This window comes from Thermanaeromonas toyohensis ToBE, assembly GCF_900176005.1.
Taxonomy (GTDB): Bacteria; Bacillota; DSM-521; order Neomoorellales; family Neomoorellaceae; genus Thermanaeromonas; species Thermanaeromonas toyohensis.
Window position 1 is genome coordinate 968,678 of record NZ_LT838272.1, and the last position, 112,797, is coordinate 1,081,474.

Consider the following 112,797-nt stretch of genomic DNA (forward strand, 5'->3'; position numbering starts at 1 on the left):
CTTAAGGCCCTTAAAGCAGCTGGTGGATTTGTTTTAGCCCAGGATCAAGCTACCTCTGTAGTTTACGGTATGCCCCGGGCTGCTGTAGAAGCCGGGGTAGTGGATAAGGTTTTACCCCTTGAGGAAATACCCCGGGCTATAGTGGAGCTAGTGGGCCTTAAGGAATTGCCTTAAGCTCTTAGGTTATTCTTTAGGGTGGGAAGTACTTGTCCTAGTTTCATATAAGGTGTAAGGGTGCTTAAGTTTTTTCTTGGGTTACCGATAATTCGTTATGAATATGCTGGTTGGGGGTATTCTGGGGGTGAGAAGGTGAAGATACAGGGTCAAGGTCCCATAAATTTAACCCCCTTACTTAATGGGTATATCCGTCAAGTTAAAACAGGTGAGCCGGGGAAGCAGGAGACTTTGGACCGTGCCGATATCTCTTCTGCTGCTCGCTTTTTAAGGGAGCTTCTACAACGGAGTGCGGAGCTGCCTGAAGTTCGTGAGGCTAAGGTGGGGGAGTTAAGGGCCCGTATTCTCTCTGGCACTTATCATGTATCCTTGGATGACCTAGTAGATAGCATCTTACGCGAGCTTAAGTCGTAAAAAGTAGTTTTAATGTGTATCAGTAGGCTCTAAGGGGAAGGAAAACATCCTTTATCTCCACTAGATATAATACTCTACTTCTTCTGTGGGTTTTAGCTTTAGCTCTGTATATACCTGTTCGCGTACCTTGATAAAATCATAGGCTGTTCTATCCCGCGGGTAGCCCAAGGGTACAGGTAGGATGGTTTTTATCCGTCCTGGATGAGGAGACATGATTATTATCCGTTCTGCTAGGTAGACGGCCTCCTCGAGATCGTGGGTTACGAAAACTATGGTTGGTCGCCTTTTAAGCCACAACCGGATGAGCTCTTCCTGAAGCCTAAAGCGGGTGAAGGTGTCCAGGGCGCCAAAGGGTTCATCCAGGAAAAGGATTTCAGGCTCTACCGCTAAGGCCCTGGCGAGGGCTACGCGCTGTTGCATCCCACCTGAAAGCTCGTGGGGATAATGATGTTCAAAACCTTCTAATCCCACCAGGCGGACCATCTCGCGTGCTCGTTTTTCCCTTTCCGGCCGGGGAACCCCTTTAACCTCTAGACCAAAGCCCACATTACCTAATACAGTGCGCCAAGGGAACAGGCCGTAGCTTTGAAAGATGGCTATATTTCGTGGGTCGGATCCAGTTACAGGCCTACCATTAATTAGCACCTCGCCAGAGCTAGGCCGTTCGAAACCGGCTAAAATGTTAAGGAGAGTCGATTTGCCGCAACCGCTGGGCCCTAGGATACAGGCGAATTCTCCTGAACCAATATTTAAGGAAATATCGCGGAGGGCGGTTATCTTTTCCGCCCGCCCGCTGTTATATACTTTGGATACACCCTGTACCACTATCATAAAGCCTGCCCCCATCTTCGCTTAATATATCTTTCTACCCACCAGATGGTGCGATCCAGAAGAAGCCCCAACGTCCCTATGGTAAGGATGCCAGCCAGTACAAGCTCAGTGCGCAAAGAATTGCGGGCATCAACTATAAGAAAGCCTAAGCCTGAACGGACTCCTAACATTTCGCCTGCCACTAAGAAAACCCAAGCAGAACCTAAGGCCAGGTGTAACCCCATGGCGATATGAGGGAAGGAAGCGGGAATCACCACCTTAAGCAGGATGTCCTGCTGGCTTGAGCCGAAGTTTTTGGCTACCTTCAGATAAAGGGGATGCACTTGCTTTACTGCAGCTTGGCTTGCAAGGAGCAGGGGGAAAAAGGCAGCTATAAAGATTATAATTACGGCTGGAAGTTCCCCTATGCCGAACCAAAGGGCTATCAAAGGGAACCACGCTATAGGAGAGATGGGCCGGAGGAGCTGGATTAAGGGATCGACGGCAGCCCCTATCTTACGGTACCACCCTAGGACCAGGCCGCAAGGAATAGCCACTAGGGCGGCCAGAAGATAGCCGGTAAAGAAGCGGAGGAGGCTTGCGGATATATGCATAAGCAGTTGCCCACTTAATATACCCTGCCCTAGGCTTTGGGCAACCTGTAAGGGTGGCGGGAAGAGGTAGACAGGATATATCCCGCTCCAAGCCACCAGTTGCCATATAATGATAACTCCAGCTATTAATAGGATGGCCATTACTTCACCCCTCGGTAGGCTTGGGTGATGAAAGAGGTATCTACAAGGGTGTCTAAGTTAACAGGGTGAGCTAATAGACTTCCCTTCTTACCTTCCCAGGGCAGCTCGATAAGGGCATTTTGTAAAGCTTCAAGTTCTTCTTTTGAGGGAGTAAGATTGCTATAGGATATCCAGGATAAAGACTTTTCCCATAGCGGGCGTTCTATAGCTAGATATTTTTGTGCTATTTCTATAGCTTGATCTTTGTTTTTCTCGACGAAATTTCCCGCTTCAACTAAGGCAGCCACTATTTGTTTTACTGTCTCAGGATTAGCCTCAACAAACTTAGAGTTCATCACCAGGCCGCAGCAGATCCAGTTGGACCAGATGTCTTGGGCTCGAAGCAGAACTTGGCCGGTACCGGAGGTTACGGAACGGGCGCCGAAAGGCTCGGCTACGATATAGGCTGCTATTTCCTTTCGAGCCAAGGCGGCCGGCATTTCCGGCGGGGCCATTTCTACTTTTTCTACCGCATTGTAATCTAGCCCCGCTTGGGTTAACGCCCGGTAAAGAAGGATATTATGGCCTGAAAGGCGGTGGGGAATGGCTACACGTTTTCCTTTAAGCTGAGACACCGAAGAGATTTCTTTAGCCGCCACCAGGACATCCCCATTCCGGTGGCTTAAACTTAAGATTTTCAGCGGAACACCGCGTTCGTACCCTACGAGGGCTAGTTCTAGCATGGTAATGGCGCCTTGGATCTGCCCCGAATTTAAAGCCTCAGTCAGTTCTGGCCAGGAGCTGAACCTTACCAGCTCTAACTTAAATCCCTCAAACTTTCCCGCCTTTAAATTGTCAGCCACGATCAAGGGTAGAGAATGAGTGATGGGTAGGTACCCAAGTTTGATTATCTTAGTTCGCTCATTAATTTGCTCACCTTCTTTTTTAATGCCGCATCCGGTAAAAAGAGTTAAAAAGAGGACCAAACTAATTAAAAGATTATACCGCCACCGCATCCTCTATCTTCCCTCCGTCCTTCTTTTAGAAGCTTTACTTCCACCCTAGAGACCAGCGCTGACGCTTAATATGCATTTTGATAGCTTGAGCGGCTAGTTCAGGGTAAGGTTCAGTGAAAATCTTGGCGCCTAGGAGTTCTTTAAGATCTTCCCCGGCGAAAAAGTCAGTTACCTCAGTACTGCCACGGTCTAGATCGTCTATGCTGGTGGCTTCCTCCCGCAGGGAGGGTAAGGGTACGGGGAGCGGGCCAGGAAAGCCTATGAAGTTGCTTATTCCGTGGGTTAGGAAGCTCACCCCTTGTCCTACTGTTTTTTCATTCCCTGGTTCTGGCCCTACGAAAGCCAGGGGCATCTGGGCTAGAGGGGCACCGGTGGCCTGAGCTACAGTGAAGAATAACCGTAAGGTCCTGGTGTTATCTACGCACCCACCCACAGCTAGAACAGGAGGTATCCCTAACTCCCGGCACACCCTCTTTAACCCTGGCCCAGCTAAATTGGCTGCCTCGGGGTCGCACAGGCCAGCATTGAGCAGGGCGTGGGAGCAGCAGCCGGTAGTAGTTACCAGGATATCGCCTTCGATCAATTTGCGGGTTATAGTTACGTGGCTATGTTCATAGGGCACTTTTGGTGTATTGCAGCCCACTACAGTGGCTAGCCCTTTGATAGTACCCTCCTTAAGGAGACGGGCTATTTTGTCTTCTCCCCCGAATCTTTCTAGGATGGCTTCCAGGCTCCAGCCAACGAGGGCTTGTGTAGTTGAAGAGGGAATGAAGATTTTGTTCCGGTCCCGGCGGGCGTATGCCTCGATGGCTAGCCTAGCTACCTGTAGGGCGTCTTTATCTAATGTTTCCGGTCTTTCCGGATCGAAGGGGATATGAACTGCGCCAGGTATACGGTTGGATGGGCAAGTAGTGATTATCTGAGTGCCGAAGCAGTCAGCTACGATCTTTAATCCAGGGATAACACACTGCATGTCTACTATGACTGCATCGACAGCTCCTGTACCTAGGGCTAATTCCTGGCCCATTATGTTGGTTACGGTGGGTATCCCGTAACGGGCAAGCAACTCGTCTCCTGTACAGCACATCCCGCCTACTACGATCCCCTTGGCCCCTACCTTATGGACCAACTCTTTTATCTCCGGTGTATTAAGTTTTTCCAAGACCTTCTCTACCATCACTGGGGAATGGCCGTGGAGGAGAATATTTACGTGATCCGCTTTTAGTACCCCATAATTAACCCGGGCCAGCTTAGGCTCTGGTATTCCGAAGAGTATTTCGGTGGCTAAGGAGGAGGTGAAAAGGGTGGCATAGCAATAGGCCAGGGCTGAGCGCAGTTCCTGGACAGCCATTTCCTTCCAGTCCGTACAGCCACCCAAGGTAGTCATATGTAGAGCTTCCAACACTTCATAAGCTCCGGAGCGGGGGAGGACCCCTAGACGGCGCCAAATTTCTTTCCTGTCCTCCGGTGCATAAGCTTCAAGCAAGCGTAAGGGTTGCCAGGTAAGGCGGCCTAGGTCTTCCAGAAGTACGAAGGCAACCTTGAGGGCGGCTTCTTTAAGGTTATCCCGGCTGCAGTTTAAGCCCAGCTTATCCACCAGTTCCCATACCCTGGTTTCTCCCTTTATAGGAAGGTTCGCCCGGCCTTCAGCTGCGGCTATGATACTCAAGATAACTTCATGGGCATGGCGCCAGTGGGCGGCTAGCCCAGCTACCAGGGCCCTTAAAATGTTGGCCATGACAATGGCGTTTTCATCCCGGCCGCAGATACCGCGGCGCGCTTTGGCAGTGATACGGCAGGGGCCCCATTGGCACATCCGGCAACAAAGGTTCCTGAGGCCGTAACCGCACTGGGGCTGTTGCTTTTCGAAGCGGTCCCACAGGTTTTCAATTTTTAAGTCAGCCATATGCTCTAAAAGATCTCGAGTGGCAGGATTGGGCGTTAAAGTTAAAACTTCTTCTTTTCCGGGCATTTCGGCGTTAAGCTGGGGGTAAGGATATTTCATGGCCTAATTCCTCCGTTGTATAGAAGAGGTTATGCTCCTTGAAAGAGTTGCGTGGAGAGGTAGCGCTCGCCAGTATCGGGAAGCACCACCACTATTCTTTTACCAGCGTTTTGAGGCCTCCTACCCACTTTTAGCGCAGCGTAGGCAGCAGCTCCAGCCGAGATGCCCACTAGCAACCCTTCTTCCCGGGCCAGGCGGCGGGAGGTTTCCATGGCTTGCTCGGAAGTCACCTGGATGATCTCATCTATAACATCTAGGTTGAGGATTTCAGGGATGAATCCTGCCCCTATACCTTGTATCTTGTGCGGACCAGGCATACCACCAGACAAGACTGGAGATTCCGCTGGCTCCACAGCTATGATCTGTACCGAGGGGTTGCGTTCCTTAAGTACTTCCCCTACTCCAGTGATGGTGCCTCCTGTACCTACGCCACCTACGAAAATGTCCACCCGGCCTCCTGTATCAGCCCAGATCTCTTCAGCAGTGGTCCGGCGGTGGATGGCCGGATTGGCGGGATTGCGGAATTGCTGGGGTATAAAGGATTTCGGATATTCCTTGGCCAGCTCATAAGCTTTACTTACAGCACCTTTCATCCCTTCCGACCCAGGGGTAAGGACCAGTTCGGCCCCGAAAGCCTTAAGAAGGTTACGGCGCTCGATACTCATAGTCTCCGGCATGGTAAGTATAAGCTTATATCCCTTCACTGCGCAGACAAAGGCTAAAGCGATCCCTGTGTTGCCGCTGGTGGGTTCGATGATGACGGTGTCCTTGTCTATGAGTCCCTGCTCTTCTGCCGCTTCGATCATGGCCAGGCCTATCCGATCTTTAACGCTGCTTAGGGGATTGAAGGATTCTAGTTTGGCGATTATTTCAGCACCTGTGTTGTTTATCCTGTTCAGGCGAACTAAGGGGGTGCGGCCGATGAGTTCAGTGATGTTGTTATAGATCCTTTCCATGATATGGGCCTCCCTATCTCAAGATTTTGTTTAGAGCTTTTAACTTGATTAGATTTGATTAAAGTTGGCGGGCTGGATTAAACTTAGTGCAAGTTTCTAGATAAAACCGACCGGAATACTTATAATTAGTCTTTAAAGATATTTTAAATTCCAGGAGCGGGGCTGTCAAGAGTATAGGCTAATAAAGCAGAGCTTTCCTTAGCGCGCAGGCCTGCCTACGTTAACGCACCATAATAATAGACCCTATTGCCAAAGAGGAATTAGCAGATATATGTCGAACTTCCAAGTATAAGGGTAAGAAATCCATCTCCCCAGAAAGGAGGGTGGACATACTGAACTTTAGGCCTTACCGGTGGGTATCCTTTAGGTATAAACCTTATTATTGGCTAGAGTATGCTTACCGTGCTTATAGCCACCGGCCACTGGTGCAAAAGAAATATATCTGGAAAAAATACGTTTTAACAAGGGAGGGGAAACAGGATGCAGGAAGAAGTGTTGCGGACGGCCATTTTGCGGTCGCAGGCCTTGAGCCAGATCTTAGAGAGGGATATCAATGCGCTTTTGAACTTGAAGCCGACAAACCTCCTGCAGAAGGAGGAGATGGTGACACTAGTAGAACAGGCAAAAGACGAAAAGTCAGGTCTGGAGATTAAAGCTATAAATGAGAACTGGAAAGTATGGGGCCAGGCTTATTCTAAAGTGTTACAGAAGTTCCAGCATATGCAAGATAGGTACGGTGAGAAAGAGATAGCTGAGCTTTTTGAGGAAGTCCATAATAAAATGGTTGCTGAGGGAAAATCACCAAGTGGAGAACAGGCCTCCGGGAACACCTCGCTATAACAAGATTTTTCCTCGGTGTGGAGCCCATAGAGCTCATACATCGCTTTATGGATGAAGAAGTCCGGCGGTTTGCCTGGGGCCACCGCTTGCTGCGGCACGACTATGAGACGGCTAGGGCTTTTTCTGAGCTTTATCGCCGGGAGGGTTTGGAGGAGCAGGCCCTTTTGGAAGTAGTGCTACATATAGCTGCTGACTACTGGATAATTTCCCAGGAGGACTACGAGATCATGAAATCACTGTACCCAGGCAAGCCCCGGAGGACACGAAAGTGAATGCGTGGGGGTAAAGGATCACCCCCGATTTTTAATTTGTATGGCTGACCGGATACTTTGTTCTTAAGTTTTGTTATTCTCTCCCGATAATTTGTTAAAGAAAGGTTATTAGCGAATAAAGGCGGGGAGGGCAAATGGCCAAGGCGGCCGGAACGCTGGCCTATTTGTCCCGCGAGCTAGATATACTGCTTAAGGTGCGGGAACTCTGCCTTAAGGAGCAGGAGTTTTTGCGCCGGGATGACCTTACGGGTATAAAGGAAACAGTTAAGGCCCAAGAGGAACTTTTAAAGGAACTAGCCACCCTAGAAAAGGAAAGGCGGCTTTGGGAGGAGGCCAGGGAAGCTAAGGCGCAAGAGGAAGGCGTTCTTGAGCTTCGGCAAAAGATGGAGGCTTGCGCCCGAGATATTAAGGAAATTAATGAAACCAATATGTTGCTTATCCGGCAGTCCCTGGCATACGCTAAGAAAATTATGGGCCTTTTAAGCCGGTATCTTAATGGGCGGCCGGCTATACTGGATGAGCAGAGGTGATAATAGTGCCGGGCGGCACTTTTTTTGGGATCAATACTGCCCTGCGGGGGCTCATGGCGCAGGAGAAGGCCCTCCAGACTACAGCTCATAATATTGCCAACGCTAGTACTCCGGGGTATTCCCGCCAGCGGGTGGTAATGGTACCTGCAGCGGCTTATCCGGTGCCCTCTATGAACCGGCCCGGCGGCCAGGGCTGGCAAGTAGGGACGGGGGTGGAGGTCCAGGAAGTAAGGCGCGTAAGAGATGAATTTCTAGACACCCAAATACGCTATGAGACCCATGCCCTGGGAGCCTGGGAACGCCGGCGAGACGCTCTGCAAGAGATCGAAGAAGTTTTTGCCGAGCCTTCGGATACCGGGTTTAACACTATTTTAAACCAGTTCTGGGCTAGCTGGCAGGAGCTATCTAAAAACGCGGAGAGCTCGCCGGTGCGGACGACAGTAGTGGAGACGGCTACTGCCCTGGCTGAGGCGTTGCGCCACACCCACCAGCAGTTAGAGACCATCCGCGAAGATTTAAACCAGATGATGGAGATAAAAGCCACAGAGGTCAATACTCTAGCCCGGCAAATTGCCGACTTAAATAAACAGATTGTAGCCATTAAATTAGCCGGCGACCAGCCCAATGATCTCTTAGACCAGCGGGACAAGCTTTTGGATGAGCTGGCCCGGATTATCGATTTTAAGGTTAAAGTAGAAGATAATGGGGCAGTACAGGTGCTCCTGGCTGATTCTTCTCAGGAATACACTATAAATTTAGTAGAAGTAGACTCAAATGGGAATCTAATCCGCACCTTGACCTATAGCCGCGATCCGGTGACTAATAATACAGTGCTCTCTTTAAGTGACGGGACCCCCTTTACTATAAATAATGGGGAATTGAAGGGGTTGGAAGCAGCCCGGGAGCAGCTAGAAACTTTTAAAACGGATTTAAATACCTTGACCCGAAGCCTGGCAGAGAGGATAAATGATCTCCACGCAGCAGGTAAAGATTTAAATGGTGCACCGGGCGAAGACTTTTTTATAACGCTGGATGGGAGCTCCACTTTTACCGCTGCTAATATAGACGTAAACCCGGCTATCAAGCAGGATGTAACTAAGGTGGCCGCAGCTATTGATGGAGGACCGGGCGATGGCAGTAATGCCTTAAAAATAGCACAGCTAAAAAGCGAAGGGATAAGCGAGCTAGGTGGGGTCACCTTTGGGGATTACTATAAGAATTTTACCGCCCGCCTGGGAGTGGCAGCCCATGAGGCGGTGCGCATGGCTACTAACCAAAAATCGTTAGTAGACCAGCTTATTAACCGCCGGGAGTCCATATCTGGAGTCTCCCTGGATGAAGAGATGGCCTATATGATCCAGTTCCAGCATGGGTATGAAGCGGCGGCCAGGGTTATAACCACCTTGGATGAAATGCTAGATACCCTCATAAATCGCATGGCAGCGCATTAACTTCTAAGCCTTTAAGAGGTGGTAAGTTTTATGCGCGTCACCAACCAGATGCTTATAAATAATCTCCTCACCAATATAAACCATAACCTGGAAATCTTGAGCCGCACCCAGAAGCAGCTTTCCTCAGGTAAAACGGTCAGCCGGCCTTCCGATGATCCCATCATTGTAGCCCGGGTCCTCGCTTTTAAGACAGCCCTGGCTGAGGACGAGCAATATAGCAAAAATATGGATGATGCCCGAGGTTGGCTGGACGCCTCGGAGGGTGCTCTAAACATGGCTACTTCTACCTTGCAAAGGGCTAAAGAACTTGCTGTATATGGGGCCAACGGTACCCTACCCCAAGCTTCCCGGGAAGCCCTAGCAGCCGAGGTTGACCAGCTCATCGATGAGCTAATCCAGACAGCCAATACTTCTTATGGAGGACGCTATCTTTTTGGCGGTAGCTACACCACCTTACCCCCTTTTAGCCGGGCGGGAGGCATAGTAGTTTATAATGGCGATGATAAGGCCCTGGAGTGGGAAGTAGCTCCCCAGGTAACCATGGCTGTTAATGAAAATGGAAACAAAACCTTTATGCAAGCAGTTGATAGCGATGGAGATGGGGTGCCTGATAAAAGTATTTTCCAGGTACTCCAGGATCTTTACCAGGCTTTACTAGATGGTAACTACCCTGGGTTATCTAAAACTTTAGGTGAGCTGGACCAGGCTATAGACCATATCCTTAACATCCGGGCTACCTTAGGAGCTAAGAGCAACCGGGTAAGGATGGCCCAGGAGCGCCTCTTTAGTGCCAAAGCGAGCCTTACAGAAACCATGTCCAAACTGGAGGATATAGACCTGGCGGAAACGGTTATGAATTATAAAAATCAAGAGAATGTCTACCAGGCAGCCCTAGCTACAGCGGCCATGATACTCCAGCCCACTCTTATTAATTACCTGCGTTAGTCCTATTCCTCTTTAGTAGAAACTTTAAAGAGGTGATTCCTTGTGTTTCGTTTTTCTAAGGTAGCTCTGTGGCTAGTAGCTTGCGCGCTGGCCATTATTTTATTTTCCCAGCCAGCGCTAGCTGCTATTAGCCTGCAGGTAACAGTAAGTGGTGCTCCGGTGAGTAATGGGGAGATTAAATTAGTAAGCACTAAAACGGTGACCATTTCCGTTTATGATAGCGCGGGAGAGGCTACCTCAGTACTCATAAACAATAAGCAAGCTACTTCGGTGGTAGGGAAAGCCTATACATGGGAATATGGGTTTTCTCTCCTGCCGGGTAGGAACGATATAAGCGTAGTGGCTCAAAGTGCAAGCGGGACAGCTTCCTTTAATTTTAGCTTGATGTACGTTACCACGCCTGTACCGGGGCTGACCTATGAGGTGCCTTCGCTACCGCCTAGCGGCAGAATAGAGGCCTTCAACCGGGCAGTAACCTTAAGCTACCCCAGGGATAATCTCCTGGTAGATGGCAATGGGCAGCTATGGGGAGATGCTCCAGGAGAGGATACCAAGATTACTTTTGAGATTGTAAGCGCATCTAGCCGGCCTGATAATTATCACCTGCTGGTAAGCCCTGGTATCCCTTACCTTCTTAAGATTTCAGTGGCCCAAGGGGTATACTTAATGCAACCGGGGGAGCTTACTCTGCCTTACGACCCTCAGGTAAGCCCTGCAGCCGCAGATGGTTTGGCCATTTGGTTTAGCCCGGATCAGAACTTTGCCGATACCAATAATTACATTCTAGGCGGGTATGTAGATATAAGCAAGCATACGGTGACAGCCCCCTTCCAGTTTAGCGGGGCTGGAACTGGATACTACGGGGTTTTCTTGGCCCAGAGGAGTTTTGGTGAATTTAGCGATCCTGCCCTGGATGTGGCCTGGTCTTATCCCTGTGTTATGCCTTTATGGGCTAAAGGGGTAGCTGAACCCTTACCCCTGGACCGGACCGATGGCAATTTTGGCTTAGTTAATAATGTAAACCGCTTAGAATTTGCTACTATGCTCGTTAAGGGTTTAGGGTTACCGCTAACTAAGAAACCGAGCTCTCAAGCTGAGCAAATATTTAATGATGGGCTCTTTAACGGGAAATATTTTTACCAGGCCTTGCCCGAAGATATAAGCTCCTCTTATTTCGGCAATTACTCTACCCCTAGCACTCCCTACCGGATTTATGACGCTTTCCATATGCCGGTGCAGTATGCAGAGACGGCCGCCAAGAACGGCATAATAGTGGGGTATAGCGATGGAACCTTTAGGCCAGCCCAAGAGCTAACCCGCGAAGAGGCTGCAGCTATACTGGCCCGGGTGGCAGGGCTTAAACTATTGGATGACGGGGAGAGGGTTAAGCAGGAGCTTGCTAATACCTTTGAAGACGCAAACTTAATCTCCCCCTGGGCTGCCTCTTCAGTGCTAGCCGTATACAAAACCAAGCTTATGGTGGGAAAACCAGGCGCAGGGAAACTTTTAAAGTTTGATCCCCAAGGTAAGCTTACCAGGGCTGAAGCTTTAACTCTGACCTACCGCTTGCTTAAGAAGCTAAGGAAGTTATAACCCCGCTTTAGAAGACCTTTTTAAGGTTGTTGATGAAGGCGCAAGTTACCTGAAGCAAGAAACAATGCGTTTGGATTTTTGGGGCTAAAGTTAAAGAGATAGGTGGCGATGAAATAGAGAAGAGAGCCGTAAAAGCTTCGCGATATCCGACGGGGCGGCCGACCGGCGGCTCGCGGGGCAAAACGGTAAGACAAAGGAAAATCTTACCTTAAGGGGAGGAGGATAGGAAAGCATGGGGCTTAGGATCAATCATAACTTAGAGGCTCTTAACGCCTGGCGCAACCTCAACCAAACTTCCACCCTCTTGGCCAAGTCCATGGAAAAGCTCTCCTCAGGCTTAAGGATCAACCGGGCGGGGGACGATGCAGCAGGCCTGGCTATCTCAGAAAAGCTACGCAGCCAGATAAGGGGTTTAAATCAGGCTGTCCGTAACGCCCAGGACGGCATCTCCCTTATCCAGACGGCAGAAGGCGCTTTAAATGAGACCCACGCCATCTTGCAGCGCATGCGGGAACTAGCGGTGCAGGCGGCCAACGACACCTTAACGACTCAAGATCGCCAGGCTATTAAGGCGGAGATTGACCAGTTGGTAGCGGAGATCGATCGGATCGCTAGTACTACTGAGTTCAACACGCAAAAATTGCTTGATGGCACGTTTAGTGGTAAATGGCTCCAGATTGGAGCTAATCAAACCCAAGGGATAACTGTCACTATAGGTACTGCTTCAGCTGCCGCGCTAGGAGTGAATAGCCTCGATGTCAGCAGCAGCCTGGCGGCTAATTCGGCTATTATTAGTATTGATGCCGCTATCAGCGCTATATCTATGAGCCGGGCTAATCTCGGTGCTGTCCAGAACCGTTTAGAGCATACCATTGCTAACTTAAGCGTGGCTTCGGAGAACTTACAGGCTTCTGAATCCCGTATCCGCGACGTGGACATGGCCCAGGAGATGATGAACTTCACCAAGTTACAGATCTTGCAACAGGCGGGTGTGGCTGTGCTGGCCCAGGCCAATACGTCTCCCCAGGCTGTCTTACAGCTACTGCGGTAAAAAGTGTTTATTTTATAGAGAAGGGGAGGGCTTTACTTCGCCCTTCCCTTTTTGCTTTAGGCTGCTAAAGGTTATCTTTTGGAGGCCGATTAAAGAAATTAAGGGGTGAGGAGAGTGAAGCTTTCCCTTTGTATGATTGTAAAGGATGAGGAGGAAAACCTTCCCCGCTGCCTTAAAAGTGTGCAGGGTATAGTAGATGAGATCGTGGTAGTGGATACAGGCTCCACCGATCGTACCCCGGCCATTGCGGCGGAACTGGGAGCTAAAGTTTATCATTTCCCCTGGTCGGGAAGTTTTAGCGAGGCGCGGAACTTTTCTCTTTCCTGCGCTACAGGAGATTGGATAATTTACCTAGATGCTGATGAGGAATTAGCAGAAGGAGAGGGTAAAAGGATCAGGGAGCTTCTTTCCTCTCCCCAGGCCGATGGTTATTGCGTGCTGGTAGTTAACTTTGTAGGCGAGAAAGAAGGAATGGAAGCGGTCATTAATCCTTCACCGCGTATCTTCCGTAACCGCCCAGAATATCGCTTTACAGGAGCTATTCACGAGCAAATTATGGCCTCTATTTACTCCCAGGGAGGCAAAGTAGAGTTTACTGATATAAAGATTAACCACTATGGATATTTAAGCGCCCCCGTGCGGGGCAGGAAGAAAGTAGACCGCAATTTAGCTTTGCTGGAGAAAGCAGTGAGGGAATCTCCTGAGGATGCTTTTAACCGTTTTAACCTAGGAGTGGAGTATCTACGCCGGAGAAATTGTGCGGCTGCTTTAGAAGAATTCCGTACTGCTTTTAAGTATCTACCCGACCTGGCCGTGGGTTATGCTCCCATTCTAGTACGCAATATTGCCTTGTGCCTTAAAGAACTTAGAAAGTTTGAGGATGCTTTGCGGGTAATTGCCGATGCTAAAGAGGTTTATCCCGATTATACTGATCTTGTTTTTCTGGAAGGGCATATCTATTTGGAGCAGGGCGATTTTTACCGGGCAGAAGGTTCCTTTAAAGAATGTTTGACGCGGGGAGAGTCAGCCACCCATCATATAACTCAACAAGGGGTAGGTAGTTACTACGCTTACTTTATGCTAGGACAGTTATATGAGCGCACGGGGGACCTCTTACAGGCAGTAAAAATGTATGCCCAAGCTTTAAAAACCCATAAACGTTTTTATCCAGCCCTTGCTAACTTAACAAGGCTTCTTTTGCTTCCAGGTTCACCAGAGAAGGCTAGGATGCTTGTTTCTTCCTACATAGATTTAGAAGATGAGGAAACCCTTCTTTTATTAGCTCAAGCTTTTGCAGCCCATAAGTACTTTAAGGAAGCTTTAAGTTTTGCAGAAAAAGCCCTTGAGTTAAATCCTTTTTCTATAAAAGGCTACTTTATTAAAGGGGAGATACTCCTTAACTTAAAGTATTATCCTAAAGCTTTAGAAGCCTTAGCCCAGATACCGCCTGCTAGTTTCCTTTATCCTAATGCTCTTTTAGCCCGGGCTTTTGCTTTAGCTTTGGAGGGGAAGAAAGAAAAAGCCAAAGAGGAGCTGGTTAAGTTACCCGATAAGTTCGATCTCCCACGCCGTGTGTACCTTGCCTTTTTAGAGCGGCTTATTAATAAAGATGGGTATATAGAAGTTTTACCAGAGGAAGAAGAAGAGGCAGCGCAAATTCTCCTAGATTTGCTGGGCAGGCTTCTCGATCTAGAGGCTTTTGAAGAATTTGAAGAAGTTCTTTCTTTGCTAGAGTTTTTACCTGCTCCTGAGCGCTTTCTTAGACTAGGAAAGTTATATCATAGCCGAGGGTTTGGTGAACTGGCGGCAGAAGAGATTATGGCCGCAGTAAAAGAGGGGAAAAAAGATGCCGAGGGGCTCGCTATACTGGGCGAGGTAGCAGCTTCTAAGGAATTGCATGAAGAAGCAGTAATATTTTATCAAGAAGCCTTACGGGAGGGGAAAGGCTACCTTAGATGGTATACTGCCTTGGTCAAAGAGCTCTCCTTTTTAGGGCGTTATGAAGAAGCCGCGGAGGTGGCCAGGAGGGGGCTAGAAGTGTTTCCTCATGCTGAACCCCTTAAAAGCCTTCTCCCCCTTCTAGAAAACATAAGCGTTAAGCGAGGAGGATGAAAAAATGGCTGATATGCGGATAGTGGGGATCTTTTCTGGACTTGATACCCAGAGCATCATAGACAAGCTCATGTCTTTAGAGCGCAAGCCTATAGAAATTCTTAAGAGCAAAGAGGCATTGTTAGAAAAGCAAAGGGAGGCCTGGGAGAAGATAGGCCAGGAGCTCAGCTCCCTGCGCGCCGCTCTATTTGACCTTACTCTTTCATCTACTTTCGCTGTCAAAGTAGCAACCTCCTCTAACACCTCTGTAGTAGAGGCTCAGGCGGCAACTAGTGCTTCGGTAGGTAAGTTCGATATTACTGTAACCCAGTTGGCCCAGGCCCAAAGCGTGGCCTCCTCAGCCTATACTGATCCGACTACTGCTCTAAATTTAAGCGGCACTTTTTCCATCAACGGTAAGAGCATAACAGTGACCACTTCGGATTCTCTTAACTCCATACGGGATAAGATTAATGCAGCTGGCGCTGGAGTTACTGCTACGGTGGTATTACAGCAAACTGGAAGCTATCGCTTAGTTATCACTAGCCAGACTACAGGGACAGCAGGAGCCATAAATTTTGCTGATGACCCTACCACCAAGGTGCTCCAGTCCTTGGGTATCCTCGATTCTACGGGAGCTATAGCTAATCAACTAGTAGCAGCGCAGGATGCCATTTTTACGGTCAATGGCCTTAATCTTACTCGCGGTAGCAATACAGTAAGCGATGCTATCCCTGGCCTTACTTTGTATCTTAAAGGAGCTGGCTCTGCTACTCTAGAAGTGAAACTCGATGGGCAATATATCATAGGTAAGATAAAGGCCTTTGTAGACAAATATAATACCCTCATGCAGGATATTTCTAGTAATATCCAATATGATGCTAACACTAGAACGGCCGGAACTCTTATAGGCGATTCTTCCCTTTCCCAGCTAGAGGCTAGCTTACGGCGTTGGGTTTCGGGATTGGTCGAGGGAGCTAGTTCCCCTTATAATAGCCTAAGCGGGATAGGGGTAAGTACATCCGGAGAGGCGCCTACCTTAGTCATCGATGAGGCCAAACTCTCGCAGGCTTTAGCTGCTGCACCCGATCAGGTAGCCTCGCTTTTTAACAAGGATTCTGGTAGTTCTTCGCCTAGCTCGGCTGACGGCGTGGCGGTACGCTTACGCAAGATCCTAGATCTCTGGCTTACTGGAAGCCAGTCAGGTGTAGGTTTCCTTAAGGCCAAAGAGGACTTTTTCTCCCAGGGTATACGGAGTATTGAAGATCAGATCCAGGCCATGGAAGAACGATTGAAGGTGCGGGAGAGGGTCCTCTGGCAGCAATTCAACGCCATGGAGGAATGGCTAGCCCGCCTTAACGCCCAGAGCACTTGGCTTGCTCAGCAATTTAGCAAGGCTGCTAACAATAAGTAAGTTAAGTTAAAGGTAAGTAAAGGAGGAGGTTTTTATGGAGATAGCTAATAAATACCTGGAGATGGCAGTTACTACGGCATCACCGGAACGCCTCATTCTTCTCCTCTATGATGGAGCTATAAACTTTCTTACCCGTGCTATGGAAGCTATTTCTGCCCGCGATTTTACAGAAGCTAACCGCCTTATTATCCGGGTGGAGGAGATTATAACTGAGCTTAAGAATTCTCTAGATACCTCTTACGAAATAGGTAAATCCTTGGAGAAGTTTTATGATCTCCTATTGGCTAGACTGTTTGCGGCCAACGTGGCCAAAGACCGAGAGGTGTTGCTAGAAGTGCAAAGGTACTTGAAGGAGATGCGATCTACCTGGGAAGAAGCTATTAAACAGGCAGCTCCTTGTTTAACTTCTTTTTCCTCTAAGGGGTTGGAGGTGTGAAGTTTGCCTGAAAGGTTTTTGCGGGCTTGGCTTAAACTGGCCCGAGCCCAACGAAAGGCTATAGCTGAAAGGCAAGGAGAAGATTTAGAGCATATCTTAGCCGCCAAAGAGCGGCTAAGCCTCCTACTTTCCCAAAAGCTTGCGATTTATCACCCCGGCGACCAGTCTGCCTGTTTAGTAAAGGAAATCCTGGCCGAGGAGGAAGCAGCGCGGGAGGAGTTAGTCCGTTGGCGGGAAAAGGTAGCAGAAGAGTTTTGCCAACTACAAAAGTGGCGGGAATTAATCCAACACCAGAGAGCCTTAGCACCTGTCAGGAATAGGTTGTTTGAACGGCGTTGCTGAGGGGATGGTAATTGATGGTACGCTATGGTATTATATGGGAGGGCTCCTTTTTTGTCTATCATAGCTTGGCATTAGTTAACCGGGAACTCGTCCTTGCTTTGCTCCAGGACGAGCACTTAGAGATAGGGATTAAACCTTATGAGCCTGATGAGTTTGAGACCTCAATTGATCCACGTTTTGCTCTTTTGGCATCGCGTGTAAACCAACGTCCCGCACACGTAGACTTTACTGTCCGCCACCGCTGGCCCCCACTGCTGAGTGCTGCTGAAGGGCGTCTTATATGGATCCAGCCCTGGGAATACGGTTCCCTTCCTGTGGCTTGGGTAAGGTTTGCCAATAGCCCTGCGGTGACAGAAGTATGGGTACCTTCGAGCTTTGTACGCGAAACCTACATCCAGAGTGGGGTTGACCCTGAGAAGGTTAAGGTGGTACCTAACGGGGTAAACACTCAAATATTTCATCCTGAAGTCCCTCCCCTTTCCTTGCCCACCCGTAAAGGTTTCAAATTTCTTTTTGCTGGAGGAACTATCCCCCGCAAAGGACCTGATGTGTTGTTAAAGGCTTACCTGAGTGCTTTCTCTGACAAGGATGACGTTTGTTTGGTCATAAAGGATTTTGGTACTAACTCTTTTTACCGGAACCAGGGAATGGGTAGCAAGATTAAAGAACTTCAAGGGCAGAAAGGGATACCCGAGATCCTTTACCTTGAGGAGAACTTTAATGAGAGGGAAATGGCTGCCCTTTACTGCTCCTGTAACTGCCTAGTGCATCCTTACCGGGGGGAGGGCTTCGGCCTTCCTATACTCGAGGCTATGGCGTGCGGGCTTCCGGTAATTGTTACTGGATATGGTGCTTGCCTTGATTTCTGCCATGAAGGAAACGCCTTGCTTATCCGAGCTAGATTAGAAGCAGGGAAAGAAAAAAGGGTAGGTGAGTTGGAGACAGTTAGTTACCCTTATTGGGCGGAACCTGATGTTGAGCATTTAATTCACCTTTTGCGCTGGGTATACGAGAATCTTGGGGAAGCGCGCGTTATAGGGAGCCGGGCAGCAGAAGAAGTGGCCAGAAGGTTTAACTGGAACGAGGTGGCAGCCAAAGCAAGAACTCGTTTTGACGAGCTTAAACAAAAGGAGAGAACCAGTAAAGCAAAGTTTTTCCAAAACAGTCCAGAAGAATTATTACAGCAAGGAGTCCAGGCCTATACAAGTGATGACAAGAAAAGAGCAGAAGAGTTCTTCCAGAAAGTTTTAGAAATAACGCCAGATAACCCAGAAGCTAATTATAACCTTGGTGTTATCCATCTCGAAAAGCGTAACTTTGAATCGGCTGCTAGATACCTAATCAATTCTCTAAAAAGCGATGCCAGTTCCCCCGAATCTTGGGCAGCCCTGGGAAGCGCCCTTGCTGGCTTAGGAGACTATGGAGCAGCCGAAATCGCTTATGAAACTGCTTTTAACCTTAAACCGGATCTCCCAGGGGTAGCCGAAAACCTGGCCACAGTAAAGGCACTTTTGAAAGAAGAATTTGATCTTTGGGCAAGCAGCTGGTATCGTGTAGAAGTAAAGCGACTGGCTGAACTTCTCCCCAAGGAGACAGAGAAAGCGGATGTACATACAATCATCGCCGCTATTGCTCATGCTTTCGAAGGAAATCCCTATATACATCAAATCATACGCGAAGAAATACTTCCCCACTTTGAGGGCTGTCAACGAATTTTAGATGTGGGCTGCGGCGAAGGTATCTTTTTAGAAATGCTGCGGGAGATAGGGGCGGAAGGAGAAGGAATAGATATCGACCCAGTGGTGGTTAAGAAAGCCCAAGCAAAGGGATTGCGTGTACAAGTAGCTTCCGCGTTGGACTTTTTGCAGGAGCGCTGCGAAGAGTATGACGGCATTATGCTGGGCCATATCATTGAACACTTTTCTGGTCCCGAAGCAGTAAAGTTAATTTATTACTGCAGTCGGGCTTTAAAAGAGGGGGGAGTTATAGTAATCAGAACTCCTAACTTTACTAAGCCCGAAGTGTGCCTTTCCTCTTTTTGGCTTGATATTTCCCATGTCCGGCCTTACCCTCTACCGCTTTTAGAGATTATGCTAAAAAGTTTGGGATTTAAGGTGCTGTATAGTGGCACTATGCCAAGTACCAATGAAGTAGATATACTAGTGGTAGGCCAGAAGGGAGAAAAGAAAGCTGCTTCGCAACTACAAGTAATATGGCGAGGACATTTTTACGACATGAGCGGCTATGGAGATGAAGCGCGGGGGTTTGTCTTTGCTCTCAGTAAATACCCTTTAAAGGTTAAAACAGTCCCTATATGGTTAAAAGAAGATGTAAAAGGGATTCTTACTGAAGAAGAAAGGCGCAGACTACGGTTGCTGGAGCAGAACTCAGTGAAGAACTCTCAACAAAGCTTGATTGTAGTGCATCATCTTGTTCCTGCCGCAACTTTTGGGGAAGTGGCAAACGAGTATTTCCCTGGAGCAGTCAATATCCAACGGATCATGTTTGAGACAGATCGGATTCCGGAAGAGTGGGTAGATTACCTTAACAGGATGGATGAGATTTGGGTTCCCTCACAGTTTAACGTAGAGACTTTCAGCGCTTCAGGCGTGAGAGAAAAAAAACTTAAAGTTGTACCAGGAGGAATCGATCCTGAACTCTTCAGCCCGCAAGCTGAACCCCTTGACCTGCCTGTAAGGCAAGGAGGCTTTATCTTTCTCTCGGTGCTTGATTGGATTGATCGGAAAGGATGGGATGTGCTCTTAACAGCTTATCTTACTGAATTTAAACCCCAAGAAGAGGTCGTACTACTTATTAAAGCCTCCAGGCTAAACCGGTACAAGCCCGGTACATTAGAGGGGCAAATTTACTCTTTCATACGGGAGCGCTTAGGCTTGAACCCGGAGAAAATCCCTAAGATAGCCCTCCTAAAGGGAAATATAGAATACCGCCGTATGCCAAGCCTTTATATGGCTTGCCATGCTTTTGTTTTGCCTTCACGGGGAGAGGGATGGGGGCGCCCCTACCTGGAAGCTATGGCTTGTGGCTTGCCCACCATCGGTACCAAGTGGAGCGGTAACTTAGAATTTATGACGGAGGAAAACAGCTTTCTTATTGAAATAGAGGGTCTAGAGGAGGTTCCGAACGATACTGATGTTCCTCTTTACTGGGGCCACCGCTGGGCTAAGCCCAGCGTAGAGCATCTTCGCCAGATCCTGCGCTATGTTTTTGAACATCAAGAGGAGGCGCAAAAAAAGGGTAAGAAAGCAAGGCAAGATGTTTTAGAAAAATGGACGTGGGAGAAAGCAGCAGAAGTGGTGTTGCAAGAGTTACAAAAATATACTAAGCTGTAAAGCTTGAACTAGAGGGAGAGGTTTAAGGATGGGCCTTAGCCTTCTTGAGTACCGGGCAAACAACAAAAGGGCCCTGCGGGTGGTCTTCGTGGGCGATTTCTTTTGCCAGGGTCCTCGAGCAGAGTTTAATCGACAGCTAGCGCTAGCCCTTAAAAATGAGGGGGTAAAGTTGGCAATTGTAAACCGGGGATCCTGGGAAATAAGGGCCAGCGAGTTGGTGGAATTGCTGGAGCAATCCCTGCCTCCTGATTACGAATTTTGTCTTTGCTGGGAAGGGGAAGAGATTGGGGCAGATGAGCAAAGCATTGTCTGGCTGACCCAAGCTCAGGAACACTGCCAGAGAGGTAACCAGCAGGTCTTATCAATAGAAAAGTTTAAAATTCCTGGTCGGCCTTGGCAAGAGGCAGCCCGCCTTTTAAAAGAATATCTTGAAGGCCTGCGGGGCAAAGTCAGTGAGATAGAGCTTTCACCCAAGCGAATTTACGTTTACCCTCCCTCTTTGTCACAAAAAGTTGAAGGGCACGAGCAAAGCGTTTTTGGTGTGTTTAAAGTGACGGAAATTCAAGACTATCCCTCTTTTTCTTCAGATGTAGAACCAATTGTAGAACCAATGAGCTGGGTTTTTATACTAGAAGAGGGAGAGGTCCCCATGTTGGAAGATCGTGATTCCTGGGAGAAAGTTTTCCTTTATCCACCGCGGAAGTTATCGCTGCTGGAGGCGATACCTCTTGAGCTTGGAGGCTTAGGAAACCTAATACTTCCTTCTCTTCGTCTCTTAGAGGGGAGGGAGGCTATGGCCTGTAAGGAATTTTTAGAAGAAGTACCCTTTCTCTACTGCCAGCAGTGGAAACCCCTGCGTCTGTTACGGTCTCCCCTACTGGGGTATGGGCGATGGGAAAGGATGAACCGTTCCTATCTTCAAGTAAAACCGCCCTACCATCACCGCTTACATTTACAGGCTGTTGACGCTGCAGCCACAGGGAAAGTTTCAGAGGCCATAGCTGCCTTCAAAGAGGCTTATAGAGCGGCCCCAGAGCCTCACAAGGCCTTGATACTGCGAAATCTCTCCTTAAGCCTTATTTCCTGGAGACGTTTTGATGAGGCTTTTCTCCTTCTGGAAGATGGTATAAAGTTTTATCCCGCCTATACCGACCTCTACTATCTTAAGGCCTTAGCCTTTTACCAACTTCGATGTCGTGACGAGCTTCTTCAGGTATGCTCTAAAGCCATAGAGAAAGGAGAAGCTACTCCATGGTTTTACAGTGATCCTGGTTCTGGAAGCTATAAGGCCTTTTTCCTCATGGGGGAAGCGTACTATGAAAAGGGAGAGTTAGAGAAAGCTGCTGCAGCCTACTATGAGTCTTTATTCCGCAATCCCTATTTCTTGCCAGCTCTCGAGAGGTTGGGACGTATTGAGTTTAAGCCAAAAATAGTTCCGCGCTTTGCTAAGGCATTGGCTCAGATTCTTGACCTTCGTCATCCACCAACCAGAACCCTTCTGTCGCAGTATTTTGGTCCGACAGAGTTGGCGAACGCGGGCGATCTTACCCCCTTACTTTAGATTTTTATCTGATTGCCGATTTAAAAAATACAGTGTAGGAACTTTGGGAGGGGAGGCAAAGCATGCGGGTGGAAGGCGTGGATCCGCTTATTCTCAACCAAGTTCAGGTACAGCTACAAAAGCCATTGGTACCAGATACTAAAGAAGTAAATATTTTGACTGATAAAGATAGAGAAAACTCGCAAGGGCAGGAATTTGCCCGTGAGCATCTTGAGCACTCGATAGCTAAACTAAATGCTGCGGCAGAATTATTTAATATTGAGCTGCGGTTTAAGGTAGATTATGAAAAAGGTGAGATTTATGTTTTGGTTATAGATATAACTCAAGGCAAAGTTATTAGGCGTATACCACCTGAGAATGCGCTTAAAATTGCAAACCAAATGCAACAATTGGTTGGATTACTTTTGGATGTGTTGATTTAAAAAGCTCTTTTTCCTGGGACTTAAATAAGGAGGTTTTAAGAAATACAATGAGCCGGCATATTGCTATAACTAAGCTTTCCAGCCGTGGACAGATAGTTATCCCTAAGGAGATTAGGAAAATCCTGGCCTGGGAAGCAGGAGATCACGTGGCTGTAGAGCTAGAGGGGGACCACGTTATCTTGCGGCGGCTTTTGCTTAAGGAGCTTTCCAAGGAAGAACCGTCAGAGCAAAAGCGAGAGGAAGCCGCTAGCTTAAGAATATAAGGGCTTTAAGTTAGCTTGACGGATGAGGTAGAGAAATGCTAAAAATAAGGTATGTAGACACGTGTAAGGGGGGCCAAAATAAAAGCTTCCCTTTTTTAATGTTGTTTGAAAGGGGGATATTATGGACCTAAAAGAAGAGATCGCCCAAGCGGTAGCGCAGGAGACAGGTATTGAGACTACTAAGAGGGATATAGAGGAAGTCCTTTCTAGTCTTTTAGTGACTTCCCATTTCTGGGAGATAGTTCAGCTTGCGCGCCAGCCTTTTAATGTAGTGGTATGTACGATAAAGATATTAGGACAGAAGGGCTGGATAGAAGTAGGAAAGGATGGGGCTATTAATCTTACCCCTTCTGGACAAAAGGCAATAGAAGGGAAGGGAATAAAGCCCAAAAAAGTTTATCGTTGCCGAGCTTGTATGGGCCGGGGCGTAGGTTTAGAAGGGCTAGAAGAGGTATTAAAGCGGTTTAAAGAAATTGCCGCCCACCGGCCGGAGGCTATTATAGAATATGATCAGGGATATGTGACACCGGAGACTACGGTAAGCCGTATAGCTCTTTTGGCTGACAGGGGAGATTTGGAAGGGAAAAAACTTTTAGTATTAGGCGATGATGATCTGGTGAGCTTGGCAGCAGGCCTTTCAGGTCTGCCGCAGGAAGTAGTGGTTTTGGAGATCGATGAGAGGCTTCTTAATTTCATAAACGAGGTAGCGCAGCGGGAAAACATGCCAGTTAAGGCCGAAAGATACGATTTCCGCCAACCTTTACCTTCCCAATATGTAGGATACTTTGATACTTTTATTACGGACCCGCCGGAAACCTTAGAAGCTTTGGAAGTATGCCTTAGCCGGGGATTGGCTAGTCTCAAAGGGGAGGGTTGCGCCGGGTATTTTGGTTTAACCCATGCTGAATCTTCCCTTAAGAAGTGGAATCGGCTCCAGCAGCTTCTAGTAGGAAAGTTTAAAGTAACCATCACGGATATTATTGAAGACTTTAACCAGTATGTGAATTGGGATTATCTCCTTCCCAGCCTTAAGGCGAAGCTCCCCTTTGTTGAGGTAGAGCCCCAGATGAATTGGTACCATTCGGCCATGTATAGAATACAGGTTTTGGAACGGGTGGAAGCGGTTAAAAACGAACCGGCCGCTTGCGAGCTTTATGTAGATGAAGAGGCTCTTATTTATGGAAGCCAGGGTAGTTAAAAATTTTAACCAAAACTTTAGCTAAATTTTGGAGAACCCTGCAGGATTTTGGCATTTTGTGTTGAATAAGTATTAACCATCAAGGTAAAAATTTCTTACTTAGCGCTCCGTTAAGGGCAAGCTCTCCGAAAGGGGATGCGCGCAAAGCCATGGGTCTAAGGCTCCGGTGGCCCGAGTAGCTTCCCTGGGCTTACCGGGGCTAAGATCGCCAGGCTGCCGGGGCTGGAAAGCTTGTAGTTTGCCCGCCCTTGTTCGGAGCGGGCTTTTTTGGTCGTTTTAGGACTATGGTCCCATAGAAAAATAGGGACTTTAGCCTCCTACACTTTTTACCAATTTCTTATTACACTGTTGGATAAAGGTGAAAAACAGGAGAAAGAAGGGAAAGAAGGGTGTTTTTGTCGGCGGTAGGGGAGGCCTTACGAAAAGTCCTCGAAGCTGCTGCTCTACGGCAGCGGGTTATCGCCCATAACTTAGCCAACGCCAATACACCAGGCTTCAAGCGCTATTACGTCACTTTTGAAGAAAGCTTAAGGCGCGCCTTGCGCGGGGAACAGGGATTGACGTTGTACCGGACGCATCCCAGGCACCTACCGGGCTCTGGTCCTGAAGTAGAACCGAGGGTAGAGCAGGATCGCTTCACTGCTATGCGCCGGGACGGTAATAATGTAGACATCGAGCGGGAAATGGTGGAGCTGGTTATGAATTCCTTGAATTATAACCTCGCTGTACAACAGTTAAACGGGCGTTTAGGGATGTGGCGCTATGTTATCAATGAAGGGAGGCGGTAAAATTTGGAGCTTCTCCCTGGCTTGGCTATCAGCGCTTCCGGGCTTACGGCCGAGCGCTTGCGGCTGGATCTTATAGCTAGCAATTTAGCCAATATCTATACCACCCGGACGGCCCGAGGCGGGCCCTACCGCCGAAAGGTAGCTATCTTTGCTGAACGGCTCCGGGAGCTCAAGGGGATTCCAGGGCCTCAAGCCCCAGGCTATGGTGTACGGGTAGTGGGTATTGCTGAGGATAATACGCCTCCGCGCTTAGTGTATGATCCAACTCACCCTGATGCGGATACCCGGGGATATGTTGCCCTCCCTAACATTAACGTGGTAAATGAGATGATAGACCTCATCACTGCTTCCCGGGCCTACGAGGCTAATGTAATTGCTTTTAATGCAGCTAAGTCCATGGCCTTGAAAGCTTTGGAGATAGGCCGTGTTTAAAGGAGAAAGCAGGCTGAAAAAGCGAGAGGTTGAAGGAAGGGAACGCGATGGTGCAAGGATTATCTCTCCTCCCTACTTCTCCTCCTTTGAGCTTGGGAGAAGGCCAAAGAACAAAACCGGTTGGTGCAGGAGAATTAGCAGCTTCCTTCCAAGAGATCCTCAAGGAGAAGCTAGCGGATTTAAATGAGACCCTGCAGAAGGCTGATAAACTTACTCTCCAGTACCTAGCAGGAGATATCCAAGACATACACGAAGTTATGCTGGCCTTGGAGCAAGCAGGTCTCGCCCTGCAACTGGCTGTACAAGTTAGAAATAAAGTTATCGAAGCTTATCAGGAAATTTCGCGGATGCAAGTGTAGGAGCTCTATAAAGCATGAAAGGGCGGGAGTGGCTTAAGAAGGTTACAGGGTATTGGTCTAGCCTGTCCCCGGCTAGGCGTTCGGCTTTGGCTGTGGTGATTTCGGCAGGGTTAGTAGCCATGGGTTTCTTTTTGTACTGGCTTGTAAAGCCCTCTTATGTACCCTTATTTACCAAGCTCGACCAAAGAGATGCGGCGGCTGTAGTGGAGAAGCTTAAGGAGATGAAAATACCTTACCGTCTGGCTAATGAAGGGAGTACTATTCTGGTACCTAAAGACAAGGTTTATGAGACTCGGTTGACTCTTGCAGGGGCGGGGGTGCTTAAGTCCCAGGGGCTGGGTTTTGAGCTTTTCGACCAGAATAAGCTGGGTATGACTGATTTTGAACGCCGTATTAATTACCAGAGGGCACTCCAAGAGGAGCTCCGGCGTACCATTCTTTCCCTGGAGGAAGTGGAGGATGCTAGGGTACACTTAGTTCTTCCCCAACCTAGTGTATTTGTACAAGAGAGGCAGCCACCTTCCGCTGCAGTAGTTCTTAAGTTAAAACCCCTGGCCAAGTTAGAACCCACTCAGGTACAAGGTATTATGCAATTAGTAGCGGCTAGTGTAGAAGGGCTTAAACCCGAAAATGTACACATTATTGATACTGAAGGAAGGGTGCTTTCAGCAGGCTTGGCCGAGGGGAGCCAGCTCCCAATTGGCGCTCAACAGCAGAGACAGCAAGAATTAGAACGTGCAGTAGAAAGGGATCTGGAGCAAAGGATAACGAGGCTCCTTACTTCCATTTTGGGTCCGGGGCAGGCTGTAGCCATGGTAAATGTGGAGTTGGACTTTAACCAGCAGGAGATTACCCGCCGGGAATGGGGTAAGCAAGGGGCTTTAAGGAGCGAGCAGGTGAAGAATGAACAGGGGACAGGTACCCAAGCCAGTGGTCCAGTGGGGGATATGAACCGGGAAGTACCAGGGTATGCGGCTGTAACACCTGGCTCTAGCAATTATAACAAATCGGAGACGACGCGAAACTATGAATTGGATGAAACCCAGACCCGCATCGTTTATGCTCCGGGGCAGATAAAGCGTATCTCGGCCTCGGTAGCGGTGAACGGTCCTCTAGATGCCCAAAAAGAGGAGCAGATCCGGCAGATAGTAGCTTCAGCGGTGGGTTACCAGCCAGCCCGGGGGGATCAGATTACGGTCTTAAGCCTAGCCTTTGATGATACCTTAAGGCGGAAGGCGGAAGCCGAGATGGCGGCTGCGGAGGAAGCCGCTCGCCGGCGGCAGAAGCTACAGCTCTATTTTGCGTTGGCTGGAGCGGGGGTTAGCCTTATTCTCCTTTTACTCTTCTTGCTTTTGCGACGCCGCCGGGCTGTCCCTGCTGTGGAGGCCTGGCCGGAGGCCCAGGTGCCTGGGAAGTCTTTGCCTGTAGAAGGTGTTAAACCAGAAGAGGCCCTGGCTGAGGTGGCTGTCAGCGAAGAAGAGAGGCGGAAAGAGCAGGAACGCCGGGCCAGGCAGGAGCGGCTACGGGAGATCGTGCGTCAGCATCCAGAAGACGTAGCTCAGCTTATAAAAGCATGGTTATCGGAGGAGTAAGGGGATACTGTGGTGAGGCAGAAGCAGCTTACCGGTTTAGAAAAAGCAGCCATTTTCCTTATGAGTTTGGGGCCGGAGCTTTCTTCCCTAGTTTTAAAGCAGCTCCCTCAGGAGGATATCGAGCGCATCACTTACCAGATAGCCAATACCACTATGGTGGATACCAATACTAGACAGCAAGTAATGGATGAGTTTTGGGAGCTGCATGAGGCGAGGCAATATATTTTCCAGGGAGGTATCAAGTATGCCCGGGAAATACTGGAAAGGGCTTTAGGGCCTGCCCGGGCGGCTGAGATTATCCGTAAGCTAATGGCCACGTCTAAAATTAGGCCTTTTAACATGATCCGCAAAGCTGATCCCAAGCAGCTAGTTACTTTTCTTTACAACGAGCACCCCCAGACTATAGCCCTAGTCTTAGCCTATCTTGAGCCAGAACAAGCGGCGGTTATTTTGAGCGCTTTGCCAGAGGAACTTCAAGCGGATGTAGCCAAGAGGATTGCCCTCCTGGAGCGAGCGACTCCAGAGACAGTCCGGGATTTAGAACAGGTCTTGGAGCAGCGACTGCAATCGGTGGTGGGCCAGGATTTCGCGGTGGCCGGTGGGGTAAAAGCCTTGGTGGATATTTTAAACCGCGTGGACCGGAGCACTGAACGCACTATTTTAGAAGCGTTAGAGCAGGATGATCCTGAACTAGCAGATGAGGTCCGGAAACGTATGTTTGTGTTCGAAGATATCGTTACTTTGGATGATAACTCCATACGGAGGGTACTGCGGGAAGTGGATATGCGTGACCTGGCCCTGGCCTTAAAGACAGCCAGCGAGGAAGTAGCCAACCGGATTTATCGCAACCTCTCCAAGAGGGCTGCTGAAATGCTGAAAGAAGATATAGAGTATATGGGACCCACTCGCCTGCGGGATGTAGAAGAAGCTCAGCAAAGGATAGTGCAAGTAATCCGGCGGCTAGACGAGGCGGGTGAGATCATTATAGCTCGGGGTGGCCGTGATGCTATCGTGGTCTAGGGTTATAAAAGGGGCCCTCTGTTCAATGGAGCAGAGGCCGGTTCCTGTACGGCCAGTTCCTTTAGAGCAACCTGAGGTTGAGCTTTTGCTTGAAAAGGCGGAAGAAAATGTTAAAGAGAGAGCAGAACTTCTTTTAGAGGAGGCTCGCCGGGAAGCAGAGTCTTTGCGGGAGAAAGCCCAGAAAGAGGTTGAAGCCTTAAAGCGGCAAGGGTGGGAGGAGGGCTACCGTGCTGGATGGGAGGAAGGACACCGGGATGGGTTGCAGGCGGCCAAAGCTGAAGCAGAAATTTTACGGAGGGAAGGGGAAAAGATACGGGAACAGGCCCGCGAAGTATTAAAGGAAGCTAAAGAGGTTTATAAAGAAACCCTTAAGGAAGCAGAAGAGCAGGTATTAGAATTGGCTCTAGAAATAGCGGAACAAATTGTAGGCCGGCAAGTAGAACTCAACAGGGATATTGTGTTAGATATAGCCCATAAGGCTATCCAGCGGGTAGCGGAAGGACAGTTTTATACTATTTACGCTTCACCTGATGAGGCGGCTTTGTTACGGCAGCACCGGGAGGAACTTCTAAAAGAAGCACCACCTAAGGCCCGCCTACAGATTATCGCGGATCCGGCTTTAAAGCCCGGTGGCTGCCGGGTAGAAACGGAGAGCGGGTTTGTAGATGCCACGGTGGATACTCAGCTTATGGAGGTCCGTCGCCTACTGAAAGGCGCTTAAAGGTAGTGAAAGGACGAGGTAGCCAAGCTAAGAACAGGAGAAAGGGGAGGCGCAAGTTACCCCTGGAAAGGGAAGATGCCATGGCACTGCAGGCTACTATTCGCCCATTAAGCTCCTTACGCGAGGTAAACTTATGGAAGCAAGGAGGAAAGATTACCCGAGTTACTGGGCTTACCCTAGAAGCGCGGGGGTTAAGGGCAGCTATAGGTGAGATATGCCACATTTACAATAATGGCCGGACCCCGGTAGTAGCTGAGGTAGTAGGTTTCCGGGAAGAGGTAACCTTACTTATGCCCTTGGGCGAGCTAGAGGGTATAGGGCCGGGTTGCCGGGTTGTAGCTACGGGGGGATCCTTTACAGTTCCTGTGGGAGGTGATCTCCTAGGACGTGTTTTAGATGGCCTGGGTAGGCCCTTGGATGGAGGGCCTCCGGTAAGGGGACAAAGATATCCCGTCAATAATTTGCCCCCGAATCCCTTAGAGAGAAGGCCTATCAGGGAGATACTCTCTACTGGCGTTAAGGCCATCGATGCTTTGATAACCTGTGGATATGGACAAAGGATAGGAATCTTTTCCGGGAGTGGCGTAGGTAAGAGCACCCTTCTGGGGATGATCGCTCGCCACAGCACAGCTGATATCAACGTTATAGCTTTGATCGGAGAGCGGGGGCGAGAAGTGAGGGATTTCTTGGAATTAAATTTGGGCCCCCAGGGTTTAAGAAGATCAGTAGTAGTGGTAGCCACTTCAGACCAGCCTGCGTTGGTAAGGATAAAGGGAGCTTTTGTGGCCACAGCTATAGCTGAATATTTCCGGGATCAGGGAGCCAAAGTACTTCTTTTTATGGATTCCCTCACCCGGCTATGCCTTGCCCAGCGCGAGGTGGGGTTGGCCATTGGCGAGCCCCCTACTACCCGGGGGTATACTCCTTCTGTCTTTGCCCTATTACCCCGGCTTCTAGAAAGAGCGGGTAATAGTTCGCGGGGTTCCATCACTGGGCTTTACACAGTATTGGTGGAAGGGGATGACTTTAATGAACCTGTGGCGGATGCGGTAAGGGGACTCCTGGACGGCCATATAATCCTTTCCCGGGGCTTAGCTGCCAGAAACCATTATCCTGCTATAGATATCCTGGCCAGCTTAAGTCGTTTAATGCCGGAGATTGTAAGCTCTAGGCAAAAGGAGCTAGCAGGAAAATTAAGGGATTTGCTGGCGGCTTACTCTGAGGCCTCTGATCTCATTGAAATCGGAGCCTACCAGCCAGGGTCTAATCCCAGAGTAGATATGGCCTTAAAATACTATAATGCCATCCAAGAATTTTTAAAACAGGATAAGGAAGAATACTTCTCTTACGAAGAAACCCTTCAAGCTCTCGAGAAGGCTTTGGAAGCGTAAATTAAAGCCTTGAAAGGGAAGAGGGGGTTTAGTAGTTGCCTACCTTCCGCTTCTCCTTACAGAAGGTACATAATTACCGGAAAGCCGTAGAGGAACAGCATAAAAAGCGGTTAGCTTTAGCTCAGAAATGGCAAGAAGAGGAAGAGAGATCTCTCCAGGAATACCTAAAGGAGAGGGCGGTTTTACAAGATAAGTTAGCCGAAATGAAAGGGCCGGCTGTGTTAGAGGAACTTTGGCAAAGGGAGCTTATCCTTATGGCCATGGAGGGTAAAATCGAGGAACAGGGGGAGAAAGTAGCTAAGGCTTCTGCTGTGGTAGAGGAATATAAAGGTTTGGTATTGGAGGCCAGGCAGGCGCGTAAAGTTTTGGATAGCCTAAAGGCGCGCCAGGAAGCAAGCTTTAGATATACCCTTGCCCGTGAAGAACAGAAGGAGTTAGATGATATTGCTGCGGTGGCCTACAACCGCAAAGAAGGAAATTTATAACAGCAGTTGCTAATAAAAAGATCTTAGTAGAAAGGAGGTGAAGTAATGGATATTACCATTATCGGGTCTGTAGGGTTAAACCCGCCTGCTATTAAGAGGGAAAACAAAGGACATAAATCTGGGGAAGTAAACGATTTTACTGGATGTTTAGCTGCCGAACTTTCCGCTATACACTATCCTACTTCCTCAAGGAGCGGAGGAGAAGAAAGTTACTCCTCCCTGGATCTGGAAGGGAACCTAGGGTTACCTGCTATTATAGGGGAAACCCTGGCTTTGAGTCTGGCAGCAGCATCTGGAACAGAACCAAATAGTTTACCCAAAGAGCTAGAAGGTCTGCCTGCGGATTTTAAGCTGATGGTGGGAACTGAAGAGGTTGCTAGTGGGAGGATTACGGGAGCCTTCCCTGAGAAGACTACCCTTGAGGAAGATCCTTTAGCTTTTCTTATAACGGAGATTACCTCTGGAAGTTCTAAAAGTACAGCCCAGAGTCCAACTTCTCCTTGGCCAGATATCCAACTAAAATATACAGGTTACTTTCCTGGGTCACCCGTGCAAATTAGTGATTTCCCTGAGACTCTCCTCTCTAACCAGGGGCTGGAAGAAAAAGTTGGTTTCCTTACAAAAGATGGGCAAACAGGGATATCGGCTTTTTCTCCGGAAGCCAACCTTTGGGAGATAGACCATATAGCAAACAGTAAGGAGCCCGCCGCTCGTCCTATTGGAGAAAGGAATGGGGAAGGAAGTCCTGGAAAAGTTCTGCACTCCTTTGGGTCATCGGATTCCCTCTGGTCGGCTAATTCTTTAGCTTCTAAGCCACAACCGGAAACCTTTATAAGGGGTCTCCAAGGAGAGGTAGCCCCGCTTGTGGAAGGGGTTGCAATAGGAGAGGGGAACTCGCCGGCTGGGAGGAGGACTTTAGGTTCTGGGGAGGGAAAGGGTAAAGAGAACCAAGGGGATTTTCTCTTACCCCTCAAGCCCCAGCCTTCGGTTTCTGGAAACGTGGATATGGCAGGCCCATATAGGTTGAGCAACTTAGGGGAACTAGCGTCCAAACTTTTAGCCCTGGCTCGTTGGCAGGCCTATCCGGATCGTTATGAATTGGAGCTTAAGTTGAAGCCCGAATCTTTAGGGAAACTACGAGTGCATGTGGTGCTGGCGGAAAATCGCCTTTCCCTCCAGTTAATGGTAGAAACTCCCGAAGCTGGTCGGGCGCTCCAGGTAGCCTTACCTGAGCTTAAACAGGTTTTACAAACTTATGGCCTTAAGCTAGAACAGATACATGTTCAGGTAAGCACCGGCCAGGGGGGAAAGGGCTGGGAGGGGCCAGGCGAGGGGCGAAGCTGGGGGACACAAGTTTGGCCGGTTTTAGAAGTTAAGAGCGAAGAAGATACTTTACAGGTTGCGCCTGCCCGAAATAGTTACCGGCTCGATTATTTAGCTTAGCTTGCTTTTTAATCCATCGGTACCCTTGGCTGGAGAATAAACGAAACTAGGGGGGTTAAATTTTATGGAGGTAACTAGCGTAAGCAGTGGAGCCTCCCCGACAACAGCTAGCAAGGGGCTAGAGAAGATGTTAGATAAGACGGCCTTCCTCCGGCTTATAGCGGCTCAGCTCCAATACCAGAATCCTTTAGAGCCTATCCAAGATACGGAATTTATAACCCAGCTCGCCCAGTTTAGTGTACTAGAACAACTCTATGAAATGATGGAACAGCAGCGGTATGCTACTTTTATCCAGGCCCAGGGATTGATAGGTAAGGAGGCTATAGCAAGGCAAGGGGAGAGGACCATTACGGGCGTGGTGGAAGCTGTACGACTCGCAGGCGACAGTATTCTGGTTAGAATAGGCGGGCAAGAGATATCCTGGACCAGCTTGGAGGAAATAAGGAATCCGTAAAGGAGGGATTTTTAACTTATGATGCGTTCCCTTTATTCAGCTGTTTCTGGCTTACGGACCCACCAGACAAGGATGGATGTTATAGGGGATAATATCGCTAATGTAAATACAGTGGGCTTTAAAAAGAGTGCAGTAACTTTCAAGGATGTCTTCTACCAAACCTTACGGGGTGGTTCAGCTGGAACTACCGAATTAGGCGGGACCAATCCCCAGCAGGTGGGCTTGGGGGTAACGCTGGGGAGCATAGATGTGATCCATACCCAGGGCGCTGCTCAGATTACAGGGAACGGGACGGACCTGATGATCCAGGGCGATGGGTTCTTTAGGGTTTCACCGGATGGCGGTACTACTATATATTACACCAGGGCGGGAGCTTTTCATTTTGACAACCAGGGTTATCTAGTAACTCCTGATGGTATGAAAGTTTTGGATACTAATGGTACTCCAGTACAGATCGCAGATATGGCTGATCCTACTACTATGCCTCAAAGTGTTAGCATCGATAAAAAGGGCTATGTTCATTATGTAGATAGAAATGGAGCCACCCAAACTTTAGCAAATCCCATAAGCATTGCTAAGTTTTCTAATCCGGCCGGGCTAGCCAAAGTAGGGCAAAACCTGTACCAAGAAACAGCTAGTTCTGGAGCACCAGGCAGTGATATGGCTCCAGGAGAGGGTTCTCTAGCTAACACTACCATCATTCCTTCAGCTTTAGAGATGTCTAACGTTGAGCTGGCCCAGGAATTTACAGATATGATCATCACTCAGCGCGGGTTCCAGGCTAACGCCCGGACCATTACTACCTCTGATGAAATGCTCCAGGAGCTAGTAAACCTTAAGCGTTAGGATCTTAAAGGGTGTTTAGAGCTTTAGGTAATGTTAGTTTCAAACAGTCAAGCAGGGGTTAGAGGTAACAAGGTATCTCTGGAAGAGGCGTATGGTAGCAGTTTGTGTATGGAAGCGTAGAGTAGCAGGCTGTCTCTTATATTTAGGATATAAGACGGGCTTAAAGGTTGCGGGCTTAAGAGGTGGGTTTTATGATTAAGGTGACTACTTTAGATAAAAGGGAGATAGCCATTAATGCGGAGCTTATCGAGAGGGTGGAAAGCGTACCGGAAACAGTCATCACTTTAACCAACGGGAAGAAAATATTAGTTACCCAGTCTATGGATGAGATTATAGAGAAGGTGATGGCTTACCGGCGGAATATAGCCTGTTCTACTAAGTAAGCTTTCAGGCAGGGAGAGGTGCCGAGGTGGCTGTAAGAAGAAGGGATGAGCAGCAAGAAGAGCCCCGGAAGGAAAAGAAAAAAAGGCCATGGCTTACAATGGTGTTAGTTTTTGTAGTGCTTCTCCTGGGAAGTGGGTATGGTTACTTATATTTCCACGGGAGCTCTATTAAAGTACCTGTTCCCTCCCAGGAAAAGGCAGCACGCCCGGCTGAGGTTCGTAAGCTAACCCTAGAACCCTTTGTAGTAAACTTGGCGGATCCTGGCTTGCGGCGGTATCTCCGGGTAAAGATCACTTTAGAATATTTAAGCCCTTACTTGGAGGAAGAGCTTAACCAGAAATTACACCGTATCCGGGATACCATTATAACAGTGCTGCGCAGTAAGAAGACCGAGGATTTGGCTCAGGAGGATGCTTTGAAACGGGAGCTACTGGCGAAGATCAACGCGGAGCTAGATATCGGGCAAGTTAAAGCCCTTTACTTTGAAGAATTTATCATCCAGTGAGGTAAACTGATATGACTTTAACAGATGAGGAAATCCAACAATTGATTCAGGCTTTAGAAGCCGGAAACAGTACACCTCAGATTAAGAGAGCTGTCTTTAGCCAACTTAAACCTGTAAGCGGTGTTTCCAAAGGGGCGGGGCTAGAGAAACTCCTGGATATCCCTCTTAAACTTACTGCAGTATTAGGAAGGACCAGGCTCTTGGTGAAGGAGGTTTTGGACCTTAAGGAAGACTCGGTAATAGTCCTTAATAAGCTGGTAGGTGAACCTGTGGAAATATTAGTTAATGGAAAGCCCTTAGGCCAAGGCGAGGTTGTGGTTATCAATGAAACCCTCGGGGTGCGCCTTAACACTTTGGCTGAAGCACCTGAGGAGGGACGGTGAAAGCCTGTGGACCGGGATTTCGTCCTGGCCTTGATCCGCCTTTTGATCTTTTTTCCGCTAGTTTTAGCAGGGGCTTATCTGACAGTGAAATACGGGCTGGGCCGGCTTAACCCTTACTCGGCGTCTACTGGCCCCCTTCAGATTGTGGCTCGCTTGCCAGTAAGCCCTAAAAGTTTTCTCTTGGTAGTGCGCTGCGGAAGGCGGTATTTTCTTATAGGAGTAGGGGAGGGACCTCCGGTTCTCTTGACTGAGCTTATGGATTACGGGGAGAGCGAGGTAGAGGTGTGGGAGGGCCGGGAAAGCCTTTGGCCCCCGGGATTTAATCCATGAGGACAAGCAAGCTTTTGCGGGTAGCTTTGGTGGCCGGGGTACTCGTAGTAGTCTTAGTTTTAAACTTAAGGCCTGCCCTGGCCCAGCCGTTGCCGAATTTAGAGCTGAGGCTTAGCATGACCGAAGAGCCTGGGCAGGTGGTGGGTACATTAAAGCTTTTACTCCTTTTGACTTTCCTGGCCCTGGTTCCGGCTATTCTCTTACTTACTACTTCCTTTACCAGGATCATTATTGTGCTCTCCTTTGTCCGGAGCGCCCTAGCTACCCAGCAAGTACCGCCCAACCAGGTTCTCATCGGGTTAGCCTTATTTCTTACTTTTTTTACCATGGCTCCAGTATATAATCAAATTAAGTCGCAAGCCCTGGACCCTTATTTGGCGGGGCAAATATCCCAAAAGGAAGCCCTGGACCGGGGCTCCCGGCCTTTAAGGGAATTCATGTATCGCCAGACGCGGGAGAAGGATTTGGCTTTATTTATCCGCATGGCGGGAATACCCGAACCCAGGACGCGAGAGGACGTACCCTTGTATGTTCTTATCCCGGCTTTTGTGTTAAGTGAATTGAAGACCGCTTTCCAGATGGGGTTCCTGATTTATATTCCGTTTTTAATTATCGATCTGGTAGTGGCCAGTACCCTTATGGCCATGGGGATGTTTATGGTACCTCCTATTATGATATCCTTGCCTTTTAAGCTAATGCTCTTTGTATTGGTGGACGGCTGGTATCTGGTGGTGAAATCCCTTTTGGAGAGCTTTTAGTAGTTTTTGAGGGAAGGGACAATTATGACGCAGGAATTTGTTTTGGGGTTGGCTCGGGAGGCCTTGACTACTGCTCTACTCCTTGCTGCACCGGCTCTTCTTTTGAGTTTAGTAGTGGGGGTAGGGATCAGCATTTTTCAAGCAGCTACCCAGATCCAAGAGCAAACCCTCACTTTTGTCCCTAAAATTGTTGCTGTAGTCCTGGCTATTTTACTCTTGGGTCGGTTTATGCTAGGGGTGCTTTTGCAGTTTACTAGCCAACTACTGGGTAATTTAGGCTCCTTTGTTAGGTGAAGAGTTGGTTATAGCATTCCAGGCTGTGCAGAAACTTGGAAGGTGAAGTAGATGTTAGCCTACTTGGAACGGGCAGAGATCTTTTTCCTGGTTTTGGTGCGCTTGACCACTTTCTTCATGGTAGCCCCTATTTTCTCCGCCCGTAGTATTCCTGTTCTGGTCCGGGTAGGACTAGCTGTTCTGCTTGCTTTCCTTCTTTTTCCAATTTTATCAACAACCGAATTAGCTCTTACTTCGGAGATTACCTATGCCTTGGCCGCTTTGAGGGAAGCCCTAGTAGGGCTTGCCTTGGGATATTTAGCTGCTCTTTTACTTGCTACGGTTCAAGTGGGGGGAGAGCTGCTGGATATACATATGGGCTTGAGTATGGCCAATCTCCTAGACCCTCAGTACGGAATGCCGGTAACCTTGTGGGGCCAGTTCTTTACCCTTCTTGGTCTTCTGCTTTTCCTACAATTTGATGGCCATCATATAATACTTTTGGCCTTGCAGGAAAGCTTTATGTTCCTTCCCCTAGGGAGCGCTAAATTTAGCGGTGTGCTGGTCCAGGATGCAGTACGGATTTGGGGCGACGTGATGCGCTGGAGTTTAAATTTAGCCTTGCCAGTTATTGGGGCTTTACTCATAGCAGATGTAGCTTTAAGTCTTTTAGCCCGTACCGTGCCCCAACTTAATGTTTTCATTTTAAGCTTCCCTATAAAACTTGGGCTAGGTTTACTTGTGGTTATACTTATTTTACCGTTTTTTGCGGCAGCCATAAGCAACCTAGTAGGGCAGATGGAAAGGGATCTCGGGGTTATTTTAAGCCACTGGCGTTACTAATGGAGTAAAAATATAGGGGATGTTACAGGGAAGAAGCCTTTAAGAGCAAGAAGTAGAAATTTTAGCCTAGGCGGATTAAAACTATGAGATTTATAGATCTCCAGCTTTTTGCCGAAGAGAAGACAGAAGAGGCTACCCCACACCGCCTGCAGGAAGTACGGAGGAAAGGGCAGGCAGCCCGGAGTAATGATTTAAGCGCAAGTTTGGTGTTGCTAGCCTTGGTTCTTTTCATCTATTGGCGGAGGGAAAGCTTTTGGGTAGTTACTTGGCGCATACTTTCTACCTTTTTGTCTTTTCCTCGGCAGGAGCTGGATGCGGATGGCCTTATTGCGTTGTTTTATCTTGCCCTGTTTGAAACTGGCAAGCTACTGCTTCTTCTTTTTGGAGTAGCAGCGGTTGTGGGGTTAGCGGCCAATTGGGCCCAAGTGGGGTTTATATTCTCCACGGAGAACTTGATGCCTCGCTTAGAAAATCTTAACCCTATAAAGGGGTTCCAACGGCTTTTTTCGCGCCGGAGCCTTGTAGAACTGGGTAAGAGTCTAGCTAAGGTTCTTATTATAGGGGTAGTGGTTTGGCAGGTGGTAAGGGCCAAATTCCAGAAGTTATTCCTGGCCCCGGAGATGGGTTTAGTCCAGGTAGCTCAAGAGATGGCGCGGATAATTTTTGAGGTGGCCTTAGGGGCGATGGCGGTATATCTAGTTTTAGGCGCGCTTGATTTTGTTTTTCAGCGCCGCGAGTTCTTACGAGCTTTAAGGATGACCAGGGAGGAAGTAAAGGAAGAACTAAAGCAGACCGAGGGAGATCCTCTGGTACGCTCCCGCTTGCGGGAAAAGCAAAGGAAGTTGGCCCGCCACCGCATGATGCACGCTGTACCCCAAGCTACGGTAGTAATCACTAACCCCGTACATTTGGCCGTAGCTTTAAGGTATCGGGAAGAAGAAGGGGCTCCTCGGGTAGTGGCTAAGGGGGCAGGAAGTATAGCTCTGCGTATTATCCAGGTGGCCCGGGAGCATCGCGTACCTGTTATACAAAACCCTCCAGTGGCCCAGGCCCTCTACCGCAAGGCTGAGATAGGAGAAGAGATCCCAGTAGAGCTATATCAGGCGGTGGCCGAGATTTTGGCTTATATTTACCGGATACAGGGGCATTGGTAGAAGTGGAGTGATGGGGTATGGCTTTACCTGGTAACCAGGGGATGCTAGCGGCTTTACGACGGCTGACACCTTATAATGACTTAGTAATAGCGAGTTTGGTTTTAGCTGTGGTACTTCTCATTGTGGTACCCATAAGCCCTTTACTTTTGGACTTTTTACTTATTGTCAATTTAACTATAAGCATGACCATCTTGCTTACTACTATGTTCACAGCTGAACCTTTGGACTTTTCGGTGTACCCTACCCTCCTCCTGGTAGTTACCTTGTTTAGGCTAGCCTTAAATATATCTTCTACAAGGCTGGTTTTAAGCCAAGCCTTCGCTGGCCACGTTATCCAGGCCTTTGGGAGCTTTGTGGTGAGAGGCAATTACATAGTAGGCTTTATCATTTTTCTTATAATCACGGTCATCCAGTTTGTAGTTATAACTCATGGGGCTCAGCGGGTAGCGGAGGTGGCGGCACGTTTTACTTTAGATGCTTTACCTGGTAAGCAGATGAGTATAGATGCAGATCTCAATGCTGGCCTGATAACAGAAGAGGAAGCTAAAAGGCTACGACGTCGTCTGCAGCGGGAGGCCGATTTTTACGGGGCTATGGATGGGGCGAGCAAATTCGTCCGGGGTGATGCTATAGCTGGGCTAATAATTATTGTAATCAATATCCTAGGGGGTCTAGCTATAGGCACTTGGCAGTTCAAAATGTCCTTAGAACAAGCGCTGGAGACCTATACCCGCCTGACCATCGGTGACGGACTGGTTACCCAGATACCAGCGTTGTTAGTCTCCACAGCTACCGGGATACTCGTAACTAGATCAGGGGCTACGGCGGGATTTACTAGTGAGGTAGTGCGGCAATTGACTGCCTTCCCCCGGGGGATAGGATTGGTGGCCGGGATATTGTTCTTTCTTGGGCTAGTTCCTGGTTTGCCTAGCCTCCCCTTTTTTATATTGGCTTTAGGGGTAGGTTATGCTGCCTATATTTTAGCCCAGGAAGAAAGGAGACGGGAAGGGGAGCGCAAGGAGGCTACTGCACGGGTCAAGCCAGAAAGGAGGCAGCCGGAGAATGTCCTCGCCCTGTTCGAGATAGATCCTTTGGAGATAGAAATAGGTTATGGTCTTATACCTTTGGCGGATGAGAGCGAGGGTGGGGATTTGCTGGATCGCCTGGCTGCAGTCCGGCGACAGTGTGCTTTAGAACTGGGTATTTATGTAAAGCCTATCCGGATCCGGGATAATCTCCAGTTACCCCCCAACGCTTATGTTTTTAAAATACGGGGAGTGGAGGCTGCTAGGGGAGAACTTATGCCAGGGTACTTCCTGGCCATGAACCCAGCAGGGGAAGGTGAGGTGCCAGGGCTACCTACCCGTGAACCTGTATTTGGGCTTCCGGCTTGGTGGGTAACACCTGCTGAACGCCAGGAGGCAGAGGTGAGAGGGTTTACGGTGGTGGATTGTACTACTGTTTTGGTTACTCACCTTATAGAATTTATCAAAGCCCATGCCCATGAACTTTTGGGTCGCCAGGAGACGCGGGAACTCCTGGATAAGATTAAAGAGACGAGCCCGGCTGTAGTGGAAGAACTAGTACCTAATCTATTAAGCCTCGGTGAGGTGCAAAAAGTTCTTCAAAGCCTTCTTAAGGAAAGGGTGCCGATAAGAGATTTAACAACTATTCTAGAAGCCCTGGCTGATGCAGCTAGGGTGAACAGGGATCTAGATTTTCTCATTGAAGCAGCGCGGCGTAGCCTTTACCGGATGTTAAGCAAATTATATGCTCCAGAAGGGAAACTTGTGGCCATTACTTTGCACCCTCGGCTGGAACAGGAAATAGCAGAATCCTTACAACCGACACCTCAAGGCCAGTTTCCGGTTTTACCACCGGAAAGGAGCAAACAGCTTTTAGAAAGCCTAGGTCAAGCTGTAAGCAGAGCGGCTTTAAAAGGTGTACAGCCTTCTATCTTATGTTCTGGTCGGATCCGCTTGCCTTTGAGGCGTTTCCTCCAGCGTTCCTTGCCCCAGGTGCCAGTACTCTCTTATAGTGAATTGGATCCGGCTTTAGAAGTAGAAGCCCTCGAGGTGATAAACTTAAATGAAAATTAAGCGGTACCTTGTACGGGATATGCAGGAAGCCTATATGGCCATCCGGAGGGAACTAGGCCCGGAAGCCGTTATCATATCTACCCGGCGGGTGCGTCAGCCAGGATGGAAGGGCCTCTTTCAGCCTCCTCGCCTGGAAGTTACCGCTGCTGTAGAGACGAGACCAATGGCAGATAGTCAGGTAAGGGGAGTAAAGATCGAAGAAGAGCTCGCCCAGATCAAAAAAAGCTTGGAGAGATTGGTCTCTGCTACAAAGGAAACTGGTGGCTCCCTAGCTTACTATCGCCAGCTTATGCTAGCTCAGGATATGGGTGAGGAGCTAGTAGAGGATCTTCTCTCTGGTCTAGATGGCACGCTCAAACCTGAAGTAATAGGGGAGACCATCCTCGCCCGTTTAGTCCAGCATTTATCCCTGTCTAGAGTTCTTAAGAAACCCGAAGGGCGGATAAGGGCGCTAGTAGGACCTACCGGGGTAGGTAAGACTACCACCTTAGCTAAACTGGCGGCCAACTTTACTCTATACCGCCGCCAGCAGGTAGGCCTGATAACCCTGGACACCTACCGGATAGGCGCGGTGGAACAGTTACGTACTTATGCTGAGATTATGAGTTTACCCTTAGAGGTGGCCATGACGCCTCAAGAGCTCAAGGGAGCGGTGAATAAGCTAGCTCATTGTGATGTCATTTTTATTGATACAGCCGGGCGTCCCCCGGATAATAAGGCTCAGTTAGCCGAAATAGCAGGTTTTTTAGCTGCTGTCCGCCCCCTAGAGGTGTATTTAGTTTTAAGCGGAACCACCAGGAGCAAAGATTTATTAAGGGCTGTGGAAGGGTACCGCCACCTAGACTTTAACCACCTCATTTTTACTAAGCTAGATGAGACTTCCTGTCCCGGCGTAATAGCTAGGGTAGTTCAGGCTACGGGGGTACCTGTAGCCTATATCACCACTGGCCAGAACGTACCTGACGATTTGGAAGAAGCAGATCCCTATACTTTAGCCCAGCTTATTTGGAAAGCGGTGACTGCCGATGGATCAGGCGGCCCGTCTGCGTGAACTGGTCGGTAAACAAGGGGGGGCTGGGGGCCGAGTCATCGCAGTGACCAGTGGGAAGGGAGGGGTGGGTAAGACAAGCATTGCGGTGAATTTAAGCTTGGCCCTAGCCAGGAGGCATAAACAGGTTATGTTGCTAGATGCTGATCTAGGGTTGGCCAATATAGATATTCTTTTAGGATTGGTGCCACGCTGGGATTTGAGTCAAGTGGTTAGAGGAGAAAAACAGCTTAAAGATATTATAGTTGAAGGTCCCGAAGGAATCCTTCTCATTCCAGGGGGGTCAGGAGTTCGAGAACTAGCAGATTTGACTATCCAGCAACAGGAAATCCTACTAGAAAGTTTACGGGAAATAACGGCTGGAATGGATTTTCTATTGGTGGATACCAGTGCAGGCATATCACGCCAGGTTTTAAGCTTTGTGGCTGCGGCAGGAGAAGGTATAGTAGTGACCACGCCAGAACCCACAGCCCTGACCGATGCTTATGGGCTAATTAAGGGGTTGTCCCGGCTGAAAGTCAAGTTACACCTCGTAGTTAACCGGGCAACTACCTTAAGGGATGGGCGAGAAGCAGCAGAAAGGCTACAGGCGGTGGCAGAGCGTTTTTTATCCCTTAAGTTGAGCTTTCTCGGCGTTATACCCGAAGATAAAGCTGTAGGGTTAGCTGTACGAGAGCAGAAGCCTTTGCTCATTTACCATCCTACTTCGGCGGCAGCTAGGGCTATAGATGAAGTAGCCGATCGCCTTCTAGGGTTACCAGTAACTGGCCGGGGTGGTGGCGGTTTTTTCCAGCGGCTATACTTGCTTTTAGGGAGCAGGGCCAGGGTAACGGGAGTTTATCCAACCAGATAGGGAGAGAAGTTTTATGCCTGAACACTATTTTTTGCAGGTCAACAGAAGTGTAACTATAAAGCCACTCTGGGGCGGGCAACCTTTCCGGTCGGTTATCCAGGAGCTTACCCAGGACACCTTTGCTGTCTTGGCACCTCAGGAGGGAAGCGCGGCTTTAAGGTTGGGAGAAAAAGTGAAGGTGGAAGTCCTAGCCCCTGATGCCCGGTATGAGTTTCAGAGCACCTTAGAACGTATAGTAACTGAACCCCTCCATCTTTATTACTTTAGTCTACCGAAAGAAGTAAAACGGGTACAGGAACGGAGGTTTGTCAGGGCTAAAGTTACCTTAGAGGTGTGCTATGCTTTGGGTACTGAAGAAAGCGATCCGGCTATTCCCCCCCATCTTTTTAAGAAAGCTTATACTGTAGATTTAAGTGGTGGGGGCGCCCAGCTCATTTTAAAAGAGAAACCGGAAGTAAATAGCTTTTTATGGTTAAGCCTTCCTCTTCCGGACGGGAGAGAACCCCTAGTGGTGAAGGGCCGCGTAAAACGGGTAGGTATAAGGGTTGTAGATGGCCTAGAGCGGTATGAAGTCGGCTTGGCCTTTGAAGGGTTGACCGAAAGGGATGTAGACCGGATCATGCGGTTTGTTTTCCAGCGCCTTTTGAAAGAAAGGTGGCAAGAGGGGTAGAGGGACATGGCGGTCAATAACTTGGATCTCTGGCAATCCTTTGCCAGCGAGAGAGATGAAAAGGTGCGACAAGAGCTAGCCCTCAAGTATTTGCCCCTGGTCAAATACATTGTGGGGCGGCTGGCTGTAAAACCACCTCCCTCCCTGGATCAAGAAGATCTCCTAGGTTACGGGATAATAGGCCTGCTTGAAGCCATTGATCGTTATGATCCTTCCCGGGGGGTAAGTTTTGAAGCCTTTGCCGCCCGCAGGATCCGCGGCGCAGTTTTAGATGCGTTAAGACGAGCCCACTGGGCACCGCGAACATTAATAGAGAAGCTTAAGCAAGTTAGCGCTGTGTACCGGCGACTGGAACAAGAACAGGGGGTAGAACCTCGAGACGAAGAGGTGGCGGCAGCAGCTGGGTTAGAGGTTAGTGAATTGCAGGGGCTTCTGGAGAGGGGGGCCCAGATGGCCATTATTTCCTTAGAGGAATTTCTTTTAAACGAAGAAAGGGAGGAAACGGTACGTAGGGGAGAACTGTTAGCCGATACCCAGAGCCCGGCGCCGGACCAACGCTTGGAACAAGAGGAACTACGTAGAGCTCTTAAGGAAGCCCTACGAACTTTGAATGAGCGGGACCGGTTGATCCTGACCCTTTATTATCACGAAGGATTAACCTTAAAAGAGATAGGCGAGGTACTGCAGATCTCCGAATCCAGGGTTTGCCAACTCCATGGCCGCGCTTTGCTTAACCTTCGTAATAAGCTTGCCGATTATCTGTAGGGAGGGAAAAGTACGGGGTACATATTTTTACTTCTTGGAGTTATAATCATGTTAATCTGCTGGCCTTCCGCTTTCCAAGAGCTACGATCTTTTCCAAGAGATGAAGAATTGAGGGGCGAGCCGGAACCGTATGGTGTAAAGGAAGTCCGGTCAGAACTGCTTCCGGAACGGAGGCAGAAACTAGAAAAAAAGCCCTATTTGGAAGTTAGCACTACCTCAGGTTTTCTACTGGAGGCGGGGCCGAAAGAGGAAGTAGAACGTATCCAGCTGGGGCAACAACAGGAGCCTAAAGGGAAACCAGTAGAGACAGTGAGGACGACCAGGATCCCTGACATGGGCCCGGACATTAGGGAAGTGAGGGGCTCTTTTCAAGAGTATCTAGGTAGGGCTTTAAAGGGACCTGGTGGGGCTAAAGCATCAAAACCTCATGTTTCAGAAGTTCGGGCCTCCTCCAGGCAGCCCCACAAAAATCTCGATGTGGAAGATATAGTAGAAGCTTGGGAAGCGGGAGAGACCCTGGAAAGCATAGCCAAGCGTTTAGGCAGGGGAAAGGGTGAAATAGAATTAATCTTACGTTTATGGCGTTTAAGAGGTTAAAAGGAATACCAGGACCTTGGGCTCTTCTGGGGTTAGGTATCGGATTAGGCTGGTTTTTGGTGGGTCTTTTCCTTACCTTAGTACCATCTGAACCCAGCAAGGAAGAAATTATAAGTCGCGCCCGGGGATACGGTATGGTTTTCCGGGAAGAAGTGGTACCTTTCGATTTTAAATCTTCTACTTCAAGCAGTAAAGATGCTCCGGATAACCCGGGCCAACTCAGAAACCCGTCTAATTCTAGCCAACCTTTGCTAGAGAAACAGGTTACTTCTTACGGTGTTAGCTCTAAGGAGCATGAAGAGGTCTTGGTAACTATCCCTCCCGGTGCTACCTTAGAGGATATTGCGGCCCTTTTAGAAAAACAAGGAGTAGTCTCGAGAGCTTTATTAGAAGCTGAAGCCCGTAAAGCAGGAGTAACAGGAAAATTAAAGGCGGGGTCGTATTATTTACCACGGGGCGATGTAGCAGGGATCCTTAAGCGTTTGACGGAATAGGAAACGTTTAAAAGTAACTTTAAGAGATCGCCGGATCTTGAAATCTAAATCTAAATCAAGGGTCCGAATCAAGAACGGGGGATTGCCCAGAAGATTAGGTTTACTAGGAATTAAGGGAGTGTAGACCTATGATGAGGGGTCTTTACCTGGCCGCTACCGGGATGGTAGTACAACAACTTAGGCAGGAAACAATTAGCCACAACCTGGCTAATGCTACTACGACAGGCTATAAAGCGGCTTATGCTACCCAACGCAGTTTTCCGGAAGTTCTTCTTCTACGCCTGGAGGGACAATATTCCCAGGGAGCGGTAGGCACCTTTAGCCCGGGAGTTATGGTGGATGCGGTGGAGGTAGATTTCTCTCCAGGCCCTTTGGAGGAAACAGGCCGTTCTACAGACCTGGCTTTGGTAGATAGGCCTGGACAACCACCTTCCTTTTTCGCTGTCCAGGTCGGAGGGGAGATCCGTTATACTCGCAACGGCTATTTCAGAGTGGGACCTACAGGGTACTTAGAGACGACAGAAGGTTCCCCTGTTTTAGGCCAGTCCGGTCCTTTACGGGTAGGAGAGGGCAGATGGTGGGTGGATACCCAAGGGCGGGTATGGGTAGAGGATCGAGAGATAGACCGCCTTCTTTTGGTGAACTTTGAGCAGCCCCAAGCCCTGCAAAGGCTAGAAAATAACCTCTTTATGGCTCCGCCCGAAGCTGTACCCCAAGAGGCGGTAGGAGTCGAGGTTAAGCAGGGGTTTTTAGAAAAGCCCAACCTCGATGGGGTACGTGAAATTATAGATATGCTATCCGCCTTACGCGCCTATGAAGCTGGGCAAAAAGTTATTCAGGTACAGGATGAACTTTTAGGCAAGGTAGTAAACGAACTAGGAACCGTACGTTAAGTCTTTAAGAATATGGATTTAAAGTAAATGCTTTGGGGGAGGAGGGAAGTTCGTACCATGTTGCGGGCTTTATGGAACAGTGCTAGTGGCATGGTAGCTCAGGTGGTACATATAGATCTTTTAGCCCATGACCTAGCCAACGTAAATACTACAGGGTATAAAAAAAGCCTTCCCAGCTTTTCTGATCTAGTCTATCGGCCTATTACCGAGCGTGGCATGCCGGTAGAACGCACATCACCCCCAGCTATAGGCGCCGGAGTACGCCTGGTGGATGCGGCTAAGGATTTGGCCCCGGGATCCCTAGTGGCTACCGGTGACCTTTTACATCTGGCTATCCAAGGGAGAGGCTTCCTAGGGGTGGAGGGTCCCCATGGTGAGCTCTACCTTACCCGGGATGGGGCTTTCCACTTGAACGAGAGGGGAGAAGTGATACATAGCTCGGGTTATCGGTTGCTACCCAAGGTCACGGTACCTGAGGGCTATAGATCTGTGCGCTTCAGCCCCGATGGTGCTCTTGTGGCCTTGGCTCCGAACGGGAAAGAGGAAGTTTTGGGGCAAGTGGAAGTATACCTGGTGGAAAATCCAGGTGGCTTGGAGGCTACAGGGAATAATCTCTTTCGGCCTACACCGGCTAGTGGTGACCCCAGGCCCATCCTTCCAGGACCGGGGGCGGGGGTAAGCCTCCTTCCAGGTTATCTAGAGGCTAGTAATGTGGATTTGGCCGAGGCCCTTGTACATATGCTCCTTGCCCAGCGGGTATATGAAGTAAATGCCCGCGCTGCCAGGATAGCTGATGAAATGTGGGGAATAGCTAACAATTTACGGCGGTAGGAGTTCCATGGCTGTGGAAGATATTAAGGTTGGTATAGGAGAATGGAAGATAGCGCGGGAGCCCCAGAGGCTTATAACCTTAGGATTAGGTTCTTGTGTCGGAGTGGCCCTTTACGACCAGAGGGCAGCCATAGGCGGTTTAGCTCATGTAATGCTGCCGGATAGCAAACAATTCCAGGAGATAACCAACCGGGCCAAATTTGCTGACCTAGCTATACCCGACCTCGTAGAGGAGATGCTGAGGTGGGGGGCTAGCAAAGGGAGTATCATAGCCAAAGTAGCTGGAGGCGCCCAGATGTTTTCCTCGGCCGACCATCGTTTGACTACTTTAAACATCGGAGAGCGCAACGCAACTATGGTTTTGAAAACTTTACAAGCTTTAGGGATACCTGTAGTAGCGCAGGACACAGGGGGTAATTATGGAAGGACCATGATCTTAGACACAGCCAGCGGTAGAGTTTTTATCCGGGCACTAGGGCGACCTTTAAGGGAGATTTGATGAGGTGGCTTATGGATTTTAAGGAATTTAAACAAAGGATATACCGGCGTTTTGGCCTTTATCTGGAAGGCTACAAAGAGCCGCAGCTTAAACGCCGTATTGAGAGCCTAATGTTTAGCCTCAATGTGCAAAGCTATCAGGAATATTGGGAACTCCTCAACCGGGATCCGGATCAGTGGCAAAGATTTGTAGATAAAATTACTATTAATGTTTCGGAGTTTTTCCGGAACCCGGAGTTATTCCAGCGGTTGGAGAAAGAGATCTTACCCGAACTCTTAAAAAGAAGACAGGTACTTAAAATTTGGAGCGCAGCTTGTGCTGATGGACCGGAACCCTATTCAGTAGCTATAATCCTTAAGGAGTTAACCCCCAAGGTACGGCATCGTATTGAAGCCACCGATGTGGATTTAGGAGCCCTGGAGGCAGCCCGGCGAGGGATTTATCCCCGGCGGGCGGTCCAAGCCGTAAGTCCAGAACGGCTTAGACGTTATTTTCGGCAAGAAGGAGAAAACTTTCATCTTGTTCCAGAGATTAAGGAGCTGGTCACCTTTAGGCAGCATGATCTGTTAAGCGACCCTTATGGTCAGGATTATGATCTTATACTTTGCCGTAATGTAACTATTTATTTTACCACCGAAGTGCAGGACCGGCTCTACCGCCAATTTTATAAGTCTTTGGCCCCGGGAGGAGTGCTTTTTATAGGGGCTACCGAGAGCATCTTCCAGTACCGGGAGATAGGCTTTGAAAAATTGGCACCTTGGTTTTACCGTCGTCCGGAGGAGGCGAGGAAGTGGGGACTTGGGATCACCTAGATGCTTTTCATTTAGATGTCCTCAAAGAAATAGGTAATATTGGAGCCGGTAATGCAGCTACGGCCTTGGCGGCCATGCTCAATCAGCGGATTAACATGAACGTTCCCCGGGCCGGAGTGCTCCCTTTAAGGGAAATCCCTAACTTAATCGGGCAAGAAGAAGATCCAGTAGCCTGTGTGGAGTTTGGTGTAACAGGGAAGGCGCCAGGAAAGATTTTTTTCCTCTTGACTCAGGAGAGCGCTTTTTCCCTGGTAGATTTTTTGTTAGGACAGCCGTCAGGAACTACCCAGCAACTGGATAATATGGGTGTTTCCGTATTGATGGAGGTAGGCAATATCTTAACCGGTTCTTTTCTTACCGCTTTTGCCGAATTTTGCCGGTTAGAGTTTATTCCTTCGGTACCGGCCTTTGCTTTCGACATGCTCGGGGCGGTGTTAAGTTCAGCTTTCCTCGAAGGAGGGTATTTCTCAGACCAGGCTTTAGTTATAGAAACCCAGTTTTATAGCCCAGAGGCTAAAATTAGCGGCTATTTTTTCCTGATACCCGAGGAGCAAGCTCTAGGTGTTATAATGGAATCACTAGGAGTTAATTTCTAAATCTGTAAAAAGGCTCTTTAAAAAGGATCTTTAAATCTTTAATTGGGATTTTATGGAGGAGGAGCATATATGGGTAAGAGGGTTTTGGTAGTGGATGATGCCGCCTTTATGCGGATGATGATCAAGGATATTTTGACTAAGAATGGATATGAGATAGCTGGGGAAGCTGAAAATGGCCAAAAGGCGGTGGAGCTCTACCAGCAGCTTAAGCCTGATGTAGTGACCATGGATATTACCATGCCGGAGATGGATGGTATTGCTGCGGTTAAAGCTATAAAGAAGATCGATCCTAACGCCAAGATTATAATGTGTAGCGCTATGGGGCAGCAGCTCATGGTAATGGAAGCCATTCAGGCGGGAGCCAAGGATTTTATTGTTAAACCCTTCCAGCAGGAGAGAGTGCTCCAGGCTTTGCAAAAGGTTCTAGGGCAGTAAAGGGGGCCTGTCCATGGCAGAGATATTGTCCCAAGAGGAAATAGATGCCCTTCTTGCTGCTTTAAGCACAGGGGAAGTTAAACCTGAAGACATTAGGAAAGAGGAACAAAGACCTAAAGCTAAGAAATACGACTTCCGCCGACCTAATAAGCTGTCCAAGGAGCATTTACGCACCCTTTACATGATCCATGAAAACTACGGGCGGCTGGTAGCTAACTTTCTTTCCGCTTATCTTCGCGCCAATATACAGGTCAAAATTGTCTCCGTGGAACAGATGACCTACGAGGATTTCATCGTTTCCCTGCCGGCACCTACCCTGCTTACTCTTTTTACCCTGGAGCCTTTAAAAGGTACAGCTATCCTAGAGACAAACTTGGCTTTTGTGTTCCCAGTGATTGATCTTCTCTTTGGAGGCCGGGGGGAGATGAGCGCATCGACAAGGGAGCTTACAGCTATCGAGCGCCATGTCTTAAGAAGGCTGAATGGCCGCCTCTTGGAACAACTAACCTATGTCTGGAGCGACGTATATCCAGTTACCCCTAAATTGGAATCCATGGAGACTAATCCCCAGTTTGTTCAGGTTATGTCACCCAATGATATAGTAGCTGTGGTGACCTTAGCTACTACTATTGGTCAGAACGAAGGGCTTATGAACATTTGCCTCCCATACATGATGCTGGAGCCGGTTATATCTCGGCTGTCCGCCACTCAGTGGTTCGCTGGTGCTGTGGAGAAAGAAGAAAGGGTGGATTGGCGGGAGACTGTGGCTAAAATTTTGGCTCCGGTCCCTGTAGAACTGATTGCCTACTGTGGGCGGGCCAAGCTTAAAGTACGCGATTTTTTACAGCTCCAAGCGGGTGACGTCATTACCTTGGACTCTACTTTAGGCGAAGATCTGGAACTACACGTAGATGGTCTTCTCAAATTTAAAGTCCAGCCCGGGCTTATGGGCAGAAAAAGGGCTGTACAAATAACGGAGGTAATCTAAATGTCGGAGTTTTTGTCTCAGGAAGAGATCGATGCTCTGCTTAAGGGAGAGTTGCCTCCTTCTACACCAATGCAGGACCTTACAGAAGAGGAGAAGGATGCCCTAGGAGAGATCGGGAACATTTCCATGGGCAGTGCCGCTACCGCATTATCACAGATTTTAAACCGCAAGGTTTTAATCACTGCTCCTTCTACCAGAGTAACCACGCCTGAGGAACTTTTCGCTTCTTTTCAAATCCCTTATATGATTGTAGAAGTAAATTTTACGGAAGGTTTGTCGGGTTCTAACCTTCTTATTTTAAAAGCGCGCGATGCAGCTGTAATAGCCAACTTAATGATGGGTGGTAGCGGCCAGGTGGATAAAGAAAAGCTAGATGAAATCGAGGAGAGCGCCCTGGGCGAGGCTATGAATCAGATGATGGGTTCGGCTGCCACCTCCATGTCCACTATCTTTAATCGGGGAGTTAAAATTTCACCGCCACGGGTGGTTTCTATAGATTTCCCCCAGGAATCTTTTGCTTCTCCCTGGCCACCAGGGGAGCCTATAGTTGTAGTTTCCTTCAAAATGGAGATTGTAGATCTTCTGGAGAGCGAGATTATGCAAGTTATGCCGGTGGAAGTGGCTAAACAGGAAGTAGGGATGCTTTTGACCCCAACACCTTCAGCCCCTACCGCAGCTAGCTCAGCTACGAGCCAGCCATCCCCTGTAGCAGGGTCCCAGTCTTCTCCACCACCAGAAACTAAAACGCCTGCTCCAGCGCCTCCCCCGCCTTCCTCTTCATCTGTGGAAACTAACACACGGCCCCCTCAGGTTTTCGGGGGTACACCTAGGAATCTAGAGCTTATTCTAGATGTCCCGCTAGATATCGAGGTAGTGTTGGGCAGCACTATTAAATCTATTAAAGAGATTCTAAGCCTGGGGCCAGGGAGTATTGTAGAACTGGATAAGATGGCCGATGAACCTGTAGAAATCTTGGTAAACGGTACCCTCATCGCCTGGGGTGAGGTGGTAGTCGTTAACGAAAACTTTGGGGTCCGGATTACCAATATCCTAGATCGTTATGAACGCATTACTCACTTGCGTAAGTAAAAATTTACCGGGGCCTTTTGACCCCGGTACAGGTGGGCAGCTACAGAGGCTTGTTGTTAGCCAAAGCTTGTTCGGCCTTCTCTATGGCCAGTCGCACCAGGTTGCCGCACTGCCGGGATGGTACACCACCCCAACCTTCTGTGGCAACAATGTCATATACGCCGAGCTCTTTAGCTAATTCATATTTTAGAGCCTCGGACATAACTTGGCGCCTTCTAGCCATATTTTAGCCCCCTTTAATGCGCTTTAAGCTGCACCACCTTTATAAAAAAGAATACCCTAGCGGGTGGAGCTTAATACGCGGGGGTTACTGGGTGATTAAAGCCTAGTATGGTTTTGTTGGATATCTTAGGCCCTAAGGTTTACCCGTGGGTACGCACATTTTCTGCACCGTGGTTTTTTAAAATGGTGGCTGCTTGTGCAGCCCGGTCTGCACTGCAGCGTACGGATACCAGTATTTTCCCTTGTTTTACATCCTCTTCATAACGCCGGCCTTCCGCTTCTGGGATTCCCCAATCCAAGAGGCCGCCTGCTATGCCTCCTGTAGCGGCTCCAGAAAGCAGTCCAGCTATGGGGCCGGCAGCAACTAAGGGACCCAGACCAGGTACTACTAAAGCTCCTGCACCGGCGGCAAGGCCCATTAGGCCACCCAGTACACCTCCGGTGGTAACACCTTCAGCGATACCAGTGTCGCCTCCCATGCCCATGGCCAACCCACCCTCATTACCTTCTCCTCCACCTTCCCCCCGTCCTCTATCCTTAGCCAAGATAGATATTTCCTTATCAAAACCCGCGCGGCGCAGGTCATCCACCGCTTCTCTAGCTACCCGTTCGTTGCTGAAAACTCCTATTACTGTTTTAAGCATCACTTCTCGCCTCCTCGTTTACTTGATTGTAGCTTTGTTCTAACAAGCTTATTATTTTCTTATAACCTTGTGGCTATACAAGGGCTCCATGATTTTAACAAATTACCAAGATCCTAAGCAGGAATTCGGTGCTTGTCGTTTAAAAAATTTTACTTAAAGCTTAAGAAGAAGGTGAGCTTTTTGGTTTTCGATGTAGTAGTTTGTGGAGCAGGACCCGCGGGGGCCACGGCAGCTAGGGAGCTTGCGCAGGCGGGCCTTAAAGTTTTGCTTTGTGAAAAAGATAAGATACCTCGCTATAAACCATGTGGAGGTGGGCTGACTAAGAAGGCCTGGGGGGAGCTACCACCTGGCTGGGAGGCCCTAGTCGAAGATGTTGCTTGCCAGGTTATCTTCTACCATAGGGAAAAGCAACCATTGGAAGTTACTTTTGAAGGTCCAGTCGTCAAATTGATTATGCGAGATCGCCTTGATTTTTGGCTAGTGGAAAAGGCTTCCACTGCTGGGGCCGAAGTGCGGGATGGGTATAGGGTGGAAAGGATAGTAGAAGAAGAAGGGCAAGTAAGAATATATGCTGGACGGGAGAGCTTTAAAGCCCGGGTGATAATAGGAGCTGACGGAGCCCGGAGCCTGGTGGCACGCCAACTTCCCTTTCGCCTGGCTCGAGCCTTAGGTATAGCCTTAGAATGCGAATTGCCAGTACCTGAGAGGATCTTAGATAAATACCGCCATTCTTTAGTATTAAGTTATGGAAACATACCAGGTGGTTACGCTTGGGTTTTTCCTAAAGCTACCCATCTTTCAGTGGGTATAGGTTCCTTTAACCGGCGAGTAAAAAATCTTAAATCCCTTTTCCAGAAGTTTTGCCAGGGCTTGGAGTTACCATTGCAGCCAGGGATACGTTGCCGGGGAACCCTTATTCCTTCCGCTATTCCTGGAGAGGTTTCCTTAAATACCAGCAATGGATTGTTGGTGGGTGATGCGGCCGGTTTAGTAGATCCTTTTTCTGGTGAGGGCCTTTATTATGCTTTAAAAAGCGGGCGGTTGGCAGCAGCTACTGTTTTTTCTTTTTTCCAGGGAAGGGGAGAGTTAAGGGAGTATTCTAAAGCTATTAATTCCCAGTTATTACCCCACCTCCACTATGCCCACCGTATAGCTAGGGTAGTTTATGCTTTTACTCCTTTAATACACCGTCTGGTACTGGCCAATAGAGAGGTAGCTCGCCGGCTTGTGGAGGTGCTCTGTGGGGCCCGGACTTATCCTGAGTTGTGGGAGTATCTATACGCTAGGTACCGGATTTTTCAAAGGAACTTTTTCTGATTGGAAATGAGCGTTATGGTAGACCAGCTGATTTTCAAAGAAGGGAGTGGGGAGATAGAATTAATGGTAACTAGTCGGGTACGAGCCAGGTTAAAAATGCAGACAGAGGTTTAAGGAGACCAAGGGCAACAAGAGAGGACAAAAGATTAAAAAGGGTGTGGAAGTGGGCTACCTGCCGGGCTGGATTGGGGGAAGCAAGGGAAAGTAAAGGTGCAACGGTATATAAAAAAGGGAGAACTATTAAAGCTCCAGCGACGTTGATTAAGAGATTGGCTAATGCTGTGCGCTGGGCTGCGCGCGAGGAAAATAGGGCAGCCACTAAAGCCGTGCTGCAGGTACCGATGTTGGCCCCTAGGACTATGCTTAAGGCTCCGGGTAAAGGCACCACTCCTTGAGCGGTTAGTACCATGGCTATTCCTGTCATAGCGCTACTGGAATGGAGAAGGGCGGTAAAGGCTGTCCCTACCAGAAGGGCTTGCCAGGGGGAGTTACTTGCTGCGGTTAAAAACCCAGGTAACACTGCGCTATCCCTTAAGGGTGTGGAAGCGCTAGACATAAGAGAAAGAGCATAAAAGATAAGCCCACAGCCCCATAAACTTAAGCCTACTGCTCGGGAGGGGCGGGGTATAAGAAAAAGTGTTCCCAAGATGATGGCTGGCCAGGCCAGGGCTTGTAGGTCAAAGGCTAGGAGCTGGACGGTAAGGCAAGTTCCTACATTGGCACCCAGGATCAGGCTTAAACCTTGATAAAAGGAGATGGCTTTGCTATCTACCATCCCCACAGTCAATACAGTGGTAGCTGTGCTGGATTGTACCAAGGCCGTGGCTAAAGCACCCCAGATAAAACCCTTCCAAGGGGTATGGGTAGCCTGGCGCAAGAACCTTTCTAGGCGGCTATGACTTAAAGCCATAAGACCAGAGCGTAATAAATACACTCCGAGCAAGAGTATCCCTATACCCATGGTGAACCAGAAGAGTATTGCCCCCATGGCCATCCTCCTACGGTAGTTCCCTAACCGTACAAGACTCTACGGCAGATTTTTTTGTTTTAGACCTAGACTTTTTGTGAAGCCAAGAGGATTTTAAGACTTAAAGGAGAAATAAAAGTTACAGTTTGGATTTGCAAAAGAGGTGAAAGGTATGGAACCCCGGGAGTTGGCGGCTGCGCTGGCTCAAAATAGGGATTTACTTAAGCGTGTAGAAGAAAAGAGCGGTGTGGACATAAAGAATTGCTATCAATGTGGCAAATGTTCAGCGGGGTGCCCCATGGCCTTTGCCATGGATTATACCCCCCGGCAGATAATACGTTTGCTGCAGTTGGGCTTTATCGATGAAGCCTTAAAAAGCCGGACCATTTGGATATGCGCACATTGCCAGGCCTGTTATACCCGTTGCCCCCGGGAAGTGGACTTACCGCGGCTTATGGAGGCCTTACGACAGGAGGCCGCCCAGGGCGGTCTGGTGACGGATAAGAAGGTACACCTCTTTGACCGGGCCTTCTTAAGTTCTGTGGAACGTTACGGAAGGGTGCACGAGATGGGGCTTATGGTTCAGTTTAACCTGCAATCTGGCCAGATTTTTAAAGATGTAGCACTTGCGCCCCCTCTGTTTTTAAACGGTAAGATAAACCCCTTCCCTACCCGGATCAAAGATGAAGGTGCTATTAGAGCTATTTTTCAGCGGGTGCGATCCCGAGGAGGTGATGGGCATTGAAATACGCCTATTACCCTGGGTGCTCCCTCCACGCTACGGCAGTAGAATATGATACTTCTGCCAAGGTGGTGGCCAAGCACCTGGGTGTTGAGTTATGGGAGATTCCAGAATGGAACTGTTGTGGGGCTTCAGCGGCCCATAATACCGATCATCTCTTAGCCCTCGCCCTTCCAGCCAGAAATCTGGCTCTGGCTGAAAGGGAGGGCCTGGATGTGGCTGTCCCTTGCGCTGCTTGTTTTAACCGGCTTAAAGCGGCCCAGGCGGCGGTGCGCGGATCCGAAGAGATGCGCAACACCATAAAGGAGATAATCGGAATGGATTACCAGGGGCAGGGGGAAGTGCGGGCCTTCCTGGACGTAGTAGTAAATGTAGTGGGCTTGGCCAAGATCCGCGATTTAGTTACCCGGCCGCTGACAGGTCTTAAAGTGGCGGCCTATTACGGTTGCCTCCTGGTCCGGCCACCGAAGCTTACAGCCTTCGATGATCCTGAAGATCCCCAAACCATGGACCGTCTGGTGGAAGCCTTAGGTGGTACGCCGGTGTCGTGGGCTTTTAAGACTGAATGCTGCAGTGCTAGTCTCGCTACTTCCCGGACGGATATAGGGCTTTTGCCCATCTTCCGTATCTTAAGGCAGGCCAAAGCTGCTGGCGCAGACTGCGTAGCTGTAGCTTGTCCTTTATGCTTCCTTAATTTAGATATGCGACAAGCAGAGGTCCAGCGCCGCTTTCGGGAGGAACTTGGTCTCCCTATATTCTACTTTACTGAACTTATGGGAATAGCCTTGGGTTATGCACCTAGGGATCTAGGGTTACCTAAACATTTTGTTAATCCGTTACCTTTATTGGAAGCTAAGGAGATTTTACGGCATCCTGCCACAAGGAGGGAGACAGCTTGAAACGCGTAGGAGTCTTTGTCTGCCACTGTGGAACGAATATCGCCTCGGTGGTGGATGTTAAACGGGTAGCAGAGGCGGCCCGGGGTTTTCCTGGGGTAGTCTTTGCTACTGATTACCAGTATATGTGTTCCGATCCTGGGCAGGAGCTTATACGCAAGAGCATTAAGGATCAACGCTTGAACCGCGTGGTGGTAGCTTCTTGCTCACCTAGGCTTCATGAGCCCACCTTCCGTAAGACCCTGGAAAGCGCAGGGCTCAATCCTTACCTTCTAGAAATGGCTAATATCCGTGAACAGTGTGCCTGGGTTCATGCTAAGGACAAGGAAGGTGCTACAGCTAAAGCCATAGAGCTGGTACGCATAGCTGTAGCTAAGGCCTCCCTTAATTCTCCTCTTAAGCCCAGTACTATTCCCATTACCAAGCGAGCCCTGGTCATAGGAGCTGGCATAGCCGGTATGCAGGCGGCCTTGGATATTGCTGATGCAGGGTATGAGGTAGTTCTGCTAGACCGGGAGCCTACCATAGGGGGGAATATGGTTAAACTGGATAAGACTTTCCCCACCTTAGACTGTTCAGCCTGAATAAGCACACCTAAGATGGTTGCTGCGGCGCAGCACCCTCAAATTCAAGTAATGACCTATGCAGAGGTAGAACAGGTATCCGGTTATGTGGGTAATTTCCAAGTAACCATTCGTAAGAAAGCCCGGATGGTAGATGCTACTAAGTGTACCGGTTGCGGTACCTGCTGGGAGAAATGTCCTACGAAGGTGGATAGCGAGTTTGACTTGGGGTTGGGTAAGCGCAAGGCTATATATGTACCCTTCCCCCAAGCTGTTCCCGCAGTACCGGTCATCGACAAAGAGCACTGCCGCCAGTTTACTAAGGGCAAGTGTGGCATATGCCAGAAGGTTTGCCCAACTAAGGCTGTAGACTATGAGCAGCAGGACGAAATTATTACTGAAAACTTCGGGGCTATTGTAGTGGCTACGGGTTATGAACTTTTCCCTTGGGAGCAAGTATATGGAGAGTACGGTTATGGCCGTTACCCAGATGTTATCACTAGTATGCATTTTGAGCGCATGAACAGCGCTTCCGGCCCGACGGGTGGCAAGATCATACGACCCTCAGATGGAAAGGAGCCCCAAACTGTAGTATTTATCAAATGTGTGGGTTCCCGGGATGAGGCTAAGGGCAAAAGTTATTGTTCCCGTGCCTGTTGTATGTACACGGCTAAACACGCTCATCAGGTGTTAGAGAAAATACCAGATGCGCAGGCTATTGTATTCTATATGGACGTCCGTACCCCGGGTAAAGCTTACGAAGAATTCTATTCTCGGACTGTCCATGAAGGTGCAGTATACGTTCGAGGACGAGTAAGCCGGATCTACCAGGAGGGGGATAAACTTATAGTTTGCGCCGAGGATACTCTCCTGGGTAGGCAGGTGACGGTAGCCGCTGATCTGGTGGTCCTGGCCACAGCTATGGTACCTAGCCGTGGTTGGGAGGAGTTGGCCAAGATGTTAGGGCTGGCCACGGATAAGGATGGCTTTTTCCAAGAAGCCCATCCCAAACTGCGGCCAGTGGAGACCTACACAGCAGGAGTATTCTTAGCGGGGGCCTGCCAGGGACCTAAAGATATCCCGGATACAGTGGCCCAGGCTAGCGGTGCCGCAGTAAAAGTATGCCAACTTTTGAGCAAAGATGAAATGGCTACCGATCCCATGACATCTACAGTGGATGAGAGTTTGTGCTCTGGTTGTGGTCTGTGTCAGCCTATCTGCCCCTACAAGGCCATTGAAATGAAAACCATTACCGAGCGAGTAGCCGGTAAAACCATAACCCGCCAGGTAGCTAGCGTTAATATAGGGTTATGCCAAGGTTGCGGTGCCTGCACTGTTGTGTGCAGGTCCAGTGCCTTGAATTTGCGCGGCTTCAGTAATGAGCAGATATTAGCGGAGGTGGATGCAGCATGTCTGTAAATCAGGAAGCCAGCTGTTGGGAGCCTAAAATAATTGCTTTTTGCTGCCACTGGTGTGCCTATGCTGGGGCGGATCTGGCTGGGCTAAATCGCCTATCCTATCCAGCCAACGTCCGCATTATACGGGTACCTTGTTCTGGGAGGGTGAATCCCCAATTTGTTCTCCGCGCTTTCCAGCGCGGGGCGGATGGTGTATTAGTAGCTGGCTGACACCCTGGCGACTGCCACTATGTTAGTGGCAATTATCATGCCCGTCGGCGTTTGCTTGTGCTAGAACGGATGTTAGAGTTTATAGGTATTGAACCAGCTCGTTTCAAAGTGCGCTGGGTTTCGGGTTCGGAAGGCCCTCGCTTTGCAGAAATAATTACCCAGATGACCGAGGAGATCCGGGCTTTAGGGCCCAATAGGAAGTTGAGGGATGCGGTATGAACGAGATTACCGAAAGGATGCGGGTACGGGCACAGGAACTTCTTAAAAAGGGCGAAGTTCAATGGGTTATCGGTTGGGAAAAGGGATCCTTGTGGTATCATTCCTCCCCGGTTTTCATCCGCCGGCCGGAAGAAGTGGGTCGCTTAATCTGGGATGATTTTTGTGCCAACAATCTGGCTAAATACTTGTTAGATTTTACCCAGTTAGAAGGAAAGGTAGCCTTATTCTTAAAAGGGTGCGATGCAAAAGGTGTAAACCGGCTCCTGCAGGATCAGCAAATAGAAAGGGAGAAAGTATATCTTATTGGTATCACCTGCCCAGGGGTAAGGGATAGTCGTCAGGCTAAAGGGAAGGGCCCGGAAGCTTTAGAAAGTATTCCCCTAGAAGAAAGATGCACTTTTTGCACCCATCCCGAACCTGTAATTTACGATGAGCTTATCGATACAGGAGAGAAGTTGCCGGGCCGGGGGGAAGGGGAACCTCAAGCTCGTTTTGCTGAAGTTATGCGCTTGTCGGCCTTAAATCCCGATGAGCGTTATGAGTTCTGGGCAAGGCAGTATGAAAGGTGTCTCCGCTGTTATGCTTGCCGTAATGTATGCCCGGCCTGTAACTGTCGGGAGTGCATCTTTGATCGCTCACAATCCGGTTGGTGCAGCAAGCGCATTTTAAGAAGCGAAAACGAATTTTATGGTTTAACCCGGGCCTTGCACGTGGCGGGCCGTTGCATTGAATGTGGAGAATGCGAACGGGCATGCCCAGTAGGGATCCCTATCATGAGCTTGCACAGGAAGATAATTAAAGACCTTAACGAGCTATTCGGGCCTTATGAGGCTGGCCTGGATACGGAAACTCCGCCGCCTCTGGGTACCTACCGGGTAGAGGATCCTGATTACTTCTTATAAAAGGGAGGTGCTGAGAATGTTAAAGATTAGGCGGGATAAATTGCCTCAAGTTTTATCAATATGGTCGGAGGGGGCTACGGTCTATATTCCTCAAGAAGCGGATGGCATCAGCACCTTCCGCCCCTGGACTGGGCAGACAGAAGTTAATTTTAAGCCGGGAAGCACAGTTGTACCGCCTAAAGAGTTATTTTTCTTACGGACAGAAGAAATGTACCGGTACCGCGTAGAAGGCCAGGCAGCCTTCCTAGAGGAACTTCCTCCCCCCCAAGAAAAACGAGTATTGGTGGGGGTCCGCTCTTGTGATGCCCGGAGTTTCTTACTCCTAGATGAGGTTTTCTTAACTAAAGGTTATATAGATGAATTTTACCATAAGCGGCGGGAGAACACCTTGATAGTGGCCCTAGCCTGTCGGGAACCTCTAGACACTTGCTTCTGCACCTCCCTAGGGGTAGATCCTGGCCGGGCTGAAGGGGTGGATATTCAAGCCTGGGAAGGAGAAGATGGCTTTCTTTTAGAAGCCACCAGCGAGACGGGAAGGTCGTTGCTGGAAAAGGTGAGGGGTCTCTTGGTAGAAACGTCCGAGGAAGTTCCTGCTGGTGTCCGTCCTCGCCTCGAGGTGGAGTTAGAAGGGGTTACGGAGAAGCTGCAAAGGATGTTCGAGCATCCCTTCTGGGATGACCTATGGCATAAGTGCGTAGGTTGTGCAGCCTGTACCTTCCTTTGCCCTACCTGCCATTGTTTTGATATCCAGAGCGAAAATAGGGGTAACTGGGGCTTTAAGTTCAGATGTTGGGATTCGTGCATGTTTCCAGAGTATACCCGTATGGCTGGCGGCCATAACCCCCGGCCCACAAGAAAAGAAAGGGTACGCAATCGCATTTTACACAAACTCCAGTATTTCCCTGAACGTTATGGCAAGTTAGGTTGTGTAGGTTGCGGTCGCTGCTTGGACCGCTGCCCAGTGCATATGGATATAACGAAAATAATCCAGGCCATAAAGGAGGTGGCCTTGGATGGCTGAAAACTTTGGACAGGTCAATCCGCTGGTACCCCAGCTAGGACGGATTATAAATATTGTCGAGGAGACCCCGGATATAAAGACTTTTTATATAACTACTGATCAGGGTAAACCCTTTACTCCTTTACCAGGTCAGTTGGCTATGTTATCCTTATTAGATGTAGGGGAGGCCATGTTTTCCATCACTTCCCAGGGGCCTGACCACTTGGAGATATCCATTAAGAAAGTGGGTACCCTCACAGAGGCCCTCCATGAAGCCGAGATAGGCCAGACTGTTGGTATCCGCGGACCTTATGGTAACGGGTTTCCCCTGGAAATGTTTTATGGGAAGGACGTACTTTTCATCGGCGGCGGTATAGGGCTGGCCCCTGTCCGTTCCTTGATCAATTATTGTATCGAACACCGGGATAAGTTTGGACATTTGTGGATCATCTATGGTGCTCGCTCTCCGGCGGATCTCTGCTTTAAAACCGACCTCTTTGAAAACTGGCCTAAAGTGGAGAACTGCCGGGTGGATGTGACTGTAGATAAAGGAGATGCTACCTGGACGGGACACGAAGGTTTTGTTCCTGCCTTTGTGGAGGAGCTTAAGCCCACGCCTCAAGGCAAAGTGGCGGTAACCTGCGGGCCGCCCATCATGATCAAGTTTGTCCTGCAGGTTTTGGAGAGATTGGGTTTTAAAGACGACCAAATTGTTACTACTTTGGAGATGCGTATGAAGTGCGGTATTGGGAAATGCGGGCGCTGCAACTTAGGGAGCAAATATGTGTGCTTGGATGGCCCGGTGTTCACCCTAGCCCAGCTTAAACAGTTACCCAATGAGTACTGATCTCCATGTTCATGGCTTGGCCCACACCGGTCCGCCCCATACAGTAGAACAGCTCTGGCCCTATGTTGAGGAAGCCCAAAAGCAGGGTCTAATGGAGCTCGGTTTTGCTGAGCACGATGAATACCTTTATGGTTTAGATTTTCGGGTTTTTGAAGAGCTGGCTCGCTTATCCCCGATAAAAATAAAAAAGGGGTTGGAGGTGAGTTTCCGGCCTGAAAGGTGTGATTTAAAGGCCATTGCCTCCCGCCCCTGGGATTACCTTATCGCTTCTGTTCACGATATCGGTCCCTGGGGTTTCGATAGCCCGGGCGGAAGAAGCTTTTATGCTGACTGGGATATGGACGAGCTATACTTTACTTATTTTGATTTGGTTGCCCGGGCTGCTTCTACCGGTTTTTTCCAAATTATTGGACACTTGGATCTGATAAAACTATATGGCCACAAGCCGCGGCGATCTGTTGCGGAATTGGCCGAACCGGCCCTTAGGGTTATCGCCCAGGCTGGTGTAGCGGTAGAAGTAAATACTGCAGGCTTATATAAGCCAGTCGGGGAAATCTACCCTTCAGTAGAGTTGTTACAGCGCTGCTTTGAGCTGAATATTCCGGTTACCATATCCTCGGATGCCCATAACCCAGAGGAGGTGGGTAGGAGCAGGGAGAAAGCAGTTCGCTTACTTAAGAGAATAGGCTATACCCAACTGGTCACTTTCAGGGAGAGAAAATTGGAGGTTGTTTCCTTAAAGTAGTAGAAAGCCCAGTAATTTATTTTATAGGGCCAAGTTAAAGGGAAAGATTATTGGTAATAGGGCTTAAGGGGAGTAGCCGCCGGAGGTTTTCCAGGCTGTTGGGGCTGGAAAAGAACCGATCTTTCCGGTACCAGGGTTCGTCAGCACGGCTTTAAGCCCGGACCTGGTTTGTTTAAAAGGCGAGACCTTACCGCCCAATAAAGGGGAGGGTGGAAGGTCTCTTTATTTTTTGATGGAGGTGGGAAAGCTTATGGTAGACCTGGTATTGCTCCTTATTAGTCTCGGTGTTATCCTTTTAGGGGCTGAAGTGTTCACTAACGGTGTGGAATGGTTAGGTAAAAAGCTTAACTTAGGTGAAGGAGCGGTAGGTAGTATTTTGGCAGCTGTAGGGACCGCCCTTCCTGAAAGCATGATCCCTGTGGTGGCTATCCTATTGGGAGGGGGCCATGTAGGAGAAGAAGTGGGTATAGGAGCTATTTTGGGAGCGCCTTTTATGCTTAGTACTCTGGCTTTTTTTATCACGGGGGTGGCTGTAATTGCTTACCGGGGGCGCCGCCCCGACTTCCCCCGTATGCGCCTTAACACAGTGATCATGGGGCGCGACCTTAGGTTTTTTTTACTCGTTTATGCTATAGCTATTCTGGCTGCTCTGCTTAAAACCCATCTATGGAAACAGATAGTAGCCTTTTTCTTGGCTATAGCCTACTTCACTTATGCCTATCTCACAGTAACCCAGGAAAGTGGCAACAACGAGGAGGAAGAATTACATCCCCTTTATTTCGCCAGGCGTAGCGAAGATCCCTCTCTAGGTCTGGTGGTGCTGCAAGTTTTGGTAGCCCTTGGATTGATTATAGGGGGGGCTAGGATCTTTGTAAGGGGCGTGGAACATCTATCTAGCTTATTAGGCGTACCAGCCTTTGTATTATCCCTCATTATAGCGCCCATAGCTACAGAGCTCCCGGAAAAATTTAATAGTATAATCTGGATAGGAAAGGGTAAGGATACCTTGGCTTTAGGCAACATTACTGGGGCCATGGTCTTCCAGAGCTCCCTTTTGCCTGCCTTGGGGATAACTATGACCAGCTGGGATCTTACTCCGGGAGCTATGATTAGTGCAGCCCTGGCTATTCTTTCGGCAGGCATGGTTTTCTGGCAGATCCGCCGGAAGAAGTATCTCACACCCTATACCCTCATGAGTGGTGGGGCCTTTTATATGGTTTTTGTAATTTTGGTCTTCAGCGGGATTATAAGGTAGAAAAACCGGTAACTAATAATACACGCCCGGAGTATCCGGGCTTTTTCCTTTTCCAAGTCCATAAACATAATATAGAGCAAAAAGGTACAGGGGTGGATGGATATGCCCCGCGTGATAGTAGTAGGAGGCGGTTGGGCAGGGTGTGCAGCAGCCTGGGCTGCCCGCCAGGCAGGAGCAGAGGTTATTCTCTTAGAGCGTACAGATATGCTGCTGGGGACTGGACTCGTTGGGGGTATTATACGGAATAATGGGCGTTATACAGCGGCCGAAGAGCTAGTAGCTTTAGGAGCAGGGAGGCTCCTTGAGCTAACCGACCGTGTAGCTCGCCACAAAAATATCGATTTCGCTGGTCATCGTCATGCAACCCTTTATGATGTAACCCGAATAGAACCCCTGGTCCGGATTACCTTAGTGAACGCTGGTATTAAACTAAGGCTTAAAAGCAGAGTGCGCAAAGTACGGGTAATAGGGGAAAGGATTAAAGCGGTGGAAACTGAGGAAGGAGAGGAAATACCAGGTGATGCCTTTATCGATGCTACAGGTACAGCTGGGCCTCCAGCTAATTGCCGCCGCTACGGTTTTGGGTGTGTCATGTGTATTTACCGTTGTCCTACCTTCGGTGGGCGCTTAAGCCTTTGCGCTTTAGCCGGGGTGGAGGAATACGCTGCCCTCCGGCGAAGCGGTGGGCTAGGTGCCTTAAGCGGTTCTTGTAAGCTTAAGAAAGCTTCCCTAGCTCCTTACCTAGTTCAAATTTTAGAAAAGGAGGGTGTAGTTTGTTTACCGCTACCTTCCCACCTTAAAGGAAAAAAGGAACATTTATATCGCAAGGCTTGCCAGCAGTACGCCTTGGAAGAGTATGTAGATAATTTGATCCTCTTGGATACCGGACCAGTTAAACTTATGACCCCCTTTTTGCCCTTGGATGATCTCCGACAAATAAGAGGGCTGGAAAATGCCTGCTATGAAGATCCTTACGCTGGTGGTATAGGCAATTCTGTACGTTTTTTGGCCATGGTTCCCCGAGAAGACACCATGCGGGTTAAGGCCCTGGAAAATGTTTTTTGCGCAGGAGAGAAAGCTGGCCCGCTGGTGGGACATACCGAAGCCATAGTCACAGGAACTTTAGCTGGACATAATGCTGTACGTTTCCTAGCGGGACAGGAACTCCTTAGCTTGCCCCTTTCTTTGGCAGTTGGTGACTTTATAACCTTCTCCCGCGAGCAAGTTGAATGTGGAGAGGGCCTATATAGATCTTTTACCTTCTCGGGATCCGTATACTGGGAGCGCATGCAAAGGCTAGGTCTATATACTATTGATTTCTGGAATGTCTGGAAAAAAGTAGAAGAAGTAGGTTTGTTAGGAGTCTTCGCCCAAAAAATATTGTGAAAAGCCGGCCAAAATGGGATAGGTTTTAAGGGGCCTAAGTTGACAGCCCGTGTAGGTAACCGCTACAATTAAATCGACTAGACTGATAACTATTATTAATTTTAAACGATTTATGTAGGTGATTATATGAAACAAGTAAACAGGCGGATGACAAAACAAAAACGGTTAATATTAGAAATATTGCGCAGTACCAAGTCCCATCCAACAGCTGATTGGATTTATGACCAAGCTCGTAAAGTGCTCCCAAGCATTAGCTTAGGTACAGTTTATCGGAACCTGGCTGTCCTAAAAGAAGAGGGGGAAATTATGGAGCTGAACTATGGCAGTACTTATAGCCGCTATGATGGTAACCCTCAGAATCACTATCACTTTGTATGCCTTAAGTGTGGTCGGGTCGAGGATGTAGATATGCCCGTGTGTTCTGAATTGGATAAACAGGCGGAAAAGACCAGGATAGGAGAGGTCTATTACCACCGATTAGAATTTTATGGTCTTTGCTTGCATTGTCAAAGTGGAGGGATATAGTTTGGCCAAGGAAACGTGGAAGTATCTCCAGCAGATACCGGTTTTTGCTGATCTGGAGGAAGAAGAGCTTAAAAAGATCGCTGACCTGGCTTTAACCAGACGTTATCCTAAAAATGCCTATATTTTTTTTGAAGGAGAGCCGGGGAGCGGGTTTTATTTTGTTAAATCTGGAGCCATCAAGCTCTTCCAAGTACTAGAAGATGGACGGGAAAAGATCCTCCACTTTGTGCGGGAAGGGGAGATCTTCGCTGAGGTTGTTCTTTTCGACGGGGGCCCTTATCCTGCTACTGCCCAGACCCTGGAAGATACCGAGGTGGGCTACATCCGCAACGAAGATATGGAAGATCTGCTGCGTAAGCACGGAGAGATAGCGGTAAAAATTATTAAAGTGATGAGCCGGAGGCTCAGACAAGCCCAGATTCATATTCGGGACTTGGCCCTTAAGGGTGCTTATGGCCGGCTGGCTAGTACGCTACTTAATCTAGCAGAAGAATATGGAGAAAAGAAAGGGGAAGGGGTGACTATCGTTCTCTCTTTAAGCCAGCAGGAAATAGCTAATCTTATCGGCACATCTAGAGAGACGGTGGCTAGGATTTTAAGCGAATTTAGGCGCTTGGGAGCCATTAAGGTGGATAGGCAGCGCATTACGATAGTTCGACCAGAACTTCTTAAGGATTGGTTTTAGGGTAGGTTTTATCCATTGAGGGTAATATTCTTGCGCTCTAGGGGCAAAAAGCTACTTTTTAACTCACAACCCTTGCGAAAATCCCTTAACGTATTATAGAATAAAAGCAAAAATGAGATAAGGATTTGCTTGGGAGGCGGCGATTATGAGCTACGAAAATGAACTCGGTACCTACTTGGAACTTAACCAGGAAAACTGGCTGGAGCGTCTGCAATGGTTGGGTATTAATGTAGAGAAAGTAGAAGATAAAGGTTAAAACCCTTAAGACATCCAGCGCAAGGCCCCGTGTGGACGGGGTTTTTATTTTGGTTTTTAGAAGCCAGGGGGGATTTTTTTATGATATAATATACACCTGGGGGGTATACAGGTGAACCAAGTTAAAATTCTTATTGCCGACGACGAACCCAGACTCCGACAGCTTGTTCGCTTATATCTTGAACGGGAGGGCATGACAGTAGAAGAGGCAGAGACTGGTCGGCAGACGTTAGAGAAGATCCGTTCTGGTAATTTCGACCTGCTCATCCTGGATATTATGATGCCCGAAGGGGATGGGTGGTCTGTTTGCCGGGAAGTGCGCAAGAACGCTGACTTGCCTATTATAATGCTCACAGCCCGTGGGGAGGAGCTGGACAGGCTTTTGGGATTTGAACTAGGTGCCGACGACTATGTAGTAAAACCCTTCAGCCCCCGGGAACTGGTGGCCCGGGTGAAGGCGCTCCTCCGCCGGAGCCGGATGGGCAAAGGGAGCCGGGAGGAGTTAAAGTTTCCTGGGCTTACTATTGATGTAGCAGCACGGGAGGTTAGGGTAGAGGGAGAAAAGATTAATCTTACCCCCAAGGAATTCGAATTGCTCCTCTTTTTAGCTCGGCATGCGGGTCAGGTCATGAGCCGGGAGAAGATTTTGGAGCAGGTTTGGGGATATGACTTTTATGGCGACCTGCGGACGGTAGATACACATATCAAAAATTTGCGAGAAAAATTAGGTCGCGATCGTGGCCAGCGCTACATCGTTACAGTTTGGGGAGTGGGATATAAATTTGACGCCGGGAAGTGAAGTTATGTTTTGGCGGGGAATAACAGGGAAGCTATGGCTGACTTTGGTCTCCGTGGTGCTGGTAAGCCTACTTATAGTAGGTGTCTTCTTGGATCGATTGTTAGAAAGCTTTTATTTTCGCCAGCGTGGGTTGGAACTCCTTAAAAAAGGGGAGCTAATAGCCGAAGCCTTAGCCGATGGCGCACGTAGGGGGTACCTTTTAGAACAGGTGGACATCTTAGGTGATGTAGCTGGAGCTGGGGTTACTATTATTGATCGCAAGGGATTAATCATTTCCTGCGGTGGGATGAACATGGGGGGACCGGACCACGGGCGGAGTATGCATATGGGATGGCCGACTATTGGTATGCACTTGGGAACAGAAGAAGCTCGCCGGGTGCTATTAGGTCAAACGGTGATTACCCGTGGTTATCATCCGGGCTTTAACGCTACTATGCTGACGGTAGGTGTCCCTATTAAAGTGGGGGAAGAGGTAGTAGGTGCAGTCTTGCTTTATTCTCCCCAGGCTTCCTTAGGAGAGGCAGTGTCTGTCATGCGACGTCTTATCCTTTTGGCGGCGGTAGGAGCTATAATTGTAGCTACGGTTCTGGCTTTTTTTGTTTCTCGCAAGGTGTCACGCCCCTTGCTGGCCATGAACCGGGTGGCCAGGCAGATGGCAGCGGGAGATTTCAGCGGACAGATAGAAGTTACTTCCCAGGATGAAGTCGGAACCTTAGCTCAGAGTCTTAACTATCTTTCCGGCCAGCTTAAAATTACCATCGCCGCTTTATCCCGAGAAAAGGAGAAGCTTAACCGTGTAGTTAGTGGTATGACCGATGGAGTTCTGGCCTTCGATGCTAGGGGTTATATTCTTTTTTCTAATCCTCAGGCGGAAAAGCTCTTGGGTTTACCTTTACCTGTAGGGGAGAAAATACCGGAAGAGCTATGGGAGAAAAGCCGGGTTCTAGAAGGCCAGGATATAAGTGAAAGGGAAATAGAATGGCGAGGTAAAATAATCGCTGTAAGGGCCTCCCTTATGAAAACAGGTGGAGGGGAAGATGGTTCTACAGTAGCCCTTTTCCAAGATGTTACCGAGAAAAGAAAGCTGGAACAGCTCCGGCGGGAATTTCTGGCTAGCGTCTCCCATGAATTAAGGACACCCTTAAGTTTTATCCAGGGTTATGCCGAAGCTATTCTGGACGGTTTGGCCCAGGATGAGAAAGAACAGCGGGAATATATAAGTATTATTTGGGAGGAGGCTGGTCGCCTACGCCGGCTAGTAGAGGATCTTCTGGACTTAAGTAAACTAGCTGCTGGCCAGCTCAATTTGGATAGGGAAGAAATAGAGGTAAAGGATCTTTTACGCCGTGTGGCTCGCAAGTTCCAGGGAATCTTTGCCGAGCGAGGGATTAAATTTGAATTCGAAGTAAAAGAAGAGGGGAAAGGATTGCCCCATGTATATGGGGATGCCGGTCGGCTGGAACAGATCCTTGTTAATCTTTTGGATAATGCCGCCCGGTACACACCAGCTGGAGGGAAGGTTTCCTTGAAAGCGAGGCAGGAAGGTGAAGAGATAGTTTTTATAGTTCAGGATACAGGTCAAGGTATACCGGCAGAAGAACTACCTTATATTTGGGAGCGCTTTTACCGGGTGGATAAATCCCGGTCACGCAAGGATGGTGGCAGTGGTCTTGGCCTCGCCATTGTTCGCCATTTAGTAGAGGCCCATGGAGGCCGGGTTAATGTAGTGAGCACTCCGGGGCAGGGAAGCACTTTTCAAGTATATTTACCTATATATCATCCTCAGGCCAAGGCTTTATGTCGTATCTAGGTTAAATATTACTTTATGAGCTAACGGTTAAAAAGCGAAGATGAAGCGGAGTAAAAGGGGAGATGGTTAGGAAATAACTACAAGAAAAACAAGGAAAGAAGGAGAAAAGCCCAGGGCTAGTTATACAAGCCAAGGCGCTCGCGTCAGCCCATGTCTTCTATTGACAGCGTAAATTGAGAATAGTAAAATAGAAAAGGCCAGAGGAGCTAGGGGGTGATAGTGATGCCGCTCTACGAATTTCGGTGCAAAGAGTGTGGGGAAAAGTTTACCATGCGCCTTTCCTGGCAAGAAAAGGATAAAGCTGTCTGCCCCTCTTGTGGGGCCCAGAATTTGCAACAACTCTTCACTGGAATAACTATTCTGGGCAGCAGCCCCAAGGGTAGCAGTTGTAGCGCACCTTCAGGTAGCCGCTTTAGCTGAGCGTAAAATTAAAAGGGCCGTGGCCCTTAAGAAAAAGAAAAGCCCCTTGGATTTTTCAAGGGGCATTTATTTTTTAAGATAGGGGGTGCTTCTTGCCACCCAAGTGAGGAAGTTGTAAAATGCTTGATAGTAAGCCTTTAGGGAAGGGGTTGTACCTTTGTGGGTTTCATGAGCAATTTGCGAAACTTGAGCAGAAAGCGGCCTGTCTTAGGTATAGTATTGACTCTAGTTATAGGGTTAGGTTTGATAGCCAGCTATGTTTTTTGGGCCCTTCCGCCTGGCAATTCTCTACGGGTGAGCCAAAAGAATAGTGAACTGGAAAGCCAGGTAGAGGCCTGGCAAAAGGCGGCCCAAGAACAAATAAAACAGAGGGAAGTGGAGGTTAAGGAGCTGGAAAAGCAAACCCAAGAGAATCCCCAGGATGCAGGCTTATGGTTAAAATTGGGCGATAGTCGTTATGCCCTAGGATCCCTCTATCTCCTCACTGGTAGCGATCCAGCTAAAGCGGAAACAGCCTTTAAGGGTGCCTTAGAAAGCTACAAAAAGGTACAAGAGCTTAATCCCCAGGAAAAAGGAATTTATTTGAGATTAGCCAAAACAGCCGTTTTTCTGGGGGATAATAACTTGGCGGAGACCAATTACCGGCAGGCGGTAGCCGCGGATCCTAAGGATAACAGCGCCCGCATGTCTTATGCCATGTTTTTGGCTTGGGTGAAGTCTGATTACCAGGGAGCCATAAGGCTTTGGCAGGAGATCTTAAACAATAATCCTGATCAGGAAACTGCTGATCATGTCCGAGAGATGATCAAACAGGCCCAAGAGATGGCTCAGAAGACCTCTGGCGAGAAAACTCCTGCTCCTTAAGATCTTTAAGTTTGCTTAGCCAGCGAAGGCGGGGACAAAGAAATTTTGCTTGAGCGCAAGCGATCCATGAAGTGATGGAAACGCTTGCGGATATTGAGGTTCAAAGCCCATAGAATGGCGGCATGTCTTTTAACTAATCCTAGACGGCGGGAAATGGAGCTTAAGGAATAAAATTCCTGCCACGCCCAGTTAAAACCTTCTTGCAGGGTCTTTGGGCTCATGCGCTTAGGTTCAAAGACCACCTTATTTATGGTATACTCGCTCCAGTCGTTGCTCAGTATACGTCCTTCTTTTTCTAGCTTTTGGCGGAGAGGAGTTCCGGGGAAGGGGGTGAGGATGCCGAATTGAGCCGCTTCCAGCCTGTTTTCCTGGGCGAATTTTACTGTATGTTCGAAGATGCTCTCATCGTCTTCATCAAAACCAAAGATAAAGGCACCTTCGATGGCGATACCATGGTCATGGATCCTTTTTATAGCTGCGCTGTATTCTTCAACTTTATTAAAGGATTTCCCTACCGCCTTGAGGCTAGCAGGGGAAAGGGATTCAAAACCTATAAAGAGGCCTATGCACCCGCTTTCCGCGGCCAGGCGTAAAAGATCTTCGTCTTGAGCTATGGTGAGGGAACCTTGACTGAACCACTTAATCTTAAGGGGAGCCAGCGCCTTAAAAAGACGTTTGGCATAAGAGGGGTTGCCCACGATATTATCGTCCACAAAGGCGATAACTTCACCTTCCAAGGCTTTTACCTCACTTACCACCTCTTCCACTGGGCGAAAGCGGAAGCGGCGGCCGAAAAACTGGCTTACGGTGCAGAAGGAGCAAGCATAAGGACAGCCCCGCGTAGTCTGGACAGTATCGGGGATAAGATAGCGGGTCCGCTCTAAAAGGTCGCGGCGTGGGATCGCCATATTTTTTAGCTGGGGTATCTTTTCCTGGCGGTAAAAAGGTTTTAACTCGCCGCGGGCTAAATCTTCCAGTAAGTAAGGCCAAACACCTTCAGCTTCACCGATAACGACCGCATCGGCGTGGCTTTTGGCTTCTTCAGGGAGGATGGAGGGGTGCATACCGCCCAGGACAACTGGCATCCCGCGGCTACGGAAGGCATCGGCGATAGCATAGGCTCTGGGAGCTAGAGCGGTCATGGCTGATATACCTACTAAATCATACTTTTCTTCCCAATCGATAGTAGTTATGCTTTCATCTAAGATTATGACCTCATGTTCTGGCGGGGTTAAAGCGGCTAAGGTTATTAAGTTCAAAGGTGGGAAAATAGATTTTTCCTTTTCGCTTTCCCACAGAGGATCTTCCCAGGCTGGGGCGATCAAGGCGATTTTCATTTTAGGTTTCCTCCTAAAACAATAATATAGTTCATCTGGAAAAATAGTTTTCCCGCCAGGCTAACTTTACATGTGTTGGATATTATGATAAGAAATTCGTTGGTGTATAGAAAATTCCTGCTAAAGGAAAGGAGAATAGAGGTGTATTTTTTAGGGATCGACCTGGGAGGTACCACCATAAAAGGGGGAATTGTAGATAAAACAGGAAACATTTTAACCCAGGGGCAGGTCCCCACCAGAGCTGAGGCTGGGGCAGAAGCGGTTCTGGCCCAGATCGAAAACTTGACTAAAGAACTTAAGGCCAGGGTAGGTATAAGTGATGGCCAACTCCGGGGGGCAGGTATAGGCATTCCGGGTTCGGTGGACGTGGAAAAAGGTTTAGTAAGGCTCGCTCCCAACCTGCACTGGCGTAACTTCCCGTTAAGGGGAAAATTAGAAAAACTTTTAGGTATCCCGGTGGTCCTAGATAATGATGCCCATGTGGCTGCTTTAGGAGAAATGTGGCAAGGAGCTGGTCGGGATTACCAGGATATTTTAATGATCACCATTGGTACAGGCATAGGGTCAGCGGTGATCTTAAACGGCCAGGTCCACCGGGGGATTTTTGGTTACGGAGCCGAAATGGGCCATGTTAAGGTGGAACCCCATGGTCCCCTATGTGAGTGTGGGGGGCGGGGTTGCTTGGAAACTTTAGCTTCAGCTACAGCTATAGTCCGCCAAGCCAGGCAGGAATTGGAAAGAGGACGTCCTTCTTTATTGCGGGGCAAGGAGACTTTAGAAGCTAGAGATGTTTTGGTGGCGGCTGGCCAGGGAGACGAATTAGCTCGGGAGGTCTTAAATAGGGCAGCAGGGTATCTAGGAATAGCCCTGGCCAATGCTGTTCTTCTTATAGGCCCAACTGTGGTGATTTTGGGAGGTGGGGTAGCACAGGCAGGAGAGGTTATTTTAGGCCCTCTTAAGGAGAGATTCGAGGAGGCCTTGGGGCCATGGCAGATTAAACCCTTGCCGTTACTTTTAGCCCAACTAGGAAATAAAGCGGGGTTTGTAGGCGCGGCGTATCTGGCCTTAAGCTTCCTACGGGGGGAAGGTAAGTGATAACGGATATTTTAGAGAGGTTGGTAAGGGCGGCAGGTGCCGATCCCTTTAGAGGGGCCGGGGAAGAGATCGAGAATTTTTGCCGGAGGATAGGGCTTAATCTTAAGCGTCAGCCTGTACGGGAAGGCTTATATAATCTTATTTTGCCTTTGGGAGAAAACCCTCAAGTGTTGATCAGCGCCCATTTTGATACTGTTCCGGCGGTGGTGGAAGGTCGATGCGCTAGGATGGGCCAGGAGGGCTCCCGCTTTTACGGGCGGGGCAGTTGCGATGCTTTAGGATCTATCGCTGCCCTTTTGGGTACCCTCCAGGATTTGGCTGAAGAAGGGTTTGACCTGAAATCCTCCTTAGTGCTCATCGCCTTTACTGTAGATGAGGAAGAAGGAGGCGAGGGCTCGGTAATATTACAAAATATCGTACCTGCTAGTATAAAATGGGCTTTAGTCTTGGAACCCACCTCTTTAAAGTTAGCCCTTGCTGAAATGGGTACTTTAGAATATCGCGTGAAGATCAAGGGTAAAACTGCCCATGGAAGCCTGCCCGAACGGGGCCATAACCCTTTACTTATGCTTTTTGAGGTGGGATCCTACTTACAAGACCTGGCAGGAGAGTTTAACCGTACCTTTAACCCACGTATACCACTTAAATTTATTCCCCTTAAAGCAGTTGGTGGGAGTGAGGCTTTAGCTATACCAGGAAAAGCTGAATTAAAGTTCGACTTTAGAGTCCCTCCTGAGGTCCCTTTAAGTTTGCTTAAAGGTAAGATAGAGGAATTTTTCTGGAAATATCCAGAAATAGAATTTGAAGTAGTGGAGGAAGCTCCTCCTTTTCAGGTGGAACCCGCCTCCCCTTTTGTAGAGATGCTGGCTAGAATATATGAGCAGGAACTGGGGCATCCCCTTGAGTTTACCTTTATGCCTAGCTGGACAGACGCCCACAACTTTTATGAAAAAGGGTGGCTACCTGTAATCTGGGGCCCGGGAGATCTGGCGGTGGCTCATACAGAGGAAGAACACGTGGAGGTAGCAGAGCTTTTGAAAGCCCAACAGTTTCTAACTGGGCTTCTGCGTTATCTCTCCCAGGTCTAGATACATGCGTTGCCAAATGCCCTTCACTGGTCCATACCTAAAGCCGCGCCGGAGGTAGAAGTGAATAGCTGGATAATTGTGGATGCCTACCCACAGGCCAATACGCCTGTGCCCCTTGGAACACAAGAAATCGATCCCGCGGTTAAGGAGGAGGCTGCCTGCTCCCTTGCCTTGGAATTCCCGGGTCACCACCAATTCATGGATTTCGCCGATCCTTTTCTCGTCTAGGTCCCTCCATTCTGGATCTGTGCTTATAAACCCCCGGGGAAGTTGGGAATGGAGCAAGAGGAAAAAGCCTCCCTGGCTCCGGCGGAAAAGCCACTTAAGATAATACCAGACATCCTGGCTGCTCGTATAGGCATACTCCGACATACCGGCGTAGCCGGAAAGATAGACGTCAATTAGGGTTTGACGCATTTTGTTAAGCTGGGCTGTTTCGGTAAGGGACATTATTTCCATAGCCTTAATTTTATAGTACCACGTTCCCCGGTAATAGTAAACAAAGGGATACCCCTTGGAAAGGTGGTCGAAAGTCATGCAGGTACCGGGAAATTTTCTACCTTGCGGGATCGGTAGCTTACCCTTTAAAGAGCCGGAACCTGCTCTGGAGCTAATTTTTCAAAGTATGCCTCAGATCCCCCACTGGCCACAGCTACCTAGAAGGGGGCGGATAGAGCACTTTGTATACCAGAGTTTGGCTCCTCTGGTCCGGTTAGGCTTAATTGTGGTACCGGAGGGCGAGAAGCTACCCTACTTTGCTACCCAGGCCCCAGATTGGCCGGAACGGCTTACTCAATTCTACACTATATTTTTAGAGGCCACTTCAGAAGATCCTCAAGCCCTAGAGAGTTTCGCCATACCTAGGGAGGCTGGCCAGGGTTTTTACGCGTTGCTAGAGTTCCTGGTACATAAGGGGACAGGACCAGCCTTGTTCCTGAAAGGCCAGGTGGCGGGTCCCTTAACGGCGGGACTATATTTAACTGATGCCGAAGGTCGGTACGCTTTCTATGACCCTCAACTCCGGGACTTAATTATAAAAACTACGGCCATGCAGGCGCGCTGGCAAGCTAAAGCTTTAGGTCGAAGGGGTCTACCAGTCATAATTTTCGTAGATGACCCGGCTTTATCCGCTTATGGGACTTCCACCCATGTAGCCTTGAATCGAGAGGAGGCGGTGGAAGCTTTAAAGCAGGTAGCTTTAGAGATTAAGAAGGTACAGGGGATTCCAGGAGCCCATTCCTGTAGCGGAGTAGACTGGTCCATCTTTTTTGAAGCCGGTTTCCAGATAGTAAGTTTTGATGCCTATAATTACTTCGATAGTTTAAAGGTGTTTGCCCCCCAGGTAGAGAATTTCTTAGCTAAAGGGGGTATCCTGGCCTGGGGCATTGTACCCACCTATGAGCAGGCCTGGAAAGAAACCAGGGATACTTTATCCGCTCGCCTGAAACACTATCTTGATGAACTGGTGAAAAGGGGAGTAACCCCTAAGCGCCTCTACCAGCAGGCTTTAATAACCCCTTCCTGCGGGACCGGGGTACTGGAGGAAGATTTGGCTAGGCGGATCTATCAGCTTACAGCTGAAGTATCAGAACTAATGGCGACAAAGAACAAGGGAGGTTAAAAAATAAGGGGTCGAAATTATATGGAGAACTCCTTCCCTGCTTTGTCTAAAGTTTGGGAAGGAATTTTTATTTTCCCTAGCAGGAATTTTTCACCTGATGGAGAATATATGTGGTGGAAAGTGGTTTATAGTGGAGAATTAGGGTAAGAAAGTGGGGCCCCAGCCCTTGTTTATAGGGGAGTATTACCATACCATTGATGAAAAGGGTCGCCTCATTATCCCGGCTCGATTCCGAGAAGAACTGGGAGAACGTTTTATTGTTACTAAAGGCCTGGATAATTGTTTATTTGTTTATCCATGGAAAAATTGGGAAGAAATAGAACGAAAGCTTAGATCTTGGCCCCTTACCAGGTCGGATGCCCGCGCCTTCATGCGCTTTTTTTTCTCCGGGGCTACAGAATGCGAGCTGGACCGCCAGGGGAGAATATTGCTGCCAGCGAGTTTAAGGGAATACGCCCGCCTGGAAAAGGAAGTGGTGATCGCTGGGGTTTCCACACGAGTAGAAATCTGGAGCCGGGAATTGTGGGAGAAGTATTTAGAGGAAACCGCTATCCAATACGAGGCGTTGGCTGAAAAGATGGGTGATTTTGGGATTTAGAACGGGGTGGCCTATTTTCCTTGTATTTTACCCATGAACCGGTTCTTTTGCCGGAAGTTTTACGTTTCCTTAATCCCCAACCCGGGGAAATTGTCGTAGATGCCACTGTGGGCGGTGGGGGACATGCTTATGCCCTTTTAGAAAGGCTCCAGCCTGGAGGTTTTCTTTTAGGCCTGGACCGGGATGCGGAGGCTATCCGGGCTGCAAGTTTAAAACTCAAACCTTTTGGCACCAAGGTAAAGCTCTTCCAGGCCAGCTTTAGCTTATTACCCTCTATCCTGGAGCAAGAGGGCTTAAAGGGAGTCGATGGCCTGCTTTTTGATCTAGGAGTATCTTCTTATCAGTTAGAAAGGGTGGAACGCGGTTTCACTTACCAGGCTGAGGCCCCCCTCGATATGCGGATGGATCGCCGGCAGGATTTGACAGCGGCGGAGATTGTTAATACCTGGCCAGAGGAAGAATTAGCCCGCATTTTAAAGGAGTACGGGGAAGAACGTTGGGCATCGCGCATAGCCCGCTTTATAGTTAAGGCTCGCCAAAGGACGCCCATTCGAACCACTCTGCAACTTGTGGAGATCGTGAAAGCCGCCATCCCCGCAAGATTCAGGAGGACCGGACCCCATCCTGCCAGACGGACCTTTCAGGCCTTGCGCATCGCAGTAAATGATGAGCTAGGTGAACTGCAGAGGACACTAGCCAAGTTAGACCGTCTGCTCAATCCGGGGGGACGGGTGGTGGTCATTTCTTTCCATTCTTTAGAAGATAGGATAGTAAAACATGCCTTTAAAGATTTTAGCGGGAAGCTATTAGAAATCCTTACTCCTAAACCTGTAGTACCTTCTTTAGAAGAAATTAAACGCAATCCCCGGGCACGCAGCGCAAAATTGCGAGCTGCCCAGCGGGTTCTAAAAGATCTGGTAGGTGAATAAGTTGTGTTAGTGGCACCTCAGGTTAAATTATCGTGGCCCCAGCAACCATTGTCTCAACCTTATCCCAGGAAGCGCAAAGCTCATGGGCGCCGGAAGATAGCCGCAGTAGGTTTAATTTTTCTGGCCTTCGCCCTGGGTCTAACCTGGACTATACAATCTGTCCTTTTAGTGCTTAAAGGGTATGAACTGGCGCGGATAAAAAAGGAGATCTTTACCTTACAACAGGCTAATCAACGGTTAGAACTCGAGGTAGCACGCCTTAAGTCTCCCGAACGGGTGGCAGAGCTAGCTACTACTAAGTTAGGGATGATTAAGCCTGCGCCCCAGGACGTTCAATTTAGTACTGCACTCTTTAAAGATAACCTCCGGCTAGCTAAAAAGGAGTCAGTCCAGCCCGAACAGGGGAAGAGGGTTCACTCCTTCTGGGTAAGGGTAGGCCAGGCTTTACAGCATTGGCTGGCGGTAGCCCGGCCAGCCCAAGCTGCTGATAGTTAAATGATCCTGGAGATAGGGTAAAAAGTAGCTGGGGTACTAGCCAAGGGGCAGGGGAAATGTACACCAGTATAAACCTTAAAAAGCGGTTACTGGTTGTTTTTTTGCTCCTTGCAGCCGGCCTTTTAATTGTTTTGTTGCGCCTTACCTGGTTACAGCTGGTTCGGGGAGGGGAATTACAAGAGAAGGCCCTGAGGAACAGGCTGGCCACAGTCCCGGTTCCAGCGCAGCGGGGTATTATTTATGACCGCCACCGGCGAGAATTGGCTATAAATATTACTAGCGACTACATAGGGGCCTTCCCGCCGGAGGTTAGGGATTCTGGCCGGCAGGAAGAAATAGCCGCCAAACTGGCCGAGATCCTTGGTCAACCCCAGGAGGAAATACTAAAAAGAATCACGCGGCCCACTGGTTTTGAGTTTGTAGCCCGCCGGGTAGATTTTGAGAAGGCACGGAAAATACGGGAGCTCAAGCTACCTGGTATAATAGTAGTCCCGGAAAACCGCAGGTATTACCCTAATGGAATGTTAGCCGCCCATGTCTTAGGATTTGCCGGTATAGATAACCAGGGCCTTGAGGGTCTAGAGGCTATGTACGATAAAGAACTTAGCGGTGTACCGGGACAGATCGCACGGGAGTTTGATGCTTTAGGGCATGAGATCCCCCAGGCTACTCACCATTACCTGCCACCCCAAAACGGTCACAGTTTGGTTTTAACCATCGACCAGACCCTCCAGTTTATGGCCGAAAGGGAATTGGATCAATTAATGCACAGCCCTACCAATCCTCGAAGGGCCAGTATTTTAATTATGAACCCCAACACAGGAGAAATCCTAGCCCTGGCCAGCAGGCCAGCCTTCGACCCCAATCGGTTCGCGGACTTCCCCCCTGAGGTGTGGAGCAATCCTGTGGTAAGGGATGCCTATGAGCCGGGTTCCACTTTTAAAATCATAACTGCAGCTGCTGCGCTAGAAGAAGGGGTAGTGAAGCCCGAAGATAAATTTTATGATCCTGGTTACATCCAGGTAGGTCCAGATATTATAAGATGCTGGGCTTATCCTTTAGCCCATGGTAGCCAGACCTTTGCTGAGGGGGTAAAGAATTCCTGTAATCCTGTTTTTGTAAGTGTAGCTTTAAGGCTGGAGGAGAAAAAACCAGGGAGTTTTTATGATTACATCCAGGGTTTCGGTTTCGGCCATCCTACCGGGATTGATTTGACTGGCGAGGGGACAGGTATACTTATTCCCCGTGAGGAATTAAAGCCTATCAATATTGCTACTATAGGCATTGGCCAGGGGATAGCGGTTACTCCTATACAGCTCGCTGTGGCTGTGGCCGCGGTGGCTAACGGAGGAAAAATCATCAAGCCTCACTTGGTCAAGGAGATTTTAGATAGCCAGGGGAAAGTAATACGGCGTATAGACCCGGAGGTACAGCGCCAGGTCATATCCCCGGCCACAGCCCAAGTCTTACGCCAACTCCTGGAGGGGGTAGTAAGCGGGGGAACCGGAAGGAACGCCTATATTCCTGGGTACCGGGTGGCAGGTAAAACTGGTACTGCCCAGAAGCCCGGTCCAGGGGGTTACCAAGAGGGAAAGTACGTGGCCTCATTTATAGGTTTTGCTCCAGCTAACGATCCCCAAATACTGGCCTTAGTGCTGGTAGATGAACCCAAGGGTTATCCCTACTACGGCGGTGTAGTGGCTGCCCCCATTTTTCAGCGGGTAGTAGCCGATGCCCTCCGTTATTTAAAAATACCTCCTCAATATACTGTTGGTCCTAAGGAAGGGGAGAAAAAGCCGGTAGAAATTCCTAATCTTGTAGGACTGCCTTTGGAGCAGGCCAAGGCCAAATTACAGGCCTTAGGATTGGAGGCCCGGATAGAAGGAGAAGGGGGAGTTGTGGTAGCCCAGATACCTAAGGAAGGTGTAGTAGTACCCCAGGGAACAAAGGTTATCCTCTTCCTACAAGGCAAAGGGGATAAGCTACGGGTACCTGATTTGACGGGCTTACGCATCCCTGAGGCTGCGGAAGTCTTAGAAGCTCTGGGTCTTAAGCTGTGGCCAGAAGGTAGTGGCCAGGCAGGCGAACAAAGCCCGGTACCTGGTACTCTCGTACCACCTGGTACCCAGGTTAAGGTGAAGTTCTATGAACCTACCCAACCGAATCTAGGACCTTGACCATTGTCTAAAAGGCAATATAGATGGTTAAAAATAGAAATACCAGCTCTCTGGGTTTTGTGCTATCGTTAAGTTATAGAGTATGTTTTATGTGACGGCGGGTGAAGTAGATAAAGGGGGCAGTTATGATGCTGAGCTTGAAGGAACTTTCTTCTGTTGTGGAGGTTCTAGATCGCGGGGGTGATCAGGGGGTACTTATCCGAGGGCTTCACTATGATTCCCGCCGGGTGGAGCCCGGGTTTCTTTTTGTGGCTGTCCCCGGTTTCCGTACTGATGGACATCTGTACCTTAAGGAGGCAGCAGAGCGGGGAGCAGTGGCAGCCGTTATCCAGAAAGAGGTTCCCTTACCCCCTGGAATATCGTGGATCCGGGTACGGGATACCCGGATGGCCTTGGCCGATCTGGCAGCCTATTTTTATGGCTATCCTTCCCGTAGGCTTCGCTTGTTTGGAGTTACGGGAACCAATGGGAAAACTACCACTACCTATCTTATCGAAGGGCTCTTAAGCCAGGCCGGTCGACCTACTGGGCTTCTGGGTACGGTAGCCAACCGGTTAGGGGAACAGGTGCTCACTACCGAGCATACTACGCCCGAATCCTTAGATCTTCAGAGGCTTTTAGCTTGGATGGTGGACAGCGGAGCCGAGGCTGTGGCCATGGAAGTTTCTTCACATGCTTTGGCCTTGGAACGGGTACGGGGTACGGAATTTGATGTGGCTGTCTTTACCAACCTGACCCAGGATCACCTGGATTTTCACCGGAATATGGAGGACTACTTTAACGCCAAAGCCAAGCTTTTTACTTCCTTGGGCGAAGGATTTAAGTCAGGTTTTAAGTATGCGGTGATCAACAGCGATGATCTGTGGAGCCCAAGGCTTATAGCCTTGACGAAGGTACCAGTTATTACTTATGGTTTGCGTACAAAGGCTATGGTCCGGGCTGAAAACGTAAAGATGGAAAGCACGGGGACTTTCCTGGAAGTAGTTTGCGCCGGGCAGCGCTACCCGCTACATTTAAAGCTGGTAGGCCAGTTTAATGTTTACAACGCCCTAGCCGCCTGGTCTGTGGGGTGGCAGGAGGGGCTAGAGCCTCACGTTATAGCTGATATTTTAAGTAGGCTGGAAGGTGCACCGGGACGCTTTGAGAAAGTAGAGGCAGGCCAGGATTTTACTGTTATAGTAGATTACGCCCATACACCGGATGGCTTGGAGAATGTCCTCCGGGCTGCCCGCCAGGTTACACCGGGACGGGTTATAGTGGTTTTTGGCTGCGGTGGTGACCGGGACCGGACCAAGCGTCCCCTCATGGGAGAAGCAGCGGCAAAGCTTAGCGATTTTTGTGTTATCACCTCTGATAATCCTCGAAGCGAAGACCCGGAAGCCATTATAGCGGAGATTCTTCCAGGGGTAGAGCGCGTGAAGACCAGGGATTATATTGTGGAAGTGGACCGACGCCGGGCCATCGCCCGGGCCCTAGAGATGGCCCGTTCCGGTGACACTGTGGTCATCGCAGGTAAAGGCCACGAAACTTACCAATTAATTGGCGGGAAGGTTTTGCCCTTTGATGACCGGCAGGTAGCGCGGGAAGAACTTAAACGTCTGGGGTGGAAAGGATGATCTCCCTTACCTTAGGAGAACTTTGTCGTGTGCTACAAGGGGAGCTGCTTCAAGGGGATCCGAATATTAAGGTGCAGGGTGTGAGCACGGATAGCCGCCAGATTAAGAGTGGAGAAGTATTTTTTGCCCTTAAGGGTGAGCGTTTTGACGGGCACGATTTTGTAAGGGAGGCCCTGGCTAAGGGAGCGATAGCGGCTATAGTGGCCAGGAAGATAGAAGGGATGCCGCAGGGTGGACTTATCATAGTACCTGACACTTTAAAAGCCCTTCAGGACTTAGCTCTTTATCACCGGCGAACTGCTTTTAAAGGAGAGCTTATAGGGATCACCGGCTCCAGCGGGAAGACCACTACGAAAAATTTGGTGGCCCGGGTCTTGGAGGCCAAGTTTAAAGTGTTGAAAACCCCAGGTAACTTCAATAACGAGATAGGTCTTCCTTTGACCCTCCTGAATCTTAAGCCGGAACACCAAGTAGTAGTGGTGGAGATGGGGATGCGGGGAAGGGGGGAGATAGCCTCCCTTTGCCAGGTGGCCCAGCCTACGGTTGGAGTTATAACTAACATTGGCACTGCCCACCTGGGGAGGCTAGGCTCGGTGGAAAATATAGCTCTGGCCAAGAGGGAACTTTTAGAATCCCTTCCCCCAGGAGGATGGGCAGTTTTAAACGGAGATGATCCCTGGTGCCGGCGCCTGGCCGAGGGTTTGCCCGTCCGTCCTGTTTTTTATGGCTTTGAAGATTCAGCCACCTTCCAGGCCCGGGACATCAGAATGAAGGGCTTAGAAGGAATAGAGTTTGTAGTGAGGTTTCCGGAAGGGGAGACCAAGGTTCGCCTTCCAGTACCAGGGAAGCATAACGTTCTAAATAGCCTAGCCGCCTTAACCTTGGGGTACTTTTTAGGGGTGGAAATAGATAGTATGGTGGAAAAGCTCTTAGAATGGCCAGCCGAAAGTATGCGGCAAGAAATTTTACCTGGCCCCCAGGGCTCCCTGATTTATAACGATGCTTATAATGCGAACCCGGAATCTACTCTGGCCGCTTTAGATGTTCTAAAAGAGCTACCAGGCCGCAGGATAGCTGTGTTAGGTGATATGCTTGAACTAGGGGAAAAAGGCCCGGAGCTACACCAGAAGGTGGGGAGGCGGGCAGCGGAGGTCGGGCTATCCATGCTAGTAACAGTGGGGGAACTAGCCCGGGAGATAGCTACCGGGGCTTTAGATTCTGGGATGTCTAATACCCGGGTATTTTCTTTTCTTCATCCCCGCGAGGCTGGGCAGTTTCTTGCCCGCCACTTGCAACCTGGCGATGTGGTTCTCCTCAAAGGTTCTAGGGCGGCAAGATTAGAGCAAGTTTTAGAGGAGCTACAAGAGGTGAAAAGATGAAGACGGGTCTTATTGCGCTCCTTTTAAGTTTCGGTTTCACCACCCTATTAGCACCGCCGCTTATAAAGATATTGCAGTTCGTTAAGGCTGGCCAAATAGTGCGAAATGATGGGCCACAGAGGCATTTGGGCAAGGCGGGGACCCCCACCATGGGAGGCCTTATTTTCCTTTTGGGTTTAACCCTAGCTACCTTAATCTTAGGCGAAACTAGTTTATTAATTTTTACTTTATTAGGTATTACCTGGGGTTATGCTCTACTGGGCTGGTTAGATGATATGTTGAAAGTAGTCCTACGGCGCCCCTTAGGGCTCTTAGCCAGGCAAAAACTGGCTGGACAGGTTATATTGGGTCTAGTGGCAGGACTAGTGGCCATGCTTTATTTGGGCCGGGGCACTGAGGTACCCCTCCCTTTTAGCTCCCTACGGTGGGACCTAGGGTGGTATTACCCAGCCTTAGCAGCCATGGTACTGGTTTCAACTACTAATGCTGTGAATTTAACTGATGGGTTAGACGGGCTGGCCGCGGGGACTACCTTTATAGTGGCCTTGGCGTATTTCATTCTTGCCCTAGCTTTGGACAAGGCTGAGCTCATTATTTTTGCAGGAGCCTTGGCTGGAGGATGTTTAGGTTTTTTGCTATATAATTTTCATCCAGCACGAGTGTTCATGGGGGATACAGGTTCCCTAGCCTTGGGCGGGGCGGTGGGCATTTTAAGCATTTTAACACGCACCGAGTTAATACTCCCTATTTTAGGAGCAGTATATGTCTTAGAAGCGTTGTCTGTGATTTTACAAGTGCTCTACTTCCGTTTAACCGGACGGCGCTTCTTGCGCATGAGCCCTTTACACCACCATTTTGAGTTGGCGGGGTGGCCAGAGACGAAGGTGGTCTTATTCTTTTGGCTATTGGCTTTATTTTCTTCTAGCCTAGGATTATATAGCTTAACCTGGAAATGAAGAATAAAAAATTAATCACCAAACAGAAAGGGTAATAGGATATGGAATGGTCCCTAAAGAAAGTGCTGGTAGTTGGGTTGGGGAAGAGCGGGATGGCAGCCGCCCAGGTACTAGCTAGACTGGGAGCTAAGGTATTCGCTTGTGATAAAGCCTTAAAAGACGAGGTGGAAATTAAGCCGCTTAAAGAATTAGGTGTAACAGTATTCCTAGGTTGTTACCCCCAAGTAGAAGAGATTCATCCTGATCTTGTAGTCACCAGCCCTGGAGTACCCTTGGGGGAACCCCCTTTAAAGGCTGCTCGGGAAGCAGGAATCCCTATCTGGGGGGAGTTAGAGCTGGCCTACCGACTTCTGCCAGCAGAGGCCAAGATAGTAGCAATAACCGGTACAAATGGTAAAACCACTACTACAGCGTTGGCGGGGCAAATACTTAAAGATGCAGGTTACCCTACGGTGGTGGCGGGCAATATAGGGATTCCTTTAATAGGAGAAGTAGAGAAGGCCCGGCCAGGGCAGTATTTTGTCTGTGAGGTTAGCAGTTTCCAGCTGGAGACAGTGGATACTTTCCATCCGCATGTGGCTGCTATACTCAATATCACCCCTGATCATTTAGACCGGCATGGGAGCTTTTCGGAATACGTTAAGACTAAGGCTAGGCTTTTGAGCCTGCAAGGCCCGGATGATTTTGCTGTACTAAACTTCGACGATCCTCCTACCCGTAGCCTAGAAAAGCAAGTTAAAGGACATTTAATGTATTTTAGCCGCCAAAAAACTTTAAGCTTTGGATGCTTTATCCAGGAAGGCTTTATTTGCCTTAATCTAGGAAAGGGGGTTCAGCCCTTATGCCGCGTGGAGGAGCTGGCCCTTAGAGGGCTACATAACCTGGAAAATTCCCTGGCCGCGGCAGCTATAGGAGGGATCCTGGGTGTTCCTCCTTACACCTTAGGCCATACCTTAAAAACCTTCCCTGGAGTTCCTCACCGGTTAGAACCGGTAGCCTACCTAGAAGGGGTCCTATATGTAAACGACTCTAAAGGAACCAATCCTGAAGCCACTATTAAAGCTCTAGAGGCTTATTCTGAACCCCTGATTCTGATAGCCGGTGGTAAAAATAAGGGCAGTGATTTTACCCCCTTAGCCCAGAAGATGTTAGGGAGAGTAAAACATCTGATTCTTTTAGGGGAGGCAGCTCCTGTTATTAAACAGGCGGCCAAGGAAGCCGGGTTAACTTCTATTTTTATGGTGCGGGATTTAAAGGAGGCTGTAGAGCGAGCTAAGGAACTGGCTAGGCCAGGTGACATAGTCTTGCTTTCTCCCGCCTGTGCGAGCTGGGATATGTTCCGCAACTATGAAGAACGGGGAAACCTCTTTAAGAGCCTAGTACGTTCCCTTGCTGAAGGGAGGAGATAAGTTTGCTCCGGCGAGCGGACTTACGAGCGGAATCCCCAGTTGATTTTGGGCTTCTTTTGGGTGTTTTGGTGCTTTTAAGTATGAGCATTATAATGGTCTTTAGCTCTAGCGCTATTACTGCAGCTAACAGTCAAGGTGATGCTTTTTATTTTCTTAAGCGGCAACTGGCCTGGGCTGGATTGGGCTTAACTTGCATGATTACCCTTATGCGCATCCCTTATATTACTTTCCGTCGGCTGGCTGGGCCTTTATTGGGGATATCTATATTGTTACTAGTTCTTGTACTTATCATTGGTATCAGTGCTAAAGGATCTAGTCGGTGGTTGGGAGTAGGGCCTTTCTCCTTCCAGCCCTCGGAGGTAATAAAATTGGCTATGGTCATTTTTCTCGCGGCGAGACTTGCGGAGAATTCACGCCGTCTGGGTAGCTCCTTTGTTCGGGGCTTAGGACCATATCTCCTGCTCGTTCTTTTGGTATGTGGGCTTATCCTGGCTCAACCAGACTTAGGGACAGCCATAGCTATAGCAGGGACTTCCTACCTTTTGTTAACCGCAGCTGGAGCTAATCGTAAGCACCTATTAATTTTATTTTTGGCTGGCCTAGCTTTGGTAGGTCTGGCCATTATTATAGCACCTTACCGCATGGCTCGTTTTACTGCCTTCTTAAACCCTTGGGCTGATCCCCAGGGGAAAGGGTACCAGACTATACAGTCCCTTCTAGCCTTAGGCTCGGGAGGTCCCTTTGGTACAGGGCTCGGGCGGGGACGACAAAAGCTTTATTATGTTCCAGAGGAACATACGGATTTTATCTTTGCTATTTTAGGGGAAGAGCTAGGCTTTATCGGGACGGCCCTGGTAGTGGCCGCTTTCGCCCTTTTACTTTGGCGGGGTTTTCGGGTGGCCATGAAGGTACCAGATGCTTTTGGTTCTCTTCTTGCCGCAGGGATCACCATTATGATAATATTCCAGGCGTTGCTAAATATGGGGGTAGTTACCGGCCTACTACCAGTTACCGGTATAACTTTACCTTTGGTAAGCTATGGAGGTTCCTCCCTGGTTTTTACCCTGGCTGGGGTAGGGATACTTCTCAATATTTCCCGCTATGTACGTACCTAGTATAGTATAAGAAGGGGAGGTAACTTCCCTTGCGGGTAGTAGTTACTGGTGGGGGTACCGGAGGGCATGTCTATCCGGCCTTGGCCATTGCCCAGGGCCTACTTAAGGCCCGACCGGGCATAGAGGTTTTATATATAGGCACCCATCGAGGACTAGAGGCCGAGGTAGTTACTAGAGCAGGGCTGCCTCTAGCCACTATAACAGTCCAGGGGTTAGAAAGAAGGCGCCTTTGGAAAAACTTTCAAGCTCTAGCTCGGTTAGGTCGGGGGATCTGGGAAGCCTATAAGTTATTGCGCTGCTTCCAACCTCAGGTAGTGGTGGGTACGGGGGGCTATGTATGTGCTCCAGTATGTGTAGTGGCTGCTGCCCTTCGGATTCCAATTATTCTCCATGAACAAAATGCCTTCCCTGGCCTTACTAACCGCTGGTTGGCCAGAGTGGCCCGGACGGTTTGCCTGACCTTCCCGGAGGCTAAAAAATATTTCCCGTCGCGGGTAGAGTTAATTACTACTGGCCTTCCGGTACGGCCCGAGATCATATCAGCTGACCGAGGGAAAGCTAGAGCAGAACTAAATCTTAAGCCGGACCAATTTTTTATCCTGATCGTAGGAGGAAGCCAGGGTGCCCGAAGCTTGAATCAAGCTGCGCTTTCCCTTTTCCGGGCCTATCAGGGACAACCCTCCCTTAAGATACTCCATGTGGCTGGTCGTCAGGATTATGAACGTTTAAAGGCCCAAGCAGAGGAATGGGGGATACAATTGGACAAAAATGGAAATATTACCATTGTACCTTATCTACACGATATACATATAGCCTTGGCAGCAGCTGATTTGGTGATAGGCCGAGCTGGAGCCTCTTTCCTAGCGGAAGTGCTAGTAAGGGGCCTGCCTACTATTCTTATACCGTATCCTTATGCAGCCAGCAATCATCAGGAATATAACGCCCGCGCGGTAGCTAAACAAGGGGCAGCCATAATCGTACGCGATAGTGAGTTAACAACGGGAAAACTCCTGCGGACAGTAGAGAGCCTTTTAGCTGACCCGGAAAAACTTAAAAGAATGGCCCAAGCTAGCGCTCGTTTAGGCCGGCCAGATGCCTTGGAGAAGATTGTGACTAAGATACTGGCGTTGGCAGAGGAGCGTCACCCTTGACTTTAGCTCGGCATATCATACAGATGAGTAGAGAGGCTGCTGATGGGGGGAAAGGAGATGACAGCTTGTCGCTAAAAGGCTGGACCCATTTTGTTGGTATCGGCGGGGTGGGCATGAGCGGGTTGGCGCAGTTACTCCTGGCTTCAGGCCACCCGGTTTCGGGTTCCGATATAAAGAAAAACAAATATACGGAACTCCTTGAAGAGAGGGGTGCGATAATTTACCAAGGGCATCACGCCAGCCATATCGGTCCTCTAGTTCGGCGGGTGGTAGTTTCCTCGGCCATTTCCCCTGAAAACCCGGAGGTGAAAGAAGCGGAAAGGCGAGGATTAGAGATAATTAAAAGGGGGAAATTATTGGCCGAGCTTATGTTCCCTCACAGGGGTATAGCGGTGGCAGGAGCCCACGGGAAGACGACTACTTCGGCCATGATCAGCCTTATCCTATGGCAGGGGGGCCTCGATCCCACAGCGGTGATAGGTGGGTATGTCCCGGGACTGGGCAGCAATGCCCGCCTGGGGAATTCGCCCTTTTTTGTAGCAGAAGCCGATGAAAGCGACGGTTCTTTTTTATGGCTCAATCCAGAAATAGCAGTAGCCACCAACATTGAGGATGATCACCTGGATCATTACGGTACCTTAGAGGGTATTGTAGAGGCTTTCCGGGATTTCTTGCATAGAGTAAGGCCTGGGGGAGCAGCGGTTCTCTGCCTGGAGGATGCTCTCCTATGGAGATTAATTCCAGAGGTAAAAAGAACAATAATAACCTATGGTTTCCGTAGCGATGCCCATTACCAGGCCCGGGATGTTAAGCTTAAGGGCCTGGGTAGCCAGAGTAAAATTTATGGTCATGGGAAATTACTAGGAGAGCTAGAGCTTAAAGTTCCTGGAATGCACAACGTCCTTAACGCCCTGGCTGCCATAGCTGTGGCGCACCGGTTAGAAGTACCCTGGCTGGCTATCCAGGATGCTCTAGCTACCTTCCGGGGGGTGGAACGGAGGTTCCAGATTTTACAGGATGCTGGGGATATCTGGGTGGTAGATGATTATGCCCATCATCCCACCGAAATCCGGGCTACCTTAGCGGCTGCCCGTCAGGTAAGAGCTAAACGCATTGTGGCCATCTTCCAACCTCACCGGTATACGCGTACCTTTTATTTACATCGCGAATTGGCTCGCGCCTTACAGGGAGCAGATATGGTGATTATCAATGATATATATCCTGCAGGGGAGAAACCTTTGCCGGGTGTGCATGCTCGGCTCATAGTGCAGGCTTTAGAAGAAGCTGGGCATCCCGCCGTACACTATCTACCTTCAGGAACGGCTACTTTAGAGTTTTTAAGAAAAAATATCCGGCCAGGGGATCTAGTTCTCACTTTGGGCGCTGGGGACGTCTACGAGATTGGAGAAGAGCTGGCCCGGTATCTTGAGGCGGGGAGCGGGGCTCGGGTGGAGGGATAAAAGGTTAGGCGATATGAACGATCTTAGTTCCTTGGGCGCGGAGCTACAGCGTTATATCATGGGCCAGGTATTGATAGATGAGCCCCTGTCCCGACATACCACTTTCCGCATCGGCGGGCCAGCCGATCTCCTGGTCTTGCCTATAAGCCGCGCGGACCTGGAGGCTTGTTTAGAGTTTAGCCGCCAAAAGGGAGTACCTTTGCACATTATGGGTAAAGGGTCCAACCTTTTGGTACGGGAAAGGGGGGTCCGAGGCTTAGTAATAAAAACCACCAAATTGTCCCGCATACGGGTAGAAGATTTAAGTATACGGGCAGAAGCCGGGGCTTCGCTAGCTAGAGTTCTTTCTGTAGCCCAGAAAGCTGGCCTTTCCGGTCTAGAATTTGCCACCGGTATCCCAGCTACATTAGGCGGGGCTACAGTAATGAATGCTGGAACACCAGATGGGTTCCTGGGAGAAGTAATCTTAAAGGTGGAGGTTTTGGATAAAGAAGGGCGATTTCTATTCCTAGAGAGTAGTGAGCTGGGATTTGGATACCGTGAGAGCCGGCTTAAAGGTTCCGGCCTGGTAATAGTAACCGTAGAGTTGGCTTTGAAACCTGGGGATCCTAAAGAGATTGCTAGACTAATAGCAGAGAGATTAGCCTTGCGCCGTCGGAAACAGCCCCTGGCTTGGCCTAATGCCGGGTGTATCTTTAAAAACCCTCCGGGTTACGCTGCCGGATGGCTGATAGAGCAGGCAGGAGCCAAGGGCTGGCGCCAGGGGGATGCTGAAGTTTCTACCACCCATGCCAATTTCATTATCAACCGCGGAAAGGCTACAGCCTCTGATGTTCTAGCTTTAGTGGAGAGGATCCGGGAAGCGGTGTTCAGGCGCTTTGGTATATATCTTGAGCTAGAAATTGAAACTTGGGGAGAAGGCCCCTAAAAGGGGAGGGAAAGGCCGTGGAATGTTTAAAGATTGTAGGAGGTTATCCCTTGGAAGGAGAAATAAAGGTTAGCGGGGCCAAGAACGCCATTCTCCCCATCATGGCAGCCACTTTGTTAACCCGGCATCCCTGTTGCCTGGAAGGTGTCCCGGATTTAATTGATGTGAAAGTGATGGGAGAAGTTATAAAAACATTGGGAGTTAAGATTAAAAAGGAAGGAGATACCCTTTATATCGACCCTTCTTTAGCCCAGGAGAGGGAGATACAGCCCGATTTAACTAGACGGCTAAGGGCCTCAAACCTCATAATGGGCCCCCTTCTTAGCCGGTGGCACCGCTTTCGTGTAGCTTATCCAGGTGGTTGCGCTATAGGGTCGCGTCCCCTGGATCTGCACCTTAAGGGGTTTATAGCTATGGGGGCCACTATCCGGGAAGCCCAGGGATTTATTGAAGCTACGGCACCCCGGTTATATGGAGCTGATATTCATTTAGATTTCCCTAGTGTAGGAGCCACCGAAAACCTTATGATGGCGGCGGTTCTGGCTGAAGGAGTAACTATCCTGCGGAATGTAGCGCGGGAACCCGAAATTGTTGACTTACAAAATTTTCTTAACAAAATGGGGGCTAAGGTGCAAGGAGCAGGTCAGGATGTTATCAGAATAGAAGGTGTGCCAGAACTCCGGGGAGCTAGGCACCGTATCATCCCTGACCGTATCGAGGCCGGAACTTACCTGGTGGCTGCGGCAGGAACTAGGGGGAGGCTTTACGTAAGGGGAGCCCAGGTCGAACATCTGGCTGCTGTATTAGCTAAACTCCGAGAGATGGGAGCATACATTAGAGAGGAAAAGAATGGCATCTACCTGGAAGCAAAGAAACGCTTACAAGCGGTGGATTGTAAGACACTCCCTTATCCCGGTTTTCCTACTGATATGCAGCCCCAGATTATGGCCTTGATGACCACAGCTCAAGGGACTGGAATTATTATCGAAAGCATTTTTGAAAACCGCTTTCACCACGCAGCCGAACTTAAGAGAATGGGTGCCGATATTAAAATAGAAGGAAGAATTGCTATCGTTACTGGGGTATCTACTTTAAGTGGTGCCCTAGTAGAAGCCCGGGATTTAAGGGGTGCAGCAGCCTTGGTGATCGCTGGACTAATGGCCGAAGGTTTAACCTCTGTGGAAGGAGTGCACCATTTAGACCGTGGCTACGAAAGGCTGGAAAACAAACTACAATCTTTGGGAGCCAAGTTATGGCGGGAGAAATCAGAATAAATTTCCTTTTTTTAGTAGCACCTTGGACAAGTTCAGCCCTTTTGCTATAATGGCAGTAAATAAGAGGAAACGCCATCGCCTCCGCCGGTTATTGATATTTATTTTGTGCTGCACTTCTTTCTTTTTTTTCCTCCACTCTGACTTTTTCAGCCTGCAAAGGGTGGAGGTAGAGGGTAACCGGAGAGTCCCGGTAGAAGAGATTTACCGCCTTACAGGATTGGAAGTAGGTACTAACCTCTGGCGCATAGATACTAAAGGGGTAGTTGCTCGCCTTAAGAACCACCCCTTGTTAGAAACAGTGAGTGTAAAACGTAAATGGCCCCATACCTTAGTAATTTATGTGCACGAAAGAGAGCCACTAGCCCTTCTTCCAGGACCGGGAATATTTTGGGTTCTCGATGGTGGGGGATATATTATGGAGAGTATAAGCCATATAACCTCAAAGAAGCTTCCCCTTATTTCTGGAGTTCAGGTTAAGGGTCAAGTGGGACCGGGGACTAAGTTGGAAGACCTGCGGCTTGAGGTAGCTCTAGATGTGTTAAAGGCACTTCCTCCCCAGGCTCGAGAAGAAATAGAAGAAATCCAAGCTTCTGATCCGGAAAACCTGTTGCTTTATTTGCCAGAAAGGATTAAAGTGAAATTTGGCGATGCTACTTCAGTAGAAGATAAGTGGGAACGATTACAGGGGGTATTAAAGGACACAAATCAGTTAGGGCTATTAGAGTATATAGATGTAAGCTTTAATGGACCACCAGTTATAAAATTGCGCCAGAAAAGGTGAGGGCGATATGTGGTTACCCTTGTTAGGGCTGATGATAGGGATACTGGTAGGCCTGCTCATCCCAGTTAAAATCCCTATAGCCTATGCTAAATACATGTCGGTTGCCGTACTGGCTGCCTTGGATTCTGTATTTGGGGGGTTACGGGCTACTTTAGAAAATAATTTTGACCACATTATTTTCCTTTCTGGTTTCTTTGCTAATACTTTGCTGGCTGCTTTCCTGGCTTACATAGGTGACCAGCTGGGGGTGGAGCTATATTTAGCTGCTGTTTTTGTTTTCGGAGCCCGACTTTTTCAAAACTTAGGCATCATCCGTCGCCATCTTTTAAAACGATAAATTTACTAAAAGTCAAAAGGGAAAACCCGGGATTATGTTGAATTTCCTTTTTAAAACTCCGGAGGTGCCAAACTTGCCCAAGGGTGAAGTAGTGCTGGGCTTGGATATCGGGAGTACTAAAGTAGTGGCCATAGCCGCTGAGGTTGAGGCAGGGGGACACCTCAATGTCATAGGTCTAGGTGAAGTTCCTTCAGGAGGCCTCCGGAGGGGCATTATTGTAGATATCGAGCATACCGCTCAAGCTATAGCTAAAGCTGTGGATACGGCTGAGCGGATGGCCGGTTATCGCCTGCAGAGAGCCTTTGTAGGGATCACAGGACCCCATATCGAATCCATAAATAACCGGGGGATAGTGGCCGTCACAGGTGAAAACAGGGAAATAGGAATAGAAGACGTGGAAAGGGTGCTGCAGGCAGCTAAGATAATTCCTTTAGCTGCCGAGCGTCAGATCATCCATGTACTTCCTCGTCAGTACATTGTAGATGGCTATAGCGGAATAATTGATCCAGTAGGGATGACGGGTTCCCGGCTAGAAGTAGAAACCCACATTATAACAGCAGCCGGAGCTGCAGTCCAAAATTTAGTTAAAAGCGTGCAGAGGGCTGGAATAGAAGTACAAGAGCTCGTGCTTAATCCCCTGGCTTCAGCAGAGGCCGTGTTACAGCCGGCTGAAAAGGAACTGGGGGCGGTAGTGGTCGACCTTGGTGGGGGTACTACGGAAATAGCTATTGTTGCCCAGGGTGGCTTGTGGTTTGCCTCTGTCCTGCCCGTAGGTGGAGAGCATATTACTAGTGATATAGCAGTAGGCTTACGCACCCCCATCAACCAGGCTGAAAGGCTAAAAAAGGAGTGGGGGCGGGTACCAGCCAGCGCGGTACCAGATAACGAACTATTTCAGGTACCTAACGTGGGAGGGGAGGGAACACATACTGTCTCTCAAAAGATGCTGGCCAGTATTATAGAACCTCGGGTGGAGGAGATATTGAGCCTAGTTCGCCGGGAAATCGGGCGGGCAGATTTCAAAGGCTTGCTTCCCGGGGGTGTGGTCTTGACGGGTGGGGGGGCATTATTACCAGGTATCGCCCAATTGGCGGGAGAGATACTGGAACTCCCGGTCAGGATCGGGGCCCCGAGCCGTCTGGGAGGCCTGGCAGATATGGTAGCCAGCCCGGGTTACGCCACTGCTGTGGGATTGGTAATATATGCAGTTAAACATATATCTAAAGCTCAAGTTGCAGTTAGTAAAGAAGGGTTCTGGGGGAACCTCTGGGGTTACTTTAGGCTATGGTTAAAGGAACTATTTCAATAACCCAGGGGAAGAAGGGGGTAGGCAAATTGTTGGAATTTGAAGATGGGGAACTCAATCACCAGTTTGCAGTAATAAAGGTGGTGGGAGTAGGCGGGGGTGGCAGTAACGCTGTCAATCGGATGATAGCGGCGGGTCTTAAGGGAGTAGAGTTTATTAGTATTAATACTGATGCCCAGGCTCTGCGTTTATGCCAAGCGGAACAGAAGATCCAGATCGGAGCTAAACTAACGAAAGGCCTTGGCGCTGGAGCCAACCCAGAAATAGGGAAGAAAGCAGCCGAGGAGAGTAGGGAAGAGCTGGCTCAACGGTTGCAAGGGGCTGACATGGTTTTCATTACTGCTGGGATGGGCGGTGGTACAGGAACTGGAGCTGCGCCAGTTATAGCCCAGATCGCTAAAGAAGTAGGAGCTTTAACCGTAGGTGTGGTAACACGTCCCTTTAGCTTTGAGGGGCGTCGCCGGGCCCTTCAAGCCGAAAATGGGATTGCCGAGCTTAGGACTAAGGTAGATACCTTGATCATTATCCCCAACGACCGGCTTTTGCAGGTCGTGGACAAGCAGACATCCATCACCGAAGCTTTCCGCATCGCGGACGATGTGCTACGCCAGGGGGTGCAAGGTATCTCCGATCTTATTACGGTTCCGGGTCTAATAAACCTAGACTTTGCTGATGTGAAGACCATCATGAGCGATGCCGGTTCCGCCTTAATGGGTATAGGACGAGCTACGGGCGAAAAACGAGCGGTGGAAGCGGCCAAGATGGCCATCTCCAGCCCCCTTTTGGAGACTTCCATCGAAGGTGCCCGGGGCGTCCTCCTTAACATTACAGGGGGGCCAAATTTGGGCCTGTTTGAAGTGAATGAGGCGGCGGAAATTATCGCTTCAGTAGCCGATCCGGAGGCTAATATTATCTTCGGGGCAGTCATCGATGAGAACCTTAAGGATGAGGTGAGGGTGACTGTTATAGCCACCGGTTTTGAGGGCCAGCGGCGGGATACCGCGGTCAAGCAGGTAGCGGCCGCCAGGGATATGGAGGTAAAAAGCTTCAACCTTGAAGATTTAGATATACCCGCTTTTTTAAGAAGACGCTAGTAAATGCCCTTACACGTGTTTTTTGGCAAATTCAGGGCTGCGGTGAGCAGCCTTTTATTTTTTGGAAGGTGTCACTACCTGACATTTTTTTCCTACACACTGCTATATAATGGAGATGGAAAGCTGGTCTTAAAATCCCAGTTGCCTCATATCATGGTAATAATTAGTGCTACAAGTTAGAGAGGGGCCGTGGCGGGGGTGCAAGTAATCTACCTGGACATGGTCCTCCTCGTTAACCTGATAATGGATTATATTATTCTGTGGGCTACGGCTAAGCTAGCCCAAGTAACTAGTAACGGGTGGCGTTTATTGGCCGGGGCTACCTTAGGTTCGGCCTATGCTTTAACCCTTTTTTCTCCCCACAAGGAGCCCTGGCTGTGGTTGGCAGTCAAAATCCTTTTCTCTTTGGTTATGTTGCTGCTAGCCTTTTATCCTTTAAGTTGGCAGAAACTATTACAGGCCCTAGGCTGTTTTTACCTGGTATCCTTCATTATGGGTGGGGCTGTAGTCGGCGGTTTATACTTAAGTAATAACTTCTTGGTAACTCCGGTCCTAGCGGGTAGGGGCATCATCACCCATCCCCTTCCTTCTGCCTGGTTAGCCTTGGCTGCTTTAACAGCTGTTTTCTTAGTTAACTGGGGAAGCGCCCTTATCAAAAGGAACTTCTGGCAAGCCTTGCTCCAGCTACCCATAGTAATCGGGTTTAATGGGAAAAGGCTAGCCCTTAAGGCTCTGGTGGATACTGGTAATAACTTGCGGGATCCCCTTACTGGCCGTCCCGTAATTGTAGTTGAGTACCAGGCTTTGCAATCTATCCTTCCCGAGGAGATCCGGTTAAAGGTGCGGACTGGCGAGGAACCAGAACTAGGGAAGATCATAGCTTCCCTAGCGGGTACAGCCTGGGCTACCAAGGTGCGCGTCATACCCTTTCATTCTTTAGGACGTACAGGTGGATTGCTCCTGGGCTTTAAACCAGACGAAGTTGTTATTTTTTGGGAGGAAAGATTAATCAAAGTGACCGACGTAGTAGTAGGGTTATGTTGGGAACGGCTGGCTCCGGGCGGTAATTACCGTGCCTTATTACATCCCGATCTTTTGCAAGTAGAAACTAGGGTATGATTTTAAGGGGGTATGGTTTATGGGCTATTGGAACCGGTGGGCTTTAATTTTAAGGGTAAATTTAAGCAAACTCCTGGCTACCCTCCGCTGGTTGCAAGAAATCTTCTATGTAACTAGCAGCGAAGCCTTACCCCCGCCCCTTACCAGTGATGAGGAAAACAATCTGTTGAGCCGCCTGGAAAAGGGGGACTTGGGTGTTAAAACTACACTCATCGAACGCAACCTGCGTTTAGTAGTGTATATTGCCCGCAAATTCGAAAATACTGGGGTAGGGATAGAAGATCTGGTGTCCATAGGCACCATCGGGCTCATCAAAGCGGTAAATACCTTTGATCCCAAGAAGCGTATTAAGCTCGCCACTTATGCCTCCCGCTGTATAGAAAATGAGATTCTCATGCACCTTAGGCGAAATAACAAGACCAGGGTGGAGGTATCCTTTGATGAACCTTTAAATATCGATTGGGATGGTAATGAATTGCTCTTATCCGACGTTTTAGGTACAGATAATGATATAATTTACAAATCCATCGAGGAGGAGATGGACCGAAGACTTTTGCATGCGGCCATGCATAAACTTACTCCCCGGGAACGGAAAATTATGGAATTCCGCTTCGGCCTGGTGGACGGGGTAGAGAAGACACAGAAAGAAGTAGCCGATATTTTGGGTATCTCGCAATCTTATATATCACGATTAGAAAAAAGGATAATTAAACGGTTACGACGAGAAATAGCCCGCATGGAATAAGCGGGTTTTTTATTTTCGTATAAAAAACTGTTAGGGTGGTAATAATGTAACTGCCTACTCTGTGGGGACGGAGGTTTTGCGCCCATGATGATTAACAAAGTAGAGATCTGCGGGGTAAATACCTCCAAGCTTCCCCTGCTCACCAATGAGGAAATGCGTGAGCTTTTTAAGCGGATGCGAGCTGGTGATTCTGGTGCCCGGGAGAAACTTATCCAAGGGAATCTTAGGTTGGTTTTAAGCGTGATTCAGCGCTTTACCAACCGGGGGGAATTTGTAGACGATCTGTTTCAAGTGGGGTGTATTGGCCTTATGAAGGCTATTGATAATTTTGATTTAGAACAGAACGTCAAGTTTTCTACTTATGCAGTACCCATGATTATTGGAGAGATCCGGCGATATCTGAGGGATAATAATCCCATTCGTGTAAGTCGATCTTTAAGAGACGTAGCTTACCGGGCCCTCCAGGCTAGGGATGCCTTAGTAAACAAGTATGCCCGGGAGCCTTCGGTGGGTGAGATTGCCCAGGAGATCAATCTTCCCCCAGAAGAAGTGATCTTGGCTTTGGATGCCATCCAGGAACCGGTTTCCCTTTTTGAACCCATTTATCATGATGGCGGAGATCCTATCTACGTCATGGATCAAATAGGGGATGAGAAAAACCATGACACTAATTGGTTAGAAAGCATCGCTGTGAGGGAAGCGCTAAATAAATTGAGCGAAAGAGAAAGGCTTATCCTTTCCCTTCGCTTTTTTGAAGGGAAAACCCAAATGGAAGTAGCCGAGGAGATAGGTATTTCCCAGGCCCAGGTTTCCCGCTTGGAAAAGGCAGCCTTAAACCATATGCGTAAATATATTTAAATCAAACAGGAAAAGGCAGGAGGGAGGAAAAGAGTGAAGGCCCCCAGAGGCCGCCTTTTGTTATGGTCAATAGTTTTCATAATACTGGCAACTTTAACTGCAGCAATTTTCTTAAATAGAAACATGCCTTTATCTTTTCGTACTACCCGACCTAATACCCTTATCCGACTTCACGTCATTGCTAATAGCGATACCCTTAAAGACCAGGAACTCAAGCTTAAGGTACGTGACGCTATTATACAGGAAGCGAGGAAAAGGCTAGTAGAGGTACAGGAGGTAGAAGAAGCTCGTAGGTGGTTGGCTGGAAATCTGGCTAGCCTGGCTAAAGTTGCGGAGGCGCAGATTAAGAAGGAAGGATATCCCTACTCTGTACGGGTTCAACTGGGTGATTTTAATTTTCCCACCCGTTCCTATGGCCGGTGGGTCTTGCCTGCGGGTGAGTATGAAGCTCTACGTCTAATAATAGGTGAGGGAAAGGGAGAAAACTGGTGGTGTATCCTTTTTCCGCCCCTTTGCCTAGTAGACGTAGCGGAAGGCAGGCTAAGTCATGAGGTCATGGCCTGGCCTGAAGATAGCTTACCTAACACACCCGTAGAGTTACGTTTTAAAATCCTAGAAGTTTTGCGGGCTTCTACCCAGCGCCTGGCTTCCCTCTGGTGGTAAACCGCTTCTTCCTGCATATAATGATGTTAAAGTGAGGGGATTTTTGAGTTTCGGGGGTGGCGGGGGTGATTAGAATCTCTGAACTCCGCCAGAGGGATGTCATCAATGTGGTGGATGGCCGTAGGCTAGGTCTTATTAAAGATGTAGAGTTGGACGTAGTGGAAGGAAAGATTAAAGCCCTCATTTTGCCAGGCCAAGGAGGTAAGTTTCTATTTTTCTTTGGCCATAATGAGGACCTGGTAATTCCTTGGGAGAAAGTGGTAAAAGTAGGCATAGATGTCATTTTAGTAGAGAATCCTAGTGTGTTATCTCCCCAGCATCTTAAAAAACTTAAGGTTGAGTAAAAATGAGGCCCGTTTTTGCTGCTTAAGATTTAAGGCCGGGTGAAAACCCGGCCTTTCGCATTAGAAATTAGTATTATATAATAACTCCAGAGGTGATCGGCCCTGGCCGTTTTAGAGCTCGTGGAGGGCCCCGTACCTTTTTTCCGTGTATCTTTCTTGGAAGGGCAAGCTCCAGTTAAAGCTATTTTTAGCACCCGTCAAGGGGGCTGGAGCGAAGGAGCATACAGGGCCCTCAATTTAGGTTTCCATGTAGGTGATGAATACGATAAGGTTTTAGCCAACCGCAGGCTTTTAGCAGAAGTTACTGGTCTTCCTTTGGAAAGGTGGGTGGTAGGAGAACAGGTCCACAGCGCAAAAGTAGCAGTGGTCCATGGGCAGCAGGCTGGAAGCGGTGCGCAGGAGCCGGACACAAGTTTAAAGGGAGTAGATGCCCTCATCACCGGGGAAAGAAATTTAGTGCTGGCAGCCTTTTTTGCGGATTGTGTCCCGGTGTATTTGATGGATATTAAAAGGCGGGTCATTGGACTAGTACATGCAGGGTGGAAGGGTACCGCCCACCAAGTGGCGGCCCGGGCTGTAGAACGCATGAGCGAGGTCTTCGGGTCTAAAGGGGAAGATTGTTGGGCGGTTATTGGTCCTTCTATAGGGCCATGCTGTTACGAAGTAGGACCGGAAGTGGCGGAAAGTTTTAAGGGTTTACCATGGGCGGGGAAGATTTTAAAGTCTGGGGAAGGTGGGCGGCTTCGCCTTAATCTTTGGGAAGCCAATCGGTTGACTCTCTTAGAAGTAGGGTTACTTCCAGAAAGGGTAGCCTTGGCGGGATTTTGTACCGCCTGCCATCCTGATCTTTTCTTTTCTTATCGCCGCTTTGGCGGGCGTACTGGCCGCCTCGCTGCCCTCTTTAGCTGGAGGCCAGACGGTGAATGAAAATTCGCCGACTTTTCCCTGCCCTTGTTGGGTTGGCTTTTTTAAGTGTTATGATCTATCAGGGAGGGTTAGGACTAGTTAAGCTGGTCGCCTGGCGGGCTCTTTCTACTGAGCGACCGCTCCCTGGCTCATTGGAGAAAACTACCCACCTTAAAGCGTTAGTTATCCGGGAAGAGATCGTTCTTACTGCACCAGCAGGAGGAATTTTGAAGCGGGTGGTACCCGAGGCCGAAAGGGTGGCCGCAGGTGGAACCATAGCCCAAATTAAGCTCGCCGGTGTAGCAAGTGGAGATACAGGGATTAGAAGCATTACAGCCCCCTTCGCCGGCCAGGTGTGCTACCACCCTGATGGCCTGGAAAATGTCCTTCGGCCGGGTATATGGGAAAAAATGTCCTACCATAATATTTTTTCTTTAACCTCAAAAGCCACCCAATTTAGCCCTGGAGAAACAGTGCAGGCTGGTGAGCCCTTAATCCGCCTAGTTAACAACCTGCATCCCCTCTTTTTATATATTGTAGTGGACGAGGTACCCCCAGAGTGGAAGCTTCAAAAGCAGGTGAGTTTGCTTTGGCCTGGCCAGGAAGATAGGCTAAAGCTTAAAGTGGCTAACCTTTACATGGTGGATAACCGCGCAGTACTGGTTTTACGCCTAGATAACTGGGGTAACGAATGGTTAGACAAACGCCTGGTGGAGCTAGAAGCAGTGGTAGAGCGCTATCCAGGATTTATCCTACCGCGACAAGCTCTAGTTACCCTCCCGGATGGCTCTAAAGGGGTTTATGTATTATCAGGAAGGGAAGTACGTTTCCAGGAAGTGCAAGTAGTGGGTATGGTAGGGGATAAAATGAGCGTAAAAGGTGTAAACCCTAACGTAGAAGTAGTCATCAACCCTTTCTGGACGCGCTGGTTGTAAGGAAACTCAAAGTATGCGGCAGGATTCCCAGGTAGAGTTGTAGAAGAAATTTTAGGGAAAGGAGGGAGGGCGTGTCTGGACTTAAAGAGAATATAGAACAAGTCCTAGAACGCATAGCTCGGGCGGCAAGTAAAGTAGGGCGTAGTCTCGAAGAAATAACCCTGGTAGCTGTTACTAAAACAGTTCCACCAGAACTCATAAGGGAAGCCGTAGCCTTGGGATTAAAGGATTTAGGGGAAAACCGTGTGCAGGAGCTACTAAAAAAACAGCCCCTCCTGGCCGACTTAGAAATCAACTGGCATCTTATAGGGCACCTACAGCGTAATAAGGTCAAATATGTCTGGAATAGGGTGAAACTTATCCATTCTTTGGACAGTCTAGAACTAGCCCGTGAACTGGACAAGCGGGCAGGAAGCGCTGGAGGAGAGGTCAACGTTTTAGTGGAAGTCAATGTGGCCCAGGAAAGTACCAAGTTCGGACTTCTGGTGGAACAGGTCCCCTCTTTCCTGAAGGAAGCGGTGGGGTTTGAGCACTTGCGCATCCTGGGCTTAATGACGGTAGCTCCCTTGGTCGATGATCCAGAAGAAGTAAGACCTGTTTTCAGGCGTTTACGGGAACTGGCTAAGGAGGTAGAAGCCCTACGGTTACCCAGAGTAGAGATGCGGTACTTGTCTATGGGTATGAGCAATGATTTCGAAGTAGCCATTGAAGAAGGAGCTAATATGGTGCGCATAGGTACGGCCATTTTTGGTCCGCGGGAATAGGAGGTAAGGAGAAACATGGGCAAAATATGGGAAACTTTGCTTAATTGGCTGGGTTATGAGCCGGAGGAAGAGGAAAGGGAGGCCCCTCCAGTAGAAGTCCCCCCTTTACCCAAGCCAGGTAAGGTGGTAGGGTTACCTACCGCCCGGGGAGCGATGCGCCTGGTAGTAGTGCAGCCTCAATCATATGAGCAGGGGGCTGCCCTAGCCGAAAATCTCAAAAACTACCGGCCGGTAATAGTTAACCTGGAGAAGATGAATCCTGAAGAGGCGCGGCGCCTGGTGGATTTTTTGAGTGGGGCTGCCTTTGCCCTGGGCGGTCAAGTACGCAAAGTCAGCCACGGTATCTTCCTTTTTACACCTAGCAACATCGACTTAAGCGGCGACCAAGAGCTTAAATCCACCAGTGGACCTCTCTTCTGGGATATAAATTCTTCTGGGGGAAGAAGATAAGGTATGGAACAGACCATCGGTTTTATCGGGGCAGGAGCTATGGGAGGTGCCCTGATAGCGGGATTAGTTAAAAGCGGCCTCGTCTCTCCAGAAAAAATTTTCGCCTACGATATATGCCTAGAACGCTTGGAAAACCTTAAAAAGGATTATGGAATACGGGTGGTAGCTAATGCTCAGTCGCTGGTAGAGAAGGCAGGGATAGTAATCCTGGCAGTAAAACCCCAGAACCTGCCGGAAGCGGTGCAAGGGCTAAATTTTAAACCTTCCCACCTTATCATTTCTATAGCGGCGGGCATTTCCCTAAAGCAGCTTATGAGTTGGCTAGGAGAGGAACTGGCCATCATACGTGCTGTCCCTAATACCCCTGCCCTAGTGGGCGAAGGTATAACCGTCCTGGCGGCTAACCCAGTAGTGACTCCAGAGCAGAGAGAAAGGGCTTTAACCATTTTTGGTTCTGTAGGACGAGCCTTGATGTTACCGGAAGAACAGCTTAACGCCGTCACCGGTTTAAGCGGTAGCGGGCCGGCTTATGCCTACCTTATGATCGAAGCCCTGGCTGATGGGGGGGTACGGTGTGGGCTTCCCCGGGACGTAGCTGTACAACTAGCCGCCCAGACACTCTTAGGTGCCGCCCGGATGGTTCTCCTAACCGGGGAGCATCCTGCTGTGCTTAAGGATAGAGTAACCTCGCCAGGAGGTACTACCATAGCCGGGTTAGAGGTATTGGAGAGGCGGGCAGTACGGGGGGCTCTTATGGAAGCTGTAAAGGCGGGGGCTGAACGGGCCAGGGCCTTAAGCGAGGAGCAGGCGTGATGATATCCCTAGCCACTGTGATAAAGGTAGCCTTAGAAATTTTACAGTGGTTGATTGTGGCCCGGGTCCTTCTATCCTTTATCCCCCATAATCCCCGCCACCCGGTTCTAATTTTTATTTATGATATGACTGAACCTATACTTGGATTTTTCCGCCGCCTTCTGCCGGCTACCTCCTTGCCCTTAGATTTTTCCCCGCTGGTAGCCATTTTAGTAATCCAGCTCTTGGAACATTTTATAAGTTAATAGGAGTGGGAGGCCATGGTTCTCACACCTTTGGATATAAATAAAAAAGAATTCCGCCGTTCTTTCCGCGGCTATTCCTGCCCCGAAGTAGACGAATTCCTGGAGCAGCTTTTAAGGGACTATACCCAGGTCTTCCGGGAAAACCAAGAACTCAGGGATAAGGTATTACGCTTGCAGGAAGAATTGGAGCGGTTTACCCGCCTAGAGAATACTTTAAAAGAAACCCTGGTCGTGGCCCAAAGGGCAGCGGAAGAGACCAGGGAAAACGCCAGGCGAGAATCCGAAGCCCTTTTAAAGGAAACTGAGGCCAAGGCCCAGGAAATTATGAATCAGGCTTTAAATAAAGTGGCCGAGGCTGAACGGCGCCTGGCTTCTTTAGAGGAGCAGGCCCGCACCTTTAAAACCCGTTTACGTTCTTTCTTGCTGGCCCAGCTTAAGCTCTTAGAAAGCGAAATTGATACTTTACCGGTTGAAGCACCAGAAAAAGATGGGAGCGAGGGAACTACCGCATAAAGAAGCGTTAGTAAAAAATAAGGTGATCTTTACTCTTCAGGATTTGACGGAGGTTATTTTTAGACGTTATACTTAAGACTAAAGTAAATTTTGGGTTTTAGGAGTGAGTTTACGCTAATGGATTATAGTAAAACCTTGAACTTACCGAAGACCGACTTTCCCATGCGGGCCAACCTTCCCGAAAGGGAACCTCAGATTTTAAAATTTTGGGAAGAGAAGGGCCTCTACAAGGCAGTACAGGAGGCTAACCGGGGCAAACCCAAATTTATCCTTCACGACGGCCCTCCCTACGCTAATGGAGACATACACTTAGGACATACTCTGAATAAGATTTTAAAGGACATTATTGTGAAGTATCGCTCCATGTCCGGTTATGATGCTCCTTATGTCCCCGGTTGGGATACTCATGGGTTGCCTATAGAACAGCAGGCCATTAAAAATTTGGGGTTAGACCGTCGCCAGGTGGATGTATTGGAGTTCCGCAGGCGCTGCCGGGAATACGCCTTAAAATATGTTGAGATTCAGCGGGAACAATTTAAGCGCCTGGGAGTACGGGGAGACTGGGAACATCCCTACCTCACCCTAGAGCCGGAATACGAGGCCATCCAGATCGGCATTTTTGGAGAGATGGCTAAAAAAGGCTATATTTATAAGGGTCGTAAGCCGGTATATTGGTGCACGGATTGTGAGACAGCCCTGGCTGAAGCGGAAGTAGAGTATGAAGAGAAGCGTTCACCATCCATTTATGTAAAGTTTCCCGTGGTGGATGGCCGGGGTCTTCTTGAACCTGGTACAACTTACGTAGTTATTTGGACCACCACCCCTTGGACTCTACCTGCTAATGTAGCCATTGCTTTGCACCCGGAAGCGAATTACCTTGTAGTAGAGGTAGGAGAAGAAAAGCTCCTTTGGGCGGAAGCGTTACATGAGAGGGTAGTGGAGCTTTTAGGATTAAGAGAACACCGTATCTTAGGCCGGTTCCGTGGGATCGAGCTAGAAGGGGTGATATGCCGCAATCCCCTCATGGACCGGGAATCGCTGGTTATCCTTGGGGAACACGTTACCATGGATCAGGGGACAGGCTGCGTGCATACAGCCCCTGGTCACGGTTTAGAGGACTTTGAAATAGGCCAGCGCTATAAGCTCCCAGTGCTTTCTCCCCTGGATGATCAGGGCCGTTTTACCGCTGAAGCACCCCAGTTCCAAGGGCTTTTCGTGGAGGAGGCTAATAAAGAAATAGTTAAAGAGCTGGAAAGGAAAGGGGTTCTACTACAATTTGGGTTTATCACCCACCAGTATCCCCATTGCTGGCGTTGCAAGCAACCTGTAATTTTCCGGGCTACGGAACAGTGGTTTGCCTCCATAGATGGTTTCCGACAAGAAGCCCTAGAGGCCATCCGGCAGGTGAAGTGGATCCCAGCCTGGGGAGAAGAACGTATTTACCGGATGGTGGCGGAGCGGAGCGACTGGTGTATTTCCCGCCAGCGAAGCTGGGGCGTCCCTATACCTATTTTCTATTGCCACCATTGTGGTAAAGAAATTATAAACGATACCACTATAAAGCACCTTCAAGGCTTGTTCCGCCAGTATGGTTCAGATGTGTGGTTTGCCCGGGAAGCGGCGGAACTGGTTCCCCCAGGACTTGCCTGCCCAGAGTGTGGAAGCCAGGAGTTCCGCAAAGAAACCGATATTATGGATGTGTGGTTTGATTCTGGCTCCAGCCATGCTGCAGTTTTAGAAAGCCGTCCAGAACTTTCCTGGCCTGCTGATTTATACCTGGAGGGAAGCGACCAGTACCGCGGCTGGTTTAATTCCTCCCTTTCCACTGCAGTAGCTACCCGGGGGCAGGCGCCTTATCGGGCGGTCCTTACCCATGGTTTCCTGGTGGATGAAGAAGGCCGGAAGATGTCCAAGTCCTTAGGCAACGGCATTGACCCGGCAGATGTTATTAAGATTATGGGTGCAGATATCTTACGGTTATGGGTCGCTTCTTCTGACTATCGCCGTGATGTGGCGGCCTCCTTTAATATTTTTCGCCAGGTGGTAGATGCCTACCGGAAGATCCGCAACACTTTCCGCTTCCTTTTGGGGAATCTATATGACTTTGACCCCGAGCGGGACGCGGTACCTTACCACCAGATGCTAGAACTTGATCGCTTTATTCTGGTAAAACTACAGCGGTTGATAGAAAAGGTTACCCGGGCCTATGAGGAATATGAGTTTCATGTTGTCTACCACGCTATATACAACTTCTGTGTAACAGATTTGAGTGCCACCTACTTGGATATCTTAAAAGACCGCCTTTATACATGGGAAGCAAAATCCCTTGGCCGGCGCTCTGCGCAAACCGCTCTATATCAAATATTAGATGTCCTAGTGCGTCTACTTACACCCATTTTAGCTTTTACCACGGAAGAGGTATGGCAACACCTGCCCGGGTCTAATAAGCCTTGGAGCGTACAGCTTTGCTCCTGGCCTTCCCTTAAAAAGGAGTATTTAGATGAGGAACTGGAGGCCAAGTGGGATAAGGTATTTAAGATACGAGAGGAAGTTAATCGGGGTTTGGAGCAGGCCCGGCGGGAACAAGGGCTGGGTAATTCTTTAAATGCCTGTGTACATTTATATCCAGATGAAAAGCTATATAGTTTCCTTAAGCCCTTGGAAGAGGAACTTCCTACAGCCTTTATAGTTTCCCAGGTTGTTTTACACAAACCTGGCGAAAAGGCACCCGAAGAAGGCGGTGTAGAGGCTATCGAGGTAGAGGGACTAAAGATTTACGTAGAGCCAGCTTCCGGCCGCAAATGCGAGAGGTGCTGGAGAGTCAGCGAAGAAGTAGGGGGGGAGGCTACCTATCCAGACCTCTGCCCAAGGTGCGTGGCGGTGTTACGCACGCTTGAGTCTACCTGTGATGAAAGTTTATCTCCTGGGGCTCTAGGGTAATTACAATAAAGTTAAACCTGGAGCCCACTATTTATCTTGCTTATAAGGGATATTTTATTTTTTGGGATCCTGCGTACTGTCCTGCATTTATAGGCAGGATTTTTTTATGGACTTAAAGATAAGGATCTGTTTAAACCCCGGCTAGGAAGGGTAATACTTAGCAGGAGGGGATAAAAACATGGATGATTATAGGCCGGGGACAAAAAAACTAGTGGAAAAGATAGAGGAGCTTACCTGGGCACTGGAAAAGGCCAGTTTGGCTGAATGGATAGAACTTTACCGCCGGCCGGTTCGTCTGGTCTACCTTAATTTTATTGCTGGTATAGCGCGGGGTTTAGGTATAGCCTTAGGGGTAACTGTATTAGGAACCATTATCATTTATATGGTAAGGGAGTTAGCTCTGCAAAACCTCCCCCTCATTGGTAAACTCATTGCTGAAATTGTGCGTATGGTCCAGAAGGAAATATATGTCTATTGAACTACCCAATTTATAGAGCGGCACCTAAGTTAAGCCCGGTGTAGGAGGACTACTTAACATGGAGAAAGAAAAACTAGATTATTTCCGGAGGAAACTTTTGGCCCTCCGGGCCTCCTATGAGGAACAATTAGAGTCGTTACGCTTAGGAGGGCTCGCTCACTCCCTTAAAGATTCACTAAAGGAGCTTTCTAGTTATGATAACCACCCGGCAGATTTAGGGAGCGAGCTATTTGAAAGAAGTAAGGATCTCGCCCTCCGGGATAACGCCCTCATTCAACTTAAGAAGATCGAAGATGCCCTAGACAGCATCCGGCGGGGTACTTATGGTCGCTGTAAGCAATGCGGACGCGAGATACCTTTAGAGCGATTGGAAGCTGCACCAGAAAGCACCCTCTGCCTGGAATGTCGAGAAGCTATGGAGGGGTTGGGTGAACGTCACCCGCGCCCCATTGAAGAAGATGTGCTAGCTCCTCCCTTTGGCGGAATAACCCATGATACCAGCCCTAGGGAACAGCCGGATGCTGAGGATGAACAAGAGTATGATGGTGAGGACACCTGGCAAGAGCTGGCCAAGACTACTGAGCATGCTTCCGAAGCAGGGGTAGGATCCTACTATGGCCCCTTAGATCTGGATGAGGACCGGGGATATGTGGAGCCGGTAGACGGTATCCCCTATTTTAAAGGGGCGGACGGCATGTTTTACAAAGATACCGGAGCTTACCTTGATGATGAAGAGGCTCCAGGGGAGCGGATTATCGGAGATGAAGGTTGGGATAAATTAGAGTTAGAGGATTAAAGTTTATCCTTACGGAAATATGTTTTGAGGAAAGTATGTTATTATTAGGTTTGGGAGAGGAAAAGGATGTATAAAGCTTTAACCATTGCCGGTTCAGATTCCGGAGGGGGAGCGGGTCTTCAGGCGGACCTTAAGACTTTTGCTGCCCTTAAGGTTTACGGCACTAGCGTCATTACCTCGGTGACAGCCCAAAACACCCGAGGAGTACAAGGAAGATACGATATACCAGCCCATTTTGTGGCCCAGCAGCTGGATTCCGTTTTAGGAGATATCGGTGCCGATGCTGTAAAGACAGGGATGCTGGCCAATGCTGAAATAGTAAGTACAGTTGCTACTAAGCTTAAAGAATATGGTATTAACAGGCTAGTAGTGGATCCCGTATTTGTGGCTAAGAGCGGCCACTTCCTCTTAGGTCCCGACGCTTGGGAAGTGCTAAAGGAAGAGCTTTTCCCCTTGGCCTTGGTAGTGACTCCCAACCTAGACGAGGCTGAGGCACTCACCGGTCTGTCCATCCAGAGCGAAAAGGACATGGTGGAGGCGGCCCAGCGCATATGGGATTGGGGACCTAAGTTTGTGGTAGTCAAGGGCGGGCATTTGGCGGGAGAAGAAGCCGTAGATATTTTGTTCGATGGGAAGGAAGTGCTGCGTTTTAGCAGCCCACGGCTACTTATATCTAATACCCACGGTACAGGGTGCACCTTTGCGGCTGCTATAACAGCTTTACTGGCTAAAGGGTGGGGGGTACCAGAAGCTGTGGGGAGAGCAAAAGAGTATCTCCGCCAGGCCATGATCGCCGGACGACCGGTGGGAAAAGGGTATGGCTGTCTTCATCATTTGGCGCCGTATTACTCTTGGGAAGATGATTAAATGCTTTAAGGAGAGAGGGAAACAGGGACCATGCCTGTACTATTACTTGCCCTAATAGTTTTTTTAAGCGATCAGATAAGCAAGTTGCTAGTACGCCAGTGGTTACAACCAAACCAAAGCGTTCCTGTGCTAAATAATATATTCCACTTGACTTACATCAACAATCCCGGGGCGGCCTTTGGTATTTTCGCTTACCAAACCCCTTTATTTATAATCTTAACCTTGGCCGTTATAGGGATAATTATTATCGCCTATAAGCAATTTCCTATTCACAACCGGCTAAACCTTAAGCTGGCTTTGGCCCTGCAACTTGGCGGGGCTTTGGGTAACCTTTTAGACCGGATCCGTTTTGGTTATGTGGTAGATTTTTTGGATTTCCGGGTATGGCCGGTGTTTAACCTGGCCGATGTAGCCATTGTCTTGGGCGTAGGGCTTATCATATGGGAGCTATGGAGAAAGGAGGAGAAAGGGGAAGCTCAATGACTGGGCGCTTTTCCCTGGAAGTCGGACCTGAGGAAGCCGGAAAGCGCCTGGACGTGTGGCTTACCGAAAAGCTTACAGGCGTATCCCGTACACGCATCCAGCACCTGCTAGAAGAAGGCCTTATACTGGTAGACGGAAAAATAGCCAAAGCTAACCACAAGGTGCGGCCGGGGCAAAGGATCTGGGGAGAGATACCACCACCCCGAAGCCTTAAAGCCCAGCCGGAACCCCTTCCCTTGGATATAGTTTACGAGGATGAAGATTTGATCGTGGTGAACAAACCCCAGGGCATGGTGGTCCATCCGGCGCCGGGCAACGAGAGCGGAACCTTGGTGAATGCCCTCCTTTATCATTGTGGGGATCTATCCGGCATAGGTGGCGCTTTACGCCCCGGTATTGTCCACCGGTTAGATAAGGATACCTCCGGGTTATTAGTGGCGGCGAAGAATGATTTTGCCCACCGTTCCCTGGCCGCCCAAATAAAGGCCCGCCAGGTAAAACGGGTGTACCTGGCCCTAGTATATGGAGAGATTAAAGAGCCGGCAGGGAAGATAGAAGCTCCCATCGGCCGCCATCCTGTGGATCGCCAAAGGATGGCGGTTACTTTTAAAAATTCGCGCCCCGCCATAACCCATTACCGCGTTCTAAAGCGCTTTCCAGGTTTTACTTTCTTGGAAGTACACTTGGAAACAGGGCGGACTCACCAGATCCGTGTGCATATGGCTTATTTGGGGCACCCGGTGGTAGGGGATGTTTTATATGGACCGAAAAAACAGGCTTTTGAAGTTCCAGGACAGCTCCTCCATGCCGGGAAGCTCGGGTTTTATCACCCCCGTACCGGGGATTACCTAGAGTTCACAGCTCCTCTTCCCCCTGCCTTTGTACGGGTACTAGATCTTTTATCCGCCTAAACAAATCTTGACATAACCTTACTTTTTTCCTGAAGGAATTAAGGCCGTTGGTGTCAAATAATTCCTTTAATGCCAAGTTATAGAATGGTTTAAGGAGAGGTGACACCAATGGCTAAGAAAGGGAAGTTCGCTCCTATTCCTAAAATAGCTAAAGTCCAGGTTACAGGGCGGCTAGACTCCCTTACGGATCTCTTAAAATTGCGGCTTTTTGAGTATTCTCCCCAGTCTACAGAGGAGCTGGTAGCTGCGGCCCAAAAGAAACTTTTAAGCGGTCAATCCACGGCTAAGGTACAGAAAAATGTCAACCGCTGTTTAAGTAGGAATCCTTGCTTTCGCCATGAAGGCAGGGGTTTGTGGTGCCTGCGCTTAGATGGCTTAAAAGAGAACGACGCAGCCCATAGGCTTTTACAGAGCAAAGGCGAAGCCTTGCGCCTTGATGAGATCAACCGTTACTTACGAGATACAGGACAACCTGAAGTACAAGGGGAACAGAAACTGGTCCATGATGGCAGGTTTATCCGGCTTAAAGATGGAAGATGGGGCTTAATCCATTGGTCCTATGTGGAACCTAGTGAGGAAGCTAAGGGTGTAGAGGCTCCAACTACAACCTCTCCTGTTTCGCCGGAACCTATCTATCCTTTAGCCAAGCCGCCTGATGAGCCTCAAATCGAAAAAGAAGGTGATTTTTGGGATAAACTATTCCCTTTGCCCCCCTATGAAAATGGGAAGGCTACGTCCTTTGCTTCCGATTTTGCTTCGGAGGAAGTAGCAGCGGGAGCTGAGGTAGCTACCCTCACCCTTATAGAGGGAGGTAAGGCCGGGCGCGGAACCACCAGCCCCCAAGAGAACGAAGAAGTAATAGCCCTGCGCCAGGAAGTGGAAGAGCTCCGCCGGGAAAATAAAAATCTCCTAGCTGACCTAGAGAAACTCCACCAAAGGAAGGAAGAGTTGCGGCAGGAGCTAACGCAGGTAGAAGAGCAATTGGTAAACTTACGGGTAGAAAGGGATGCCCTGAAGAAAAGGGTGAGCCACCTGGAAACACGGCTTATGCAGCTACAGGGCACCTTAAATAAGGCCGTGGCCGACGCCCAGGCTGAGCAAGCCAAGTTAAAACAGCAGTTGCGAGAACAGGAATACCGGCTACAGACCACATTAATCGCCAATGAAGATCTAGAGAGAGCAGTGGCCGAACTACAACGGGAAAAACAAGAATTAAAAAGGCAGCTTTCCTTGTGGCCTGTAAGGCTAGCCCTGAAATTCTCGAGTTTCTTGGGGCTTACCTATTCCCGGCAGAAGGTGGGCTTAAGACCCTTAAACAGGTAAGGTTTTAGGACCGGGGATTATTTTAATAACCTCCGCTTTAGCAGGTATATGGGGGGATAAAAGAAAAGGGCGGCAAAGCCTATAAGCCATAGGATATGGACCCAGAGGATGCTGGTTACTTGGCCCAGGGTCAGGGACCTGACTAGCTCTACAGCATGGTATAGGGGAGAAAAAAAGGCTATCTGCCGGGTAGGGGAAGGCATACCCTGCAAGGGGAAGAAAACCCCGGAGAAAAGGAACATGGGAGTGATTACTAAAGTAAAATAGTAGCTAAAGGTTTCCATTTTAGGCACAAGCCCGGTCCACATCATACTTAACTCAGCGAAGGCAAAACAAGACAGGGCCAGTACAGGCGGGACAAGAAGGCTCCAGGAAGAAGGGACCAAACCTAAGGCGGCCACCACCAAAAGGATTACCGTCCCATATAGAACCCCTTTAAAAGTGCCGAAAAGTATCTCTCCTAAGACGATCTCTTCCAGGCTGATGGGGGTAACGATCAGGGCGTGGTAAACCTTTTGATACCGCATCCGGGTAAAGCTATCGTAGGTGCATTCCGAGGCTGTGGCCCACATGGCAGAAGAGGCGATGAGCCCAGGGGCTATAAACTGGAGATAGCTTAACCCCTCGATGGAAGGGACATAGGCTCCCAGCCCTACTCCCATGGCCCCTAAGTAAAGAAGGGGCTCTATAAAGTTAAACATGATATTGGCCAGCCACGTCTTACGGAACACTATGAAATTGCGCCAGAAAACCTTCCACGTCCGGTGGGAAAGTTCTAACCTCACCGTGTCAGCCCCCTGCCGGCAAGCTTCAAAAAAACATCTTCCAAAGTGGCTGGCCGCAGTATTTGATGGTGAAGATATTGGTGACGTTTACGCATCTCCTGCCAAATGCCGCGGCCATCATTGGTATATAAAAACAAAGTTTCCCCCACGAGCTGGTACCCTGTAAGTTTAGAGGCCAAAGCGGAAGTGATTTTTTCCGCCCAGCGCTCCTTTACAGGGGCCAGCTCTATTACTTCCTGCCCTATATGCTGACTAACCAGCTTGCCCGGTGATCCTTCGGCCAAAATCCGACCTTCGTTCATAATTAAAAGACGATCGCAAAGATAAGCGGCCTCTTCCATATAATGGGTGGTCAAAAGGAGAGTTACCCCCCGCTCTTTAAGCTGGCGCAGCTTTTCCCAGATCAGGCGCCGGGCTTCGGGATCTAGGCCAGTGGTTGGTTCATCAAGGATAAGGAGCTTAGGGTTGTTTAACAATGCCCGGGCAATGGCCAGACGGCGCTTCATACCCCCGGAAAGTTCTTCTACTCTGGTATCGGCTTTCTCCTGTAAATCTATAAAGGCTATGAGTTCTTCTGCCCTCTGCCGGGCCACCTTGCTGGGCAAGTCAAAATAGCTGGCATAAAGGAGCAAGTTCTCCTTGACGGTAAGTTCGGGGTCCAGGTTATCTTCCTGGGGGACAACTCCTAGCTGAGCCTTAATAGCCCGCTGATGATGGCGGGCATCAAGACCTAAGACGTATAGTTCTCCTGCGGTAAGTGGGAGAAAGCAATAGATCATTTTGACTGTGGTGGTTTTGCCGGCCCCATTGGGTCCCAAGAAACCAACACATTCCCGGGCTTTTATGACAAAATTTATACCCTTTACCGCTGGTATCCCATTGTAAGATTTAACTAGCCCTCTGGCTTCTACTACAATATCTGGACACATACTCATCTGCCGCGTCTTTTACCCCATCTTTGAAGCGTTTAATGGCAGCTATTATTATAGCCCTTTGCAAGATCCGCGGCAACTTGCTAGGAAAAAAGTCTTGTGTTATCTTTCGTGATAGAAACCCTGTTGAAGATTTAAAAAGGAAAGGAGCCTGTTACATGTTCATTTTTGGTAGCATTTTGAGCCCTTGGGCCTGGATACTTATTCTCGTGCTGGCTTTGGTTTTATTCGGGCCCGGTAAATTACCCGAGCTGGGTAAGGGCCTCGGTAAAGCCATCCGCGGGTTTAAGGAAGAGATGAAGGGTAAGGAAGATCAGTCAGTAGAATAGCAATAGCCGGAAATAAAAAGAACTTAATTTAACAAGGAAATAATTTAACCTTAAGGAAATAAGTGGGTAAATAAGTGGCGGGAAACACAGAAGGGAAGAGACATATTTTACCGGGATAAATTAAATACTGTTTTATTTTTCAAATGACCGAAAAGCGGAGAAGAAGCGGAGTGAAAGTGGAGAGATCCCGGTCTTCTTTGGTTTAATATAATTAAACTTTGTCCCCGCAAGTGGACTTTAAGCAGGAGCAAAGGTTGGGGAGATAGGCACTTTCCTATTTTATCCTGGGTACACTTTATAATTATCTCTACAGGCTATCCTGCCTCTGACAACACCAGAGGAGGATGGCCTTTTTGTTTTGCTCCTTTATACCTATTCCCCTTGGCCAAGTATAGGGCTAACCCATGAAACGATAAAGTATATTTGTTGCCACAATTATTGCGACACAAAAAGTACTAATGATTTACAAGGAATCTGTAATCAATCCTCGAATATAATATTGTGAACGAATAAGAGCAAAGAGAAATAGAAAATATTTTGCCACATTTTATTGCCACATTGGTTATGGTATTAACTGCCCGTACTCAGAAGCTACTAAATATCCTTATGGAAGCTGAAAAGCCCCTGACCATTAGCTATCTAGCTCACTGCCTAGCGGTTAGCCCGCGCACCATCAGGTATGACTTAGATAGGCTCAGATATTGGGTTAAAGAGCGTGGGATGAAACTGGAGTGTCGGCCGCGGGTGGGTGTGTGGCTAGAGGGGAAAGAAATTATTGGGGGAGAAGGAAAGTTTTTGCCTTTACCAGAATTAGGCACTTATGTATTTTCACCCGATGAAAGGTGGAAGGCTATTCTAGCCCTGCTTTTAAGAAGCGAAAAGCCCGTTACTGCTCATAAACTGGCTTCTGAGTTGCAGGTGAGCCGCACCACCATTCTTAAAGATTTGGAGACGGTAGAAGAATGGCTGAGATATCGCGGGCTTGAACTAGTGCGTAAACCCAAATTGGGCTTCCAGGTTTTGGGGGAAGAGATGAAATGGAGGCAGGCAGTAGCCGATC

General features: G+C 48.9%; 122 protein-coding genes and 1 riboswitch (2 of these 123 only partly in view). Of the genes, 110 read left to right on the plus strand and 12 right to left on the minus strand.

The genetic code is table 11. The features are described from left to right. Both B9A14_RS04700 and flgM read left to right on the plus strand, forming a co-directional pair. A protein-coding gene (locus B9A14_RS04700; protein WP_084664425.1) for a CheB methylesterase domain-containing protein crosses the window boundary here: on the plus strand, nt 1-174 show its 3' portion. The gene continues 510 nt to the left of window position 1, outside the view; only the last 174 of its 684 coding nucleotides appear in the window; the start codon falls outside the window, past its left edge; it ends in the stop codon at nt 172-174. A 135-nt stretch (nt 175-309) separates the two neighbouring features. Next, nucleotides 310-588, plus strand: coding sequence for a flagellar biosynthesis anti-sigma factor FlgM (flgM, locus tag B9A14_RS04705; RefSeq protein ID WP_172839037.1), 279 nt, complete (start codon nt 310-312; stop codon nt 586-588). Between the two features lie 60 nt (nt 589-648). Here flgM and B9A14_RS04710 read toward each other — a convergent pair whose 3' ends face one another. Genes B9A14_RS04710 through cysK form a run of 5 tightly spaced genes read right to left on the minus strand, consistent with a single transcriptional unit; the run spans nt 649 to nt 6,109 of the window. After that, entirely contained in the window at nt 649-1,419 is a 771-nt protein-coding gene (locus tag B9A14_RS04710) for an ABC transporter ATP-binding protein (RefSeq protein WP_157109775.1), read from the minus strand. Next, a complete protein-coding gene (locus tag B9A14_RS04715; protein ID WP_084664428.1) occupies nt 1,416-2,153 on the minus strand; it encodes an ABC transporter permease in 738 nt (245 codons plus the stop codon). Before B9A14_RS04715 ends, B9A14_RS04710 begins: the two co-directional genes overlap by 4 nt. Then, a complete protein-coding gene (locus B9A14_RS04720; protein WP_084664429.1) occupies nt 2,153-3,148 on the minus strand; it encodes an ABC transporter substrate-binding protein in 996 nt (331 codons plus the stop codon). The genes B9A14_RS04715 and B9A14_RS04720 overlap by 1 nt, the downstream gene beginning before the upstream one ends. 34 nt (nt 3,149-3,182) lie before the next feature. After that, the gene (cooS, locus tag B9A14_RS04725; RefSeq protein WP_084664430.1) at nt 3,183-5,153 is read right to left on the minus strand and encodes an anaerobic carbon-monoxide dehydrogenase catalytic subunit; all 1,971 of its coding nucleotides are present in this window, start codon (nt 5,151-5,153) and stop codon (nt 3,183-3,185) included. Nucleotides 5,154-5,182: 29 nt separating this feature from the next. Then, nucleotides 5,183-6,109 carry a cysteine synthase A gene (cysK, locus tag B9A14_RS04730; RefSeq protein WP_084664431.1) on the minus strand — a complete coding sequence of 309 codons (927 nt, stop codon included), beginning with the start codon at nt 6,107-6,109 and terminating at the stop codon, nt 5,183-5,185. Between the two features lie 480 nt (nt 6,110-6,589). On the opposite strand from cysK, the gene B9A14_RS04735 reads away from it, so the two are divergent. The 50 genes from B9A14_RS04735 to fliY all read left to right on the plus strand — a co-directional run bounded on the left by B9A14_RS04735 (nt 6,590) and on the right by fliY (nt 50,701). Continuing rightward, a complete protein-coding gene (locus B9A14_RS04735; RefSeq protein ID WP_084664432.1) occupies nt 6,590-6,949 on the plus strand; it encodes a hypothetical protein in 360 nt (119 codons plus the stop codon). A gap of 17 nt (nt 6,950-6,966) precedes the next feature. Continuing rightward, nucleotides 6,967-7,221 carry a hypothetical protein gene (locus B9A14_RS04740; RefSeq protein ID WP_157109776.1) on the plus strand — a complete coding sequence of 85 codons (255 nt, stop codon included), beginning with the start codon at nt 6,967-6,969 and terminating at the stop codon, nt 7,219-7,221. Between the two features lie 134 nt (nt 7,222-7,355). Next, nucleotides 7,356-7,751, plus strand: coding sequence for a flagellar export chaperone FlgN (flgN, locus tag B9A14_RS04745; protein ID WP_084664434.1), 396 nt, complete (start codon nt 7,356-7,358; stop codon nt 7,749-7,751). Then, a complete protein-coding gene (gene flgK / locus B9A14_RS04750) occupies nt 7,748-9,202 on the plus strand; it encodes a flagellar hook-associated protein FlgK (protein WP_084664435.1) in 1,455 nt (484 codons plus the stop codon). The genes flgN and flgK overlap by 4 nt, the downstream gene beginning before the upstream one ends. A gap of 30 nt (nt 9,203-9,232) precedes the next feature. Further along, nucleotides 9,233-10,147, plus strand: a complete 915-nt coding sequence (flgL, locus tag B9A14_RS04755; RefSeq protein ID WP_084664436.1) for a flagellar hook-associated protein FlgL — start codon at nt 9,233-9,235, stop codon at nt 10,145-10,147. A 42-nt stretch (nt 10,148-10,189) separates the two neighbouring features. Further along, a complete protein-coding gene (locus B9A14_RS04760) occupies nt 10,190-11,740 on the plus strand; it encodes an S-layer homology domain-containing protein (RefSeq protein ID WP_084664437.1) in 1,551 nt (516 codons plus the stop codon). A gap of 232 nt (nt 11,741-11,972) precedes the next feature. Beyond that, complete coding sequence (locus B9A14_RS04765) at nt 11,973-12,791, plus strand: flagellin N-terminal helical domain-containing protein (protein ID WP_084664438.1); 819 nt, start codon at nt 11,973-11,975, stop codon at nt 12,789-12,791. A gap of 114 nt (nt 12,792-12,905) precedes the next feature. After that, a complete protein-coding gene (locus B9A14_RS04770) occupies nt 12,906-14,903 on the plus strand; it encodes a tetratricopeptide repeat-containing glycosyltransferase family 2 protein (RefSeq protein ID WP_084664439.1) in 1,998 nt (665 codons plus the stop codon). 4 nt (nt 14,904-14,907) lie between these two features. Next, nucleotides 14,908-16,296 carry a flagellar filament capping protein FliD gene (gene fliD, locus B9A14_RS04775; RefSeq protein ID WP_084664440.1) on the plus strand — a complete coding sequence of 463 codons (1,389 nt, stop codon included), beginning with the start codon at nt 14,908-14,910 and terminating at the stop codon, nt 16,294-16,296. A gap of 34 nt (nt 16,297-16,330) precedes the next feature. Continuing rightward, the gene (gene fliS, locus B9A14_RS04780; protein WP_084664441.1) at nt 16,331-16,732 is read left to right on the plus strand and encodes a flagellar export chaperone FliS; all 402 of its coding nucleotides are present in this window, start codon (nt 16,331-16,333) and stop codon (nt 16,730-16,732) included. Nucleotides 16,733-16,735: 3 nt separating this feature from the next. After that, nucleotides 16,736-17,074 carry a hypothetical protein gene (locus B9A14_RS04785; RefSeq protein WP_084664442.1) on the plus strand — a complete coding sequence of 113 codons (339 nt, stop codon included), beginning with the start codon at nt 16,736-16,738 and terminating at the stop codon, nt 17,072-17,074. A 14-nt stretch (nt 17,075-17,088) separates the two neighbouring features. Beyond that, nucleotides 17,089-20,427, plus strand: a complete 3,339-nt coding sequence (locus tag B9A14_RS04790) for a glycosyltransferase (protein WP_084664443.1) — start codon at nt 17,089-17,091, stop codon at nt 20,425-20,427. A gap of 28 nt (nt 20,428-20,455) precedes the next feature. Further along, nucleotides 20,456-21,988, plus strand: coding sequence for a tetratricopeptide repeat protein (locus B9A14_RS04795; protein WP_084664444.1), 1,533 nt, complete (start codon nt 20,456-20,458; stop codon nt 21,986-21,988). Between the two features lie 62 nt (nt 21,989-22,050). Continuing rightward, on the plus strand, nt 22,051-22,410 hold the full coding sequence (locus B9A14_RS04800; protein ID WP_084664445.1) for a flagellar protein FlaG: 360 nt from the start codon (nt 22,051-22,053) through the stop codon (nt 22,408-22,410). 47 nt (nt 22,411-22,457) lie between these two features. After that, nucleotides 22,458-22,673, plus strand: coding sequence for an AbrB/MazE/SpoVT family DNA-binding domain-containing protein (locus B9A14_RS04805; protein ID WP_084664446.1), 216 nt, complete (start codon nt 22,458-22,460; stop codon nt 22,671-22,673). A gap of 121 nt (nt 22,674-22,794) precedes the next feature. Continuing rightward, nucleotides 22,795-23,871, plus strand: a complete 1,077-nt coding sequence (locus B9A14_RS04810; protein ID WP_084664447.1) for a bis-aminopropyl spermidine synthase family protein — start codon at nt 22,795-22,797, stop codon at nt 23,869-23,871. A gap of 105 nt (nt 23,872-23,976) precedes the next feature. After that, nucleotides 23,977-24,092: riboswitch (cyclic di-GMP riboswitch) on the plus strand. A gap of 168 nt (nt 24,093-24,260) precedes the next feature. Continuing rightward, nucleotides 24,261-24,659, plus strand: coding sequence for a flagellar basal body rod protein FlgB (gene flgB / locus B9A14_RS04815; RefSeq protein ID WP_084664448.1), 399 nt, complete (start codon nt 24,261-24,263; stop codon nt 24,657-24,659). 3 nt (nt 24,660-24,662) lie between these two features. Further along, nucleotides 24,663-25,091: a flagellar basal body rod protein FlgC gene (gene flgC / locus B9A14_RS04820; RefSeq protein WP_084664449.1), complete on the plus strand. Its 429-nt coding sequence runs from the start codon at nt 24,663-24,665 to the stop codon at nt 25,089-25,091. A 29-nt stretch (nt 25,092-25,120) separates the two neighbouring features. Further along, nucleotides 25,121-25,450 (plus strand): flagellar hook-basal body complex protein FliE, encoded by a 330-nt coding sequence (gene fliE / locus B9A14_RS04825; protein ID WP_231967928.1) that lies wholly within the window; start codon nt 25,121-25,123, stop codon nt 25,448-25,450. 14 nt (nt 25,451-25,464) lie between these two features. Continuing rightward, entirely contained in the window at nt 25,465-27,042 is a 1,578-nt protein-coding gene (gene fliF, locus B9A14_RS04830; RefSeq protein WP_084664451.1) for a flagellar basal-body MS-ring/collar protein FliF, read from the plus strand. Between the two features lie 9 nt (nt 27,043-27,051). Further along, complete coding sequence (gene fliG, locus B9A14_RS04835; RefSeq protein WP_084664452.1) at nt 27,052-28,062, plus strand: flagellar motor switch protein FliG; 1,011 nt, start codon at nt 27,052-27,054, stop codon at nt 28,060-28,062. Between the two features lie 25 nt (nt 28,063-28,087). Further along, the gene (locus B9A14_RS04840; protein WP_172839038.1) at nt 28,088-28,783 is read left to right on the plus strand and encodes a FliH/SctL family protein; all 696 of its coding nucleotides are present in this window, start codon (nt 28,088-28,090) and stop codon (nt 28,781-28,783) included. An 80-nt stretch (nt 28,784-28,863) separates the two neighbouring features. Then, complete coding sequence (fliI, locus tag B9A14_RS04845) at nt 28,864-30,174, plus strand: flagellar protein export ATPase FliI (RefSeq protein ID WP_084667037.1); 1,311 nt, start codon at nt 28,864-28,866, stop codon at nt 30,172-30,174. Between the two features lie 35 nt (nt 30,175-30,209). Continuing rightward, nucleotides 30,210-30,659 carry a flagellar export protein FliJ gene (fliJ, locus tag B9A14_RS04850; protein WP_084664454.1) on the plus strand — a complete coding sequence of 150 codons (450 nt, stop codon included), beginning with the start codon at nt 30,210-30,212 and terminating at the stop codon, nt 30,657-30,659. A 45-nt stretch (nt 30,660-30,704) separates the two neighbouring features. After that, on the plus strand, nt 30,705-32,102 hold the full coding sequence (locus B9A14_RS04855) for a flagellar hook-length control protein FliK (RefSeq protein WP_084664455.1): 1,398 nt from the start codon (nt 30,705-30,707) through the stop codon (nt 32,100-32,102). 64 nt (nt 32,103-32,166) lie between these two features. After that, nucleotides 32,167-32,556, plus strand: a complete 390-nt coding sequence (locus B9A14_RS04860) for a flagellar hook capping FlgD N-terminal domain-containing protein (RefSeq protein WP_084664456.1) — start codon at nt 32,167-32,169, stop codon at nt 32,554-32,556. Between the two features lie 18 nt (nt 32,557-32,574). Beyond that, nucleotides 32,575-33,402 (plus strand): flagellar hook-basal body complex protein, encoded by an 828-nt coding sequence (locus tag B9A14_RS04865; RefSeq protein ID WP_084664457.1) that lies wholly within the window; start codon nt 32,575-32,577, stop codon nt 33,400-33,402. 191 nt (nt 33,403-33,593) lie between these two features. Beyond that, the gene (locus B9A14_RS04870) at nt 33,594-33,785 is read left to right on the plus strand and encodes a flagellar FlbD family protein (protein ID WP_084664458.1); all 192 of its coding nucleotides are present in this window, start codon (nt 33,594-33,596) and stop codon (nt 33,783-33,785) included. 26 nt (nt 33,786-33,811) lie between these two features. After that, nucleotides 33,812-34,291, plus strand: coding sequence for a flagellar basal body-associated FliL family protein (locus B9A14_RS04875; RefSeq protein WP_084664459.1), 480 nt, complete (start codon nt 33,812-33,814; stop codon nt 34,289-34,291). 11 nt (nt 34,292-34,302) lie between these two features. Further along, the gene (gene fliN / locus B9A14_RS04880) at nt 34,303-34,674 is read left to right on the plus strand and encodes a flagellar motor switch protein FliN (protein ID WP_084664460.1); all 372 of its coding nucleotides are present in this window, start codon (nt 34,303-34,305) and stop codon (nt 34,672-34,674) included. Between the two features lie 6 nt (nt 34,675-34,680). After that, nucleotides 34,681-35,004: a flagellar biosynthetic protein FliO gene (locus B9A14_RS04885; RefSeq protein ID WP_084664461.1), complete on the plus strand. Its 324-nt coding sequence runs from the start codon at nt 34,681-34,683 to the stop codon at nt 35,002-35,004. Further along, complete coding sequence (gene fliP, locus B9A14_RS04890) at nt 35,001-35,762, plus strand: flagellar type III secretion system pore protein FliP (protein WP_084664462.1); 762 nt, start codon at nt 35,001-35,003, stop codon at nt 35,760-35,762. The genes B9A14_RS04885 and fliP overlap by 4 nt, the downstream gene beginning before the upstream one ends. A 24-nt stretch (nt 35,763-35,786) precedes the next feature. Beyond that, a complete protein-coding gene (gene fliQ, locus B9A14_RS04895; RefSeq protein WP_084664463.1) occupies nt 35,787-36,056 on the plus strand; it encodes a flagellar biosynthesis protein FliQ in 270 nt (89 codons plus the stop codon). 51 nt (nt 36,057-36,107) lie between these two features. Further along, nucleotides 36,108-36,878, plus strand: a complete 771-nt coding sequence (fliR, locus tag B9A14_RS04900; RefSeq protein WP_084664464.1) for a flagellar biosynthetic protein FliR — start codon at nt 36,108-36,110, stop codon at nt 36,876-36,878. 83 nt (nt 36,879-36,961) lie between these two features. After that, nucleotides 36,962-38,032: a flagellar biosynthesis protein FlhB gene (gene flhB, locus B9A14_RS04905; RefSeq protein WP_084664465.1), complete on the plus strand. Its 1,071-nt coding sequence runs from the start codon at nt 36,962-36,964 to the stop codon at nt 38,030-38,032. A gap of 17 nt (nt 38,033-38,049) precedes the next feature. After that, nucleotides 38,050-40,131 (plus strand): flagellar biosynthesis protein FlhA, encoded by a 2,082-nt coding sequence (flhA, locus tag B9A14_RS04910; RefSeq protein ID WP_084664466.1) that lies wholly within the window; start codon nt 38,050-38,052, stop codon nt 40,129-40,131. Further along, nucleotides 40,121-41,182, plus strand: coding sequence for a flagellar biosynthesis GTPase FlhF (flhF, locus tag B9A14_RS04915; protein WP_084664467.1), 1,062 nt, complete (start codon nt 40,121-40,123; stop codon nt 41,180-41,182). Before flhA ends, flhF begins: the two co-directional genes overlap by 11 nt. Next, on the plus strand, nt 41,157-42,032 hold the full coding sequence (locus B9A14_RS04920) for a MinD/ParA family protein (RefSeq protein WP_084664468.1): 876 nt from the start codon (nt 41,157-41,159) through the stop codon (nt 42,030-42,032). Before flhF ends, B9A14_RS04920 begins: the two co-directional genes overlap by 26 nt. 13 nt (nt 42,033-42,045) lie before the next feature. After that, on the plus strand, nt 42,046-42,702 hold the full coding sequence (locus tag B9A14_RS04925; protein ID WP_084664469.1) for a flagellar brake protein: 657 nt from the start codon (nt 42,046-42,048) through the stop codon (nt 42,700-42,702). 6 nt (nt 42,703-42,708) lie between these two features. Beyond that, complete coding sequence (locus B9A14_RS04930) at nt 42,709-43,467, plus strand: FliA/WhiG family RNA polymerase sigma factor (RefSeq protein ID WP_084664470.1); 759 nt, start codon at nt 42,709-42,711, stop codon at nt 43,465-43,467. A gap of 48 nt (nt 43,468-43,515) precedes the next feature. Beyond that, nucleotides 43,516-44,064, plus strand: coding sequence for a hypothetical protein (locus B9A14_RS04935; protein ID WP_084664471.1), 549 nt, complete (start codon nt 43,516-43,518; stop codon nt 44,062-44,064). Continuing rightward, on the plus strand, nt 44,046-44,558 hold the full coding sequence (locus B9A14_RS04940) for an MltG/YceG/YrrL family protein (RefSeq protein ID WP_084664472.1): 513 nt from the start codon (nt 44,046-44,048) through the stop codon (nt 44,556-44,558). The genes B9A14_RS04935 and B9A14_RS04940 overlap by 19 nt, the downstream gene beginning before the upstream one ends. A gap of 128 nt (nt 44,559-44,686) precedes the next feature. Next, nucleotides 44,687-45,451 carry a flagellar hook-basal body protein gene (locus B9A14_RS04945; protein ID WP_084664473.1) on the plus strand — a complete coding sequence of 255 codons (765 nt, stop codon included), beginning with the start codon at nt 44,687-44,689 and terminating at the stop codon, nt 45,449-45,451. Nucleotides 45,452-45,508: 57 nt separating this feature from the next. Beyond that, the gene (locus B9A14_RS04950; protein ID WP_157109778.1) at nt 45,509-46,282 is read left to right on the plus strand and encodes a flagellar hook-basal body protein; all 774 of its coding nucleotides are present in this window, start codon (nt 45,509-45,511) and stop codon (nt 46,280-46,282) included. Between the two features lie 7 nt (nt 46,283-46,289). After that, the gene (locus B9A14_RS04955; RefSeq protein WP_084664475.1) at nt 46,290-46,781 is read left to right on the plus strand and encodes a chemotaxis protein CheD; all 492 of its coding nucleotides are present in this window, start codon (nt 46,290-46,292) and stop codon (nt 46,779-46,781) included. Nucleotides 46,782-46,792: 11 nt separating this feature from the next. Beyond that, complete coding sequence (locus B9A14_RS04960) at nt 46,793-47,593, plus strand: CheR family methyltransferase (protein ID WP_084667038.1); 801 nt, start codon at nt 46,793-46,795, stop codon at nt 47,591-47,593. After that, nucleotides 47,572-48,189 (plus strand): chemotaxis protein CheC, encoded by a 618-nt coding sequence (locus tag B9A14_RS04965; RefSeq protein WP_231967932.1) that lies wholly within the window; start codon nt 47,572-47,574, stop codon nt 48,187-48,189. Before B9A14_RS04960 ends, B9A14_RS04965 begins: the two co-directional genes overlap by 22 nt. Before the next feature lie 69 nt (nt 48,190-48,258). Beyond that, a complete protein-coding gene (locus tag B9A14_RS04970; protein WP_084664477.1) occupies nt 48,259-48,624 on the plus strand; it encodes a response regulator in 366 nt (121 codons plus the stop codon). 13 nt (nt 48,625-48,637) lie between these two features. Next, complete coding sequence (gene fliM, locus B9A14_RS04975) at nt 48,638-49,612, plus strand: flagellar motor switch protein FliM (protein WP_084664478.1); 975 nt, start codon at nt 48,638-48,640, stop codon at nt 49,610-49,612. Then, nucleotides 49,613-50,701: a flagellar motor switch phosphatase FliY gene (gene fliY / locus B9A14_RS04980; RefSeq protein ID WP_084664479.1), complete on the plus strand. Its 1,089-nt coding sequence runs from the start codon at nt 49,613-49,615 to the stop codon at nt 50,699-50,701. A 40-nt stretch (nt 50,702-50,741) separates the two neighbouring features. On the opposite strand, the gene B9A14_RS04985 is transcribed toward fliY, so the two are convergent. Together B9A14_RS04985 and B9A14_RS04990 are read right to left on the minus strand one after the other, a co-directional pair. Further along, the gene (locus B9A14_RS04985; protein WP_084664480.1) at nt 50,742-50,924 is read right to left on the minus strand and encodes a small, acid-soluble spore protein, alpha/beta type; all 183 of its coding nucleotides are present in this window, start codon (nt 50,922-50,924) and stop codon (nt 50,742-50,744) included. A gap of 139 nt (nt 50,925-51,063) precedes the next feature. Then, nucleotides 51,064-51,567 (minus strand): hypothetical protein, encoded by a 504-nt coding sequence (locus tag B9A14_RS04990; protein ID WP_084664481.1) that lies wholly within the window; start codon nt 51,565-51,567, stop codon nt 51,064-51,066. Nucleotides 51,568-51,699: 132 nt separating this feature from the next. On the opposite strand from B9A14_RS04990, the gene B9A14_RS04995 reads away from it, so the two are divergent. Continuing rightward, nucleotides 51,700-52,884, plus strand: coding sequence for a geranylgeranyl reductase family protein (locus B9A14_RS04995; protein WP_172839039.1), 1,185 nt, complete (start codon nt 51,700-51,702; stop codon nt 52,882-52,884). 70 nt (nt 52,885-52,954) lie between these two features. Here B9A14_RS04995 and B9A14_RS05000 read toward each other — a convergent pair whose 3' ends face one another. Next, a complete protein-coding gene (locus B9A14_RS05000) occupies nt 52,955-53,878 on the minus strand; it encodes a Na/Pi cotransporter family protein (protein ID WP_084664483.1) in 924 nt (307 codons plus the stop codon). 145 nt (nt 53,879-54,023) lie between these two features. Between B9A14_RS05000 and B9A14_RS05005 the strand changes: the two genes are divergently transcribed. From B9A14_RS05005 to B9A14_RS05080, 16 genes are all read left to right on the plus strand, one after another. After that, nucleotides 54,024-54,596, plus strand: a complete 573-nt coding sequence (locus B9A14_RS05005; RefSeq protein ID WP_084664484.1) for a 4Fe-4S dicluster domain-containing protein — start codon at nt 54,024-54,026, stop codon at nt 54,594-54,596. Continuing rightward, complete coding sequence (locus B9A14_RS05010) at nt 54,593-55,492, plus strand: CoB--CoM heterodisulfide reductase iron-sulfur subunit B family protein (RefSeq protein ID WP_084664485.1); 900 nt, start codon at nt 54,593-54,595, stop codon at nt 55,490-55,492. Before B9A14_RS05005 ends, B9A14_RS05010 begins: the two co-directional genes overlap by 4 nt. After that, nucleotides 55,489-57,471, plus strand: coding sequence for a CoB--CoM heterodisulfide reductase iron-sulfur subunit A family protein (locus B9A14_RS05015; protein ID WP_084664486.1), 1,983 nt, complete (start codon nt 55,489-55,491; stop codon nt 57,469-57,471). The genes B9A14_RS05010 and B9A14_RS05015 overlap by 4 nt, the downstream gene beginning before the upstream one ends. Further along, complete coding sequence (locus B9A14_RS05020; protein WP_157109779.1) at nt 57,462-57,899, plus strand: hydrogenase iron-sulfur subunit; 438 nt, start codon at nt 57,462-57,464, stop codon at nt 57,897-57,899. Before B9A14_RS05015 ends, B9A14_RS05020 begins: the two co-directional genes overlap by 10 nt. Beyond that, complete coding sequence (locus B9A14_RS05025) at nt 57,896-58,801, plus strand: 4Fe-4S binding protein (RefSeq protein ID WP_084664487.1); 906 nt, start codon at nt 57,896-57,898, stop codon at nt 58,799-58,801. The genes B9A14_RS05020 and B9A14_RS05025 overlap by 4 nt, the downstream gene beginning before the upstream one ends. A 16-nt stretch (nt 58,802-58,817) precedes the next feature. Further along, nucleotides 58,818-59,822 carry a 4Fe-4S dicluster domain-containing protein gene (locus B9A14_RS05030; RefSeq protein ID WP_084664488.1) on the plus strand — a complete coding sequence of 335 codons (1,005 nt, stop codon included), beginning with the start codon at nt 58,818-58,820 and terminating at the stop codon, nt 59,820-59,822. Then, nucleotides 59,815-60,648 (plus strand): FAD/NAD(P)-binding protein, encoded by an 834-nt coding sequence (locus B9A14_RS05035; RefSeq protein WP_084664489.1) that lies wholly within the window; start codon nt 59,815-59,817, stop codon nt 60,646-60,648. The genes B9A14_RS05030 and B9A14_RS05035 overlap by 8 nt, the downstream gene beginning before the upstream one ends. After that, a complete protein-coding gene (locus B9A14_RS05040) occupies nt 60,638-61,393 on the plus strand; it encodes a histidinol-phosphatase HisJ family protein (protein WP_084664490.1) in 756 nt (251 codons plus the stop codon). The genes B9A14_RS05035 and B9A14_RS05040 overlap by 11 nt, the downstream gene beginning before the upstream one ends. A 250-nt stretch (nt 61,394-61,643) precedes the next feature. Further along, entirely contained in the window at nt 61,644-62,648 is a 1,005-nt protein-coding gene (locus B9A14_RS05045; RefSeq protein WP_084667039.1) for a sodium:calcium antiporter, read from the plus strand. A gap of 102 nt (nt 62,649-62,750) precedes the next feature. After that, nucleotides 62,751-64,034, plus strand: coding sequence for an FAD-dependent oxidoreductase (locus B9A14_RS05050; protein ID WP_084664491.1), 1,284 nt, complete (start codon nt 62,751-62,753; stop codon nt 64,032-64,034). Between the two features lie 147 nt (nt 64,035-64,181). Further along, nucleotides 64,182-64,559 carry a Fur family transcriptional regulator gene (locus B9A14_RS05055; RefSeq protein WP_084667040.1) on the plus strand — a complete coding sequence of 126 codons (378 nt, stop codon included), beginning with the start codon at nt 64,182-64,184 and terminating at the stop codon, nt 64,557-64,559. 1 nt (nt 64,560) lies between these two features. Continuing rightward, on the plus strand, nt 64,561-65,244 hold the full coding sequence (locus tag B9A14_RS05060; protein ID WP_231967934.1) for a Crp/Fnr family transcriptional regulator: 684 nt from the start codon (nt 64,561-64,563) through the stop codon (nt 65,242-65,244). Between the two features lie 367 nt (nt 65,245-65,611). Beyond that, nucleotides 65,612-66,298 carry a response regulator transcription factor gene (locus tag B9A14_RS05065; RefSeq protein ID WP_084664493.1) on the plus strand — a complete coding sequence of 229 codons (687 nt, stop codon included), beginning with the start codon at nt 65,612-65,614 and terminating at the stop codon, nt 66,296-66,298. Between the two features lie 4 nt (nt 66,299-66,302). Next, the gene (locus tag B9A14_RS05070; protein WP_084664494.1) at nt 66,303-68,108 is read left to right on the plus strand and encodes an ATP-binding protein; all 1,806 of its coding nucleotides are present in this window, start codon (nt 66,303-66,305) and stop codon (nt 68,106-68,108) included. Nucleotides 68,109-68,330: 222 nt separating this feature from the next. After that, nucleotides 68,331-68,528 carry an FmdB family zinc ribbon protein gene (locus tag B9A14_RS05075; protein ID WP_084664495.1) on the plus strand — a complete coding sequence of 66 codons (198 nt, stop codon included), beginning with the start codon at nt 68,331-68,333 and terminating at the stop codon, nt 68,526-68,528. Between the two features lie 168 nt (nt 68,529-68,696). Then, entirely contained in the window at nt 68,697-69,392 is a 696-nt protein-coding gene (locus B9A14_RS05080) for a tetratricopeptide repeat protein (RefSeq protein ID WP_157109780.1), read from the plus strand. A 5-nt stretch (nt 69,393-69,397) separates the two neighbouring features. Here the strand turns inward: B9A14_RS05080 and B9A14_RS05085 are convergent, their stop codons facing one another. Then, nucleotides 69,398-70,729, minus strand: a complete 1,332-nt coding sequence (locus B9A14_RS05085) for a B12-binding domain-containing radical SAM protein (protein WP_084664497.1) — start codon at nt 70,727-70,729, stop codon at nt 69,398-69,400. Nucleotides 70,730-70,831: 102 nt separating this feature from the next. Here B9A14_RS05085 and B9A14_RS05090 point away from each other — a divergent pair, with 102 nt between their 5' ends. Beyond that, the gene (locus B9A14_RS05090) at nt 70,832-71,824 is read left to right on the plus strand and encodes an ROK family protein (protein ID WP_172839040.1); all 993 of its coding nucleotides are present in this window, start codon (nt 70,832-70,834) and stop codon (nt 71,822-71,824) included. Continuing rightward, nucleotides 71,821-72,912 carry a M20/M25/M40 family metallo-hydrolase gene (locus tag B9A14_RS05095; RefSeq protein WP_084664499.1) on the plus strand — a complete coding sequence of 364 codons (1,092 nt, stop codon included), beginning with the start codon at nt 71,821-71,823 and terminating at the stop codon, nt 72,910-72,912. Before B9A14_RS05090 ends, B9A14_RS05095 begins: the two co-directional genes overlap by 4 nt. On the opposite strand, the gene B9A14_RS05100 is transcribed toward B9A14_RS05095, so the two are convergent. Further along, nucleotides 72,877-73,449 carry a GNAT family N-acetyltransferase gene (locus B9A14_RS05100; RefSeq protein WP_231967936.1) on the minus strand — a complete coding sequence of 191 codons (573 nt, stop codon included), beginning with the start codon at nt 73,447-73,449 and terminating at the stop codon, nt 72,877-72,879. The two genes, B9A14_RS05095 and B9A14_RS05100, sit on opposite strands and share 36 nt — an antisense overlap. Between B9A14_RS05100 and B9A14_RS05105 the strand changes: the two genes are divergently transcribed. The 37 genes from B9A14_RS05105 (at nt 73,448) to B9A14_RS05285 (ending at nt 109,691) form a co-directional block, all read left to right on the plus strand. Next, entirely contained in the window at nt 73,448-74,533 is a 1,086-nt protein-coding gene (locus B9A14_RS05105; protein ID WP_084664500.1) for a uroporphyrinogen decarboxylase/cobalamine-independent methonine synthase family protein, read from the plus strand. The genes B9A14_RS05100 and B9A14_RS05105 overlap by 2 nt on opposite strands. Before the next feature lie 166 nt (nt 74,534-74,699). After that, nucleotides 74,700-75,131 carry a division/cell wall cluster transcriptional repressor MraZ gene (gene mraZ, locus B9A14_RS05110; RefSeq protein ID WP_084667042.1) on the plus strand — a complete coding sequence of 144 codons (432 nt, stop codon included), beginning with the start codon at nt 74,700-74,702 and terminating at the stop codon, nt 75,129-75,131. 20 nt (nt 75,132-75,151) lie between these two features. After that, entirely contained in the window at nt 75,152-76,060 is a 909-nt protein-coding gene (gene rsmH / locus B9A14_RS05115; RefSeq protein WP_084664501.1) for a 16S rRNA (cytosine(1402)-N(4))-methyltransferase RsmH, read from the plus strand. A 3-nt stretch (nt 76,061-76,063) separates the two neighbouring features. Then, nucleotides 76,064-76,555: a septum formation initiator family protein gene (locus B9A14_RS05120; RefSeq protein WP_084664502.1), complete on the plus strand. Its 492-nt coding sequence runs from the start codon at nt 76,064-76,066 to the stop codon at nt 76,553-76,555. Nucleotides 76,556-76,611: 56 nt separating this feature from the next. Further along, nucleotides 76,612-78,732, plus strand: coding sequence for a stage V sporulation protein D (locus B9A14_RS05125; RefSeq protein WP_084664503.1), 2,121 nt, complete (start codon nt 76,612-76,614; stop codon nt 78,730-78,732). A 128-nt stretch (nt 78,733-78,860) separates the two neighbouring features. Continuing rightward, a complete protein-coding gene (locus B9A14_RS05130; protein ID WP_172839041.1) occupies nt 78,861-80,348 on the plus strand; it encodes a UDP-N-acetylmuramoyl-L-alanyl-D-glutamate--2,6-diaminopimelate ligase in 1,488 nt (495 codons plus the stop codon). After that, nucleotides 80,345-81,727: a UDP-N-acetylmuramoyl-tripeptide--D-alanyl-D-alanine ligase gene (locus B9A14_RS05135; RefSeq protein ID WP_084664505.1), complete on the plus strand. Its 1,383-nt coding sequence runs from the start codon at nt 80,345-80,347 to the stop codon at nt 81,725-81,727. Before B9A14_RS05130 ends, B9A14_RS05135 begins: the two co-directional genes overlap by 4 nt. Continuing rightward, a complete protein-coding gene (mraY, locus tag B9A14_RS05140; protein ID WP_084664506.1) occupies nt 81,724-82,683 on the plus strand; it encodes a phospho-N-acetylmuramoyl-pentapeptide-transferase in 960 nt (319 codons plus the stop codon). The genes B9A14_RS05135 and mraY overlap by 4 nt, the downstream gene beginning before the upstream one ends. Before the next feature lie 41 nt (nt 82,684-82,724). Further along, nucleotides 82,725-84,092, plus strand: a complete 1,368-nt coding sequence (murD, locus tag B9A14_RS05145; RefSeq protein ID WP_084664507.1) for a UDP-N-acetylmuramoyl-L-alanine--D-glutamate ligase — start codon at nt 82,725-82,727, stop codon at nt 84,090-84,092. Between the two features lie 2 nt (nt 84,093-84,094). After that, entirely contained in the window at nt 84,095-85,207 is a 1,113-nt protein-coding gene (gene ftsW / locus B9A14_RS05150; RefSeq protein WP_231967938.1) for a putative lipid II flippase FtsW, read from the plus strand. A 29-nt stretch (nt 85,208-85,236) separates the two neighbouring features. After that, complete coding sequence (murG, locus tag B9A14_RS05155; RefSeq protein WP_084664508.1) at nt 85,237-86,358, plus strand: undecaprenyldiphospho-muramoylpentapeptide beta-N-acetylglucosaminyltransferase; 1,122 nt, start codon at nt 85,237-85,239, stop codon at nt 86,356-86,358. Continuing rightward, nucleotides 86,355-87,818 carry a UDP-N-acetylmuramate--L-alanine ligase gene (gene murC, locus B9A14_RS05160; RefSeq protein ID WP_231967940.1) on the plus strand — a complete coding sequence of 488 codons (1,464 nt, stop codon included), beginning with the start codon at nt 86,355-86,357 and terminating at the stop codon, nt 87,816-87,818. Before murG ends, murC begins: the two co-directional genes overlap by 4 nt. 13 nt (nt 87,819-87,831) lie before the next feature. Further along, on the plus strand, nt 87,832-88,746 hold the full coding sequence (murB, locus tag B9A14_RS05165; protein WP_084664509.1) for a UDP-N-acetylmuramate dehydrogenase: 915 nt from the start codon (nt 87,832-87,834) through the stop codon (nt 88,744-88,746). A 17-nt stretch (nt 88,747-88,763) separates the two neighbouring features. After that, the gene (gene murA / locus B9A14_RS05170; protein WP_084664510.1) at nt 88,764-90,020 is read left to right on the plus strand and encodes a UDP-N-acetylglucosamine 1-carboxyvinyltransferase; all 1,257 of its coding nucleotides are present in this window, start codon (nt 88,764-88,766) and stop codon (nt 90,018-90,020) included. 49 nt (nt 90,021-90,069) lie between these two features. Then, nucleotides 90,070-90,801, plus strand: a complete 732-nt coding sequence (locus tag B9A14_RS05175; protein WP_157109781.1) for a cell division protein FtsQ/DivIB — start codon at nt 90,070-90,072, stop codon at nt 90,799-90,801. Nucleotides 90,802-90,808: 7 nt separating this feature from the next. After that, nucleotides 90,809-91,138, plus strand: coding sequence for a small basic family protein (locus B9A14_RS05180; protein WP_084664512.1), 330 nt, complete (start codon nt 90,809-90,811; stop codon nt 91,136-91,138). Between the two features lie 64 nt (nt 91,139-91,202). Continuing rightward, complete coding sequence (gene ftsA, locus B9A14_RS05185) at nt 91,203-92,447, plus strand: cell division protein FtsA (RefSeq protein ID WP_422938461.1); 1,245 nt, start codon at nt 91,203-91,205, stop codon at nt 92,445-92,447. Nucleotides 92,448-92,473: 26 nt separating this feature from the next. Then, entirely contained in the window at nt 92,474-93,538 is a 1,065-nt protein-coding gene (gene ftsZ / locus B9A14_RS05190) for a cell division protein FtsZ (RefSeq protein ID WP_084664514.1), read from the plus strand. A gap of 198 nt (nt 93,539-93,736) precedes the next feature. Continuing rightward, nucleotides 93,737-94,657 carry a sigma-E processing peptidase SpoIIGA gene (spoIIGA, locus tag B9A14_RS05195; protein ID WP_084664515.1) on the plus strand — a complete coding sequence of 307 codons (921 nt, stop codon included), beginning with the start codon at nt 93,737-93,739 and terminating at the stop codon, nt 94,655-94,657. A 19-nt stretch (nt 94,658-94,676) separates the two neighbouring features. Beyond that, the gene (gene sigE, locus B9A14_RS05200; RefSeq protein WP_084664516.1) at nt 94,677-95,402 is read left to right on the plus strand and encodes an RNA polymerase sporulation sigma factor SigE; all 726 of its coding nucleotides are present in this window, start codon (nt 94,677-94,679) and stop codon (nt 95,400-95,402) included. A gap of 84 nt (nt 95,403-95,486) precedes the next feature. Beyond that, nucleotides 95,487-96,260: an RNA polymerase sporulation sigma factor SigG gene (sigG, locus tag B9A14_RS05205; RefSeq protein ID WP_084664517.1), complete on the plus strand. Its 774-nt coding sequence runs from the start codon at nt 95,487-95,489 to the stop codon at nt 96,258-96,260. A gap of 123 nt (nt 96,261-96,383) precedes the next feature. Then, on the plus strand, nt 96,384-96,923 hold the full coding sequence (gene spoIIR / locus B9A14_RS05210; RefSeq protein ID WP_231967944.1) for a stage II sporulation protein R: 540 nt from the start codon (nt 96,384-96,386) through the stop codon (nt 96,921-96,923). A gap of 65 nt (nt 96,924-96,988) precedes the next feature. Beyond that, nucleotides 96,989-97,267, plus strand: coding sequence for a YlmC/YmxH family sporulation protein (locus B9A14_RS05215; RefSeq protein ID WP_084664519.1), 279 nt, complete (start codon nt 96,989-96,991; stop codon nt 97,265-97,267). 120 nt (nt 97,268-97,387) lie between these two features. Further along, nucleotides 97,388-98,194: a peptidoglycan editing factor PgeF gene (gene pgeF, locus B9A14_RS05220; protein ID WP_172839044.1), complete on the plus strand. Its 807-nt coding sequence runs from the start codon at nt 97,388-97,390 to the stop codon at nt 98,192-98,194. Continuing rightward, nucleotides 98,191-99,108, plus strand: a complete 918-nt coding sequence (locus B9A14_RS05225; RefSeq protein ID WP_084664521.1) for a biotin/lipoyl attachment domain-containing protein — start codon at nt 98,191-98,193, stop codon at nt 99,106-99,108. The genes pgeF and B9A14_RS05225 overlap by 4 nt, the downstream gene beginning before the upstream one ends. 71 nt (nt 99,109-99,179) lie before the next feature. Beyond that, nucleotides 99,180-99,872: a YggS family pyridoxal phosphate-dependent enzyme gene (locus B9A14_RS05230; RefSeq protein ID WP_084664522.1), complete on the plus strand. Its 693-nt coding sequence runs from the start codon at nt 99,180-99,182 to the stop codon at nt 99,870-99,872. Nucleotides 99,873-99,887: 15 nt separating this feature from the next. Further along, nucleotides 99,888-100,322, plus strand: coding sequence for a cell division protein SepF (locus B9A14_RS05235; protein ID WP_084664523.1), 435 nt, complete (start codon nt 99,888-99,890; stop codon nt 100,320-100,322). A gap of 3 nt (nt 100,323-100,325) precedes the next feature. Then, nucleotides 100,326-101,135, plus strand: a complete 810-nt coding sequence (gene proC, locus B9A14_RS05240; protein ID WP_084664524.1) for a pyrroline-5-carboxylate reductase — start codon at nt 100,326-100,328, stop codon at nt 101,133-101,135. Further along, complete coding sequence (locus B9A14_RS05245; protein ID WP_084664525.1) at nt 101,135-101,380, plus strand: YggT family protein; 246 nt, start codon at nt 101,135-101,137, stop codon at nt 101,378-101,380. The genes proC and B9A14_RS05245 overlap by 1 nt, the downstream gene beginning before the upstream one ends. Nucleotides 101,381-101,395: 15 nt before the next feature. After that, nucleotides 101,396-101,893 (plus strand): DivIVA domain-containing protein, encoded by a 498-nt coding sequence (locus tag B9A14_RS05250; protein WP_084664526.1) that lies wholly within the window; start codon nt 101,396-101,398, stop codon nt 101,891-101,893. Between the two features lie 117 nt (nt 101,894-102,010). Beyond that, nucleotides 102,011-104,833, plus strand: a complete 2,823-nt coding sequence (gene ileS / locus B9A14_RS05255) for an isoleucine--tRNA ligase (RefSeq protein ID WP_084664527.1) — start codon at nt 102,011-102,013, stop codon at nt 104,831-104,833. A gap of 178 nt (nt 104,834-105,011) precedes the next feature. Continuing rightward, a complete protein-coding gene (locus tag B9A14_RS05260; protein WP_084664528.1) occupies nt 105,012-105,311 on the plus strand; it encodes a DUF5665 domain-containing protein in 300 nt (99 codons plus the stop codon). Nucleotides 105,312-105,369: 58 nt separating this feature from the next. Then, nucleotides 105,370-106,107, plus strand: coding sequence for a TraR/DksA C4-type zinc finger protein (locus tag B9A14_RS05265; protein WP_084664529.1), 738 nt, complete (start codon nt 105,370-105,372; stop codon nt 106,105-106,107). Between the two features lie 66 nt (nt 106,108-106,173). Next, nucleotides 106,174-106,974 (plus strand): bifunctional hydroxymethylpyrimidine kinase/phosphomethylpyrimidine kinase, encoded by an 801-nt coding sequence (gene thiD, locus B9A14_RS05270; protein WP_084664530.1) that lies wholly within the window; start codon nt 106,174-106,176, stop codon nt 106,972-106,974. Nucleotides 106,975-107,004: 30 nt separating this feature from the next. Continuing rightward, entirely contained in the window at nt 107,005-107,457 is a 453-nt protein-coding gene (lspA, locus tag B9A14_RS05275; protein WP_084664531.1) for a signal peptidase II, read from the plus strand. Next, entirely contained in the window at nt 107,454-108,368 is a 915-nt protein-coding gene (locus B9A14_RS05280) for an RluA family pseudouridine synthase (protein WP_084664532.1), read from the plus strand. The genes lspA and B9A14_RS05280 overlap by 4 nt, the downstream gene beginning before the upstream one ends. 108 nt (nt 108,369-108,476) lie before the next feature. After that, the gene (locus B9A14_RS05285) at nt 108,477-109,691 is read left to right on the plus strand and encodes a hypothetical protein (RefSeq protein WP_084664533.1); all 1,215 of its coding nucleotides are present in this window, start codon (nt 108,477-108,479) and stop codon (nt 109,689-109,691) included. Between the two features lie 17 nt (nt 109,692-109,708). On the opposite strand, the gene B9A14_RS05290 is transcribed toward B9A14_RS05285, so the two are convergent. Then, nucleotides 109,709-110,476 carry an ABC transporter permease gene (locus B9A14_RS05290; protein ID WP_084664534.1) on the minus strand — a complete coding sequence of 256 codons (768 nt, stop codon included), beginning with the start codon at nt 110,474-110,476 and terminating at the stop codon, nt 109,709-109,711. Further along, complete coding sequence (locus tag B9A14_RS05295) at nt 110,473-111,411, minus strand: ABC transporter ATP-binding protein (protein WP_084664535.1); 939 nt, start codon at nt 111,409-111,411, stop codon at nt 110,473-110,475. The genes B9A14_RS05290 and B9A14_RS05295 overlap by 4 nt, the downstream gene beginning before the upstream one ends. 23 nt (nt 111,412-111,434) lie before the next feature. Between B9A14_RS05295 and tatA the strand changes: the two genes are divergently transcribed. Together tatA and B9A14_RS05305 are read left to right on the plus strand one after the other, a co-directional pair. After that, nucleotides 111,435-111,737, plus strand: a complete 303-nt coding sequence (gene tatA / locus B9A14_RS18215; protein ID WP_422938462.1) for a twin-arginine translocase TatA/TatE family subunit — start codon at nt 111,435-111,437, stop codon at nt 111,735-111,737. 564 nt (nt 111,738-112,301) lie between these two features. Next, nucleotides 112,302-112,797, plus strand: partial view of a BglG family transcription antiterminator gene (locus tag B9A14_RS05305; RefSeq protein ID WP_157109782.1) — the start only. The gene runs 1,496 nt beyond the window's last position; the window shows 496 of its 1,992 coding nt (coding positions 1-496); it begins with the start codon at nt 112,302-112,304; its stop codon lies beyond the right edge, outside the window.

What these genes read in the sequence shown, in the direction of transcription:
- B9A14_RS04710 (WP_157109775.1), bottom strand. Translation starts at nt 1,419, where the DNA reads ATGATAGTGGTACAGGGTGTATCCAAAGTATATAACAGCGGGCGGGCG.
- B9A14_RS04715 (WP_084664428.1), bottom strand. Translation starts at nt 2,153, where the DNA reads ATGGCCATCCTATTAATAGCTGGAGTTATCATTATATGGCAACTGGTG.
- B9A14_RS04720 (WP_084664429.1), bottom strand. Translation starts at nt 3,148, where the DNA reads ATGCGGTGGCGGTATAATCTTTTAATTAGTTTGGTCCTCTTTTTAACT.
- cooS (WP_084664430.1), bottom strand. Translation starts at nt 5,153, where the DNA reads ATGAAATATCCTTACCCCCAGCTTAACGCCGAAATGCCCGGAAAAGAA.
- cysK (WP_084664431.1), bottom strand. Translation starts at nt 6,109, where the DNA reads ATGGAAAGGATCTATAACAACATCACTGAACTCATCGGCCGCACCCCC.
- B9A14_RS04735 (WP_084664432.1), top strand. Translation starts at nt 6,590, where the DNA reads ATGCAGGAAGAAGTGTTGCGGACGGCCATTTTGCGGTCGCAGGCCTTG.
- flgN (WP_084664434.1), top strand. Translation starts at nt 7,356, where the DNA reads ATGGCCAAGGCGGCCGGAACGCTGGCCTATTTGTCCCGCGAGCTAGAT.
- flgL (WP_084664436.1), top strand. Translation starts at nt 9,233, where the DNA reads ATGCGCGTCACCAACCAGATGCTTATAAATAATCTCCTCACCAATATA.
- B9A14_RS04765 (WP_084664438.1), top strand. Translation starts at nt 11,973, where the DNA reads ATGGGGCTTAGGATCAATCATAACTTAGAGGCTCTTAACGCCTGGCGC.
- fliD (WP_084664440.1), top strand. Translation starts at nt 14,908, where the DNA reads ATGGCTGATATGCGGATAGTGGGGATCTTTTCTGGACTTGATACCCAG.
- fliS (WP_084664441.1), top strand. Translation starts at nt 16,331, where the DNA reads ATGGAGATAGCTAATAAATACCTGGAGATGGCAGTTACTACGGCATCA.
- B9A14_RS04790 (WP_084664443.1), top strand. Translation starts at nt 17,089, where the DNA reads ATGGTACGCTATGGTATTATATGGGAGGGCTCCTTTTTTGTCTATCAT.
- B9A14_RS04795 (WP_084664444.1), top strand. Translation starts at nt 20,456, where the DNA reads ATGGGCCTTAGCCTTCTTGAGTACCGGGCAAACAACAAAAGGGCCCTG.
- B9A14_RS04800 (WP_084664445.1), top strand. Translation starts at nt 22,051, where the DNA reads ATGCGGGTGGAAGGCGTGGATCCGCTTATTCTCAACCAAGTTCAGGTA.
- B9A14_RS04805 (WP_084664446.1), top strand. Translation starts at nt 22,458, where the DNA reads ATGAGCCGGCATATTGCTATAACTAAGCTTTCCAGCCGTGGACAGATA.
- B9A14_RS04810 (WP_084664447.1), top strand. Translation starts at nt 22,795, where the DNA reads ATGGACCTAAAAGAAGAGATCGCCCAAGCGGTAGCGCAGGAGACAGGT.
- fliF (WP_084664451.1), top strand. Translation starts at nt 25,465, where the DNA reads ATGAAAGGGCGGGAGTGGCTTAAGAAGGTTACAGGGTATTGGTCTAGC.
- B9A14_RS04840 (WP_172839038.1), top strand. Translation starts at nt 28,088, where the DNA reads ATGGAGCAGAGGCCGGTTCCTGTACGGCCAGTTCCTTTAGAGCAACCT.
- fliI (WP_084667037.1), top strand. Translation starts at nt 28,864, where the DNA reads ATGGCACTGCAGGCTACTATTCGCCCATTAAGCTCCTTACGCGAGGTA.
- B9A14_RS04855 (WP_084664455.1), top strand. Translation starts at nt 30,705, where the DNA reads ATGGATATTACCATTATCGGGTCTGTAGGGTTAAACCCGCCTGCTATT.
- B9A14_RS04860 (WP_084664456.1), top strand. Translation starts at nt 32,167, where the DNA reads ATGGAGGTAACTAGCGTAAGCAGTGGAGCCTCCCCGACAACAGCTAGC.
- B9A14_RS04865 (WP_084664457.1), top strand. Translation starts at nt 32,575, where the DNA reads ATGATGCGTTCCCTTTATTCAGCTGTTTCTGGCTTACGGACCCACCAG.
- B9A14_RS04870 (WP_084664458.1), top strand. Translation starts at nt 33,594, where the DNA reads ATGATTAAGGTGACTACTTTAGATAAAAGGGAGATAGCCATTAATGCG.
- fliN (WP_084664460.1), top strand. Translation starts at nt 34,303, where the DNA reads ATGACTTTAACAGATGAGGAAATCCAACAATTGATTCAGGCTTTAGAA.
- fliP (WP_084664462.1), top strand. Translation starts at nt 35,001, where the DNA reads ATGAGGACAAGCAAGCTTTTGCGGGTAGCTTTGGTGGCCGGGGTACTC.
- fliQ (WP_084664463.1), top strand. Translation starts at nt 35,787, where the DNA reads ATGACGCAGGAATTTGTTTTGGGGTTGGCTCGGGAGGCCTTGACTACT.
- fliR (WP_084664464.1), top strand. Translation starts at nt 36,108, where the DNA reads ATGTTAGCCTACTTGGAACGGGCAGAGATCTTTTTCCTGGTTTTGGTG.
- flhB (WP_084664465.1), top strand. Translation starts at nt 36,962, where the DNA reads ATGAGATTTATAGATCTCCAGCTTTTTGCCGAAGAGAAGACAGAAGAG.
- flhA (WP_084664466.1), top strand. Translation starts at nt 38,050, where the DNA reads ATGGCTTTACCTGGTAACCAGGGGATGCTAGCGGCTTTACGACGGCTG.
- flhF (WP_084664467.1), top strand. Translation starts at nt 40,121, where the DNA reads ATGAAAATTAAGCGGTACCTTGTACGGGATATGCAGGAAGCCTATATG.
- B9A14_RS04920 (WP_084664468.1), top strand. Translation starts at nt 41,157, where the DNA reads ATGGATCAGGCGGCCCGTCTGCGTGAACTGGTCGGTAAACAAGGGGGG.
- B9A14_RS04925 (WP_084664469.1), top strand. Translation starts at nt 42,046, where the DNA reads ATGCCTGAACACTATTTTTTGCAGGTCAACAGAAGTGTAACTATAAAG.
- B9A14_RS04930 (WP_084664470.1), top strand. Translation starts at nt 42,709, where the DNA reads ATGGCGGTCAATAACTTGGATCTCTGGCAATCCTTTGCCAGCGAGAGA.
- B9A14_RS04935 (WP_084664471.1), top strand. Translation starts at nt 43,516, where the DNA reads ATGTTAATCTGCTGGCCTTCCGCTTTCCAAGAGCTACGATCTTTTCCA.
- B9A14_RS04940 (WP_084664472.1), top strand. Translation starts at nt 44,046, where the DNA reads ATGGCGTTTAAGAGGTTAAAAGGAATACCAGGACCTTGGGCTCTTCTG.
- B9A14_RS04945 (WP_084664473.1), top strand. Translation starts at nt 44,687, where the DNA reads ATGATGAGGGGTCTTTACCTGGCCGCTACCGGGATGGTAGTACAACAA.
- B9A14_RS04950 (WP_157109778.1), top strand. Translation starts at nt 45,509, where the DNA reads ATGTTGCGGGCTTTATGGAACAGTGCTAGTGGCATGGTAGCTCAGGTG.
- B9A14_RS04955 (WP_084664475.1), top strand. Translation starts at nt 46,290, where the DNA reads ATGGCTGTGGAAGATATTAAGGTTGGTATAGGAGAATGGAAGATAGCG.
- B9A14_RS04960 (WP_084667038.1), top strand. Translation starts at nt 46,793, where the DNA reads ATGGATTTTAAGGAATTTAAACAAAGGATATACCGGCGTTTTGGCCTT.
- B9A14_RS04970 (WP_084664477.1), top strand. Translation starts at nt 48,259, where the DNA reads ATGGGTAAGAGGGTTTTGGTAGTGGATGATGCCGCCTTTATGCGGATG.
- fliM (WP_084664478.1), top strand. Translation starts at nt 48,638, where the DNA reads ATGGCAGAGATATTGTCCCAAGAGGAAATAGATGCCCTTCTTGCTGCT.
- fliY (WP_084664479.1), top strand. Translation starts at nt 49,613, where the DNA reads ATGTCGGAGTTTTTGTCTCAGGAAGAGATCGATGCTCTGCTTAAGGGA.
- B9A14_RS04985 (WP_084664480.1), bottom strand. Translation starts at nt 50,924, where the DNA reads ATGGCTAGAAGGCGCCAAGTTATGTCCGAGGCTCTAAAATATGAATTA.
- B9A14_RS04990 (WP_084664481.1), bottom strand. Translation starts at nt 51,567, where the DNA reads ATGCTTAAAACAGTAATAGGAGTTTTCAGCAACGAACGGGTAGCTAGA.
- B9A14_RS05000 (WP_084664483.1), bottom strand. Translation starts at nt 53,878, where the DNA reads ATGGCCATGGGGGCAATACTCTTCTGGTTCACCATGGGTATAGGGATA.
- B9A14_RS05005 (WP_084664484.1), top strand. Translation starts at nt 54,024, where the DNA reads ATGGAACCCCGGGAGTTGGCGGCTGCGCTGGCTCAAAATAGGGATTTA.
- B9A14_RS05025 (WP_084664487.1), top strand. Translation starts at nt 57,896, where the DNA reads ATGAACGAGATTACCGAAAGGATGCGGGTACGGGCACAGGAACTTCTT.
- B9A14_RS05030 (WP_084664488.1), top strand. Translation starts at nt 58,818, where the DNA reads ATGTTAAAGATTAGGCGGGATAAATTGCCTCAAGTTTTATCAATATGG.
- B9A14_RS05035 (WP_084664489.1), top strand. Translation starts at nt 59,815, where the DNA reads ATGGCTGAAAACTTTGGACAGGTCAATCCGCTGGTACCCCAGCTAGGA.
- B9A14_RS05040 (WP_084664490.1), top strand. Translation starts at nt 60,638, where the DNA reads ATGAGTACTGATCTCCATGTTCATGGCTTGGCCCACACCGGTCCGCCC.
- B9A14_RS05045 (WP_084667039.1), top strand. Translation starts at nt 61,644, where the DNA reads ATGGTAGACCTGGTATTGCTCCTTATTAGTCTCGGTGTTATCCTTTTA.
- B9A14_RS05050 (WP_084664491.1), top strand. Translation starts at nt 62,751, where the DNA reads ATGCCCCGCGTGATAGTAGTAGGAGGCGGTTGGGCAGGGTGTGCAGCA.
- B9A14_RS05055 (WP_084667040.1), top strand. Translation starts at nt 64,182, where the DNA reads ATGACAAAACAAAAACGGTTAATATTAGAAATATTGCGCAGTACCAAG.
- B9A14_RS05070 (WP_084664494.1), top strand. Translation starts at nt 66,303, where the DNA reads ATGTTTTGGCGGGGAATAACAGGGAAGCTATGGCTGACTTTGGTCTCC.
- B9A14_RS05075 (WP_084664495.1), top strand. Translation starts at nt 68,331, where the DNA reads ATGCCGCTCTACGAATTTCGGTGCAAAGAGTGTGGGGAAAAGTTTACC.
- B9A14_RS05080 (WP_157109780.1), top strand. Translation starts at nt 68,697, where the DNA reads ATGAGCAATTTGCGAAACTTGAGCAGAAAGCGGCCTGTCTTAGGTATA.
- B9A14_RS05085 (WP_084664497.1), bottom strand. Translation starts at nt 70,729, where the DNA reads ATGAAAATCGCCTTGATCGCCCCAGCCTGGGAAGATCCTCTGTGGGAA.
- B9A14_RS05105 (WP_084664500.1), top strand. Translation starts at nt 73,448, where the DNA reads ATGCAGGTACCGGGAAATTTTCTACCTTGCGGGATCGGTAGCTTACCC.
- B9A14_RS05100 (WP_231967936.1), bottom strand. Translation starts at nt 73,449, where the DNA reads ATGACTTTCGACCACCTTTCCAAGGGGTATCCCTTTGTTTACTATTAC.
- B9A14_RS05125 (WP_084664503.1), top strand. Translation starts at nt 76,612, where the DNA reads ATGTACACCAGTATAAACCTTAAAAAGCGGTTACTGGTTGTTTTTTTG.
- B9A14_RS05130 (WP_172839041.1), top strand. Translation starts at nt 78,861, where the DNA reads ATGCTGAGCTTGAAGGAACTTTCTTCTGTTGTGGAGGTTCTAGATCGC.
- B9A14_RS05135 (WP_084664505.1), top strand. Translation starts at nt 80,345, where the DNA reads ATGATCTCCCTTACCTTAGGAGAACTTTGTCGTGTGCTACAAGGGGAG.
- mraY (WP_084664506.1), top strand. Translation starts at nt 81,724, where the DNA reads ATGAAGACGGGTCTTATTGCGCTCCTTTTAAGTTTCGGTTTCACCACC.
- murD (WP_084664507.1), top strand. Translation starts at nt 82,725, where the DNA reads ATGGAATGGTCCCTAAAGAAAGTGCTGGTAGTTGGGTTGGGGAAGAGC.
- murB (WP_084664509.1), top strand. Translation starts at nt 87,832, where the DNA reads ATGAACGATCTTAGTTCCTTGGGCGCGGAGCTACAGCGTTATATCATG.
- B9A14_RS05175 (WP_157109781.1), top strand. Translation starts at nt 90,070, where the DNA reads ATGGCAGTAAATAAGAGGAAACGCCATCGCCTCCGCCGGTTATTGATA.
- B9A14_RS05180 (WP_084664512.1), top strand. Translation starts at nt 90,809, where the DNA reads ATGTGGTTACCCTTGTTAGGGCTGATGATAGGGATACTGGTAGGCCTG.
- sigE (WP_084664516.1), top strand. Translation starts at nt 94,677, where the DNA reads ATGGGCTATTGGAACCGGTGGGCTTTAATTTTAAGGGTAAATTTAAGC.
- sigG (WP_084664517.1), top strand. Translation starts at nt 95,487, where the DNA reads ATGATGATTAACAAAGTAGAGATCTGCGGGGTAAATACCTCCAAGCTT.
- spoIIR (WP_231967944.1), top strand. Translation starts at nt 96,384, where the DNA reads ATGCCTTTATCTTTTCGTACTACCCGACCTAATACCCTTATCCGACTT.
- B9A14_RS05225 (WP_084664521.1), top strand. Translation starts at nt 98,191, where the DNA reads ATGAAAATTCGCCGACTTTTCCCTGCCCTTGTTGGGTTGGCTTTTTTA.
- B9A14_RS05235 (WP_084664523.1), top strand. Translation starts at nt 99,888, where the DNA reads ATGGGCAAAATATGGGAAACTTTGCTTAATTGGCTGGGTTATGAGCCG.
- proC (WP_084664524.1), top strand. Translation starts at nt 100,326, where the DNA reads ATGGAACAGACCATCGGTTTTATCGGGGCAGGAGCTATGGGAGGTGCC.
- B9A14_RS05245 (WP_084664525.1), top strand. Translation starts at nt 101,135, where the DNA reads ATGATATCCCTAGCCACTGTGATAAAGGTAGCCTTAGAAATTTTACAG.
- B9A14_RS05250 (WP_084664526.1), top strand. Translation starts at nt 101,396, where the DNA reads ATGGTTCTCACACCTTTGGATATAAATAAAAAAGAATTCCGCCGTTCT.
- ileS (WP_084664527.1), top strand. Translation starts at nt 102,011, where the DNA reads ATGGATTATAGTAAAACCTTGAACTTACCGAAGACCGACTTTCCCATG.
- B9A14_RS05260 (WP_084664528.1), top strand. Translation starts at nt 105,012, where the DNA reads ATGGATGATTATAGGCCGGGGACAAAAAAACTAGTGGAAAAGATAGAG.
- B9A14_RS05265 (WP_084664529.1), top strand. Translation starts at nt 105,370, where the DNA reads ATGGAGAAAGAAAAACTAGATTATTTCCGGAGGAAACTTTTGGCCCTC.
- thiD (WP_084664530.1), top strand. Translation starts at nt 106,174, where the DNA reads ATGTATAAAGCTTTAACCATTGCCGGTTCAGATTCCGGAGGGGGAGCG.
- lspA (WP_084664531.1), top strand. Translation starts at nt 107,005, where the DNA reads ATGCCTGTACTATTACTTGCCCTAATAGTTTTTTTAAGCGATCAGATA.
- B9A14_RS05280 (WP_084664532.1), top strand. Translation starts at nt 107,454, where the DNA reads ATGACTGGGCGCTTTTCCCTGGAAGTCGGACCTGAGGAAGCCGGAAAG.
- B9A14_RS05285 (WP_084664533.1), top strand. Translation starts at nt 108,477, where the DNA reads ATGGCTAAGAAAGGGAAGTTCGCTCCTATTCCTAAAATAGCTAAAGTC.
- B9A14_RS05295 (WP_084664535.1), bottom strand. Translation starts at nt 111,411, where the DNA reads ATGAGTATGTGTCCAGATATTGTAGTAGAAGCCAGAGGGCTAGTTAAA.